This window comes from Ilyomonas limi (assembly GCF_005233845.1).
GTDB lineage: Bacteria > Bacteroidota > Bacteroidia > Chitinophagales > Chitinophagaceae > Ilyomonas > Ilyomonas limi.
Window position 1 is genome coordinate 115,343 of sequence record NZ_SZQL01000001.1, and the last position, 115,343, is coordinate 230,685.

95 protein-coding genes and 1 tRNA gene (2 of these 96 running past the window's edge) are annotated in these 115,343 nt (G+C 41.5%); 39 read left to right on the forward strand and 57 right to left on the reverse strand.

The features are described 5' to 3' along the window. Window positions 1–77: the 5' end (the start) of a T9SS type A sorting domain-containing protein gene (locus tag FC093_RS00495; RefSeq protein WP_137259779.1), read on the reverse strand. 1,618 nt of this gene lie to the left of the window's left edge; the window shows 77 of its 1,695 coding nt (coding positions 1–77); the start codon lies at window positions 75–77; the stop codon falls past the left edge of the window. 49 nt (window positions 78–126) lie between these two features. After that, the gene (locus FC093_RS00500) at window positions 127–1,083 is read right to left on the reverse strand and encodes an alpha/beta hydrolase (protein WP_137259780.1); all 957 of its coding nucleotides are present in this window, start codon (window positions 1,081–1,083) and stop codon (window positions 127–129) included. Window positions 1,084–2,075: 992 nt separating this feature from the next. Between FC093_RS00500 and FC093_RS00505 the strand changes: the two genes are divergently transcribed. Then, on the forward strand, window positions 2,076–3,023 hold the full coding sequence (locus FC093_RS00505; RefSeq protein WP_137259781.1) for a D-2-hydroxyacid dehydrogenase: 948 nt from the start codon (window positions 2,076–2,078) through the stop codon (window positions 3,021–3,023). A 63-nt stretch (window positions 3,024–3,086) separates the two neighbouring features. Here the strand turns inward: FC093_RS00505 and FC093_RS00510 are convergent, their stop codons facing one another. Next, window positions 3,087–3,887, reverse strand: a complete 801-nt coding sequence (locus FC093_RS00510) for a helix-turn-helix domain-containing protein (RefSeq protein WP_137259782.1) — start codon at window positions 3,885–3,887, stop codon at window positions 3,087–3,089. Window positions 3,888–4,193: 306 nt separating this feature from the next. Here FC093_RS00510 and FC093_RS00515 point away from each other — a divergent pair, with 306 nt between their 5' ends. Beyond that, complete coding sequence (locus FC093_RS00515) at window positions 4,194–5,057, forward strand: hypothetical protein (RefSeq protein WP_137259783.1); 864 nt, start codon at window positions 4,194–4,196, stop codon at window positions 5,055–5,057. A gap of 127 nt (window positions 5,058–5,184) precedes the next feature. On the opposite strand, the gene FC093_RS00520 is transcribed toward FC093_RS00515, so the two are convergent. Then, a complete protein-coding gene (locus FC093_RS00520) occupies window positions 5,185–6,309 on the reverse strand; it encodes an arginase family protein (RefSeq protein WP_137259784.1) in 1,125 nt (374 codons plus the stop codon). A gap of 94 nt (window positions 6,310–6,403) precedes the next feature. On the opposite strand from FC093_RS00520, the gene FC093_RS00525 reads away from it, so the two are divergent. From FC093_RS00525 to FC093_RS00535, 3 genes are all read left to right on the forward strand, one after another. Further along, on the forward strand, window positions 6,404–6,910 hold the full coding sequence (locus FC093_RS00525; protein ID WP_137259785.1) for a DUF2480 family protein: 507 nt from the start codon (window positions 6,404–6,406) through the stop codon (window positions 6,908–6,910). A gap of 358 nt (window positions 6,911–7,268) precedes the next feature. After that, on the forward strand, window positions 7,269–8,255 hold the full coding sequence (locus FC093_RS00530; protein WP_137259786.1) for an NAD-dependent epimerase/dehydratase family protein: 987 nt from the start codon (window positions 7,269–7,271) through the stop codon (window positions 8,253–8,255). Continuing rightward, entirely contained in the window at window positions 8,255–9,040 is a 786-nt protein-coding gene (locus FC093_RS00535; RefSeq protein WP_137259787.1) for an SDR family NAD(P)-dependent oxidoreductase, read from the forward strand. The genes FC093_RS00530 and FC093_RS00535 overlap by 1 nt, the downstream gene beginning before the upstream one ends. Before the next feature lie 445 nt (window positions 9,041–9,485). Here FC093_RS00535 and FC093_RS00540 read toward each other — a convergent pair whose 3' ends face one another. Then, window positions 9,486–11,681 (reverse strand): outer membrane protein assembly factor BamB family protein, encoded by a 2,196-nt coding sequence (locus tag FC093_RS00540; RefSeq protein WP_137259788.1) that lies wholly within the window; start codon window positions 11,679–11,681, stop codon window positions 9,486–9,488. 193 nt (window positions 11,682–11,874) lie between these two features. After that, entirely contained in the window at window positions 11,875–13,068 is a 1,194-nt protein-coding gene (locus tag FC093_RS00545) for a carbamoyl phosphate synthase preATP-grasp domain-containing protein (protein WP_137259789.1), read from the reverse strand. Between the two features lie 157 nt (window positions 13,069–13,225). On the opposite strand from FC093_RS00545, the gene FC093_RS00550 reads away from it, so the two are divergent. Genes FC093_RS00550 through FC093_RS00560 form a run of 3 tightly spaced genes read left to right on the forward strand, consistent with a single transcriptional unit; the run spans window position 13,226 to window position 16,626 of the window. Then, window positions 13,226–14,236 carry an FAD:protein FMN transferase gene (locus FC093_RS00550; protein WP_137259790.1) on the forward strand — a complete coding sequence of 337 codons (1,011 nt, stop codon included), beginning with the start codon at window positions 13,226–13,228 and terminating at the stop codon, window positions 14,234–14,236. Beyond that, window positions 14,237–15,250, forward strand: a complete 1,014-nt coding sequence (locus FC093_RS00555) for a formylglycine-generating enzyme family protein (protein WP_137259791.1) — start codon at window positions 14,237–14,239, stop codon at window positions 15,248–15,250. 26 nt (window positions 15,251–15,276) lie between these two features. Beyond that, on the forward strand, window positions 15,277–16,626 hold the full coding sequence (locus FC093_RS00560) for a Gfo/Idh/MocA family protein (protein ID WP_137259792.1): 1,350 nt from the start codon (window positions 15,277–15,279) through the stop codon (window positions 16,624–16,626). A 115-nt stretch (window positions 16,627–16,741) separates the two neighbouring features. On the opposite strand, the gene FC093_RS00565 is transcribed toward FC093_RS00560, so the two are convergent. Continuing rightward, on the reverse strand, window positions 16,742–17,206 hold the full coding sequence (locus tag FC093_RS00565; RefSeq protein WP_137259793.1) for a hypothetical protein: 465 nt from the start codon (window positions 17,204–17,206) through the stop codon (window positions 16,742–16,744). A 335-nt stretch (window positions 17,207–17,541) separates the two neighbouring features. Between FC093_RS00565 and FC093_RS00570 the strand changes: the two genes are divergently transcribed. From FC093_RS00570 to FC093_RS00580, 4 genes are all read left to right on the forward strand, one after another. After that, window positions 17,542–18,633: a DNA topoisomerase IB gene (locus FC093_RS00570; protein ID WP_137259794.1), complete on the forward strand. Its 1,092-nt coding sequence runs from the start codon at window positions 17,542–17,544 to the stop codon at window positions 18,631–18,633. A 403-nt stretch (window positions 18,634–19,036) separates the two neighbouring features. Beyond that, complete coding sequence (locus tag FC093_RS00575; RefSeq protein WP_137259795.1) at window positions 19,037–20,539, forward strand: alpha-amylase; 1,503 nt, start codon at window positions 19,037–19,039, stop codon at window positions 20,537–20,539. Window positions 20,540–20,550: 11 nt separating this feature from the next. Continuing rightward, complete coding sequence (locus FC093_RS23630) at window positions 20,551–20,718, forward strand: hypothetical protein (protein ID WP_170970944.1); 168 nt, start codon at window positions 20,551–20,553, stop codon at window positions 20,716–20,718. 303 nt (window positions 20,719–21,021) lie between these two features. Beyond that, entirely contained in the window at window positions 21,022–22,440 is a 1,419-nt protein-coding gene (locus FC093_RS00580; RefSeq protein WP_137259796.1) for an ATP-binding protein, read from the forward strand. Between the two features lie 6 nt (window positions 22,441–22,446). Here FC093_RS00580 and FC093_RS00585 read toward each other — a convergent pair whose 3' ends face one another. The 7 genes from FC093_RS00585 to FC093_RS00615 form a co-directional block, all read right to left on the reverse strand. Further along, a complete protein-coding gene (locus FC093_RS00585; protein WP_137259797.1) occupies window positions 22,447–22,995 on the reverse strand; it encodes a YceI family protein in 549 nt (182 codons plus the stop codon). Between the two features lie 16 nt (window positions 22,996–23,011). Further along, window positions 23,012–24,157: a lycopene cyclase family protein gene (locus tag FC093_RS00590; protein ID WP_137259798.1), complete on the reverse strand. Its 1,146-nt coding sequence runs from the start codon at window positions 24,155–24,157 to the stop codon at window positions 23,012–23,014. A 279-nt stretch (window positions 24,158–24,436) separates the two neighbouring features. Beyond that, window positions 24,437–25,786, reverse strand: a complete 1,350-nt coding sequence (locus FC093_RS00595; RefSeq protein WP_137259799.1) for a vanadium-dependent haloperoxidase — start codon at window positions 25,784–25,786, stop codon at window positions 24,437–24,439. A 15-nt stretch (window positions 25,787–25,801) separates the two neighbouring features. Further along, on the reverse strand, window positions 25,802–29,095 hold the full coding sequence (locus FC093_RS00600) for a VCBS repeat-containing protein (RefSeq protein ID WP_170970945.1): 3,294 nt from the start codon (window positions 29,093–29,095) through the stop codon (window positions 25,802–25,804). A 170-nt stretch (window positions 29,096–29,265) separates the two neighbouring features. Next, entirely contained in the window at window positions 29,266–30,858 is a 1,593-nt protein-coding gene (locus FC093_RS00605; protein ID WP_137259800.1) for a SusD/RagB family nutrient-binding outer membrane lipoprotein, read from the reverse strand. A 9-nt stretch (window positions 30,859–30,867) separates the two neighbouring features. Next, window positions 30,868–33,990: a SusC/RagA family TonB-linked outer membrane protein gene (locus tag FC093_RS00610; RefSeq protein ID WP_137259801.1), complete on the reverse strand. Its 3,123-nt coding sequence runs from the start codon at window positions 33,988–33,990 to the stop codon at window positions 30,868–30,870. A 310-nt stretch (window positions 33,991–34,300) separates the two neighbouring features. Then, the gene (locus FC093_RS00615; RefSeq protein WP_137259802.1) at window positions 34,301–35,512 is read right to left on the reverse strand and encodes an ROK family protein; all 1,212 of its coding nucleotides are present in this window, start codon (window positions 35,510–35,512) and stop codon (window positions 34,301–34,303) included. 281 nt (window positions 35,513–35,793) lie between these two features. Here FC093_RS00615 and FC093_RS00620 point away from each other — a divergent pair, with 281 nt between their 5' ends. The 4 genes from FC093_RS00620 to FC093_RS00635 all read left to right on the forward strand — a co-directional run bounded on the left by FC093_RS00620 (window position 35,794) and on the right by FC093_RS00635 (window position 40,727). Then, window positions 35,794–36,687, forward strand: coding sequence for a helix-turn-helix domain-containing protein (locus FC093_RS00620; RefSeq protein WP_137259803.1), 894 nt, complete (start codon window positions 35,794–35,796; stop codon window positions 36,685–36,687). A 165-nt stretch (window positions 36,688–36,852) separates the two neighbouring features. Next, the gene (rsmA, locus tag FC093_RS00625; RefSeq protein WP_137259804.1) at window positions 36,853–37,611 is read left to right on the forward strand and encodes a 16S rRNA (adenine(1518)-N(6)/adenine(1519)-N(6))-dimethyltransferase RsmA; all 759 of its coding nucleotides are present in this window, start codon (window positions 36,853–36,855) and stop codon (window positions 37,609–37,611) included. Between the two features lie 83 nt (window positions 37,612–37,694). After that, window positions 37,695–38,621 carry an NAD(P)-dependent oxidoreductase gene (locus tag FC093_RS00630; RefSeq protein ID WP_137259805.1) on the forward strand — a complete coding sequence of 309 codons (927 nt, stop codon included), beginning with the start codon at window positions 37,695–37,697 and terminating at the stop codon, window positions 38,619–38,621. Window positions 38,622–38,888: 267 nt separating this feature from the next. After that, window positions 38,889–40,727: a sugar-binding domain-containing protein gene (locus tag FC093_RS00635; protein ID WP_137259806.1), complete on the forward strand. Its 1,839-nt coding sequence runs from the start codon at window positions 38,889–38,891 to the stop codon at window positions 40,725–40,727. Between the two features lie 6 nt (window positions 40,728–40,733). Here the strand turns inward: FC093_RS00635 and FC093_RS00640 are convergent, their stop codons facing one another. Further along, window positions 40,734–41,531 (reverse strand): DUF2231 domain-containing protein, encoded by a 798-nt coding sequence (locus FC093_RS00640; RefSeq protein ID WP_137259807.1) that lies wholly within the window; start codon window positions 41,529–41,531, stop codon window positions 40,734–40,736. 610 nt (window positions 41,532–42,141) lie between these two features. On the opposite strand from FC093_RS00640, the gene FC093_RS23635 reads away from it, so the two are divergent. Next, window positions 42,142–42,306 (forward strand): hypothetical protein, encoded by a 165-nt coding sequence (locus tag FC093_RS23635; RefSeq protein ID WP_170970946.1) that lies wholly within the window; start codon window positions 42,142–42,144, stop codon window positions 42,304–42,306. Between the two features lie 191 nt (window positions 42,307–42,497). Next, window positions 42,498–44,615 (forward strand): ferrous iron transport protein B, encoded by a 2,118-nt coding sequence (feoB, locus tag FC093_RS00650; protein WP_137259808.1) that lies wholly within the window; start codon window positions 42,498–42,500, stop codon window positions 44,613–44,615. A gap of 82 nt (window positions 44,616–44,697) precedes the next feature. On the opposite strand, the gene FC093_RS00655 is transcribed toward feoB, so the two are convergent. The 4 genes from FC093_RS00655 to FC093_RS00670 all read right to left on the reverse strand — a co-directional run bounded on the left by FC093_RS00655 (window position 44,698) and on the right by FC093_RS00670 (window position 49,703). Continuing rightward, the gene (locus FC093_RS00655; RefSeq protein WP_137259809.1) at window positions 44,698–45,105 is read right to left on the reverse strand and encodes a hypothetical protein; all 408 of its coding nucleotides are present in this window, start codon (window positions 45,103–45,105) and stop codon (window positions 44,698–44,700) included. A gap of 275 nt (window positions 45,106–45,380) precedes the next feature. Then, a complete protein-coding gene (locus FC093_RS00660; RefSeq protein WP_137259810.1) occupies window positions 45,381–47,528 on the reverse strand; it encodes an ELWxxDGT repeat protein in 2,148 nt (715 codons plus the stop codon). A 538-nt stretch (window positions 47,529–48,066) separates the two neighbouring features. After that, entirely contained in the window at window positions 48,067–48,642 is a 576-nt protein-coding gene (gene gmhA, locus FC093_RS00665; protein ID WP_137259811.1) for a D-sedoheptulose 7-phosphate isomerase, read from the reverse strand. Between the two features lie 35 nt (window positions 48,643–48,677). Next, window positions 48,678–49,703, reverse strand: a complete 1,026-nt coding sequence (locus FC093_RS00670) for a GHMP family kinase ATP-binding protein (RefSeq protein WP_137259812.1) — start codon at window positions 49,701–49,703, stop codon at window positions 48,678–48,680. A gap of 389 nt (window positions 49,704–50,092) precedes the next feature. Here FC093_RS00670 and FC093_RS00675 point away from each other — a divergent pair, with 389 nt between their 5' ends. Next, window positions 50,093–51,352 (forward strand): pyridoxal phosphate-dependent aminotransferase, encoded by a 1,260-nt coding sequence (locus FC093_RS00675; RefSeq protein WP_206106477.1) that lies wholly within the window; start codon window positions 50,093–50,095, stop codon window positions 51,350–51,352. 89 nt (window positions 51,353–51,441) lie between these two features. On the opposite strand, the gene FC093_RS00680 is transcribed toward FC093_RS00675, so the two are convergent. Continuing rightward, entirely contained in the window at window positions 51,442–51,693 is a 252-nt protein-coding gene (locus FC093_RS00680; RefSeq protein WP_137259813.1) for a hypothetical protein, read from the reverse strand. A 237-nt stretch (window positions 51,694–51,930) separates the two neighbouring features. On the opposite strand from FC093_RS00680, the gene FC093_RS00685 reads away from it, so the two are divergent. From FC093_RS00685 to FC093_RS00695, 3 genes are all read left to right on the forward strand, one after another. Continuing rightward, window positions 51,931–53,016 (forward strand): glycosyltransferase, encoded by a 1,086-nt coding sequence (locus FC093_RS00685; RefSeq protein WP_137259814.1) that lies wholly within the window; start codon window positions 51,931–51,933, stop codon window positions 53,014–53,016. Between the two features lie 158 nt (window positions 53,017–53,174). Beyond that, window positions 53,175–54,500, forward strand: coding sequence for a citrate (Si)-synthase, eukaryotic (locus FC093_RS00690; protein ID WP_137259815.1), 1,326 nt, complete (start codon window positions 53,175–53,177; stop codon window positions 54,498–54,500). Window positions 54,501–54,582: 82 nt separating this feature from the next. After that, window positions 54,583–55,218: a DUF502 domain-containing protein gene (locus FC093_RS00695; RefSeq protein ID WP_137259816.1), complete on the forward strand. Its 636-nt coding sequence runs from the start codon at window positions 54,583–54,585 to the stop codon at window positions 55,216–55,218. 204 nt (window positions 55,219–55,422) lie between these two features. Here the strand turns inward: FC093_RS00695 and FC093_RS00700 are convergent, their stop codons facing one another. Both FC093_RS00700 and FC093_RS00705 read right to left on the reverse strand, forming a co-directional pair. After that, on the reverse strand, window positions 55,423–55,896 hold the full coding sequence (locus FC093_RS00700; protein WP_137259817.1) for a GAF domain-containing protein: 474 nt from the start codon (window positions 55,894–55,896) through the stop codon (window positions 55,423–55,425). Between the two features lie 10 nt (window positions 55,897–55,906). Beyond that, window positions 55,907–56,386 carry an FKBP-type peptidyl-prolyl cis-trans isomerase gene (locus tag FC093_RS00705; protein WP_170970947.1) on the reverse strand — a complete coding sequence of 160 codons (480 nt, stop codon included), beginning with the start codon at window positions 56,384–56,386 and terminating at the stop codon, window positions 55,907–55,909. Window positions 56,387–57,374: 988 nt separating this feature from the next. On the opposite strand from FC093_RS00705, the gene FC093_RS00710 reads away from it, so the two are divergent. Then, window positions 57,375–58,442, forward strand: coding sequence for an AI-2E family transporter (locus FC093_RS00710; protein WP_137259819.1), 1,068 nt, complete (start codon window positions 57,375–57,377; stop codon window positions 58,440–58,442). A 128-nt stretch (window positions 58,443–58,570) separates the two neighbouring features. Further along, a complete protein-coding gene (locus FC093_RS00715) occupies window positions 58,571–59,170 on the forward strand; it encodes an HD domain-containing protein (RefSeq protein ID WP_137259820.1) in 600 nt (199 codons plus the stop codon). Between the two features lie 46 nt (window positions 59,171–59,216). Here the strand turns inward: FC093_RS00715 and FC093_RS00720 are convergent, their stop codons facing one another. The 5 genes from FC093_RS00720 to FC093_RS00740 all read right to left on the reverse strand — a co-directional run bounded on the left by FC093_RS00720 (window position 59,217) and on the right by FC093_RS00740 (window position 64,342). Next, a complete protein-coding gene (locus tag FC093_RS00720; RefSeq protein WP_137259821.1) occupies window positions 59,217–59,978 on the reverse strand; it encodes a DUF5995 family protein in 762 nt (253 codons plus the stop codon). 174 nt (window positions 59,979–60,152) lie between these two features. Continuing rightward, complete coding sequence (locus FC093_RS00725) at window positions 60,153–60,356, reverse strand: hypothetical protein (RefSeq protein WP_137259822.1); 204 nt, start codon at window positions 60,354–60,356, stop codon at window positions 60,153–60,155. Window positions 60,357–60,667: 311 nt separating this feature from the next. Further along, window positions 60,668–61,405, reverse strand: coding sequence for a c-type cytochrome (locus FC093_RS00730; protein WP_137259823.1), 738 nt, complete (start codon window positions 61,403–61,405; stop codon window positions 60,668–60,670). Between the two features lie 19 nt (window positions 61,406–61,424). Beyond that, complete coding sequence (locus FC093_RS00735; protein WP_137259824.1) at window positions 61,425–62,918, reverse strand: flavin monoamine oxidase family protein; 1,494 nt, start codon at window positions 62,916–62,918, stop codon at window positions 61,425–61,427. Window positions 62,919–63,145: 227 nt separating this feature from the next. Beyond that, entirely contained in the window at window positions 63,146–64,342 is a 1,197-nt protein-coding gene (locus FC093_RS00740; RefSeq protein ID WP_137259825.1) for a DUF1624 domain-containing protein, read from the reverse strand. A gap of 225 nt (window positions 64,343–64,567) precedes the next feature. On the opposite strand from FC093_RS00740, the gene FC093_RS00745 reads away from it, so the two are divergent. The 4 genes from FC093_RS00745 (at window position 64,568) to FC093_RS00760 (ending at window position 68,141) form a co-directional block, all read left to right on the forward strand. Beyond that, complete coding sequence (locus tag FC093_RS00745) at window positions 64,568–64,948, forward strand: hypothetical protein (RefSeq protein WP_137259826.1); 381 nt, start codon at window positions 64,568–64,570, stop codon at window positions 64,946–64,948. Window positions 64,949–65,207: 259 nt separating this feature from the next. Then, window positions 65,208–65,846: a bifunctional 4-hydroxy-2-oxoglutarate aldolase/2-dehydro-3-deoxy-phosphogluconate aldolase gene (locus FC093_RS00750; protein WP_137259827.1), complete on the forward strand. Its 639-nt coding sequence runs from the start codon at window positions 65,208–65,210 to the stop codon at window positions 65,844–65,846. Then, window positions 65,843–66,994, forward strand: coding sequence for a galactonate dehydratase (gene dgoD, locus FC093_RS00755; protein WP_240743139.1), 1,152 nt, complete (start codon window positions 65,843–65,845; stop codon window positions 66,992–66,994). The genes FC093_RS00750 and dgoD overlap by 4 nt, the downstream gene beginning before the upstream one ends. Before the next feature lie 181 nt (window positions 66,995–67,175). Then, a complete protein-coding gene (locus tag FC093_RS00760; RefSeq protein ID WP_137259828.1) occupies window positions 67,176–68,141 on the forward strand; it encodes a 2-dehydro-3-deoxygalactonokinase in 966 nt (321 codons plus the stop codon). 284 nt (window positions 68,142–68,425) lie between these two features. Here the strand turns inward: FC093_RS00760 and FC093_RS00765 are convergent, their stop codons facing one another. The 7 genes from FC093_RS00765 to FC093_RS00795 form a co-directional block, all read right to left on the reverse strand. Continuing rightward, window positions 68,426–70,456 carry a PAS domain S-box protein gene (locus FC093_RS00765; protein ID WP_137259829.1) on the reverse strand — a complete coding sequence of 677 codons (2,031 nt, stop codon included), beginning with the start codon at window positions 70,454–70,456 and terminating at the stop codon, window positions 68,426–68,428. Window positions 70,457–70,695: 239 nt separating this feature from the next. Beyond that, window positions 70,696–74,007, reverse strand: a complete 3,312-nt coding sequence (gene treS, locus FC093_RS00770; RefSeq protein ID WP_137259830.1) for a maltose alpha-D-glucosyltransferase — start codon at window positions 74,005–74,007, stop codon at window positions 70,696–70,698. Between the two features lie 496 nt (window positions 74,008–74,503). Beyond that, window positions 74,504–74,938 (reverse strand): DoxX family protein, encoded by a 435-nt coding sequence (locus tag FC093_RS00775; protein WP_137259831.1) that lies wholly within the window; start codon window positions 74,936–74,938, stop codon window positions 74,504–74,506. 226 nt (window positions 74,939–75,164) lie between these two features. Next, window positions 75,165–76,277: an SGNH/GDSL hydrolase family protein gene (locus FC093_RS00780; protein ID WP_137259832.1), complete on the reverse strand. Its 1,113-nt coding sequence runs from the start codon at window positions 76,275–76,277 to the stop codon at window positions 75,165–75,167. A gap of 153 nt (window positions 76,278–76,430) precedes the next feature. After that, window positions 76,431–77,108 (reverse strand): sulfotransferase family protein, encoded by a 678-nt coding sequence (locus FC093_RS00785; protein WP_170970948.1) that lies wholly within the window; start codon window positions 77,106–77,108, stop codon window positions 76,431–76,433. An 82-nt stretch (window positions 77,109–77,190) separates the two neighbouring features. Next, window positions 77,191–77,862 (reverse strand): phosphatase PAP2 family protein, encoded by a 672-nt coding sequence (locus tag FC093_RS00790; protein WP_137259833.1) that lies wholly within the window; start codon window positions 77,860–77,862, stop codon window positions 77,191–77,193. Window positions 77,863–77,985: 123 nt separating this feature from the next. Further along, window positions 77,986–78,864 (reverse strand): diacylglycerol/lipid kinase family protein, encoded by an 879-nt coding sequence (locus tag FC093_RS00795; protein WP_137259834.1) that lies wholly within the window; start codon window positions 78,862–78,864, stop codon window positions 77,986–77,988. Window positions 78,865–78,908: 44 nt separating this feature from the next. On the opposite strand from FC093_RS00795, the gene FC093_RS00800 reads away from it, so the two are divergent. Beyond that, window positions 78,909–79,913, forward strand: coding sequence for an App1 family protein (locus FC093_RS00800; RefSeq protein WP_137259835.1), 1,005 nt, complete (start codon window positions 78,909–78,911; stop codon window positions 79,911–79,913). Window positions 79,914–80,075: 162 nt separating this feature from the next. Here FC093_RS00800 and FC093_RS00805 read toward each other — a convergent pair. Both FC093_RS00805 and FC093_RS00810 read right to left on the reverse strand, forming a co-directional pair. After that, window positions 80,076–80,160, reverse strand: a tRNA-Leu gene (locus FC093_RS00805). A gap of 240 nt (window positions 80,161–80,400) precedes the next feature. Beyond that, window positions 80,401–81,558 (reverse strand): sensor histidine kinase, encoded by a 1,158-nt coding sequence (locus FC093_RS00810; RefSeq protein WP_137259836.1) that lies wholly within the window; start codon window positions 81,556–81,558, stop codon window positions 80,401–80,403. Window positions 81,559–81,659: 101 nt separating this feature from the next. Here FC093_RS00810 and FC093_RS00815 point away from each other — a divergent pair, with 101 nt between their 5' ends. Together FC093_RS00815 and FC093_RS00820 are read left to right on the forward strand one after the other, a co-directional pair. Further along, a complete protein-coding gene (locus FC093_RS00815) occupies window positions 81,660–82,292 on the forward strand; it encodes an ABC transporter ATP-binding protein (protein ID WP_137259837.1) in 633 nt (210 codons plus the stop codon). Beyond that, window positions 82,289–83,392, forward strand: coding sequence for a hypothetical protein (locus FC093_RS00820; protein WP_137259838.1), 1,104 nt, complete (start codon window positions 82,289–82,291; stop codon window positions 83,390–83,392). Before FC093_RS00815 ends, FC093_RS00820 begins: the two co-directional genes overlap by 4 nt. A 151-nt stretch (window positions 83,393–83,543) precedes the next feature. Here the strand turns inward: FC093_RS00820 and FC093_RS00825 are convergent, their stop codons facing one another. The 3 genes from FC093_RS00825 to FC093_RS00835 all read right to left on the reverse strand — a co-directional run bounded on the left by FC093_RS00825 (window position 83,544) and on the right by FC093_RS00835 (window position 86,573). Next, window positions 83,544–84,857, reverse strand: coding sequence for an ABC1 kinase family protein (locus tag FC093_RS00825; RefSeq protein ID WP_137259839.1), 1,314 nt, complete (start codon window positions 84,855–84,857; stop codon window positions 83,544–83,546). Between the two features lie 5 nt (window positions 84,858–84,862). Further along, window positions 84,863–85,516, reverse strand: coding sequence for a TetR family transcriptional regulator C-terminal domain-containing protein (locus FC093_RS00830; protein WP_137259840.1), 654 nt, complete (start codon window positions 85,514–85,516; stop codon window positions 84,863–84,865). 292 nt (window positions 85,517–85,808) lie between these two features. Then, on the reverse strand, window positions 85,809–86,573 hold the full coding sequence (locus FC093_RS00835) for a phage antirepressor KilAC domain-containing protein (RefSeq protein WP_137259841.1): 765 nt from the start codon (window positions 86,571–86,573) through the stop codon (window positions 85,809–85,811). A 317-nt stretch (window positions 86,574–86,890) separates the two neighbouring features. On the opposite strand from FC093_RS00835, the gene FC093_RS00840 reads away from it, so the two are divergent. Continuing rightward, entirely contained in the window at window positions 86,891–87,625 is a 735-nt protein-coding gene (locus tag FC093_RS00840) for an SIMPL domain-containing protein (RefSeq protein WP_240743140.1), read from the forward strand. 295 nt (window positions 87,626–87,920) lie between these two features. Here the strand turns inward: FC093_RS00840 and FC093_RS00845 are convergent, their stop codons facing one another. Together FC093_RS00845 and FC093_RS00850 are read right to left on the reverse strand one after the other, a co-directional pair. Beyond that, window positions 87,921–88,409, reverse strand: a complete 489-nt coding sequence (locus FC093_RS00845; RefSeq protein ID WP_137259842.1) for an Hsp20/alpha crystallin family protein — start codon at window positions 88,407–88,409, stop codon at window positions 87,921–87,923. 165 nt (window positions 88,410–88,574) lie between these two features. Then, the gene (locus FC093_RS00850) at window positions 88,575–89,456 is read right to left on the reverse strand and encodes a sugar phosphate isomerase/epimerase family protein (RefSeq protein WP_137259843.1); all 882 of its coding nucleotides are present in this window, start codon (window positions 89,454–89,456) and stop codon (window positions 88,575–88,577) included. 361 nt (window positions 89,457–89,817) lie between these two features. On the opposite strand from FC093_RS00850, the gene FC093_RS00855 reads away from it, so the two are divergent. Further along, window positions 89,818–91,560, forward strand: a complete 1,743-nt coding sequence (locus FC093_RS00855; protein ID WP_137259844.1) for an ABC transporter ATP-binding protein — start codon at window positions 89,818–89,820, stop codon at window positions 91,558–91,560. A 534-nt stretch (window positions 91,561–92,094) separates the two neighbouring features. On the opposite strand, the gene FC093_RS00860 is transcribed toward FC093_RS00855, so the two are convergent. Further along, entirely contained in the window at window positions 92,095–92,640 is a 546-nt protein-coding gene (locus tag FC093_RS00860) for a hypothetical protein (protein ID WP_137259845.1), read from the reverse strand. A 121-nt stretch (window positions 92,641–92,761) separates the two neighbouring features. On the opposite strand from FC093_RS00860, the gene FC093_RS00865 reads away from it, so the two are divergent. Continuing rightward, the gene (locus tag FC093_RS00865; protein WP_137259846.1) at window positions 92,762–93,625 is read left to right on the forward strand and encodes a DNA adenine methylase; all 864 of its coding nucleotides are present in this window, start codon (window positions 92,762–92,764) and stop codon (window positions 93,623–93,625) included. Between the two features lie 595 nt (window positions 93,626–94,220). Next, on the forward strand, window positions 94,221–94,376 hold the full coding sequence (locus FC093_RS24490) for a hypothetical protein (protein WP_394347965.1): 156 nt from the start codon (window positions 94,221–94,223) through the stop codon (window positions 94,374–94,376). Here FC093_RS24490 and FC093_RS00870 read toward each other — a convergent pair. Next, entirely contained in the window at window positions 94,322–94,510 is a 189-nt protein-coding gene (locus FC093_RS00870) for a hypothetical protein (protein ID WP_137259847.1), read from the reverse strand. The genes FC093_RS24490 and FC093_RS00870 overlap by 55 nt on opposite strands. A gap of 107 nt (window positions 94,511–94,617) precedes the next feature. Here FC093_RS00870 and FC093_RS24330 point away from each other — a divergent pair, with 107 nt between their 5' ends. Next, window positions 94,618–94,743 carry a hypothetical protein gene (locus tag FC093_RS24330; RefSeq protein ID WP_262711007.1) on the forward strand — a complete coding sequence of 42 codons (126 nt, stop codon included), beginning with the start codon at window positions 94,618–94,620 and terminating at the stop codon, window positions 94,741–94,743. Window positions 94,744–95,010: 267 nt separating this feature from the next. On the opposite strand, the gene FC093_RS00875 is transcribed toward FC093_RS24330, so the two are convergent. Further along, a complete protein-coding gene (locus FC093_RS00875) occupies window positions 95,011–95,400 on the reverse strand; it encodes a YybH family protein (protein ID WP_137259848.1) in 390 nt (129 codons plus the stop codon). 542 nt (window positions 95,401–95,942) lie between these two features. On the opposite strand from FC093_RS00875, the gene FC093_RS00880 reads away from it, so the two are divergent. Next, window positions 95,943–96,329, forward strand: coding sequence for a DUF2784 domain-containing protein (locus tag FC093_RS00880; protein WP_137259849.1), 387 nt, complete (start codon window positions 95,943–95,945; stop codon window positions 96,327–96,329). Between the two features lie 239 nt (window positions 96,330–96,568). On the opposite strand, the gene FC093_RS00885 is transcribed toward FC093_RS00880, so the two are convergent. From FC093_RS00885 to FC093_RS00900, 5 genes are all read right to left on the reverse strand, one after another. Further along, window positions 96,569–96,940 carry a hypothetical protein gene (locus FC093_RS00885; protein ID WP_137259850.1) on the reverse strand — a complete coding sequence of 124 codons (372 nt, stop codon included), beginning with the start codon at window positions 96,938–96,940 and terminating at the stop codon, window positions 96,569–96,571. Between the two features lie 175 nt (window positions 96,941–97,115). Further along, window positions 97,116–97,259 carry a hypothetical protein gene (locus tag FC093_RS23640; RefSeq protein ID WP_170970949.1) on the reverse strand — a complete coding sequence of 48 codons (144 nt, stop codon included), beginning with the start codon at window positions 97,257–97,259 and terminating at the stop codon, window positions 97,116–97,118. Further along, window positions 97,256–97,561 carry a nucleotidyltransferase family protein gene (locus tag FC093_RS00890; protein ID WP_137259851.1) on the reverse strand — a complete coding sequence of 102 codons (306 nt, stop codon included), beginning with the start codon at window positions 97,559–97,561 and terminating at the stop codon, window positions 97,256–97,258. Before FC093_RS00890 ends, FC093_RS23640 begins: the two co-directional genes overlap by 4 nt. A gap of 314 nt (window positions 97,562–97,875) precedes the next feature. Next, a complete protein-coding gene (locus FC093_RS00895; protein WP_137259852.1) occupies window positions 97,876–99,111 on the reverse strand; it encodes an MFS transporter in 1,236 nt (411 codons plus the stop codon). Window positions 99,112–99,429: 318 nt separating this feature from the next. Beyond that, window positions 99,430–100,239, reverse strand: coding sequence for a DUF1206 domain-containing protein (locus tag FC093_RS00900; RefSeq protein ID WP_137259853.1), 810 nt, complete (start codon window positions 100,237–100,239; stop codon window positions 99,430–99,432). Window positions 100,240–100,990: 751 nt separating this feature from the next. On the opposite strand from FC093_RS00900, the gene FC093_RS00905 reads away from it, so the two are divergent. Then, window positions 100,991–101,371, forward strand: a complete 381-nt coding sequence (locus FC093_RS00905; RefSeq protein ID WP_137259854.1) for a hypothetical protein — start codon at window positions 100,991–100,993, stop codon at window positions 101,369–101,371. Window positions 101,372–101,617: 246 nt separating this feature from the next. Here the strand turns inward: FC093_RS00905 and FC093_RS00910 are convergent, their stop codons facing one another. The 4 genes from FC093_RS00910 to FC093_RS00925 form a co-directional block, all read right to left on the reverse strand. Further along, complete coding sequence (locus FC093_RS00910) at window positions 101,618–103,483, reverse strand: hypothetical protein (protein WP_137259855.1); 1,866 nt, start codon at window positions 103,481–103,483, stop codon at window positions 101,618–101,620. 2 nt (window positions 103,484–103,485) lie between these two features. After that, a complete protein-coding gene (locus FC093_RS00915) occupies window positions 103,486–105,984 on the reverse strand; it encodes a sensor histidine kinase (protein ID WP_137259856.1) in 2,499 nt (832 codons plus the stop codon). Further along, on the reverse strand, window positions 105,974–107,389 hold the full coding sequence (locus FC093_RS00920) for a DNA methyltransferase (protein WP_137259857.1): 1,416 nt from the start codon (window positions 107,387–107,389) through the stop codon (window positions 105,974–105,976). Before FC093_RS00920 ends, FC093_RS00915 begins: the two co-directional genes overlap by 11 nt. A 164-nt stretch (window positions 107,390–107,553) precedes the next feature. After that, complete coding sequence (locus FC093_RS00925) at window positions 107,554–107,817, reverse strand: very short patch repair endonuclease (protein WP_137259858.1); 264 nt, start codon at window positions 107,815–107,817, stop codon at window positions 107,554–107,556. Between the two features lie 428 nt (window positions 107,818–108,245). On the opposite strand from FC093_RS00925, the gene FC093_RS00930 reads away from it, so the two are divergent. Beyond that, window positions 108,246–108,443 (forward strand): hypothetical protein, encoded by a 198-nt coding sequence (locus FC093_RS00930; protein ID WP_170970950.1) that lies wholly within the window; start codon window positions 108,246–108,248, stop codon window positions 108,441–108,443. 160 nt (window positions 108,444–108,603) lie between these two features. Here the strand turns inward: FC093_RS00930 and FC093_RS00935 are convergent, their stop codons facing one another. The 4 genes from FC093_RS00935 to FC093_RS00950 form a co-directional block, all read right to left on the reverse strand. Beyond that, a complete protein-coding gene (locus FC093_RS00935; protein WP_137259860.1) occupies window positions 108,604–110,460 on the reverse strand; it encodes a chloride channel protein in 1,857 nt (618 codons plus the stop codon). Window positions 110,461–111,023: 563 nt separating this feature from the next. Next, window positions 111,024–111,734, reverse strand: a complete 711-nt coding sequence (locus FC093_RS00940; protein WP_137259861.1) for a membrane or secreted protein — start codon at window positions 111,732–111,734, stop codon at window positions 111,024–111,026. A gap of 1,051 nt (window positions 111,735–112,785) precedes the next feature. Next, window positions 112,786–114,054 carry an alpha/beta hydrolase family esterase gene (locus tag FC093_RS00945; RefSeq protein ID WP_137259862.1) on the reverse strand — a complete coding sequence of 423 codons (1,269 nt, stop codon included), beginning with the start codon at window positions 114,052–114,054 and terminating at the stop codon, window positions 112,786–112,788. A gap of 380 nt (window positions 114,055–114,434) precedes the next feature. Next, window positions 114,435–115,343, reverse strand: the 3' portion of a protein-coding gene (locus tag FC093_RS00950; RefSeq protein WP_137259863.1) for a chromate transporter. It continues 279 nt past the right edge of the window; only the last 909 of its 1,188 coding nucleotides appear in the window; its start codon lies beyond the right edge, outside the window; the stop codon is at window positions 114,435–114,437.

Below are 115,343 nucleotides of genomic sequence, written 5' to 3' on the forward strand. Positions count from 1 at the left end.
ATAGCTTTATTGACTGTAGCTGCCAGTACAAACGTTACACACGATAAACAAAATATTTTAACTGCAGTTCTATACATATAGTGTGTTTTATTCTTTTTCTTAAATAAACTGATTAGTTGATTTTAATTATTGACAGCTTGGTATGTAATACGTTAGATATTTGCTATATGGTTGGTTAGCCATTATGGCTCTGAAGAAACAGCCAATATTTTGAGAGCAAAACAAATCGTCGTAAGCAGGATGTACACCTAATGGATTGAAATGATATACACAAGGTGCACCGGCTGCAATTGTTTCATTGTAAACGCCGATACCCGCCAGATATTCAGGATAGTTGGAGCACTGCTGAAAATGCCCCGAGCCATCTGGTAGATTTTTATCCATTCCACCTTTAAATAAAATAGTTGGCTTAACCGACTTTTTTGTTATTAATCCCAGGTCGGGCATGCCGCCCCACATAGGAGCAATAGCTTTTACATTATACTTATAAGGCAACTTATTGCCGGATGTTTGCAGGCTTCCCAGTGCATTATAGCAATAAGAATAATAAATCTGAGCAATAGAATCATTGATATATGTATCGAAAAGCGTAAGTGTACCGCCGGCACTGGTACCCGATACAAAGATGTTGGAAGTATCCAGGTAATAGCTATCCGCATTGGCATATAAAAAACGCATCGAAGCATTCAGGTCTTGCATTGCCCGGTAAATAGCCATCATCAGGCTAGCGGTATCTGCATTACATTCTGTACGGGTACGATCAACCTGATAACCGGTACGATAGTCAATAGCCACACATGCAAAGCCCTGCTTTCGCAGCATATCGCAATCGCTGGCTACATCAGCACGTGTACCGCCCGTAAAACCGCCGCCATGGCAATATACAACTACCGGATATTTTTGCTTAGATGTGGCTTCAGGCGGATAATAAATATCCAGCAATAAGCTATCCACGCGTTTATTTTTCCAGTTGCGCAAGCCGGTAGCGTATTTTACACCGCTTGTTATATCCAGCTTTACCTGGGCCCTGGGTGAGAAATACATACAACAGATACAAAGAAGAACGAGTAACTTAGATTTCATAAGTGTATGATTAAATACTATTTGTGTGTTAATGACTAAATGAAAATAAATAAGTGAATACAATTGGTTTTATTAGTTCAGGGCTTTAGTACCGGGTTATACAACGTAAATTATAGAATGGTTTTAACCTGAGCGAAAATCAGCTAAAGTCTGTTATTCTTTAGTCTTATATGTTAGAATTAAAGTATTAGGTCATATTCTTTCTGAGCATCACCATAAATTAATTTTGTTTTATCGCTTATTAAAGGCAGCATATTGGGTTGCATTTATTTCAATAGTATAATAAAATTCACTATGAGGCCAAAATAATGCCATAACGAGCTTAAAAAAAAATTTAAATATGAACTTCTCGCGGCACAATTATACTACTAAGCTAAATGTGAACTCCTTAATTACACATTAAAATTTATAATGGTATTTATTTGCCTTTATCGGCGATACCTGCCTCCTTAGTTGAAAGTTAGGATAATAAGTCCATTTTGGGAAAATAATTTTGTAAAACAGCCTAACTGTGCCGGTTTTGTGCGCCTTTTATTTTGCACCACTAAAGATATTCCAGTACTTTTTAGATTGCTTATTCTATTTACCATCGTGCCACAATTTCCTTTTGCTTCAAACACCTCATCGAACAACTTTATAATACGTTTAAAAATATTTTAAGTTGCTTTTTATTCAATGATAAATTGTTACCTGCTGCTTATTTTGTCATTCTACCTGCTAATGTATAATATATATGCCCATATCCATGAACATTGCACAAGCATCATTTTAGTAATAGTGGCGTAATCTGTGATGAAGAGCAATCAAAATAGCTGTCAGTAATGATCAACTAAGTGGTATCAAACTCTGCTGGTTTTAAAATAAGCTCCTGGTAGTGATTTGCAGTTTAGTACAACAGATTCTTCGTTTTATCAGAAATAATAAAAACTCTTATTACTATAACACTCACAAATACTAAAGCATTAACCTGTACTTTTATCAAAACTCACTCAATGAATATTGTAGTAATAGATGGCTATACTTTAAATCCTGGCGATTTAAGCTGGAAAGGAATAGAGCAATATGGCAAATTAACCGTATATGAAAGAACACCTGTTGCTGATGTTGTTGCAAGATGTACTCATGCAGACATTGTTTTGACCAACAAAGTACCATTTGATAAAAATGCCATTGATCACCTGCCCCGATTAAAACTGATTAGTGTAACGGCTACGGGTTATAACATTATTGATGTAGCAGCAGCAAGTGAGAAAGGCATAATGGTTTGTAATGTTCCTGCTTACGGCACTGCATCTGTAGCGCAACACACTTTTGCTTTAATACTGGAGCTAACCAATCATACCGGTACGCATGCCCATTCTGTTGCACAAGGTGAATGGGAAACCTGCAAAGACTTTGCTTATACCAAAACACCATTGATGGAACTTGCTGGCAAAACATTAGGTATTGTAGGCTTTGGCAACATAGGCAGGCAGGTTGCACATATCGCATCTGCATTTGGGATGCAGGTAATCTATAACAGTGCTTCCAGAAAAGATACAGCGATTGCGCAATATGCGGATTTAAAAACGTTATTTGCAGAAAGCGATATAGTTTCGCTGCATTGCCCTTTAAGGCCGGATAATTACCACTTTGTTAATCAATCCTTATTGCAGCTCATGAAACCTTCCGCTTTTTTGATTAATACCGCCAGGGGGCAGTTAATCAACGAGCAAGACCTTGCCAATTCTTTGAATAATGGTATTATTGCAGGTGCAGGATTAGATGTATTATCAGCAGAACCACCTCCGTCCAGCAATCCATTATTAAAAGCAAAAAGTTGCACCATTACGCCACACATTGCATGGATAACTAAAGAAGCAAGAGAGCGGATAATGGATACTACGATAAAGAATATTGCAGCGTTTTTGAAAGGAAAAGTGGTGAATAGGGTGAACTAACGACTTTTATCCCAACATCCGGTGTACTGTAGAACGAGTGAATACAGGAATAAGGAATAGCTATTACAGCAAGCCTACCAGCCTCGCATAGGTAATCATTCCCGTGGTATCTGTGCAATTAGTTTTTTGCAATAAATGCCTGCGGTGTGTATCAATAGTGTTTGAGCTGATAAACAACTGCTTTGCAATTTCCTTACTACTCTTGCCCGCGGCTAAATAATTCAATATAACTTTTTCCTGTTTAGATAAAGGTGGTACAGGGTCTAAAGTGTTCTTGTCAAAATCAAAGTTCCACCATTGCACATCATTAGGCGCTGTAATAATAAGGTTGGCGGTTTTTTCTTTTTTTAAATAGGTGATGTCATGTATATAGCTTAACATTAATATCGGATATCCATTACTGTCAGCCTCAATGCATACTGTTTGCTGCAGGAAATGCATATATTCTCCATTACCGTTTTTGTATAGGGAATCCAGGTTTGAAACCATTTTATTTAAATCAGGCTTGTTTGCAAGTAAATATTCAAATGCTTTTTGTTGTATAATAAGCCCTGCTGTAAGATAATGTGGATGAATATTAGACATATAAAAATCTGCCCCGTTCTCTGCCAGGAGTAATGAGGAATCATGTCCTGATACATTTCTTTTATCTACTGCATATACAAAGCGGTTGCCAGGCACATTCAAAATTAACACCTGCACACAGCTTTGAGCAGATACCTGTTCAAGAAAAGGGATAAGTACTTTCCATTTCTCCTGATACAGCAGGGCATCCCTTTCTTCAGGTTTAAACTGGTTCCAATAGTGCTGTACCTTCTCAATATCATTATAGATGGAACTGTAGGGGAAGGACTGAATGGGCATAGAGGGGATTTGTAGGCTATGTAAATGTACTCAAATTGAGTAATTCTAAAAATACCCAAATTGAGTATTTCAAAGCTAACGAGCTATAATTACTTTTATTGTAAAGAAGCGAGAGCCCTTATTGATAATAGATGTCAATCCTATTCCCATAGAATAATATTGACTAGTACTTTTAAATCTTGCAAGCGCAGTTCATTTAAAAATAGCCCTGTACAAAAGTAATACCTGTAAACACCGCTGCATTCTACAAAATGCTGCATCTGTTCCTGCTCTGTCCTTCAATTAAAAACAACAAAACTACCCCATATGAAAAAGTTATGCCACTTGTTGTCTGCAGTAATTTATCTTGTTATTCTTGCAAATAAAGGAGAAGCCCAATTTTTTAAATTCGAGGCTCCAAATACTAAATCATCTGCTATTGCAGCACCACATACAACATCAGTAAACAGATTGTCAACTGCTGGTACGTTCTACCGGGAGAATGCTTTTGGCAACAGGGAGAAATCTAAAGAAGCCGCGCCTAAATATTACAGTTCGCAGTACAAAGAGGCAAGCGTGCTTCTGATAGATAAAGTACAACAACTCAGCAGTAAAAACGATTCTTTAATGAATAGGGTTCTTCAATTGCAGGATTCCCTTTATTCAATCGTTACTCAGTTAAAAGAGCCGCACAGCAATAATGATGTAAAGCCAGCTATGGACACTAATACTTCTAATAAAAATGTCATTAAATTTCTTAACAACATGCCGGTAGCGTACAGATCATCTGAAGGAGCAAAGAATGTTAGGCTGAACAATATTAATATTCAGGTAATACGAGACTTTATAAATAACTATAAAGAAGCAAACAACGAAGCCTGGTATAGTACGGGTGATGCTTTCGTAGCAAAATTCAGCATCGGCAGGGTAAGCACTACTGTTACTTACAAGAAAAATGGCGAGTGGCTGTACACCATAAAAAACTACTTTGAAAATGATATGACCAAGGAATTGAGAACACTGGTAAAAAGCAGTTACTACGATTATCAAATTGTCAAAATTGAAGAAATAGAAGTACCCCGTAAAGAAAGAAGCATCTTTCTCATATATGTACAAGACACAAAAAAAATAATAATACTAAGAGTATATGACGGTGAAATGGAAGTTTTACATAATTATACAAGAGGCTGATTTCCAGATGCGGCTCTTTTAATTCAGGCACTTCGCCAAGGTGTATTTCCATGAGCCTCTAAAGAGCAGAAAGGTAAATCAAAGCTAAATTGATTTGCCTAAAAATATACACTTATTATTATCCACTTTACACCCGCTCCATCATCCTCAACCATCTTTCAGGAATATCATTCCTGCAGGCGGTTAGGTAATCTTCATACGTACATGCCGCATACGAGCCATCGGGCATTTGCATCCACCAACGGCCGGTTTTTTTGCTTTGCAGAAAAGCAGTATCCATCTCGGCAAATGCCATGTGAAACTCATTAAAATGATGCGACTCTTCAAAGGGGGCTTCTTGCTTGCTCTTGTAAATGCCATCCATCAAGTACCAAAGCATGTGACTGATTTGCTTGGCAGTCAACTGGTGCACATCCAGCCGCGGTTGATAGCCATAAATACCAATACTGCTTACATTATGACTCATACCGGCGTACTGCATCAGTGTACAGGCCTCTTCACCATTAAAGCCGTTGGGCGTAAGTATGTTGGCAGGCGCCGCTGCGTGTTGCAAAGCAGCTATATCAAAGCTTACCATGTGGCTATTACGGATGGGAGGCTCCATTTCTTCCAGCCTTTCCTTTACCCTGCCTACGCGGTAGCAATCAAAACGCAATCGGTCTATGGTTTCCAGCATGTGCGGGTGTACAAAATAACTTTGAAAACCAATATGATTGTAATGCCGTATAAAGTTGGGCGAGGTAGTGAGCATGGGCAGCAAAAAATTATCTGCCGGCAGCACACTGTCACCATCAAGGTCTATGCGCGCGTCTATGCAGGTAGCTTCTATAATTTGTTGCTGACTAGCGTAAGCGTTGTATTGTGCCACTGTTACATCGTGCGAGCCGCCAATAATTACTACACGCTTATCCTGTTGCAGCAGTTCTTTGGTTACCGTTTCTACAGCAGCATACGTGTCTTTGAGCGTAGCACCGGCACGTACATTACCAATATCAACCACCTGCACCTCTTTGTGCCAATGGTACAGGCTGTAAAAAGCTTTGCGCACTGCGTCGGGCGCATTGAGGTTGTTAGATCCAAGCCCGGCGCCACGCATTTCGCCACAGCCTACCAGTACTATATCCGCCTGCGATATGTCTGGAAAATGTTCTTCATACAAATCAATATGTTGTCCTATCTGCGTTTGTTTATACGCTTCATCGTCCGAAATCTCGTATCGGTTTACCGGCTCTAAAAAGTCTATCAGCGACATAGTGCGTTTTTATTAACAACAAACATACGCAGCACGCCACCACATTTTATTAAATGTGGATTAGCTTTGTAGTCCAATAAAATTTATTCTATTCATGGAAACAATGATTAAAAATAAAGTAGCAGAGAGCGGCATTGTGACTATTGATCTCGAAGATTTTTATCCTAAAGGCGACATCGTGTTGTTTGATATTAAAGATTATCTTTTTATGGGTTTAATATTAAAAGAAAAGGATTTTCGCCTGGCACTGCAAAATGTGGAAATAGAAAACTATCGCGATAAATATGTAGCTGTTACCTGTACAGCAGATGCCATTATTCCAATGTGGGCGTACATGCTCATCGCCAGTACTTTACAGCCGGTGGCAAAAGATGTGGTGTATGGTAATGAACAAGCTTTAATCAACACCATCATTATAAAAAATCTTACCCGCATGAATGGTGAAGAATATGCTGATAAACGCGTGGTTGTAAAAGGTTGCGGTGATGTGGAGATACCCGAAACCGCATATCTGCAAATCACGAATGTTCTTCGTCCTTATGTCAAAAGTATTATGTACGGCGAGCCTTGCAGCACGGTGCCTATTTATAAGAAAAGATAGATTATTGGATTATATTTTTTGAAAGCAGAACGAAGGTTCTGCTTTTCGTTTATGGTAAAATAATTCCTTCTTTATAGATAGTTCAGGTGGCGTTTGGTAAAAGTTATTCTCGTACATTTTATACACAGAAAAAATTTCTACCGGAGCTTTATTATACACTCTATGCTGCAAATTATGTTTGGCTGTTTATTCCTTACTGCTGCATCATTTTTTACACACAACAGCTATCATTACTTCCAATTCTTGCACAACAATTGCAAAAGATTTGCATGCAGTTAGGCAGCACGGCAGTAACTATTTGCATACAAAAACCGTCTAACAGTTTTTATTACTTATTTTTAAGCCTTTTCAACACCCTATGAATATATTCATATCCGGCGCTACTGGTTTTATTGGCAGAGCATTGAGTCTTACACTGGCGGAGCAAGGTCACACCATTCATGCACTCAGCCGCCGCAACAATCATCCCTTACTGCCCGTGCACCCAAACATCCGTGTATTTCTGGGCGATATATCCAGCAAGAACAGTCTTGTTGCAGCTATGCAAGGCTGTGAGCAGGCATACCATACTGCGGCGCTTGCCAAAATGTGGACAAAAAATAAAAATGAATTTCACGAGGTAAATGTCGCCGGCACCCGCAATATCCTGGAAGCCGCTAATGAAGCAGGTGTTGGTAAAATAGTACATACTTCCTCATGCGGCGTAATTGGACCCACGCTTAAATACCCCATGACCGAAGAGGACCCGCGCATTACCGGCTTCCCCATCCACTACGAACGCACCAAATACCTGGCAGAGCTGGAAGTGCGGGAGTTTGTAAAGAAGGGAATGAATGTGGTAATTGCGAGTCCATCGAGGGTGTATGGCAAAGGTCCTATTACCGATAGCAACACAGTTGGTAAAATTGTAACAGCATATTTAAGAGGCAAGTGGCGCGTGAATCCTGCCAATGGCAGACAAGTATCTAACTATGCTTATTTAGATGATGTGGTGCAGGGACATATTGCTGCTATGCAGCATGGTATAGCAGGACATCGTTATATCCTGGGTGGCGAAGATGTTAGTTTCAATGCGTTTTTCGATACCGTGAGACAACTTTCCGGCGTGCACCACCGGTTGATCAATGTGCCGCAGCCGGCTATTAAATGGTATAGCTGGATAGAATGGTTAAAGACCAGCATTACCGGGCAACCGCCTTTCTTTTTACCCGAATTTGCCGACCGGCTGAAGTACGATCAAAAGTATAGCAGTCAAAAAGCTATTGACCAGTTGGGTTATCGCATTACACCTTTTCCGGAAGGCATGCAACAAATGATACAATACTATTTACAACAAAAAAATTGATGCATACATCCGCCGCAATTATTACCGGCGCCAGCGAAGGGCTTGGCAAATTTATGGCTATTGAAATGGCGAGCCGCGGCTACCATCTTGTATTAGTAGCTTTGCCTGGTACCGGCCTGCCGCAACTGGCGCAGTTTCTCATAAAGAACTTCAGCATTTGTGCTCATTATTTTGAAATGGATCTTACCGAGGTAGATAACTGCGTTGCTTTGTTTCAATCATTAAGAACACAACATATACAGGCAGATATTTTGATTAATAATGCGGGCATTGGCAACAACGATTGGTTTGATGATAAGTGCATTTGTTTTTATGCTAAACAAATAACATTAAATGTAATGGCACCTGTGGTACTTACACGGTTGTTTATAGATCATCCCTGCCATGCAAAGCAACGCTATATACTGAATGTAGGAAGCCTTGGCGGTATATTTGTAGTACCCAAAAAAGGCGTATATGGCGCTACTAAATCGTTCATCCGGCATTTTACTAAAAGCCTGCAAATAGAGCTGCGTAACACCAATATTTCTATCAGCCTGCTCAGTCCCGGTGGTATTAATACCAAGCCAGAACTGCTGGTGCTGCACGATTCTTTGAAAGGCATTTCCCGGGTAACGGTATTGGAGCCGGAAGTGGTAGCTAAGAAAGCAATTGATGGCATGTTTAAAGGTAAAAAGGAAATTATTCCAGGCATATTTAACCGGATATTCGTTTGGCTGAAAGGACTACTTCCCAACATCATTCAGGAAATGATTATTCATAGAAATATGAAAAATGTACTTTAAACGCATCGGACTTTTTCGCCGATTACCAATAAGATTGAAAGTTGAAGAAATGAATCAGGAAGGCCTTTGATGTTTTTCTTTATTTGAATTAAGAATGAAATGCGGGAGCTGGTTTCTGTGGCGTTTGCCTGCCTACAGACTGGTGCATCACTTCGCCTCTGCGCAGTAAAAGATGAACCATCACATTATTAGAAACACACCAAAAACGGCTAACAATATAACATACCTATAAAACAAGAAAGCCTGTAATTGCTTACAGGCTTAATTTTTTCACAGGATAATGGCCCAAAATTTTTGGAACACAAAGGTAACAGATTATTTTCCTGAACCGCAAAACAATTTGTCAGATTTTAAATGTAATGCCATTTTCAATTAAATAGCATGATATATGCTTCCTTCGAAGTCACCGGCTTTTTGCTTGTGGCTTGTAGCTTTCCCAATTCACTTATTTAGCATCAGGCAATGCAAATGCTACATACGAATCGCCGGAAGTAGTACCTAATTTTCCGCCACCGCAGGCGAGCACTATATATTGCTTGCCATTCAGTTCGTATGTAGCGGGCGTTGCAAAATTGGCGTTAGGCAATTTTATTTCCCACAGCAATTGTCCGGTGCGTTTGTTATACGCACGGAACATCCCATCGCGCGATGCACCAATAAATAATACGCCGCCTTTAGTTACTACTGCGCCGCCATAGTTTTCGGTACCGGTAGGCTGTGTAGTTTTGCCTGCAAAACGTTCATCATTGCCAAATGGAATACTCCATACATGCTCGCCGGTATTCATATTAATAGCGGTAAGTGTGCCCCACGGTGGCGCAATACCAGGCAAACCACTTTTGCTCAAGAACTTGTTATAGCCCGAGATATTATAAGGCAATGCGCGAAATTCATCTTCCGGTGAAGTTTTTTGTACATACGGTTTTTGTTGGTCGGGTTTATAATCCAGCACAAAAGAACGGATGGCTTCTTTATCTGCCTCGCCTAAGTGCTGAAATGAAGGCATCATGCGCCTGCCGGCATTGATAAAATCAATAAACTGTTCCGGATTGTATTTTGCCTTTACATTAATCAGAGATGGATTATTGCCGCTGCCTTTCCGGTCGGCACCGTGGCAGGCCATACAGTTGAGCTTAAAAAGACGCTGTCCTGCCTGCAGGTAGTTTTCTTTAGCTACCACTTTTTGCGGCACATCCCACATCTGCAGTATCCACGCCATTTCATTGGCATTTACATATAGTATATTGGTTTCGGGATCAACTGCCGGACCACCCCACTCTGCACCACCATCAAAACCCGGAAAAATAATCGTTCCTTCTTTGGACTGCGGCGTAAACATTTTACCTGTATGATAGGTAGCCAGCCGCTTTTTTACCTCTTCATATTCTTCTTTGGATAAATAAGGGTTGAGGTCTTTTTCGGTAAGGGATTGGCGCACAAAAGGTGCTGGTTTCTGCGGAATAGGCTGCGTGGGCGACAGCTTCTCGCCCACCAATTCTGTTGCAGTATCTACCGGCGTTTCCACTACCGGGAAGAGGGGCTGTCCTGTAGCACGATTGAAAAGGAATACAAAGCCGGTTTTAGTAGTTTGCGCCACGGCATCTATGTCTTTGCCATCGTGTTTTACCGTAAGCAATACCGGTGCAGAAGAAGGGTCCCAATCCCATGTATCGTGGTGGATATATTGAAAATGCCATTTGTATGCACCGGTGGCTGCATCGAGCGCGAGCATACAATCGCTAAACAAATCATTACCAGGGCGCTTGCCGCCATAAAAATCCATAGCTATCGAGCCAAGTGGTATATATGCAATACCGGTATTCTGGTCTATGGTCATGCCCATCCAGTTGTTGGCGCCGCCGCTTAGCTTCCACGCATCTTTGTTTTCCCAGGTTTCGTAGCCCCGTTCGCCCGGGTGTGGTATCGTACGAAACATCCACCTCAGCCTGCCGGTCCGCACATCATACGCACGAATGTGCCCGGGAGCTGCATCCATTGCTTCAGATACACGCGTGCCGGTAATAAGCAGGTCTTTGTAAATAGCAGGTGGCGATGTAGCTGTAATAAATAAATCCTTGAAAGCTTCGCCCAAGCTATCGTGCAGGTCTATTTTGCCGCCGGTTCCAAAAGAATCAATCAGCTTGCCGGTTTTCGCATTAACGGCGTGCATATAAGGGCCAGCGGCATAAAAAATGCGTTCATCGCCATTACCATCTGTCCAGTAGGCAACACCACGATTGTTGTTGAGGTTAAAATGCCCTGCTTTTGCAGCAGCACCGCCTTCTACTTGTTCAAAAGGTTTGAATGCCCAGATTTCTTTGCCGGAAGCAGCATCTACCGCACACAGCTTTAAAGATGGCGAAGTGCAATACATGACCCCATTTACAATAATAGGATTGCATTGTATCTGCGAATGTGCTGCCGTATCCGCATCGCCGGTGTGACACGTCCAGGCAATTTGCAGTTGCTGCACGTTGTTGGTATCAATTTGTGCAAGTGTAGAATACTTGTTAGCAGTAAAGTTTCCATTGAACATTTCCCAGCCTTTATATTCAGGCTCAACATGTTGATTGTTTTTACAAGAAAAGAAAACAGCAAATAAAATAATAAAAGCAGTGGCGCGAAGCAATACGTTTGTCATGGCTTGATACTTAGAAAAAAGAAGGCTGAAAATAGCTATTTTATTGTAAAAAAATAATGTTTTCAGTTTATTTACTTAAGTCAATAAAACAGAAGTAGACCTTTATCTCTCCCAGAAAGTGCTCTAAAATAACAAAAGGCTGCTGCCCCCGGTTAACCGGGGGCAGCAGCCTTTTGTTATAAAAAATGAAGGTCTATTTACTCAGGTGCATACTACGCTCCTTATACAGCGTACGGAAATAAGGATCGCGCAAGTCTTTAATAAAACGAATCGCTTCGCCGGTACTTTTCATTTCAGGCCCTAATTCTTTATTCACATTCGGGAATTTATTAAAGCTGAAAACAGGTTCTTTTATTGCAAAGCCGTTCAGCTTTTTCTCTATTGTAAAATCCTTCAGTTTGGCAGCGCCGAGCATTACCTTGGTAGCAATGTTCAAATAAGGAATCTGGTATGCTTTAGCAATAAACGGCGTAGTACGACTGGCACGCGGATTGGCCTCTATCACATACACTTTACCATCTTTTATAGCAAACTGAATGTTGATTAACCCACAGATATTCAACGCGCGGGCAATCTTTTCGGCGTAATACTCCATAGTAGTAATAACCAGTGGCGTAAGGTTGAATGCCGGTAGTACTGCATTGCTATCGCCACTGTGAATACCTGCCGGCTCTATGTGTTCCATTACGCCCATCACATGAAAATCTTCACCATCAAAAATAGCGTCTATTTCTGCTTCCTGGCAGCGGTCGAGGAAATGGTCAATGAGAATTTTATTGTTGGGAATGTGCTTCAATAAACTCACCACTGCTTTTTCAAGCTCATCATCATTAATCACAATGCGCATGCGCTGACCGCCCAATACGTAGCTGGGGCGCACCAATACCGGATAACCCACCTGGTTAGCCACTTCAATTGCTTCATCAGCAGTAAAGGCAGTTCCATATTCCGGATAAGGAATATTCAATTCCTTCAGCAAATCGCTAAAGCGGCCGCGGTCTTCGGCGATGTCCATACTGTCGAACGACGTACCGATAATTTTGATGCCGCGCTCGTGCAGGCGCTTTGCAAGCTTCAGTGCGGTTTGCCCGCCAAGCTGTACAATTACGCCTTCAGGCTTTTCCAGCTCAATAATTTCCCAAAGGTGTTCCCAATATACCGGCTCGAAATACAGCTTGTCTGCCATATCAAAGTCGGTAGAAACCGTTTCGGGATTGCAGTTGATCATAATGGCTTCGTAGCCACATTCTTTAATTGCCAGCAGGCCGTGCACGCAGCAATAATCAAACTCAATACCCTGGCCAATGCGGTTGGGACCGCTACCCAATACAATAATTTTTTTCTTTTGCGATGGAATAGATTCGTTGGAAGAAAGTGTGTTGCTCATTTAATGCGCAAAAATAATGTTTGAAGCAACATGCACCATTAAAACGATTGTTATAGCTTGTGGAGCCGGAAATTTTTAGGAGGCTGTTATCAATGTGTTTCAGAAATTAAACGCTTTATATATTAAAACATTTTATAACTAAAAAAATATTACCTGATTGCCTTATCATCATTTTACTTCTTTTTTATTACTATTATTGTCAAACTGCTGTTTTGCACAGTTACAGCGTTTCCATTTTTCGCAGCCTAAAATGGGCTCACCGTTCAATATTATTTTTTATGCAAATGACTCTGCACACGCCAATACACTTGCTGAACAATGCTTTCAATTAGTGGATTCATGCAATGCTATTTTTAGTGATTATTTACCCAGCAGCGAGTTAAATCAACTTTCTGCAACTGCCGGCAATTCAACACCTGTAGCCGTCTCGCCGGCTATGCTGGATATTTTATTGCGCAGCAAAGAAGCCTATCAAAAAAGCGGTGGTACTTTTGATATTACCATTGGACCATTAGTTAAACTTTGGCGGCAGGCAAGAAAGAACAACACTTTTCCGGAAGATTCAGCCATACAAAAAACATTGCTGCTGACCGGCTTCAACAAGGTTCGTATTGATACAACTATTAAAGCTGTGCTGCTTGCCCAGCGAGGAATGCAGTTGGATTTGGGTGGCATTGCCAAAGGCTATACCGCGCAGCAGGTGATTGATCTTCTTAAAGAAAATGGCATTACACAAGCACTCGTAGATGCCGGTGGAGACATTGCCACCAGCGGCGCACCGCCGTTTGCCAGAGGCTGGACGATTGGCATCAATGTGCCCGAAACAAAGGAGGATTTATTATCCAGGAATATCATACTGCACAATATGGCAGTTGTTACGTCCGGCGATGTGTACCAATATATGGAACACAATGGCAAAAAATACTCACACATTACCGATCCGCGTACCGGCTATGGTGTTATCTCGCAGCGCAATGTAACCGTAATTGCACCGGATGGCGCAACCGCCGACTGGCTAGCAACGGCGTGCAGCATTTTGCCGGTTAGCGAAGCAAAAAAATTAGCTACTACCATGCACGCCCAACTTCTGATTGCTACAATAGAAAAAGGCAAAATCTTATTGTATTTTACCAAAGGTTTCCTGAATTATCTCCATACCGCAAACTAAATGGCAGCATACCTATATTTAGTACGTTTGTTTTATAAAAAAGATCCGTTGGTGAGAAATTGTTTATTGATTGTTTTTGCAAGCCTGTGTTTTTGGAAGGTATCGGCACAAGCCACTTCCGATACTTTTAAAGTGTATAATCAAAGCATACCAGGGAGTACGCTGGAATGCAAGATGGTTCCAATACAAGGCGGTACCTTTGAGATGGGCAGCAGTGAAAAAGATAAAAGCAAAAAGCCTGATGAAACACCGCAGCGTACAATAACCATCTCGCCTTTTTGGATGAGCGCTTACGAAACTACCCGCGATGCATTTGATGTATTTTTCAAGGATGAAACCACCAGTCAAAATTCAACCGTAGATGCAGTTACGCGTCCCAGCCCGCAATACATTGATTTCAGTTTGGGTATGGGCAAGGAAGGTGGATTTCCGGTAAACAGTTTATCGCAATATGCAGCGTTGATGTACTGCCGCTGGCTATATGATAAAACCGGCATTTTCTATCGCCTGCCCACCGAAGCCGAGTGGGAATATGCCTGCCGCGCGGGCAGCACTTCCACTTATTTTTTTGGAAATGATTCTGCCGCTTTAGATAAGTACGCGTGGTACAGTAAGAACAGCGGTAATAAATATCAAAAAGTAGGGCAAAAAGAGCCAAATGCCTGGGGTTTATACGATATGTTGGGTAATGTAAGCGAATGGACACTGGACCATTACGATGAAAACTATCTGAAAAATATAGCGGATAATTCCACCAATCCGATGGCTCCTGCCAATAAGGCAAAATACCCAAAAACATTGCGAGGTGGCAGCTACAGCGATAATGCTACAGCTTTGCGCGTGGCAGCACGCCTGCCGTCGGACCCGATGTGGAACCGGCGCGACCCACAAATACCACGCAGCAGATGGTGGATTACCGATGCACCGTTTACCGGCTTCCGTATTATCCGCCCACTGCAGCAGCCAACAGCAGAAGAGGCAAATGACTTTTATAAACAGTATCTTGGCAAATAAAATTCTCCACTTATAAAATCTATATTATGAACAACGATGCTTTCCACAAAACAGGCCCCTCTCGCAGGGAGTTTGTAAAACAAGCAGGGCTGGTAGCCGGTGGGTTGATGGCTGCTCCGCTCCTTTCAAAAGCCAATTATTTTTCCGGCAGTGATGATGTTATTAAAATAGTGCTTATTGGTTGCGGCGGGCGCGGCACCGGCGCTGCTACGCAGGCTTTGCTTACCAAACAAAATATAAAACTGGTAGCCCTGGCAGATGCCTTTAGAGATAACCTTGATAAATGCCTTGATAATCTTACATCTGATGAGATTACCGATCCTTCGGGCAAGCCGGTTAGCCTCAAAAGCAAGATAGACGTACCTGAGGACAGAAAATTTGTAGGCTTTGATGCATATAAAAAAGCCATCGCACTGGCCGATGTGGTATTGCTCGCAACGCCGCCGGGCTTCCGTCCTATCCATTTTGAAGAAGCCATTAACCAAAATAAGCATGTGTTTATGGAAAAGCCGGTGGCTACCGATCCGGCAGGCATTCAAAAAGTACTGGCAACAGCCGCCATTGCTAAGCAAAAGAAACTAAATGTTGTTGTGGGTTTGCAACGCCGTTATCAAAACTCATATAAAGAGTTATACAAGCGCAAGGATATGATTGGCGATATTACTTCGATGCAGGCGTGGTGGAACAATGATGGCGTGTGGGTGCGCCCGCGCAAACCAGGCCAAACTGAAATGGAATACCAGATGCGCAACTGGTACTACTTTGTATGGCTGTGCGGCGACCACATTACCGAGCAGCATGTACACAATTTAGATGCAGTATGCTGGTTTAAAGATGCATATCCTGTACGTGCACAAGGTATGGGCGGCAGGCAGGTGCGCAAAGGCAAAGACAATGGTGAAATTTTTGACCATCACTTTGTTGAATTTGAATTTTCAGATGGCTCAAAACTGAATAGCCAGTGCCGCCATATTCCGGGCACCATGAGCAAAGTAGATGAACTGATTGTGGGCACCAAAGGAAGAATACAATGCGATGCGGCTACTATTGTAGATGGTAAAGGCAAAGTAATATATCAGTTTGATAAAAAAGGTGAAAATAATCCCTATCAGACAGAGCATGATGAGCTGTTTGAAGCAATAGCTAAGGGCGAATACAAATTTGCCAATGCCGAGTATGGTGCAAGAAGTACCATGACTTCTATCTTAGGCAGGCTGGCTACTTACAGCGGTCAGTTGATTGAATGGGATAAAGCTATTAATTCTGGTCTCGACCTGCATCCAAAAGTATATGCGTGGGATGCAACACCGCCGGTAGTGCCGGATGCGAATGGTTATTATGCAGTAGCAATTCCAGGTGTTTCAAAATACGTGTAGCTTTTTCTCAGCGATGAGAGAAATAAAAAACAAACCCCGCAATTGTATAACTGCGGGGTTTGTTTTTATGTATGCAAAAACAACAATTTTTATGTACAACAACGATCCTGCACTGTTAAGAAAATAAATACTTTTTTACAGGCGAAGAACCAGCCAGCAGCTCTGTAAAGGTGGTCTTAATTTTATCAACCCATGTTTGTTGCTTTTCTACATCATTTCCCGAATATTCTGCCTGCATAATTTTCATCTTCAGTAATATGAGGTTGGCGCTTTCTGTCTTGTCTGCATCCGAACCACAGCCCTCAATAATGCATGCTCTTCCACTAACCCGTAAACGCGAATCTCTTCCTTTCTGATAATAGTCGAGGTATGCAAAAAACTCCTTGTCAACCTGTGTTGCATAGTTGCCATTGCACGATGTATAAAACCAGATAAAACCATCAGCATCTACTTTTAAAGTGCTTATGATATTATTAGGCAGTTGCAATACCGAATTGATTTCTGCTTTAAATAATGCTACCCTGATGTCTTCAATTTTCTCCTTTAAAAAAGCAAGTGTAGTATCGTTGTTGTTATGCATAAAAAATGTTTTATATTATATAAAATCCAAATGGTGTACCACTTTTTCAGAACGCTCTAATCACATTTTTCTAAAAGCCCTTGTTTTGCTGAGTTTTGTGGAACTTTTTCCTCAAGAAAAAGAGACTATTATATTGAAATACGCTGCTTACAATGATAAATTTTAATAATAAGATAGTATTAGAATGAACTTCATGAGACTAATACTGTTTTATTTTTACCAAAATGGTACATTTTGTTCCCATTCATATACTATTAAATATAAATAATATGTGTTTTTGCCTGCCGGTCTTTATGGGATAAACAGATGGAATAAAAAGTGCATTACAACCGTATATGGAAGTAACTACAGAGGAAATTATCCGGTTGCCAGAGCGAAAAATAAAAACGATATTACACGATGCGGAGAAGGCAGCACAAGCTGTAAACCTGATATATGTAAGCGACACTGCTCCCGGTATTACCCGCATCAAAAAAGGCAAATCTTTCTCTTACTTATTAAATGGCCAGCCTGTAAAAGACAAAGAAGAATTACAGCGGATTAAAAGTCTGGTTATTCCGCCGGCATGGGAAAATGTATGGATATGCCCTTTGCCCAATGGGCATTTGCAGGCAACCGGACTGGACAAACTAAAACGCAAGCAATACCGTTATCATCCGCTTTGGAATGCGTTGCGCAACCATACTAAATTTTACCGGCTGCACGAGTTTGGAAAAGTGTTGCCAACCATCAGGCTGCAACTGGAAAAAGATGTAGCCTTGCCCGGCTTGCCCGTAGAAAAAGTACTTGCAACTGTAGTGAGCCTTATGGAGCGCACGCATATACGCATCGGCAATAATCTGTACGAAAAACTGTATGGCTCTTTTGGATTAACTACCCTTAAAGATAAGCATGTACATGTGGATGGAGCCCATCTGCGATTTACTTTTAAAGGTAAAAAGGGGGTAGAGCATAATATTGATTTAAAAAGTAAAAAACTGGCGTATATTGTAAAGCAATGCCGCGATATTCCGGGCAAAGAACTGTTTCAGTATTATGATGAAGAAGGGAATAGAAAAAGCATCGATTCGGGCATGGTAAACAACTATATCAAACAGATTAGCGGCGGCGATTTTACGGCAAAAGATTTTCGCACCTGGGCAGGCACCGTACAGGCGCTCCTTACTTTTAAAGAGCTTGGCTTTTTTGATACAGAAACGGAAACAAAGAAGAAAATAGTAGAAGCCTTGGATATTGTATCCAGGCACTTAGGCAATACCAGAACCGTTTGCAAAAAGTATTATGTGCATCCGTTAATCATTACTTTATACGAAAGCAAAGAATTGAAAAAATACATAGACAGTCTCGACAGCATTGAACAAAATGATAATAAAACCGACCTTACACCAGAAGAAAAATTGCTGATGAAAATATTGGAAGCTGCTTAATGTTTTTTAGAACCACGAAGACACAAAGTAACACAGAAATGCACACACCTTGCCTGCTGGTAGGGAAGAATATAAAATATACTTTGTGTATCCTGTTTTTATTGAGCTTTTATATGGCTTTATTTTAAACCCTGATCTTATACAACAACATTCTTACAAACTGTAATGCTTCTGATTTCAATAGCTTGTGTAAGTTATTCCTCATTGCTCATACAAAACCTGTTTGCTATTTACAATATATCATAGCTACAATGCAGCAGCAACAGGCATTTGCGCGCAGTACATAATGATGGCACACCTTTTACAAGTATGCTATATGTTTAATGGTATGTCTATGTATGTAAACAAATGTTCACGGCTTTATTTACCCTCAACACTTAATAAATAATAATAAAAACAATCCATGGTAAACGGAACTTTACTACAATTTTTTCACTGGTATATACCTGCCGACGGCAGCTTATGGAACAAACTAAAAGAGCAGGCAGACTATTTAACTTCCTTAGGCATTACTGCCGTATGGCTGCCGCCTGCACACAAAGGTGTTGACGGAGCTAATGCAAGTGGCTACGATTCGTATGATATATATGATCTTGGCGAGTTTATGCAGCAAGGCTCGATCCGAACTAAATATGGAACAAGAGCAGAGTTGGTAAATGCCGTAAAAGTAGCAAAAGAAAAAGGCTTACAGATATATGTAGATATTGTAGTAAACCACATGGGCGGTGCTACAAAAAAAGAAAGAATAAAAGTAAGAAGGGTGAATCCTGAAAACAGAAATGAATTTATAAGCGATGTATTTGAAATAGATGCTTATACCAAATTTGTTTTTCCGGGGCGTAAAGGAAAATACTCCCGGTTTATATGGGATCACCGTTGTTTTACCGGCGTTGACTATGCTGCCGACCTCGACGAGACTGGCATCTTCAGCATACAAAACGAATATGGCTCAGGCTGGGAACAGGTGATAGATGACGAAAAAGGCAACTTCGATTATCTGATGTTTTGCGACATAGAATTTCGCAATCCTGCTGTGCGCGAAGAACTGAAGCGGTGGATAAAATGGTTTCATGATGTTGTACCCTTTGATGGGATGCGCCTCGATGCAGTGAAGCATGTAGCGCCACAGTTTTACAACGAATGGCTCGATTTTGTGCGGGCAGAGATAGACCCCAACATGTTTGTCGTAGGCGAATACTGGGCACCCGGCAACCTGCCGCTGCTCGAAAAATACCTGGATGCAGTAAACAACAGAATGAGCTTGTTTGATGCCTCGCTGCACCACAATTTATACGAGGCTTCAAGAGCTGGCAATACTTACGATCTCACTACAATTTTTGATAATACCCTTGTACAGGTACGGCCACTGCAAACCGTTACGGTAGTGGATAACCATGATACACAACCATTACAGGCACTCGAAGCGCCGGTAAAGGCCTGGTTTAAAGGCATTGCGTATGCTTTGATATTATTGCGCGAAAACGGTTATCCCTGCGTGTTTTATCCCGATTTGTATGGCGCGCATTACAAAGACATAGGGGGCGATGGCAATGAGCATGAAGTATGGCTGGAGAAATGTGCCGAACTGGAAGGTTTGCTGCTTGCCCGCAAATTATTTGCCTATGGCAAGCAACGCGATTATTTTGATTTTCCCAACTGCATTGGATGGACGAGAGAAGGAGCAAAAGAACATAAAAATTCGGGTTGTGCGGTGCTCATCACCAACAGCAAAGAGGGATTTAAAAAGATGGAGATGGGGCAACAATTTGCCGGGAAAGTGTTTGTTGACTGGCTTAAAAAATATGATACAGAAGTAGTGATTGATGAAAATGGCTGGGGCGAATTTATGGTAAAGCCAGGTTCGGTATGCGTTTGGGTATTAAAAGAAAATATTACTAACCAATAAAAATACATCGTATGAAAAAGCATGCTTTATTATCCCTGTTTGTACTTATTGCTGTAGTGTTCAGCAGTTGCGAAGCTATTGGCGGCATTTTTAAAGCCGGCATGTGGTCGGGTATTATCATCGTAGTTATTATTATTGCATTAATTCTCTGGCTATTCAGTAGGGGGCGCAAATCGTAAATGACGAATAGGGTAAGGGCTATTTGCTTTTAGCATTAAATTATAGCAACAGCAGGTGTTTTGTAAGTTATAAAAACAATCTTCGTTTGTAAATGTATGATAACAACAGCAATATTGCAGGCCTGGAGTGAGCAGGCCTTGTAACGGATATATCATTAAGATGAGCCAGTAAAGGTTTGTATTGCACTTGCCCTGCCTGTAAAGGTTTAATGTTTAAATTGTAAAAGTTGCAAGGCAAGGAGCAGTGGGCAATCTCAAATCATCATTCATTTAATAACAAGAAAAACAACAAGCAGATAGCCCATGAAAGCCAATTCAGATAAAAGAATACTCAACGGTTATATGACCGCTTTTCTTCTCTTATTCTTTTCTTATATTCTCACTTTTTATACCGCCGAAAAGCTGCGCGAACAGTCACTGCTGGTTAGTTACACCAATAGTCTCATCAACAACTTTGATTATTTGCTGTCGGGCATAAAAGATGCACAGCGTGGCTCAAGGGGATACTTTATTGTGGGTGATAGTATTTTTCTTAGTCCGCACCGCAATAGCTATAAAACAGTTGATTCGGCTTATGACAACTTAAAAATTTTATTGAATGATGAGCAATATGCTACCGCCATCAACCAGCAGCAATACAAAAGATTGATACGGTTGCAGAATGAAATAAAAAATGAATACGCAATAATAGAAGGCGCCCTTAACAGCTTCAGGCAAAACAATTTTAAAGTATCCGATAGTATTGTTCAGTTTGAATATCGAAACAAAAGCCTGATGGATCATATTGATAACGAAATACGCGATATTCAAAGGATTGAAAATAATACCATGCGCGCCCGCATTGAGCAGTTGGAACATTACATCACTACTTTACAAATCATCAATATCACCTCGCTTATTATTGCAGTATTGCTTTCGGGATATTCTATTTTTGTTTTTAATAAAGAAAGTACAGCTAAGCATCAGGCCGATGAGCAAGCTGCTGCATACCGCAACGAGTTGGAAGACCGTGTAAAAGAGCTGCACTATAAGAATGAAGAAATAAACCGCCTGCGCAGTATAGAAAAGTTTGCAGCTACCGGCCGCATTGCCCGCACCATTGCACACGAAGTGCGCAACCCGCTTACCAACATCAATCTTGCTACCGAGCAGTTGCAGGAAGAAGTGCCACGCAACGATGAAACCGAGTTACTTATGCGTATGATCGACCGCAATACCGCACGCATCAACCAGTTAATAACCGATTTATTAAATTCTACCAAGTTCGCCCAGCTTATTTTTACTAAAGCTTCTTTACACTATGTTTTGGATGAGGCGCTTAATATGGCTAAAGATCGCATTGAACTCAAAAACGTCAATGTAAATAAGCAGTATGGAGATAGCCTGCCGGATGTAAATGTAGATGTGGAGAAAATGAAAATTGCTTTTCTTAACTTAATTATGAATGCAATAGAAGCTATGGAAGAAGGCAAAGGCATACTGACCATTGCTACCGAAAAAAATAAAGATAAATGTATTATCCGTATTCAGGACAATGGTGCGGGTATCGACGAAGAGCACATGTTGCGCATTTTTGAACCTTATTTCACTAGTAAGGCAAAAGGCTCGGGTTTAGGACTTACTAATACACAAAACATTATCCTTAATCACAAAGGAATTATTTATGCTAAAAGTGAGCCGGGCGAAGGCAGCACTTTTATTGTAGAGTTGGATTGTGCATAGTGTATTTTACTGCACCGCCTGCACCTTTAGCGTTACATCCACATCATCATTTAATACCATGCTGTTTTTGCCTATACCATAATCGAGGCGGTTAATGGTAAAGCTGCCGCTAAAGAGATAACCATTAGCCGTTTTGGTGGCAGTAAAAGGAAAAGTAATGGTTTTGGTAACGCCTTTCATAGTGAGATTGCCGGTAACTTTGTGCGTATTGCTGCCAGGTGTAATGGTAGTGCTTACAAAGGAGATAACCGGGTATTTATCGGTATTAAAATATTCTTCTTTTTTCAAATCCTTGTCTCTTGCATCTATGCCGGTATTGATCGTGCTGGCTTCAACAGAAACATTGATGGTGCTGGCAGCCATATTTTCCTCATTCCATTGGATATTACCTTTCAGTCCTTTCAGTTCGCCCTTGGTATTAATACCAAAGTTTTTAATAACAAAAGTTACCGCATTATCACTATCAACAGGGCGCAGGGCAAGCAGGGCAAAACTGCTGAATGCTACAAAACAACACAAGACAATAGCCGATAGTATACATTTATTTTTCATCATGCTTCAAAAATATTTCTTAACCGAATAACTGCCGCAATGCAGCAGGTAAAAAAAGTATCTTCGGCAGTGTAATCATTATTTTTAATTCTTCCGTAACAGTTGTTTCGTTGTCTAAAAACTTTAACACCTGCTGCGGTTTATTTTTCTTGAACAAATCGGAAAAGATGGTTGACGCATACGACTTTTGATAATATAAAATGTTTAAGAGCGTATCGTCGTACAGGCGAAACCGCTTATCAAATAAGCTTTCATTAACATGTGGCGTTTGCGCCTGCATCAATGCCTGCACAATAGCCGCCGCATGTTTTTGTATAAATTGAAAAGTAAAGCCGCTACTGCTTTTAGTTTGTCCGCCTGCAGTGCCTATGTTTACAATGCTGCCTTCGCCTTTGCTGAAAGAGTAAGTGCTCATTGGTATCACACCAAATTCTTCATCCAGAATTTTATAAGAAGATAAATTTAGAAATTGCTGAATGTATTGTTGTAAGCCCACATCATAATCTTCTTTATTCAATAAAGCCGGCGAGAAAACAGTGTATTCTACCAGTGCTTTATTATTACTCACCGGCAATACATACACGAAAGTGTTGGAAGGCTTTTCTTTTATTCTAAAGTCCATGAATGTTGCAACACGATCGTTAAAAGTTGGCATTGGTGTTTCAACGATCCAGCCTTTAAAATGTTGCAGCAAACTGCCGGGTGTCTGCAATAATGTAGGTTGAAAAATAATGCTGTTAAAAACATAATCAGCAGTATATGTATGATTGATGGTATTTACAGTTGCAATCTCACTTTCATTACGACTATTTATTACCTCTTCTTGTACAAAAGAAACGTTGGTAAAATGATTTGCACGCTGCAAAACATAGTTGTAAAAGTCTATGCCACGGATCATTTTGTATGTGTATGGATCAATATCAAAACGTGCAGAAAAAGTGTTGCTGTAAAAGTCCAGTTGCTGCCAGCGATGATGAACGATGTCTTCAAACAAGCCAGGCGAAGTTTCCCAAAAGCACCAGGTTCTGTCATTGCTTTGCTTTACATCTTTATCTATCAGCAATATTTGTTTGTCTGTAAAAAAATGGTGCTGCATCATGTGCATCAAAAGACTTAAGCCTGCACAGCCCGCACCGGTAATGATATAATCGTAATGTGCTTGCAAAAGTGTAAATAGTAAACAAAAATAGCTTGATAAGGTAAATGGACAGGTTTCTTTTTATAAGATCCAATAAGGTGCTTTAATTTCAATAATCAAACCTTACCGTTGTTATGCTGAGGTACGTAGCATATGAAGATAGCAGATGAATCAAAGTGTGCTTAAAAGTGATTATTTATATAATTCACAGATGCTTCCTTCGTCAGCATGACAAAACCAGGGGTTGATTAATGAGCAAAACTCACAGGCTGTTGAATCTCACAGGTTAAGTTGGTTATTGTAGTTCTAATGAGCTACTTTGGTTAATACTTCTTTCATCGGCTTCACGCCGGCTTCTGCCAGTCTTACCACCACAAACTCGCCTATTTTTTTACCTTCTTCCTGTCCTTTTTCTATCGAATCTCTAAAATGAATGCCGCCGTACATCCGCGAGATAGCAGCCTCGGCAGCCGCCTGATTGAAAGAAGTAAAACTACGATCGGGCAGCTCAAATATAGCTTCGCTATTGTCGGTAAAATGAAAATTATCGCCTAATAAATACGTTAGCACCTCTGCGGCAGCCGTGGAAATAACAGAGTGCCCGCTGGTATATTCGGGAAAAGGGGGTGTTTGCAAAAGGGGTTGCCATTTGGCATCGATATACCGGTTGATATACGTTTCAGGTCGAATGCGGTTGCTGCGATACTTTTCGTCCCAGCAACTGATAAATGCATCCATCATGGTAGCAGCCAAGTACGTTTCTACTGCAATGGTTTGGTCGAAGCTGAGCTTTGCATCCTGTGCGGCAATGCATCCTATAGTCATCCAATGGCCGCCCGGACTAATTTTCTTAAAACCAATAGCCATGTGCCCGGCTGTTTCTACGGCAAACGGATTGCAATCCCAAAAAGCTGCAACCGCCACTTCCTCACCTTTAGGATGGTTGCTAACATCATATACTTCGTAAGCCTGCTTGTAAAAAGCACTATTGCTGTCTTTGCTAAAATCAACCGGCTTTGATGGCATAAACTGATTGCACGAATCTATCAGCATTGGACGGATGGTTTTCCAGTTGGGCTCTACCGCTTCTATGTAAGCCGGCGGCGTGGGATACCAATAACCATCGCCTTTCATAGGTGTATATCTTACAAGTGCGCTCAGCCGGTTATAACGATCGTCTTTGGAGAAATTAATAATTTGTGCAGTTACACTTTTGGCAACAGCAATAGAACTATCCAACACCGTTTTTGGTACTTTTTGCGATTGCATCTTCTTTACAAAATCAGTCTCATCTTCATTAATCATGTAGCCTGAAGGCAGCATAAGGCGACCAGTTTCTAAAATACAATAGAGTGCTGCAATGCGGTAGTCGTAAGCATTGCTATTGGTACTAATGGTAACGCTTTTGAAGTCGCGGATAAATGTCTCCGGTTTTGCGATAGATGAATTGTGCTGTGCAACAATAGCATACGCGCCAAGCATGCCATACGCATAATAGCGGCAGGCAGCAGGAGGATTTACCACATCGTGCATCATTACTTTAGAATGTGCGAAAATGGCTGGCTGTACAAGTAAAGCATAATCATTTTTTCCTTTTTGTGCTAAGGAAAAAAAGGAAGTAATAAGGAGTATCAAAATAAAAACTGCACGATTCATATTACCACTCGTAGTTTATGGTTCGCTGTAAAATTGTAAGCCTTGATTGTTTACACCAATCACCAGATATTTTTTGCCGCTGATGGTCATTTCGCCGGTGCTCTTTACATCGCCCATCACACACAAGCCAGCAACTGGTTGCGGCATGTATGTAAAGTTGCCTTTGCCATCGCCGGTAAGTACGCAGCCATAATTCGCATCTATGCTTCCCAGTTTTAGCCGGTTATCTGAATGATTGCCAAAAAGTATCAAATCGGTATTGCCATCGCCATTTACATCTTTTGCAACGATTTGCGATATTACCGAAAACTGTGCTTCCGTTGGCAACGGCATAGCACTCATCTTTCCACCTTCATTAATAAAACATATCGAGCGTGTTTCGCTGGCTGTAAGCTTTTGTGCTTTGGCTAATTCTTCGGACGAAAAAATATCTTTCATCATGGCATCGGCATACGCTTTATAAGAAGTAAATTTCTTGCGCATCGGGTATATCTGGTCGTTCAATTCGTCGCGGCTTACAAAAGGGTAACTGGAGTCTTTAATGTAAAAATTGAAGAACGGATCAATAGAACCGTTGTTATCAAAGTCGGCATAATACAGCGTTGCAGGCTGTTGTTGGCTGGCTCTTATCTGCGAGTTTAAACCAAGATTGCCGGCAATAATATCCGGTTTGCCATCTTTATTTACATCCGCCACCTGCAAGCCAAACCAGAATCCACTTTGAGGTTGCGAAAAATAACTGCCTGTTTTATCAGTAAAGCCATTAGTAGTATTTTCAAAAATCATTACCGGCATCATTTCGCCGCACAACACCAGGTCTTTACGGCCATCGCCATTCATGTCTGCCCATTGTGCAGTGGTAATCATACCTGCATTTGCAAAAGGTGTTTGCGTAATAGTGAATTTGCCATGACCATCATTCGTTAATAAATAACTCGTAGGTGCCACCGGATATTTACCCGGGATCACTCTTCCGCCAACAAACACATCCATATCGCCATCGCCATCGTAATCGCAAGGCACTACACAGCTTTTACTGCTGGCACTTACATCGGGCAAGGCATCCATTTTGGCTGTAAAATTTCCTTTGCCATCGTTGATGTATAAAGAATCCTGTAACGCAGGTGTGTTGGGTTCAAACAGTGAGTAACCGCCTTTGGCAACATACAAATCGGGGAAACCATCACCATTCGCATCAAAGAAAGTAGCTGCGGAAACAGCGGAAGTATTTTCATCGCCTATATCACCAACACTGGTACTGAAACCACCGTTGGGCTGTTGTATAAAAACAGCGCCGGGCTTGTCTTTATCACCGCTTACAAATATATCATCTCTGCCATCTTTATTCACATCGGCTACTGCTGTTACCGGACCTGTTTTGGAATACATAAACAGCATTAATAATTGCCGCTTAAAATCATTCTCCGTAAAGTCCTGATGTGCGTAAGGGATGAAGAGGCGCGTAGCTTTATGAAAGAGCCCAGTTGAATTGTTTTGGGCAAATGAATTAGTATTTTGTTGTGCCTTGTAAGTAACCGTAAGCCGTTGATTAGCGGCAACATTTTGTACAGTTTGAATTGTGCTATCCGGAAAAAACACTTTCACTGAATCTACTTTTTGCGCATTGCCCAAACCAAAATTTAATACGGTGGACATACACGATAAATAACCTCGGTTGGGATTTACTTCTTCGTACTGCACATTGGTATTGGCATATACATACACTTTGCTGCCGATGGCTTTTGTATTGGCGCCAGCGCCTTTTACCTCCACACTTATATAAGCCGTATTATTTTGTTCACGGCTGTTATTTTTATACACCGAGGCTTCGGCATTTAAATTATTCACCACCAAATCAACATCGCCATCGTTATCCAAGTCGGCATACACGGCACCATTGCTCATGTTGGCCTGTGTAAGACCCCAGGCCTTTTGCTGATTGGAGAAAGTAAGATTTTGCTCGTTTTTAAATATGTAATTATGAAAAGCATTTACGGGCATCGCTTTTACTAAATCCATTAGTAAAGCCGGCTCGCGATCCATTGCTTTTTTTATTTTATAATCACCCCAATAGCGCAAAAAATCTTTGTTGGTGTAATCGCGGAGATAGCCGGTAGAAACAAATACATCTTTATAACCATCGTTGTCAAAGTCTGCAAAAAGGGGACACCAGCTCCAATCGGTGTTGGAGATGCCGGCCAACTGACCTATTTCGCTAAACGTGCCGTCGCCGTTGTTTAACTGCAGCATGTTCCGCATGTATTGCTTATGCAAGTCCTGCGTTTGCATCAGTGCAAAAGATTCATAATTTTCCTGCAATTGCAACGACTTCTGGCGGCGATTGTCTTCGGGCAGCATATCCAGCGTTAGTACATCGGGCAACGCATCGTTATTAAAGTCGGCAATATCCACACCCATCGAAAACTCGGAGATATGCCGGAAACACATTTTGCTGTCGTCTTCAAAAGTGCCGTTGCCTTTATTGAGGTAGATATAATCGGGTTCGTTGTAATCGTTGGTTACATAAATATCCTGCCAGCCATCTTTGTTGATGTCGGCTACTGCAACGCCCAAACCAAATGTGAGTGGGTATTGGTGAATGCCTGCTTCTTTGGATACTTCGGTAAAATGATCGCCATCATTCCTGTATAGCTTATTACCAGCGTACGGGTCCACATCTACGCGGTATTTCTGCAACTCCATGTTATCCATTTTCTTCACATTATGGTCGAGCAGGAACATGTCTAAATCGCCATCATTATCATAATCGAAAAAGGCAGCCTGTGTGCTATAGCTGGGGTCGTCTAAACCGTATTGTTTTGCTTCGTCTTCAAACTTCAAGTTGCCTTTATTGATGAAGAGCTGGTTGCGCCGCGCATTATCAGCCATTTTGCCGGAGTAGCAAAAGTAAATATCAGGCAAATTATCGCCATTTACATCGGCTATCGTTACGCCGGTTTTCCAGCTACCTTTTCTGCCTTCGAGGCCGGCTGCTTTGGTGATGTCTTTAAATTTCATTCCGCCCAAATTAAGATACACTTTGTTGGGCTTCATGTTGGCAGTAAATACCAAGTCCTGCAAGCCATCGCTATTTAAATCGCCCACTGCTACGCCACCGCCATTGTAGAAATATTCATAAGCCAACACATTGAGGTTTTCATCTTCACTAATATCATTACGAAAAGCAACACCTGTTTGTTTGGAAGATAATAACTGAAAAAGTGGTTGTTGAGCTGCAGCTTTATTTATTATACACAACAGTATTACTACACAGCCTACGGTATTTAGTTTGTTGATAAATAAAGGCATACTTATAAAATATGGGTAATGGAAAAGCAGTATAAGCAGCAAGTTAGAAAAAGCAGCAGGAAGAATAGTGAAATAGTAGTTAATCTTACCAATACTGGTTTGCTATAAAGCGAAACAGGTTGCCGAATAGCAACCTGTTTTCAGCATTTCTTGTGAGAAAATGTAAGCTTTTATTGAATATCCCACCAAACTCTGGTAGCCCAATCGTCTGGTCCCTGCCTGCTCACTGCTTCGTTGTAGTTTACAGGGTTATTAGCTGGTTCATTAGATTCGTACGGAATTCTTCTGGGGATAGTACTATTTGTAAACTGACCTGGATAATTCACAGGATCCAAAACCGGGTAGCCCGACCTTCTCCAGTTAATCCAGTTTTCAACAAACTCAAAAAAACTGCCTGTTGCCACCCAATACTGGGTGTTGATTTGTGCAATAGCAGCATCTGTTGAAGATTCATCCAGTGGGTGAGCGGTTACATATGCACTGATTGTGCTTGCGCTGATAGCCGCAGCACTGTTGAATTGCTGAAGCGATGCCATAGCACCGGCTAATCCATTAGCATAATGCTGTGCCGCTGAGGTAGCACCTACGTTCCAGCCTCTTTCTTTAGCTTCTGCCAGCAAATATTCAATTTCCGGATAAGTTAAAATCATATTAATACCACTTCTATCTAAGTACACTGCTGTACGCGGACGGGAATATTTGCCTACAGGCGCTACATCATCACCTGTGCCGGAAGGTCCAGGGTATTTAGAATAGCTGCGTATATCGGTAGCCCCGCCGTTCAAGTCGTATCCATTGGGCATACCAATCTGCACGGCAGGATCGTTATTGCCTGCCAGCGCCTGATTGGCATTGTTGGCTAAGCCAGACTGCGAGACTTCAGCAATAGCACTCAATCTCGGATCATCAGTTGCCTTTAGATAGTCAATAAAAGGCTCAGACCAACGTACTTCACGGTAATCATCCGCAACCGTTAAGGCATTGGTGTTAGCATTACTAAAGCCGGTTGCATTATCACCTTTTACCTTAGCATTATCTTCAATGCTGGTGAATGTACCGCCTGCTGCAGCTTTTTCTGCCCAGGTTTGTGCAGTAGCAGGATCCACCTTTGTTAAGCGCATAGCTAAACGAAGCATCAGAGAGTAGCCAAACCTTTTCCATTTAGCTATGTCACCTCCATAAATTACATCATTAGTGGGTGTAGTTTTAGAAGCATCCAAAGCATTTACTGCAGTTTCTACTTCGGTCAGCATTGAATTGTAAATATCCTGCTGACTATCATATTTCGGTTGTGTAATACCAGCCTTTGCTTGCAATGCTTCTGAATAAGGAATATCGCCGTACACATCAGTTATGCGTTGCATAATGATTACTTTCATCAGTGTACCAACGTTATACAGGTTAGACATGTCCGGATTGTCCTTTACCAGGTTCTGCATTTCATATATCAGGCTGGCAGCCCGGTAATCGGCATTCCATAAGGCATTCCTGTAAGCGGTAAAGCTGCCGGAGAATATATATTTATCGCCATTGCCATAATAGCCATAGGTAGAGGCTAATACCTGCGACCACATGCTTTCAAAAAGTAACTGATTGTAACCGGTATTAGAATACTCCCATTCCCCTTCTGCCAGCAAATAATTGGCATTAAACAGGTCTGCTGTAGTTTGACTTGGATTGGTATTAATCTCATCAAACTTTTTCGTACAGCTCGTTTGTATCAGTAATACAAGACAAGCACTATATATAATGACTTTTTTCATGAGGGTGCCTTATTTTTTAAGTTTAATGTTTACATTGATACCGTAGGTTCTGGTAAACGGCAGGCTGGTGCCTTCTATACCTGCATACCGGATATCTGTAGAAAATCCAGATTCCGGATCGATGTTATCAGTATGCTTCAATAAGGTAGCTAAGTTGCGGGCTACAAGCGATACCGTAATAGATTGGAAAGGCAACTTGCCAAACATGTTTTCGGTGAAGGTATAACCTAGCGTAACTTGTCTGAGTTTGATAAAGCTACCATCCAGTACTTCGTATTTAGAAACGGAGGCAAGCTTTTGATAGTAAGTCTGGGCATCAATGGTTTTCGTATTTTTTGTTCCGTCTTCCGTAACACCATCTACAGTTATGCCGTTTTCGCGGCCTTCCAAAGTCATCTTATCTAAACCACGATAAATAGCATAGTATTCGGTAGCCGACAACACTTTATTGCCAAACTTGTAGTCAACCAGGAATGCCAGGTTGATACCTTTAAAAGTAAACTCATTATTCCAGCCACCATAAAATTTAGGCAAGGTAGTTCCCATTGGTGTAAGATTATCAGCACGCTGAGGCACACCATTTTCATCTACTATTATTTGTCCGGCAGCGTTACGCTTCCAGTCATACGCCATTATCTGGGGGCCGGGTAAGCCGCTATTAAAGAGCCCTTTGATGCCGTTGGTGTCCTTTACCAGAGCAAGATTTGCATTTAATGGGCGATACGTACCAAAGTTGAGTGTTGTATTAGTACTTGATGGACCATAAATATCCAGAATCTTATTATTAATATACGTAAGATTGAACGAGGAATTCCAAATGAAACTTTTGGTTTGAGCAATTGTTCCGTTTACCATTACTTCTATTCCTTGGTTTTGGGTAGAGCCGGTTGCAATGTAGGAACTGGTATAGCCGGTTGAAGCAGAAAGACTACCATTCAAAATCTCATGCTTTGTTTGACGATGGAAGTAAGTTAGATCCAGGCCTAAGCGGTTATTTAAGAATTTCAATTCTGTACCTATTTCAAACTCATTCAGCGTATAAGGCTTCAAAAACAGATTGGGCAGGCTACTGGAGAAGCTGCCGGTACTAACGCCATTGATCGTATTGCCAACGCTGTAATACTGCTGTGTAATATATGGCTGGCCTGGCTCTGCACTGGTTTGAGAAACAGAAGCGCGGAGTTTACCATAGGTTAATGCAGTAGAATGCAATAGCTCTGAGAATACAAAGCTGCCCGAAACAGATGGTGTAAAGATATCGCGGTTAGTGCTTGGTAAAGTTGAGTACGTATCATACCTGCCTGTAGTAGTTAAAGTAAGTACGTTCTTATACGATAAATCTAAACTGTAATAAGCAGAATGTGATACATACTTAGAAAAGTCATAAGACCGGCCAAATGAAACTACATTATACGGAGAATACAGGAATGGAATAACAAATGGTCCACCATTCACCCCAAAATTTTCAAACTGGCGCTTTCTTAAAGCTGCACCTAATGTTAAGTTGAAGCTGATATCTTTAGTAATTGCATGGGTTATATTAGCCAGCACGTCCGGGTTCAACTCGATAGTTTGATTGCTTGACAGGTTGCCTAAGCTGCCTTTTAAATCCTGTGAGTAAGCAAGACCTGTTGGGTTTACCTGGAAATAATGGTCGTTCAATACGTCCCAACCTAAGCGACCCTGCAGGTAAATCCAATCTGTGAAATTATATCTTGCACTAATAGCAGCAATCAAGCGTTTTCTGGCTACATCATTAACACCCCTGTTGATGACAAAATAGGGATTGGTAACATAAATATCGTCAGTCCACAGTTTTTCAGCACCCACCGGGCTGGTTGGATCCCAACCTGGGGCCAGTATTGATTGGTTAATGTTGGTAGCCAAAAACTGAAGGTTGTTTGGATTAAGCGGTCCATCACTTAAATAAGAGCGGTTGTGCGATGCCTCATCAATATAATTTGCTGATAATGAAACATTCAATTTATTCCAGATAGTGTGATTAAGACTCAGATTTACTGTACGGCGAACCAGATTACTGTTCCTTACAACCGATAACGCATCGAGATTTGATAAGGAAAGGCGGAAGTTGCCGTTTTCATTGCCACTACCTACAGATACAGTATTTGTAGAATTGAAAGCCGTGCGATAAAAGTCTTCTATATTATTCGTTTGAGCACTATATGGATAAGAGTTGCCATCAAACTGTACAGTAGATTGACCATCCAGCTTTTCGCCCCAGCTTAGTCTTGTAGTGTTCAGCGCATCTATTGCATTAGCAGGTCGTACACCATGTTGGCCTTGTCCATATTCATATTGGAAATCTGTTGCATCAATTGGCTTATCAATTACGTTATTCGAATTCAGTTCCACCGTCATCGTGCCCTTTTTCGCACTCTTGGTAGTAATTAATATTACACCATTAGAAGCTCTCAGCCCATATAAAGCAGAGGCGGAAGAGCCTTTCAACACCGTCATGCTTTCAATATCATCGGGGTTAAGGTTAGAGATGCCATCACCCTGGTCTGAGCCACCCCACTCACCGGCATTACCCCTTTGAGAATTATCCATGGGTACGCCATTGATTACAAATAATGGACCTCCGGCAGTAAAGCTCGACATGCCTCTCAACAGTATTTTTGCAGAGGCGCCAGGGCCACCTGCGTTGGGAGTGATATTTAACCCTGCCACTCTGCCTTCCAGTGAGTATGCCACGTTGGTTTCTCTTGCCTGATTTAGCTGGCTGCCATCCACCTTAGTAACTGCATAACCTACTTTTCTGGCATCTTTTGAAATACCTAACGCGGTTACCACCACTTCGCTTAGTGCACCCGAGGAGCGGCCGAGCGATATAATCAGGTTGGTTTGATCTTGGTCAACCAAAACTTCTTGTGTGGCATATCCTACAAAAGAAACTTGCAGTACCGTGCTGGTTGATGGAACGTTAATGGAAAATGTTCCATCAGAGCCGGTAGTAGCTGCAATGTTCTGACCTTTGACTTTTATGGTCACATCTGGCAAAGGGGTATTGGTTGCTGAGTCTCTCACCGTTCCGGTAAGCACACGTGTTTGTGCCCATAGTGTACCGGAACTAAACAACAGCAGCAGAAGAAGCAGTTGAAGTTTTTTCATGTTTAGTTTAGTTTAATTGAAGGAAAGAGGTGTTAGTTTCTTGTTTTGCAGACAAAGCATATCAATGATTAGCTGCTTATAATTATTTTATTGATGGATGTTCGAGTTGGGTTAGTATATTGTTTTAACTACAGGCGGTTGGGGTGCCCGCCCGTAGCCATCTGTCAGGTAGTATCTCACCATCCGCAACGGCTGATTGTTCTTAACTCATTCAGGTAGCAGTGTAGTTCGGCATATAATTTTTAAATGTTGCAAAAACCGCTTCTGTTTTTGCAAAAATCTTTACTTCGGCTATTTATTATTAATTTTTTTATCCCGCTACAGCAATTACTTCTTTTTTGCTGCTTAGTTTATCATAGTTTTCCATTACCAAAGCCGCAGCGCCAATTAGCTCTGCCTCATAGCCCAGCTTTGATATTTCGATAGCCGTATCCGATGCCAGCCGTGGTATGCAGTATTCATGCAATGCCTGTTGTATAGGCGTTTGCCAGATTTTTCCGGCTGCAGAGCCACGCCCGCCAATCACTATCAACTCGGGGTTTAAAATGTGTATCAGGGTTGCCACGCCGCGTCCTACCGCATAACCCGACTCCAACAGCAACTCTACCGAAAACTTATCCCCCTGTTTAGCAGCTTTAATAATACTGTCCAGTATCTGCTCCAGTGGTGTCTTTTTATTTATACCTTTCAGCAGCGTTGGCCTCCCTGCCGCTACTCCCTGCCATGCTTTATTTATCATTGCCAGCAGCGATGCTTCAGTCTCTAAACAGCCCACCTTTCCACATACACATAAGTCAGTTTTGGTTATAGATAATGGGGTATGACTAAATTCGCCTGCAAAGCCGTTGTTGCCCCGGTACAACTCACCATTAAGCACCAGCCCCATACCAATACCCCAGCTAATATTAATAATCAGTGCATTCTTCTTGCTGCGTGCTGCTCCAAAGCGCAGTTCTGCCAAAGCTATCAGCGTTGAATCATTATCTATAAGCACCGGCAACCGCACTATTCCGCTGATATAATGTGCTATGTTTTTACCATCGTTATATAAATGAGAGTAATTAATGCCTTTTTTTACATCTATAAAACCCGGCATTCCTATACCCACGCCGGCAAACTTACCATGATCTATGCCGGAGCGCTCTATTAGCCGGTTAATAAGCTGCGCCAACAGGTTTAAGGCAGTATCATCTTTTGTCAGTGGCAATTCTATATGCTCCTCAGTTATTATCCTGTTGTGCAAATCCATAATGGCTATGCGTGTAATAAACTGGTCCATAGCCACTGCCACTACATACAGCACCTCGGGTCGTAACGAATACATTAACGGCCGGCGCCCCCCGGTGGACTGTGCAAAGCCGGTTTCAGTCACTACGCCTTTCCTTATCAGGTCAGTCAGCATTTTGGTTGTCAGCGGTATGCTCTTGCCTACGAGCAAACTAATTTCGAGGCAGGAAAGTACTGATCCGAAGTATAACTGTTTTAGTATCTTCTTTTGGTATTGCGCGTTCCTGTCAGCCATTCATAAATTTTAAACTAATTTTAAGTTAAGGTAATACATCTTTTTTATTTTTTTAAGAAGTGCCATACTATTTCTGAAAAATTTACCGCTTTTAAGCACTTTTTAATATTCCAGGGCTCAAACAGCCTTTTTATGGATAGTGATACCGGAAAGCCGGGCAAAAGATAGATTATTTACCCTAAATGCTTAGCCTCACATAGTGTCATTCAATTGTCAACTATCCTGCTGTCCGGTTGCAAGTGTGCCACTTTCGCTTTTCTTCCTATATTTTTGCAGCCGCTATGACGCAGGTAACAGACATATTGAAGGTGGCTTATAAAAGCGCAACACAGCCGCTGCTGGATGCCTTTTACGAAAAAGAACAGCACATCCCCGGTTCTATTCATTACACTATTACCCGCTTTTATACACAGCAACCCTGGATGGCAGATAATATGGGAATGCTGGTGTATCACATTAATAAACAGCAACCCGAAGAGAACCACCTGGAATTGTGCTATTGTATTGGCAATAACCGTTTTGCTACTGAGCAAAATAGCACATCGGGAGAACCCGATATTGTAGATGTGTTTTCTTTCCACTTTACCGCTGCTTTCTTAAAGCAGTTTGTACACAATATAAAGCTTACCAACCGCAAAGACGAAGTGCTGGCTTTCCAGCATCCGCAAGCATTTACAAAATTATTTCCACTATGCAGCCGCAAGCAAACGGTGCTGGAAGCCTTGCTTACACATGGTTATGCCGGTGCTTTGGAAAATGTGTTTGTCAATGCCAAAATACACGAGTTACTGCTCTACAGTATAGAGTGCCTGATAGATGAAAAAGAAGATGGTTTTACGTGCCGTTTTCTGGCAGATGAAAGTGGGCGCGAACGCATTTATCTTGCCCGCGAAATACTATTGCAGCGCATTGGCGAGCCGATTACCATCAAAGAATTAAGCCGTAAAGTAGCCATTAATGAGTGTTATTTAAAAAAAGGCTTTAAAGAAGTATTTGGCACTACGATATTCGACTTTTATCAGCAGCAACGCATGGAACACGCTAAATACCTGTTGTATGAAAAGGGATTGAGCGTTACCGATGTATCGGTGTTGCTGGGCTATTCCTCTATCTCCCATTTTTCTGCCGCTTTTAAAAAACATACCGGTTTAAAACCTTGCGATTTATTGCATTAGTGTTGATTGGCTACAAGCTTTAAGTCGCAAGCTACAAGTGCTAAAACCAAAATACGACGAGCTATACGTTTGTATCTTTCTTCTGCTTACTTATTTCCTAAACTGTTGAACTTACAGCCTGTACCTTGCCATTTGTAACTTCAAATACTATTTTTGTAGTCACACATGCAGCAATACACGCTTAAAAAATCGCTCGGTCAGCACTTCCTTAAGGATGAAGCTATTTGCAAAAAGATTATTGCTGCTTTGCAGCAAACTACTTTTTCGCAGTTGGCGGAAGTTGGCCCTGGTGCGGGCGCCATCACCAAATATTTACTGCAAATTCCTGATATTGATTTTAAAGCTATAGAAATTGATAGTGAAAAGGCTGCTTATTTGCGGGCTACTTATCCGGCTATCGAAGGCAAAATCATTCAGGAAGATTTCCTGAAAATTACTGCGCCATTTGAAGGTAGTTTTACGGTCATCGGCAATTTTCCATACAATATTTCGTCACAGATTTTATTTAAAATACTGGGGTGGAAAGAGCAGGTGCCGGTTATTATTGGTATGTTTCAAAAAGAAGTGGCACAGCGCGTTGCGGCTGCACCGGGCAGTAAAGTATATGGTGTAATCAGCGTGTTGATACAGGCTTATTACAGTGTAGAATATTTATTTGATGTACCGCCCGTTGCATTCAATCCGCCGCCAAAAGTAATGAGTGGTGTAATAAAGCTTACCAGAAAAAAAGAAGCATTACCCGTAAAAAGTGAAAAAACATTCACCACCTTAGTTAAAGCTGCTTTCAATCAACGCCGCAAAACGCTCCGCAATGCTACCCGCGCATTGTTTGATGAAACGGCTTTGCAGCAGGATATTTTTAATAAGCGCGCAGAACAATTAAGTATTCACGATTTTGCGCAGCTAACTTTAAATATGAAATAATGCCACTTATTCACAAAGACGAGAATGAATAATTACAACCATCTTTTGTGTCTTCGTGCTTTCGTGGCAAAAATTCTTTATAAATGAAAAAAGCATTAGTTACCGCCAAAGTGCACGACTATCTCATCGGCAGATTACAGGAAAATGGATATGAAGTAATATATGAGCCTGCTATCACTTACGATGAAGTGCTGCAAAATATTCGTGATATAGATGGATTAATCATTACTACCAGAATAAAAGTAGATAAAGCAATCTTGAATAATGCAACACAGTTAAAATGGATTGGCCGCCTGGGCAGCGGTATGGAGTTGATAGATGTACCGTATGCCGAGAGCAAAGGCATTACCTGCGTGAGCAGCCCCGAAGGCAACCGCAACGCCGTAGCCGAGCACAACCTGGGTTTGTTATTAAACCTGATGAATAAAATATGTAGCAGCTACGACGAAGTAAAGCGGGGCGAATGGATACGCGATGCCAACCGTGGCACCGAACTAAGCAGCAGAACAGTGGGTATTATTGGCTTTGGCAATACCGGCGCTGCCTTTGCCAAACTGCTGGAGCCTTTTGGCGTAACCGTTTTAGCACACGATAAATACAAGCACAGTTTTGCGCGGGGCTTTATACGTGAGTCCGGTGTTGAACAAATTGCCCGTTATGCCGATGTAGTGAGCCTGCACCTGCCGCTCACAGATGAAACTTTTCATTACGCCAATGACGCTTTTTTTGATGCCTTGCAGAAAAAACCATATTTTCTTACTGCCTGCCGTGGCAAAGTAACCGATACTGCAGCGCTCATTCGTGCCTTGCAAAACAGTAAAGTTGCCGGTGCGGGATTGGATGTATTGGAGAATGAGAAACTAAACACTTATACTACCGTGGAAACAGAGCAATTGCAATGGCTTACCTCGCAAACTAACGTTATCGTTACGCCGCATATTGCCGGCTATAGCCACGAGGCATTTTATAAGATGGGTAAGATAGTGTTGGACAAATTGGGTATGAAATAAGGACTCATAGCTTTTTATGTACAGTGTGTGACGTTTAATGTATAATATTATAAAACAGGCAGGACTTGAATAACGATATGATTTTGTATTGCTGCGCCGTTTAGCAACATAAAACCTTAAATGTTGACTCACTAAACTTTAAACATCTAAATATTAACACAATAGCTTTTCTTGCTCTGCATGATGTTTGATAAGTAAGCTATCTGTGTGCATGATACCCACTACTGCCGGTAAACCACTATTTATTATTCATTATTTATCATTGTTATGGAAGTATTACATACCAATCTTAGCCTCACCAAAAGCAGGGAAGAAACAGCAGAAGATACCGAACATTTTATTAATCCTTTACCACGTGCTGTGTTGCGGCACAACACACCTATCTTATTGGATGGCGAATGGAATTTTGCGCTGGATCCCGAAGATGTAGGTATAAGGGACGGCTGGTTTCTCGGGCACGATTATGAGCAAAAAGCAAGTTGGCCGGGCAGTGTGGAAGAACACATGTCGCAGGGCAAAGAACAGCAGCAGGCGGAGTTTTGGAAAGATAAAGTAGTAGCCTGGTACGAGCGTGATTTTCCGTTGCCCGACCAGAATGGCAATAAGCAAAAAACAATGATGCAGTTGACATTTGGTGCTTCGGGCTACGAAACGCGGGTATGGCTTAATGGTTATCCGTTAAAAACTATAGAAGGCGAAGAAGTGCACACCGGCGAATACACTTCGTTTTCTTATGAGTTAAATGAAAGGTTATTACGCCCTGTCAATCGCCTCACGGTACGCATCGCCAGCAGTATGGATGCCGATATTCCGCGCGGCAAGCAGGAGTCGCATGTGTATAAGCGTGGTGGCATTTGGTACCAAACCTATACGGGCGCGGTGCGTAGCATTTGGCTGGAAGTAGTAGAGCGCAACCGGCTGCGGTCGCGGGTTGGAGTGCTTAGCATTGTAGAAGATCAGTTTGTGCGCTTTAATGTAACTACCCGCATACAAGACCCCGGTTATTATACCCTAAAGCTAAAAATTTTTGAAAGAAGTGATAAAGAGAAAATGCAGCCGCTGGCGCAAAGTGATTTTCCCCTTCGTCTCGAGGTGGGGCAAAAGCAACAGCGTGTAGTAGTAGAACTGCCAGGCGCACAATTGTGGTCGCCGGTTAACCCGCACCTGTACCGGCTGATAGCGCAGTTGATTGATCCGGAAGGTTATATATCTGAAATTGAAGCACATTTTGGATTGCGAAAAGTAGAAGCACGCGGCTGCTGCGTGTATCTTAATAATAAGCAGGTTTATCTCGATGGAATCCTATACCAGCCTGGTACTTCGAGCTACGAAGAAATAAAAAAGCACATGCTGGCTATGAAAAAACTGGGTTGTAACCTGGTGCGCATACATATAGCTGGTGTGGACCCGCGTATTTACAATCTTGCCGATAAACTGGGTATGTTGCTGTGGGTAGAAGTGCCCAGCCCGCACCGCTCCAGCAAAACGAGCCGCGAAAATCATAAAGCCCAACTGCTGCGTATGTTAGCGTTGATTGAAACGCACCCATCGGTAATAATCTGGAGCTTATATAATGAAGACTGGGGCGCGCAGGATATTGCCACCAGCGAAGAAACGCGCAAATACATTATAGAAATGTATCATTTTATGCAGATTAATCACCCGCAATTTCTGGTGGTGGACAACGATGGCTGGCAGCATGTATCGTGTGAAGGCAGGCTGAAAAGTGATTTGCTGACGGCGCATTTATACACACCCGACATTAACCACTGGCGCGAACTACTGGATAAATTAGTTAATGGCGAGCTGGATAATGTAGCAGCTTTTCCGCTGGTAGTAGGCGACCCGTTTTTTTACCGCCACCAGATACCCATTGTAGTGAGCGAATGGGGGGGCTTTGGCTTTGCCGATTATGGCGGGCCAAAAGATGATGAAGCGCGTGCTACGCAAATAAAATTGTACAAGGAAGAATTGCGCAAGCGCAAAATAGCCGGCGATGTATATACCCAAGCCACCAATATTGAAGAGGAAAAGAATGGTTTAATTGATGCCCAAACCGGTGAGCTACGAGTGCCGGAGGGATTGTTGAATTCGGGAAAAAGGTAATCTTTTTTATAAAACAATATACACTTTACCGCCTCGCTCATTAACCGGGTAAGTGGCAATGTTCTCTTTTGCCGGACCGGCTTTTACTGCTCCGGTTGTTACATCAAAATGAGAACCATGCCACGGACATTGCACCGTGCCGCAAATCATGGCGCCACCGGCAAGGGAGCCACCCCGATGCGTGCAACGGTCATCGAAAGCCACATAGTTATTTTCTGTTTTGGCCAAAACAATGCGTTTTCCGTTGATGTGCAGCAACTTCATCTGGTTCAGCTTAAGTTCATCAGTATTAGCCACTTCAATTTCCTTATCTGAGGTATGTATCCGTTCTTCTTTCCATTTGCCGGCATTGGCATAGCGCGGGTCAACGCCTATCTGGTTACGATATACCAATGTTCCGCCCAGCCAGCCCGCAAAAAGCATGATTACAAAACCAACCAGTTCCAGACCAGTGATAAGATAGTAGGAATTGTGTTCCCCGCGCTTTAAGAGCCAGGCAATAAAAAACAGGATTAAAGTAGTGGTATTCAGCAATCCGTGTTTGGTAGCCCGCGTTTTGGCAGAGCTTTCGGGAGGTACGGTGTACAAATAATCTATAAAACCTGCAATCGCCGCTAAGACCGCTCCAATCATGCCGGCAATACTCATATAATAGGCAGTTACACTAAAACCGTCTCTAAAATTCGGTTTATCGCTCAACATTGCCAGCACATCAAACAATAAAGTACCTGTGAAAAATGCGATAGGAAAGGCAACAAGGATGGGATGGATAGGATGCGATTTTATTTGTGCAGTGCTTCTCATTGGTGTATGATTTTGTTTTATAAAAGATCTTAATATCTTTTTGGCTCAAAAGCTGTGCCTTTTGATAAAAAGAATATCAGGCAAATTAATTTGCATAGCATTTTCAATCTGGGGGCAACTACATTGCGCTTGATACCTTATCTCCTTATCTTTTGTACAACAGGTGAGCAATAAGATAAAAGCTATAAAACTTAGCAGCAATAGATTTAAAAAATAAAGATCTCTTGTAATTTTACTGTGACCAGCAATATAAGTATAACAATATGCTTAATGAACACTAACCAACGTGCAAAAAATGAAAAAGCATTTGAAACATGGATAGAAAAAAGAAGATGGGGGAAGAATTTATTCGTTTGAAGTAGCCGGTAAATTGGGGTGGAAGGCTAAATATTTGAAAGAGGTAAACAGCAAAGAAGAAACTATACGATTCTGGCAGGAGATTTATGATGAACATAATATTTTGAGAGATACATGAAAAATATCCTGTAGATAAAGGACATAAAAAGCTTTAAAAATGATTACAAAAGCTATAATAGCAGAAGAGTTGCTTGCTTATCTGCAGCATCGTTTATCAATAAACGGGTTAGTAGATTAGGCAGAGCAAAAATTGATGGAAGGAGCTTATGAAGATGACCAATTCCACACTGTTAGAAACATTTTAGCGCGGCTTGGTTTGGCTGATGTAAAAACCTTCGGGCTTGAATACCAAGATTGTGAGGCTATTATGCAACAACTTGGCTATACATTGGAAGTAAAGGCTTTATCGGTTGCATAAAATCTGGCGCAAGCATCTGCTTGTGCCGGGGGTAAATTTTCTTTTTTATTGATCTACACCAATCCTCAAATAGTACCCAAACTCAAAAACAATTCTTAAATAACATCTCCCTTCACCCAATCTTCCGGATTTCGCAATACGGTACACTTGTTTACGGTTATTTTTGCCGATTAATATAAAGAAGTACTGGCTTGGCAGCAAAACATTTGAATATAGCCCTCGTAGGCAACCCCAATTCCGGCAAATCATCTCTCTTTAACGCATTGACAGGCCTTAACCAAAAGGTGGGCAATTTTCCTGGCGTAACGGTAGATAAAAAAACCGGCTACAGCCAGTTGGATGATACAACAACTGCCAACATTATTGACCTGCCCGGCACGTACAGCCTCTATCCCCGCCGTGCCGACGAGTGGGTGGCTTATAAAGTACTAATGCACGCAGATGCTGAAATTAAACCCGATGTGATTTTGCTCATTGCCGATGCGAGTAATCTCAAGCGTAATCTCCTTTTTTGCAGTCAGATTATTGATTTGAAATATCCTGTAGTAATAGCCTTAACCATGATGGATATTGCCCGCAAAAAAGGTTACGAAATTGACATCAATGAACTGGAAAGAGAGTTGGGCGTGCCCGTTATTCCTATAAATCCACGAAAAAATAAAGGTATTTCTCAGGTAAAAAAAGCTTTGTTACAAACGGCGAAGCAAAAGTATCTGGCTCCCAAGTTCGACTTTATTGCCAATAAAGAACTGGCTTCTTTTGCAGTAGATGGTGTTAAGAAATTAGTACCTCACCTCAGCGATTATGCAGCCGTTCATTACCTCATCAACCACGAGAATTTTCCGCTGGACGATTTGACTCAAAAGGCAATTGAACACGTAGAAGTTACCAACGGCTTCAATCCTGTAAAAACGCAGGCAGACGAAATTGTGCAGCGTTATACACGCATCCGGCAAATCATGCAGCAGAGCGTGGTAGAGCCCGATCCGCTGCAGAAGAAATTATTTACCGAACAATTAGACAATATTTTACTCCATCGCGTTTGGGGCTACACTATTTTGTTAGCAGTTTTATTTTTATTGTTCCAAAGTATTTTTTGGCTGGCGCAATACCCAATGGAGTTTATTGACTGGAGTTTTACTAAACTCAACAGCGCACTCAGTGATGTATTGCCGCAAGCCTGGTGGAGCGATTTGCTCACTAATGGCGTACTCGCCGGCTTAAGCGGCATATTGGTATTTGTGCCGCAAATAATGATATTGTTTGGGCTGATAACCATTCTGGAAGATACCGGCTACATGGCGCGCATTTCTTTTCTTAGTGACAGGGTGATGCGGAAAGTAGGCTTAAACGGCAAAAGTGTGATGCCTATGATTAGCGGTTTTGCTTGTGCTGTACCGGCAATCATGAGCGCCCGTAATATTGAAAACAGAAAAGAGCGCCTGCTGACCATTATGGTTACGCCGCTCATGAGTTGCAGTGCACGATTACCGGTTTATACCATATTGATTGCCCTTGCTATCCCCAACCGTTACTACTTTGGTTTTTTAAGCCAGCAGGGTTTGGTAATGATGGGCTTGTATTTATTGGGTTTTGTAATGGCGCTTATCGTAAGCTATGTAATGAAATGGATGATAAAGCTACAGGAAAAGAGTTTTTTCATTCTGGAATTGCCGGTGTACCGCGCTCCGCGTTGGAAAAATGTAGGCATTACAATGGTTGAAAAAGCCAAAATATTTGTTACCGATGCCGGCCGCGTGATTATTGTTATCAGCCTGTTGCTGTGGTTTTTAAGCAGTTATGGGCCTACCCGCAGGATGAACGCAATAGATACTAAATATGCGCAACTGGAGCAGCAGGTTTCTACGCCTAATGCTAAAGCTGCAATAGAAAAAGAATATAAAACCGAAAAGCTGCAAAACTCTTTTGCAGGTATTGCCGGCAGAGCCATCGAGCCGGTGATTGCGCCTTTGGGCTTCGATTGGAAAATTGGTATTGCGCTCATTACTTCTTTTGCCGCACGCGAAGTGTTTGTCGGCACCATGGCTACGCTGTACAGTGTGGACGAAAGCGACGATGTCACGCTCAAACAAAAGATGCAAAATGCTACGCGTACCGATGGCAGCAAAGTATATACGCTGCCCACAGCGCTGTCGCTCATGGTGTTTTATGTACTTGCCATGCAGTGCATGAGCACGCTTGCCATTACCAAGCGCGAAACCCGCTCGTGGAAGTGGCCGGCAATACAGTTTACCTACATGACCGGGCTTGCATACCTAATGAGTTTTATTGTGTATCATATTTTTTAAAAATAAATGCCGGCAGGATTCAAAACCCTGTTGGCGTTTATATACTTACAACATATAACCTTATTCTTTTAGCAAAAAAACGCTAGTCTTTATTCCCATTCTTTTTGTTTAGCTCCTCCTGCTTTAAGTTGACATCTATCTTATCCTTTTTCAAATCCGTTCTTATCAGTCCAAACAAACTCATATAGATATTGGCTATCCATACCAAAGAAAAACCACTAATTATATAGCCACGCCAGTCCTCAAACAGTAACTGATAACCTGTAATAATTAAAATGAAAATAGTTACATAATGGCTGAAGCAATACTCACAGGTAAATAAATAAAAAAACTTTCTTTTCAATAACGTCTTGCCTTCTTTACTTCTTTTTACACAATACTCCCGCGGCTCTCTAAACACTTCTTCGTGCGTTACCGTCCATGCAATGCAGGCAATAGGTATGGCTAATAAAAACAGGTGAATGATTTGCTGCGGTAAGGAGGTGGACATTAAAAGTTAAGTATTTGTTTGTTATAAAGCTTTTCTTCTGGCATTTCTTCCCGGTTCAAAACTCCTGCCATTTTGTTGACTGATTGAATCAGAGGTTAAGCTGATGAAAATGCTAATGAAATTAATCTGGTTGTATAACTGATTGGACAGATATTAAACGTAAAACATTTATGCAAACGCTATAGGGGCAAAACCCTGCCAATGTTGAAATATAATAAAAAACTAAAAGGCGGATAAATGTTTATCCGCCTTTTCAGTAAAAAATAGAAATACTGTTATTGCTTAATAAAGCTGGCTGTTTTTGTATCCTTTTCAGTAATCAGTTGCACAAAATAAGCACCGGCAGCAAAGCGCGATACATTGATGTATTGCTGCATAGCTGTAACGCCGTTTGTCTGCAACTGTTGCTGGTACACCTGTTTACCATTAGCATCCGTTACCCGCAATGTAATGCTCTTTGCATTGTTGGTAGAGAAGGCAACGGTCAATTGATCGTGTACAGGGTTGGGTGATAGTGTAATTTTAAACATACCACCTTGCAACTCTACGGATAAGATGGCAGTATATGAATATTTGCCATCGTTATCAATAATACGCAGGCGATAATACAAGGTAGAAGCGCCGGCCTGCAGTGCACTCGCATCGTTGTATTGATACTGATGTGCCGTATTGCTGTTGCCTGCCGCAGCCAATGTACCTACCGCACTAAAATGAACCGCATCGGTGCTGCGCTCTACTACAAAGTTCTTAGTGTTTGCTTCACTTGCAGTGGCCCAGTTAACTGCTACACCACCATCGCGCAGTGCCACATTAAAGTTCAGCAATTTAACAGGCAGTACAACTGTCTGGTTGATTTTGTACAAATCGGTATTGCCATTTGCATTATCCCCATTATCAGCATTCAGATAGATCTGGCTGTTGAACAGGAACATATAGGTAGGATCTGAACCATTACCGTTATGTGTATTAATGTCAGCAACTAGCTCCGTACCATCGGCGGTACCGTCGGTTATAAAAGGCTCGGAACCGGAGTCACCGTTATCGCCAATAAAGTAAATACCGGTAGTAGTGTAAAAAGCAAGATTGTTGTATTCAACACCATCATTATTACCTGGATTAATATCTTTTACCATCTGTGTGCCGCCCGATGTGCCATCGGTTGCCCACAACTCTATCCCGTGTGCACCATCATCGGCTATGAAATACCATTTGCCATTGTATTGGGTAGAATAAATTTGCTGAAAATTGAAGTTGTTGATGTTATTTTCAGTTTGAAATGAATTGACATAAGCACCATAGTTGGCTAAGAACGTTGGACTGGCATCACCTTTTCCATTGCTAGTAGTATTAATATCTTTAAAAAGCGTAGTGCCGTTTGGAGTTCCATCGGTCACCCATAGTTCATTGCCGTTGGCACTTGTAGTGGCGCCAAAATACATTTTGCCGTTAATAAGTGCAGAACCAATTAAAGTAGGATAAGAAGAATTGCCAGGTGAAGGGTCTAAATCTTTAAATAATTTGGTACCGCCGGGCGTGCCATCCGTTGTCCACAATTCTATGCCGCTTCCCGTCAGGTCGTATCCATCAAAGAACAATACGCCGTTGTAAGCCGTAAGTTGCGGGAACATAGTACCTGAGCCAAAACCAAAGTCTTTAAGCATTTTTGTGCCGCTTTCAGTGCCATCGGTTACCCAAAGCTGGGCAGTACCAGTAAGAAAATCGCCCGTTCTCACTGTAAACACCGTTTTATTGCCTAAGGCAGCACTATATAGAATAGAAAGTTCAATTTCGCCTTCAATATTTTTTACCAGTGTGGGGGTACCCGAAAGGTCTATTTTATAAAGACCGCTATTTGCTCCTGATGTGGCGCCAAAATAAATGTTGTTGCCATTCTGGAAAAAAGAGGCATCATCAGCAACACCGTCAGCATTGCCGCTATTGATATCGGCAACCAGTGTGGCATTGCCAACCGCACCATTACTCTTCCACAATTCTCTTCCATGCGAACCATCATCGGCAGTAAAATATAAAGTGTTATTGAACACGAAAAAGTTTTCTGGTACCGACGACCCGCTGGAAGAAATGTTTTTAATAAGCTTTGTGCCGCCTGCAGTGCCATCGGTTACCCACAATTCTACGTCTTTTGTGGTAGCATCGGCACCAGCAAAATACAACAGGTTGTTGTATAATGCGGCAGAGGATGTGTCGGAGTACAATACAGCAGTAGTTATTTTGGTAGCAGTAGTACCATTGGTGGTCCACATACCGCCATCGTCATCCAATAGCACGGGCCGGTTACCCGGTAGTACCAAACCCGACGTGATGTTGGTGTTGTTGGAAATTAAAGTGACTTGCGCATTTGATTGCTGCTGGAACATTAAGACTGAAAAAGCTGCCAGCAAAATGTGTAAAGGTTTTTTCATAAACGAAATATTGAATGGTATAAGGAATGCAAATTATACTGTGGCAATTACCTCAAAACCGCATATTTATGCGGTTTAAGACTGGAAAGAAAAAAGTAACAATCAGGCTCAGCAGAGGTATTTAGGAAGGCTTTTCATGCGGTTGACTTTTGGAAAGTGAAATTACAAATAAGAAAATTACATAAAAAAGAATTTATTGGTGTTTTAAAAAATAGTTGGCCGGCCTTTTTAATCGCTGGCTTTATGTGTATTTTTTTAGTGTTTTAATGTATGATGGGGGAAGTTGTCCTTAAAATTGGTCAACTACTATAGGGTATATAACCAAGGCTTCAGCCAGGGCGAATGCTTGAGTTAAAGCCCTGTAGCCTTTCCTGTCAACTTCCCAAAGCTGAGGCCCGGGATTATATGAAATTATCATTCACATTTTTATCCTTATATATTTAAAAACACTACCTTCTTTAACTGTAACACACTACATAATAAAAAAGCAGCTACAAAAGTGTAACTGCCCTGCATATGAAGTTTTACAGATAAACTGTTATTGAAAATACGCCTGCTCTACCCACTCGCAAATGATATGGCCAACCATAATATGCGACTCTTGTATGCGGGGTGTATTAATGGATGGAATATTTATCAGATAATCAGCAACAGCTTTCATGGCACCGCCGCTGTTGCCGGTGAAAGCAATGGTAACCATACCGGCAGTCCTGGCGGTTTTAAATGCTTCCACAATATTCTTTGAATTGCCTGAGGTGGATAACCCTATCAATACATCCCCTTTATTGCCAATGCCTTCTATGATGCGTGAATAAATGACATCAAAACTATAGTCATTGGCAACTGCTGTAAGGTAAGACGTGTTGCAATGCAGCGCCTCTGCCGGCAATGCTTTGCGGTTCATATAAAACCTGCCGCTAAACTCAGCCGCTAAGTGTTGCGCATCGGCTGCACTGCCGCCATTGCCGCAAAAGAGTACTTTATTGCCATTTTTCAACGCCTGTAATATAGCTGCACTTGCCCGTTCAATTGTTTGCAGCAATTGCTCATCGGCAAGCAATTTATTTTTTGTTTCAACCGACTCTTCAATGCGCTGCTGTATAAATGATTTCATGCTGATATTCTTTTTATTAAGGTCTGCTTCTCCTTTTACTTAATGGTCCAGCTTATTTGTCCATGCTTGGTGAATGAGAATTTAAATACTTGCCCGCCGTATTGGGCCAATGCTTTTTCTACTGCATATCTGTTATTACCAGGGCAATAAAAAAACATAAATCCACCGCCACCGGCACCGGATATTTTTCCGCCCGAAGCACCGGCTGCCTTAGCAGCATCATATATCTCATCCAGCGCAGCATTGCTGATGTTGGCAGCCATTTTTCTTTTTTCCTGAAAGCCATAATCCAGTATTGCACCTATTTCATTCAATTTTCCTTTCAGCAAGGCTTCCTTCATCAGTATTGCCTGCTCTTTCAGCCGGTGCATCGCTTCTATCGATTTTTCGTTTTTCTCGTTTACATTCTTTTGCTGCTCGGCAATAATTTTTGCCGATTCGCGACTGGTAGAAGTATAATATAAAACAAGGTTGTTCTCCAACTCATTCAGATACTCCGTGCGGATGCGCAATGGATTTACAATTACATTATCATCGCACAAAAACTCCATAAAATTAACGCCGCCAAAAGTAGCCGCATACTGATCTTGCTTGCCACCAGCCAATCCCAAATCTTCACGCTCAATTTCGTAAGCATAACGCGCCATATCATATTCGCCCAATGGCAGTTTCAAATACTCTACAAAAGCACCAAGCATAGAAACCATCAGTGTAGAGGAGGTGCCTAAGCCCGAACCCGCCGCCGCATCTACATAAGTGGACAAGCGAAAGCCTTGCTGTAGCAACTGATAATCCTGGCTAATACGGTTGATAATGCCTTTCGCCAGATCCAGATGACCATCAATGGGCAGTGGCGTTTGCAGATCGTAGGTTGCCGTTTCGCCACGATCGAGCGCCTGAAGTACTATTTTTTTTTCTGCTATAATCTCAATGCTGCTGTGCGCATACAACGAAATAGTAGCATTGAGAATAGCGCCGCCATACGTATCGCTGTACGGACTTACATCGGTGCCGCCGCCAGCCAAGCCAATGCGCAAGGGTGCTTTGGAACGGTATAACATACTAAACCCGGTTTTATGATGTGGCGGCAAAATAACGAATATGTATCTGCACCTATACATAATTTGCTTAGAGCGTTCTCATCTTACCACGCATTTAACAGCAGCTATTATTGAAAGAAATTCAAAATTTACCTGCTTATTTCCTTTATTCTTCCAATGCTAAAAACACTTCTTTGATTAACAATAAATAATACATATTGGGTAATGTATCTGTTTCAGGCTTTGATTAAAAATACAAGCTTTCAAAATGGCAGTCCGACGCATTTTCTAATTCAGAAAGTATCTTATCGCTACATCGTACATAATCAAATTCGTTTCATCCATGCTCCTGATATTCCCTACATCTCCCTATCATCCACTACTTTTGCTGCTTACAATTAATGCAACTTATGACTAAGCTAAGCAACATGGCAGACAGCATGACGGGTTCGGAGATTGTTCGTCTTGGCAACGAAATCAGCGCACGTATCCGCAATGGCGAGACTATTTACAACTACACCATCGGCGATTTTAATTCGCATATTTTTCCTATTCCGGCATTGCTGGAGCAACTGATAATAGAGGCTTATAAAGAACATTACACCAATTATCCCGCCGCCGAAGGCATTCTGGAACTGCGGCAGGCTGTTGCCGCTTTTATAAAAGAAAGGCAGGGACTGGAGTATGGTGTAAATGAAATTCAGGTAGCCAGTGGCGGACGTCCCTTAATTTATACCTTATTCAGAACCGTAGCAGATGCAGGTGATAAAATCATTTATGCAGTGCCTTCGTGGAATAACAACCACTACACGCACCTCAATGATGCACGGCACATAGCCATAGAAACTACGCCTGAAAATAATTTTATGCCCACGGCGGCTGACATTGCGCCACACTTGAATGGCGTAACGCTTCTTTGCCTGTGCACACCGCAAAACCCAACCGGCACTACACTGGGCAAAGAGGAGCTGGAAAAGATTTGCCACCTGGTGATAGAAGAAAATAACCGCCGTAGTGAGGGAGCAAAGAAGCTGTATGTAATGTTTGATCAGATGTACGGTGCGCTTACATTTGGCGATACACAGCATTACAATCCCGTATCACTTGTGCCTGCTATGCGCAATTACACCATTTTTATAGATGGCATTTCTAAAGTATTTGCTGCTACCGGCGTACGAGTGGGCTGGGCTTTTGGTCCGGCGCCTGTAATTGCTAAAATGAAAGCTTTTCTCTCTCACATAGGTGCATGGGCGCCTACGGCAGAGCAACATGCCACTGCCCGATTTCTTCCCAATGCCAAAGCAGTAAATGAATTTTTAGTTCCGTTTAAAAAAGCTATTGAAACGAGATTGCGCAATATTTACAAGGGTTTTATGCAACTAAAAGGGCTGGGTTTTCCGGTGGATGCCATTGCGCCGCAGGCAGCCATTTACTTAACTATACAATTAAACCTGGCAGGTAAAAAAACAAAGGCAGGAAAATTACTGGCTACACAGGCAGACGTAACCGATTATATATTAAGTGAAGCCAAACTGGCCGTGGTGCCCTTTTATGCGTTCGGCGCCGGCATACAATCGCCATGGTACCGGCTGAGTGTAGGTACCTGTAAGGAAGCGGAATTGACAGACATGCTGGGCAAATTGCAACAAGCATTGGAGCAGTTACAGTAAAAAGCAAAACGCTCCATCATGTTTTTGCAGCAGGTGGAGCGTTGCACAGGTATTGTAAGCACTATATGAATACTGCTTAAACAACAGAGTTAATTTTTACAATTGATAAATACAAAAGGAGGCAATACATCACTATTGATGATTTGCTGTACGAGATGCGGCTTTTGAACAATTCTGCATTTGTTCACATCTAAAATTTCATTGGCAGTGCAGAAAGCGTTCGTTTTTTCTACTACATTGTAAAGCAAATCGTTGAGAAACCGGACCTGTATTTCCAGTTCTTGCTCATTCATCGTCTTCTCCCCTGTAAGTACCAATAAGTCGTGATGTGGCGTTCTCATTACCTACCAGAAGTTTACAGTGATATAAATAATTTTAAAATCATCCTACAATACCGCGGTGCGTGGGACAGCCACAGTTCTTACTTTTTTTTCCGTTAAAGGTGTATCTGCCCGAACTGCATGAACTTAGCATGGTACCAACTATCAGCAATAATACAACACTTCCGGTAATTTTTCTTTTCATAATCAAATATATACTTCTATTTTTAGAAAATCGCTAAAACCAAACCATCATTCTTGTTTCAAAAGCAACAATTGCCACTTAAAGTATTGGTAGCGCCGCTTGATTGGGGACTTGGCCATGCAACCCGCTGTGTGCCGCTGATACAGTCCTTAAAACAAGCACAATGCCACGTTTATGTAGCCGGTAACCCAACAGCCTTGAAACTGCTGCAGCAGGAAGTAAGCGGCGTGGAATACCTGCCATTGGATGGCTATAATATCCAGTATTCTTCTAAACGACAATTAGCATGGAAAATTTTGAAACAAACTCCTAAAATACTCCTTGCTATATATAAAGAACATCGCTGGCTAAAAAACGTTGTTACCACTCATCAAATAAAGATTGTTTTTGCTGATAACCGTTATGGTTTATATCATAAAGATGCAATGAGCATCTTTATTACACATCAATTACGTATAAAAGCACCGTTTAGTTGGCTGGAGGGTGCAATACAAAAAGTTAATTATCGTTTTATCAACCGGTTCGATGCCTGCTGGGTACCCGACTATGCAGGCAAACTCAATATTGCCGGAAGGTTGTCGCATCCTGCGCAATTGCCGGCCGTGCCTGTGCAATATGTCGGACCGTTATCAAGATTGAAAGCACCTGATACACTGGTAAGCATACAATATAAATGGCTGATATTATTATCCGGCCCGGAACCGCAACGCAGCATATTGGAAAATTTATTACTACAGGCAATCGAAGCTGTACAGCACCCGGTTTTGCTGGTGCGCGGGCTGCCATTAGCAACAATAGTGCTTACCGTTCCGCCGCATTGCACAGTGATAAATCATGTACCTGCAAAGGAATTACAGCTTCTTTTTGCACAAAGCGAATATATCATCAGCCGCTCGGGTTATACAACCGTAATGGAACTTTTGGCTTTGGGAAAGAAAAGCATTTTAATACCCACTCCCGGGCAAACGGAGCAGGAATATTTAGCTAAACACTTGATGCAGCAGCAATGGTGCTATAGTTGTGAACAGCACGAGGACATTGCACAACATTTACAGCGGGCAGAAAAATTTTCGTATCAACTGCCCGAATTGCCGGGCAATTCGCTGCACGCTGCGGTGGAGTTACTTTTACAGCCTTAATTACATGGCTTTCTATAGTTATTATTAATGCGTGCTTGCCAATATCCTATATTTATTCCTTTTTACTCATTCTTTTCCATTCACTATTCTTACTTATCTTTACCCGCATACCTGCTAAATACTCTTTGCTTCAATTATATAAGCTAAAAATACTTGTCATGGGAATACTTAAGGAGAGATTTAAAGCGAAAGCGGATGCTGATAATGCAACCATTAAAGAACTGCTGAAAAATCACGGAACTAAAAAAATTGGAGAAGTGACGCTGTCGCAAATATACCAGGGCATGCGTGGCATTACCGGGCTGGTAAGCGAAACAAGCCTGCTGGATGCACAGGATGGCATTCGCTTTCGCGGCTATTCTATACCGGAGCTGCAAGCTAAGCTGCCTAAAGCACCCAACGGCACCGAGCCATTGCCCGAAGGCATTTTTTACCTGATGCTGGTGGGCGAATTGCCTACTGAAGAAGATGTGCAGTATATAACATCGGTATTGCAGCGCCGCAGCCATGTGCCTAATCATGTTTTTTCGGTAATTGATGCGCTGCCCCTCAGCACGCACCCCATGACCATGTTTGTAACCGGCGTGATGGCACTGCAAACGGAAAGTAATTTTGCAAAGGCGTATGCCAAAGGCATCAGTAAAAAGGATTATTGGGAGCCCATAATGGATGATGCCATGGATTTGATAGCCCGGCTGCCGCGCATTGCCGCTTACATCTACCGCCGTAAGTATAAAAATAATGAACATATAGAACCTAACGGACTGCTCGACTGGGCAGGCAATCTGGCTTATATGATGGGTTATGAGCAGCCTGGTTTTATGGCACTCATGCGCCTGTATATGACCATCCATGCCGATCATGAAGGGGGTAATGTATCGGCACACGCTACTCATCTTGTAGGTTCGGCACTGAGCGATCCTTACCTTAGCTATGCTGCCGGTATGAATGGACTTGCCGGCCCACTGCACGGACTTGCCAACCAGGAGGTGATAAAATGGATATTTGAAATGCGTAAAGAGTTGGGTACAGATTTACCTACTAAAGAACAGATTGGCGAATATGTAAAGAAAACGCTGTCTGAAGGTAAAGTGGTGCCCGGCTACGGTCATGCAGTGCTGCGCAGGACCGACCCGCGCTTTGAGGCACAGATGGAATTTGGCAAGAAACACATGCCCGACGATCCGCTGGTGCAAACGGTATGGAATATTTATGAAGTGGTGCCACCTATTCTTAAATCGCTGGGTAAAATAAAAAATCCCTGGCCCAATGTAGATGCACACAGTGGCGCGCTGCTGGTGCATTATGGCCTGGTAGAATACGAGTTTTATACCGTATTGTTTGCTGTTAGCCGTGCCCTGGGTGTATTAGCCAATCTTTGCTGGGACAGGGCTTTGGGCTTTCCGCTGGAGCGCCCGAAATCGGTAACTACAAGAGCGGTAAAGCTTTGGCTGGAGGGTAAGGAAGAGATCTGGGGAGACTAAAATGCCGTGAACCCGGCTGCGGGCGGCAAGTAGCAGGTAATGGTTAATTGTCAGTTACCTTTGGCAATTAACAAGTGTTGTTATGAAGCTGAAACCAAGAAGAACATTTTCTTATATAGCTAACAAGGCCTTGCAGCTTTTTTTGCAAGGCCTTATTGTTATTGTGCCTATTGCCGTTACGGTATATGCAGCCGTATGGCTCTTTACGGCAATTGATAGTATTTTGCCCAATATAGTTCGAACGCTATTTCCGGACCATGCACGCTTTCAGGAGAAGATTATTACGATCCCCGGCCTCAATTTCATCATCCTCATTCTGCTGATTATTTTTATTGGCTGGATTTCTTCCCTTTTTTTTATAAGCCGCCTTGTTGCCTTTTTCGATAGGATACTGGAACATACGCCCGGCATAAAATTTATCTACACCTCGGTAAAGGATTTCCTGGAAGCTTTTGCAGGCAATAAAAAGAAATTTGACAAGCCGGTATTGGTGAATGTAGATGGCGCCGATGTGTGGCGCGTAGGCTTTATTACACACGAAGATGCAGCCAGCTTTGGTTTAAACGACCATGCAGTTGTATATGTGCCGCATGCCTATGCCGTTTCGGGTATTACGTATATCGTGCCTAAGGAAAGAATAAAACTACTTACTCATACCAGTTCTGCCGATGCGATGAAATTTACTATTTCGGGCGGGGTGACAGAAGTGGAAGGATGAGATTTACTGCGGAGATGCTAAGACGCCGGGGTAACTAAATAATACCACTTTCATTAGATTGCTATACATAAGCTACATGCCGTGAGTTACGTGCTTTAATCAAAATACATCATGTGCCATGCTATTGAAAATAGTGCAAAAAGGTTCGGAACTTTAAGAATTCCGAACCTTTTCTCTATGCCTTAGCGTCTCCGGGGTTATCAATTAAAAATTAATCCATTTTACAATTTCTTCCAGGTATTGTTTATCCACCTCATCATAGTGCGCCAGATGCTCGCTGTCGGCATCCAGTACTGCTACCACTTCTTCATTTTTAAATACCGGCACCACTATTTCGCTGCGCGATAAACTGCTGCAGGCAATATGCCCCAAAAACTGGTTTACATCGGGTACTATAACTGTGTGTGCCAGTTGCCAGGCGGTACCGCATACGCCGCGGCCTTTCTTTATTCTTGTACAAGCTACCGGTCCCTGGAAAGGGCCTAACACCAATTCATCTTTTTTTACCAGATAAAAACCAACCCACCACCAGTTGAACTGCTCTTTTAGCGCACCGCAAATATTGGCTAAATTGGCAATGAGGTCTTCTTCGCCTTCTATCAATGCTTTTATTTGCGGCAGCAAAGCCTGGTATTGCTCTTCTTTGGTGCCTTGTTGTATATAGAGATCTTCTGCCATCAGAAATAAATTAATAGGTAGAGGTAAGTGTAATATTAAACACTAATATGGAGTTGGGCGGTACCGCTCCTGCTCCTGCGGCGCCATAGCCCAGCGAAGGCGGCAAATATAGAATAATAGAGCCACTTTTAGCAATCAGCGGAATACCCTCCTGCCAGCCGATGATGAGCGCGTAAAGATCCCAGGCTGCGTCGGTGCCGCTATCTACTTCGGTACCGTTGGTAAGCTTTGCAGTGTAAGTAACTATTACTCCCGAACATACGTTGGGATGATTGCCTGTACCTGCAGCGGTTATTTTATAGTAAAAACCACGCGGATCTGCCACCGCATCAATATGGTTGCTGTCAATATAGGCTTTCAATGCTGCCGTTTCATTAGCTGGTGCTACTACATTTACTGCAGAACAGTTTCGGTCATTATCCTTTTTTGAGCAACTGCTCAATAGCAGCATTACACACAAAGTACTCACCAAAACCCGTATTTTGTTCATAGTCCTCATTGTCGTTGGGGCGGCAATATAACGCATCTGCAGGTAATTTTGTACTTAAGCAATGCAGTCTGTTACATTATCAGTTTGTACATAGTGCAGCCATTAACAATGCCGTGCCTACCAAATGCATGGCTGTTATTTCAGCTATCTTTTTCTGTATTATAGCATTTCTTTTCCGCTCCTTTTTACTAGTTGAAGCTATGCACGTTGCAAGCTTATAGGAATGACTAACAGCATTACCGTAAAAAGCATTAGTAAAGTGTTGGGCCTGGCATGCTGAAAAGCAAATACCGGTACCAGAAATATAGATATTAAATGCATAGCTTTTGAAAACAGCATCACAGTTATAGCATAGACCACAGAGATGGCTGCCGAAATATAGCCTGCGCCAATAACTAAGATAAGTGAGATAATCAATGAGCGACGCCGAAAGTTGTGCTATAAGCAAGGTTAGAACAGCATTGGCTGGATGTTTAGGAACGGTGTAAATGCGAAAGGCGTTGGATGCTAATGCTGAAAACAGTATCTCCTGCCTGCTAAAATTATTCAATAATATAAATAAAATTATTCAATAATATAAAACGGTTATGGTGATGGCAGCGGGCATTATGGCTAATAAAATATCGGTTTATAAATCGTATCGGCAAAACAGGATTGTATAACTAAATAACAGCTATGACTTTGCAATACGGGACTACATTTTCGGAGATAACAATAATTAATGTTCTAACCATAGAGAGGAGTGATATAAATAATTAGCTTATCATATTTATGCAGCTTTATTCCGTGTTATCATACAGCATTAAGCGGAGCACTACTTACACTTATTGATGCAACAAATTCCCTCAATAATACCAATTACTGATTTTTTCATTAGCCTGCGAGGCATAGCTTTTGTAAACACTTTCGTATTCTATAATAAGGCTCAACTTCATTTGCCGTATCCTTGTCTGCTATCAGCATGTGTTGAGTATAAAATTCGTTTACTATGGCTGAAGCAAATGATAATGAACAACAGGGATTAACGTATTCAAAGAAAGTGTGGATAGCAGCCGGCATACTCGCTCTGGTAGTAGTTGTTTTGCTCCTTTTTAAAACGCTGCTCAGTCTTTTCTTACTGGTTTTTGCAGGTATATTAATAGCTATTTTTTTTCATGCTTTTGCGGGGCTGCTCCGGCGCTACCTGCATTTGCCACATACCGCAAGTGTAGTAGTTTCCGTTTTGTTTAATATACTGCTGCTGGTAGCATTTTTCTGGTTTGTAGGTAACCGGCTTTCGCAACAGATAACGCAGTTGTCTGATACATTGCCCGCCACCATTGAAAATGCAAAAGACAAACTGAATCAAAGCACCATAGGCAGGAAAGTATTGGATTACCTGAATGCATCGGGCAGCAACGAAAAAACAAGGCAGGTTGTAAAAAGCTTTTTTTCTTCCTCCTTTGGTGTTGTCAGCGATTTGTATATTGTTTTGCTGCTCGCCATGTTTTTTACCGCTGGTCCATCAACATATAAAAGAGGCATTGTGCACCTGCTGCCACCCAAAGCAAAGGACAAAGGAGATGAACTGCTGAAAAAGTTAGGAACTATACTGAAGAAGTGGCTGAAAGGGCAGATTATAGGTATTGTTTTTATTGCTGTGCTTACGGCCATTGGTTTGCTAATTGTGGGTATGCCTTTGGTACTTACATTAGCTTTGCTGGCAGGCCTGCTCAACTTTATACCCAATTTCGGACCTATTATCGCATTGGTACCTGCTGTGCTTATTGCATTCCTGCAAGGGCCCAATACTGCTATTATCATTATTTGTATGTACACCGGCATTCAAATTATTCAGAGTGCAGTGGAGCAGCCGCTTATACAAAAAAAGATGGTCAATATACCACCTGCACTAACCATTATGGGACAGGTGGCTATGGGCGCTTTAGGCGGTTTTTGGGGCGTGCTGCTGGCAACCCCTATTGTTGCTGTTATCATGACTATCGTAAATGATTTGTATGTTAAGCCACAGCCATATCATAAATATGAGATGCAGGATAAAAAGGACAAAAAATAATGTGGAATGTGATGCTGTGTACGATGTGATTTATCAACCAATAAGAATGCTGTAGAAACAGCTTCACTAAACTTATGGCATTTACTGAAATGATGTAATTTTCGGTTTTCTATTTTTATCTTAATAATATGTCTTTACTACTCAATCGCAACCAGTTTGGGAATGCCGCTAACAATGGAAAAACATTACCCCGAAACGAAGCAGAACAATTATTTAATGATTGGGTATTAAATCTGCGATTACAACTGCACATGAAGCAGGTTGCCGCGCTGATGCGTAGTTGGGCAAAGGAAAAGGAAGGCTTGGACGAAGAAGGGCAATGGCGCTGGGAAATGGCAGGGTTGCTGCACGATGCCGACTGGGATCAATGGCCGGAACAGCATTGTAAAAAGATAATTGAAGAACTGGAAAACAGAAATGTAGATCCGGAAATTTTACATGCCATTGCTTCGCATGGACCATTGCATTTTGGTGTGGAGCCCGAAACACCAATGGATAAAATGCTGTATGCTTTTGATGAATTAAGCGGTTTAATACATGCTTATTCGCTTATGCGCCCCGGTGGTTATGAAGGTATGGATGTAAAGGGTGTAAAGAAGCGGTTGAAAGAAAAATCGTTTGCTGCCAATGTATCGAGAGAAGATATTAATGATGCCTGCAACCGCGCCGGCATTGCTTTGGATGAATTGATTGCTTTTATTATTCCAAGGCAGGCAATAGTTATTTGATAAAGCAATAAATAAAGTAAGGGTTAAGAAAGCGCTCTCTGAAAATTTAATCCACTACCGTTGTATCAATCAATTTAATAGTTCTCCTTACATCATCATACTCGGCAGCACGGATAGCTTTAAGCAACAGTGAGATGAGCCAGCCTGGCGATTGTATTTTATGTGCTAATAGCCTCACCATGGTATCCATTTGATGAATGTAATGTTGTTGCGCTGTTTCGCTTGATTGTGCCAGATAAACGGCATTGCTCCAGGCGGCTTTTCTGGCAACACTAATACTAAAATTAAGCACAGCCTGCTCGCCTCTGTTAGCCAAACGGTTTATTATACGCATAGGAAACCACACCTGCTCCAGGCAGCTTTGTATATCATCTACCAGCGTGGCAATGATGTTGTTGATATTGTTGAAATCCTTTTCCAATGCGTGTATTGCATTACCCGGACAAACAGCTGCGGCTGCTATGGCAAGATCGAGGTTAATGTGTGTATTAATGCCTAAAATGAGATGTTGTAAAACGATGAGATGATTATTGTTTGTTGCATCAAAAGCGCATTGCCACGATGCAGAACAAGGCTGTTGCTGCCGGTAACATTGCCACGCACTTAAATATCTTTCTGCGAAACAAATGTCTAGTTTTTCCATGCGTGCGCCGTCTTCAAAAGCTCCGTTGCTAATGCCTTCGCTTACAGCTATCGTCATGCGTTTATACAAGGCAGCAAAATATCCTTCTGTATTTTGAGTTGCAATGCAGTCCTGCACAACAGCATCAATGGTTGTAATCACATCGCCGATGGTGTTTAACTTCATAAAGCAATTTTTCTGCATCTAATATACTGCTGTCATTTTATATCTTTAGAATTAATTGCTATGATAACTTGCTCTCCATTATTCATTATAGAAAACAGCAAAGCCACAGATGATGTCTGTGGCTTTGCCGGTAATCGTTAATACCTATAACGAAAATTTACGGTTAAACTCCGTTTATTTTTTATTTTGTTGTTCAGCAGTGCCGCTCAGGGTTCTGTTGCGGTAGTTCGACCAATCATTGCCATCTTGCGGGTTGTTATTTCCGTTTTCAGTATTGTTATTTACTACATCACTTCTATGTTGCATTTTTTGTCCACTCATGTTTGAAGAGCTATTGCCTTTGTTGTTCTGACTACGGGCCTGATTATTCTGTTCCATAACTATACAATTTAAATGTTCAACAATATGCTCTTTGTAGTACAAACACTTTGCCTGTATGCCAATCTGCTGTTGTATATATGTTAATAGTTTTTTGTAGCAGCAACATACACTTAAGAAGGAAAGTAAGCACTTAAAGAGCAACCTGCTTTTACTATCTGTGTTCGTCATTGCAAGCAAAGCGACCTGTGCTATACTGTAAATCTATACCAATGGTTTATATAGATCATTGTTTAGCAAAATAATACTAATGGATTATGTTAATTGTACCACTACATACAGGTTGCTTTGCTTGCAATAACGGTGATTGTTTATTTACTATAAATAATAATTCTGTCCTGCCCTTTCAATTGTTGCGCAGCATTATTTTCCACGCCATGATCGGTATAACTTCCAGTCAATAAATAAGCACCTTTTTTATTGGAGCGAATTTGAAAAGTACCGGTTGTGCCGACATAATAATCGGTGTTGTTATCAGTAGTAATTTGTAAAATCCATTGCACAATATTTGCAGCTTGTTCCTTATTCAATTCCGGGTGCGAAGGCATACTTACATTACCCCAAACGCCGGTAGAACCTTCCAGAATGTGCTTTTGCAGTAAAGCCGTATTGGCGGCGTTTGAAGCATACTTTTTACCAATATCATTGAATGAAGGGCCAATTAGCTTACTATTAAAATTATGACAGTTAAAACAATTGGAAGTTCTGATAGCTGCAAGGCCAGCCATATCCTTTTGAACAGACTCGCTCATCATTTTTGTAAGTGCCGATGTATCGCTTACATATTGTACTTCCAATAAAACTTCCTTTACATTAATTTCATCATATTTCGAATCACCATCTTCTTTATCCGACACCGTAATGGAATAATTGACCGGCGAAGCAGCATTTACAACAGCTTTATTTTTCGGGTTAATAATTTTTACGACCGGCACTGTATTTTGTTGCTGAATAATAAAAGGTTTATTGAATTTTTTAGAATAAGCGGTTGCATATAAAAAAGAAATCAGCACCATTGACAAACAAACAAACACCTGCGTTTTCTTCATACGTTTCTTTCTATTTTTACTATGCTTTATCAATTTCTACAGCCACACGTTGTGCCGAACGGATACACGATTCCATGCCGCGACTCATGTTATCGGCGTATGTGCCGGCAAAATAAATTCTGCCTTCGGGCATCATAATCTGTGGCCAAAACTTATGCATTTCACCAATTGGAAAAGGCTCCATTTCGCATACCGGTGCATACTTGTCTTTCGACCAGTCTTTAGTTAAAGCCTGTTCAATAGTATCTTTTTTCCCCGGGTATACTTCTCTGAAAGCAGCCAGCACGCGCTGTGCCGAAAGTCCGCTGGGTCCATATGCTTTTAAAATAATGCGGGTGGAAGCTACCTCATTTGTTTCCTGCCAAATAGAAGAAATATCCGGATGTTCAAACTCCATATTGATACTTTTAAAACCATCATCAAGCCAGAATTTAGTAGCCGCTTCAAACACATAAAACGGGTGTGACGAATAGCGCAGGTTGTCCACCACATATTGTTTTCCGGAAGAAAGCGCAGGTGTAACAGGAATGTTTTTAAACACCGGCAGCGTAATACAATTCACCAGATAATCAGCCGTTAGTTGCGCTTCTGTATCGCGGTAGGGTTTGCAGGTAACCGTTACTCCATTTGCATCGTGCTGTATAGCAATTACCGGATTATTTAATTTCAACCGATCTCCTAAACTTTTTGCAAAAGCAATCGGTAATTGTTCGTTGCCATCTTTCAAATGATAGGTGTCACCTTCCGAAAGCGGAATGTCTCTGTCTTTCATCATATACAACCGCCACACAGCATAAAGCGCAGATTCCCCTTTGCCGCCTAAGAAGCGCAATGCCGTATCGGATGCTCCCTCTTTTCTATACAAATCATACACAGCAATATTATCCAGCTCATCATAGCCCACACCAAACGGTTGGTAAGCATCTTTAAAATTAGCAGTGTATTTATCTATGTACAACGAGCGTAACGCATACCAGGGATTGTGTGCAAGAAACTGTATTTCCTTTTCATTAAAACCGAAGCGCTTCAGCACGCTTGTATCTGCCAGCATTTCCGGTGTATAAAACTTACCATCAATCATCCGGAGTGTGTGGCTATTGGGCGCTGCTTCAGAACCTTCTGCATGTGGGTAAGGAATAGCCGTAAGATTAAATTCTTTTATATACTCAAAGAAGCGTTCATAACCGGGTTTGGTGATATGATCGGCGCCATAATCGGCATACAACCCATCCGATAAACCATCTCTGCCGGTAAACACATGTCCGCCGTAACGGCCACTTGCTTCCAATACGGTTACATCATGTCCTTTTTTCATTAATTCATAGCCGCAGCACAAGCCGGTAATACCGGCACCAGCTACAATTATTTTCTTTTTGGCAGATGAAAAATATGTATTATTTATAATTGACTTTTCAATACTACTATTAGCTTGTAATAGTTGTGGCGTAAGCGTTGCACTTACTCCGGCGAGCAATGTGTTTTTGATAAACGTTCTTCTTTTCAGTTCGTTCATTATGATTAATTAATCAGATGGCAATTTGAAAAATAGGCAATCGTTACAAATATAATTTTCTGTGGAAATAATTTATATCCTTTTTGAATCACCTTTAAACCACAAACCTGTCTGTTAGCAGACAGGAATACATATAACACAGAGATATACGAAGTATTTATTCTTTATTACTTCTTTGTAAACTTTTTTACTCTTAGGGCCTTAATGGTTCAAAAGCAAAGCCGCTATTACAAATAAGTAAGCCATGTATATTGAGGATGATTGCGCCTGTAATTGCCATACCATTTGCAGGGGAAATATAAAATAACTACCGCACTTATCCATACTACATACACTACCCACAGCGGATAACCCGCATTGGGATGCACCTGGAAACCGGGGAGCAAAGCTTCGCCCGAACCCCGGCCGGAAATAAGCATAAAAATACGGGCAAGCGAATGTAGAACCAATATATGCAACATGTAATATACAAAAGGCACTCTGCCAAACACTACCACTATCCTTGTAAAAGCATTGACAATATTCTCAGTTACAGCCAATACAATCAATGCCGGCCCAATCGTCATCAGCATGTACAGTAAAGAGGGCGGATATTTGGTAGTATTTACAAAATCAAGCACTGTAAACAGCGGTGTTTGCTGTATTGACCAGTGTTGCCTGTCGCCATACACATTGATTAATCTTATAATGATAAACAGTGCAATGATGATAATGCCGGTAGTTAATAAAAATAGCTTTCTGTAAGCGGGATTGATGTTTTTAGCATATAATTTACCCAAGCAATATCCGCAAATCATCAACCCCAGCCAGGGCAGAAAAGGATAAGCTATGAGTATGGAATAGTTAGGAAAAGGTTGGTACAAATTGGGTGCATGCACCAGCGACCATGCCACCGATGCGGCAACAGGTTGCGTAACCTGAATGTTGTCTAATGCGTTATGCCCAACTACAATCAGTAATCCTATACCCAACAACAAGCGATAAGGTAAAAACTGCAAAAAGGACAAGCAAACCATAGACATACCGATTGCCCAAAACACTTCCAGCATGAGGAAACGGGTATACCCAAATTGCCATAAACCATTAACGATAATTATTTCCGCAATAATGAGCCAGATACCTCTTGTAAATAAAAAGAAGGCTACTTGTTTTTTTGTTTTGTTTCGTTGTGCATACAAAAAAACAGAAGTGCCTGACAAGAAAACAAATATGGGCGCGCAATAGTGCGTTATCCATCGTGTAAAAAACAGGAATGCAGAAGTTGTTTTAAAATTGAGCGGGTCATTGCCAATGAGCGCGTCATGATGAAAAAACTCACGGGTATGGTCAAGAGCCATTATGATCATTACAATACCGCGAAGTATGTCAATAGAGGCGATGCGGTGGGTGGTCTTTGGTGTTGGTGTTAATGCAATCGTATTCATAAACAGTTACGGGAATAGTAATAGTTAAAAGTACAATTTTAGCGTTGGCAGTTTTATTTATTCTTTATGCGGCATTACGCTTACATAGAAGGCTTACCGGCTGCACTTACATTGGCTAATACAACCTGTATATTGCTGGCGTAAATATTTGGCTTATTGGGCGAAAGTGTTGGGCTTTAACAATTATCTGCATACCATTTGCGCCAAAAAGCAAAAATTACAATCATGAAAAAAATCATTTTGTGTTTACTGATTATGTTATCATTAAATGCAACTGCAAAATTGTTTGCCCAGCAAAACGGTGGTGGGCAGCAACGAATGCAGGCCATGCGTGCCTATCTGAAAGATTCAGTTAACCTGTCTGATGCAATGGCAGATTCGGTAATGGCTATCCGTATGCAATACCAGCCGCAGATGCGCGACATTTATAGGGATCAGTCCGCCACCGATGCCGACAAGCAAACCAAAATGCAAAGTTTGCGAACTGAAATGGAAGCAAGGTATAAAGCAGCCGGCTTAACCGATGCACAGATACAACAAATGCGCGAGCATGACAACCGGATGCGGGCACAAATGCGTAGCCGGATGAATGGCGGCGGGCGGTAAAGTTTGATAAACGCACTTATGCGTAAAAGACTGCTCTTCCAGCAGTCTTTTTTGTGTGGATGATTTAAGGTGGAAGAATAGAAATCTTTTTATAAAGACAATCTTATAACTGCATAAACAATGCAGTATTTGGCTTGATGTTCACTAGCTTTCCTTTATAAAAGTATTTTCTATTACCATCTTATCAACCTCCCCGCTCACAACACTTTCTTATACTTTACCTTTACGCTTCATTCACAAGCATAAACACCTTTTCTCCATGTCCACATTATCCTATATACTCCAGCATAAGATTGTAGCCATCATGCGTGGCATGCCGCCGAAAGACTCCATTAGCCTTGCTAACGCATTGTATAAAGGCGGCATCAACATGTTAGAAATCACACTTAATTCTCCTGATGCATTAAGTGTGATAGAAGAGTTGTCGCAACAGTTTAAAGATAAAATGCTCATCGGGGCAGGCACGGTACTCACTGCACAGGAAGCAACTGATGCCATCAATGCCGGTGCACAGTTTATTATTTCACCGGCGTTAGATATTGATGTAATAAAAACTACTAAAAATGCAGGTAAAGTAAGCATTCCCGGGGCTTATACGCCCACCGAAATTGTACAGGCACAGCGCAGCGGTGCCGATATTATCAAAGTCTTTCCCGCGCCGAATGCGGCTTACATTAAAAACGTTTTGGCACCGTTGAATCAATTCAAATTAATGCCCACAGGCGGCATTAAGGTTGATAATATTAAAGATTTTGCAGCCGCAGGTGCTGTGGCATTTGGTATTGGCAGCGCATTGGTTAATAGTAAAGAAGAAGTGAACGAATTGTACCTGCAAAACTTAGAAGACAAAGCACGCCGTTTTACCGGCGCTATTCATGCAACGGAAGTACAGCCATGATGAAAATAACAAACTATACTTTATATCAGGTGCCACCGCGCTGGTTGTTCTTAAAAATAGAAACAAGCGAAGGCATTACCGGCTGGGGTGAGCCGGTGATTGAAGGCAAAGCTGCTACCGTTAAAACAGCAGTGGAAGAACTGATGACCTATTTGGTAGGCAAAGACCCGATGAACATAGAAGACCATTGGAACGTGCTATACCGTAGTGGTTTTTATCGCGGCGGACCTATTTTGATGAGCGCCATTGCAGGCATAGACCAGGCATTGTGGGATATAAAAGGGAAGTATTTCAATGCACCCGTTCACCAACTCATGGGTGGCAAAGCAAGAGATACGATCAAGGTGTATTCGTGGATAGGCGGCGACCGCCCGGCAGACGTGGCGAATGCTGCCAGAACCGCCGTGGCCGCGGGCTTCAGGGCAATTAAGATGAACGCTTCGGAAGAGCTGCAATACATAGATTCGTACGAAAAAGTAGATGCGGTATTGCAGCGCGTGGCAATGGTGCGCGAAGCTGGTGGCAGCGCATTGGGTATTGGTGTTGACTTTCACGGACGCGTACACAAGCCAATGGCTAAAGTGCTGGCAAAAGAACTGGAACCTTTTCATCCTATGTTTATTGAAGAGCCGGTGTTGCCCGAAAACAATGAAGCTTTGCGGGATATTGCACAGCACACCAGCATACCGATCGCTACCGGCGAAAGAATGTTTAGCCGTTGGCAGTTTAAAAATCTGTTGAAAGATGGTTATGCCGATATTATTCAGCCCGATTTGTCTCATGCAGGTGGCATTACGGAGTGCAAAAAAATCATTTCGATGGCAGAAGCTTTTGATGTTGCTGCTGCACCACATTGCCCGCTCGGCCCCATTGCGCTGGCAGCCTGCCTGCAGGTAGATGCCACTTGCCACAACGTGTTTATACAAGAGCAAAGCCTGGGTATCCACTACAATACCGGCAGCGATTTGCTCGATTATCTTACCGATAAAACTGTATTTAAATACGACAATGGTTTTGTAAAAATTCCATCGGGCGCGGGCTTAGGTATTGAAATAAATGAAGAGCAGGTAAGGAAAATGGCAGCTATAGGACACGACTGGCGTAACCCGCAATGGCGGCACGAAGATGGTAGTGTGGCGGAATGGTAAGGAGTTGATTTCTCACAAATGGCACAGATGAACACGCAGATAAAAAGCAAAATAATCTTTCATCTTATAAGGCCTTTTATTTGACTATTAGGATACGCTTTACCCGCTACTTAAACTCGATGCTATTATATATGATAATAATAAACAGCATCGGCGCCATTTGTGAGGCAAAACACAACACATGAATACATTTATTAGTTGCGATTGGGGCACTTCGGCTTTTCGTTTACGATTGATAGATGCAAATACAAAGGAAGTATTGGCTACCATCAAAACAGATTGGGGTATTGCTGCTGTGTATAATGATTGGAACAATAACCATCCTGCAACAGACCGGCTCCAATTTTACAGCAACATATTAGCTGATGGTGTACGAGCATTAGCGCAGGAGTGTAAGCATGCTTTAGAAGATATAACTATTGTTATCTCCGGCATGGCATCTTCGAGCATTGGTATGATGGACCTGCCTTACAAAGCATTGCCTTTTCATTTAGATGGTGCTGATGTATTGACCGAAGTTGTTTCCTCTTTACCCAACTTTCATCATCAACTATTATTCATTTCCGGTGCTAAAACAAGGGAAGATGTAATGCGCGGTGAAGAAACAAAGCTGCTGGGCTGTGACGTAAGTAATCAACAGGAAAAACAATTACTCATTTTACCTGGTACGCACACCAAGCATGTAGTGGTTGAAGATAAGGTGGCCGTTGATTTTAAAACTTACATGACCGGCGAATTGTTTAGCCTCCTATCCACAAAGAGTGTGTTAGCAGCTTCTGTAGAAAAAGGAGAAAAAGGGCAGGAAAATGATAATAAAGCTTTCTTTTTAAAAGGTGTTACCGAAGCAGCCAATAATAATTTCCTCAATAGTATTTTTCATGTAAGAACATACCACTTGTTTAATTATCATTCACCGCATCAAAGCTATCAATACCTTAGTGGGCTATTAATCGGGAATGAATTGAAGGAACTTTTAAATAAAAAATACAGCAGCATCACGCTGGTGGCTACCGGTGTATTAGCACCGCTTTACCGGCAGGCTTTGCAAGCATTAGGCATTCAAATAAATAAAGAAACAGATGCTGATGAAGCATTGATAGCAGGACAATGCAAAATGTATTTGCAGATGAAAAAGCAACAGTTTTGATAAAAAGAAAGTAACGCGACTTTATTTGTAAGTGTGCTAATGCAATTAAATTAGAACACAATGCACTACCGGTAGCGGCTATCAACGTATGCTTTTATACCTTCTGCCTGGACATTGCTTTAATTTGTTGCATGTATCGTAAACAATTATTCTTTGCTTTTGTCATGCTGAGGCACGAAGCATCTGTGCTTTAGCATAGATTAAAGTTTATTTACAGAATGATTTATCTACCACTTACAGATGCTTCCTTCGCCGATATAATAAACCCGGCGTGTGATTCAATACTACCGGCTTACTGGAATCTCAAACGTAAATGTAGAGCCAGCACCTGGTTTGCTGGAGACGGATAATTTGCCGCCATGCCGGTTGATAATTTCGTTGCAGATATACAGCCCGATGCCCAGGCCGGAGACGTGCGAAGCCACGTTTTTTACCCTGTAAAACCGTTCGAAAATAAATCGTTGCTCTTCTTCGGGAATACCAGCGCCAAAATCCTGTACCGATACGGTAGCATTGCCACCAGCGGCTAAACAACGGATGATAATATAGTTTGCGTTAGGCGAATATTTAATAGCATTGGAAACAAGATTGATAATTACCTGCTCTATTCGTTGCCTGTCGGCATACACCATCAGTTCGCTGGTGCTACATTCCAAAACAATACTGTGCAAGTTGCTCGTTTGCTGCATCATTTCCTTTACTTCATTCAGCAAATGCACCAGATCGAACGAAGTAAAATTAAACGGCATTTTGCCGGTATTAATTTTAGAAACATCCAGCAGATCGGCAATCAGCGAAGACAGCTTGTTGATTTGCTGTACTGCCTTATTTACAAACAATTTATTTTGGTTATCGCCTTTGAGTGTTCTTTGTAATATTTGCAAATAGCCCAAAACGCTGGTAACAGGTGTTTTTAACTCATGGCTGGCCAAACCAATAAACTCATCCTTTTTTATATTCAGTGCTTCTACCGTTTCAAACAACTTTGCGTTTTCGAGTGCCAGGGCTGCCTGTGGAGCAATGCCTGATACCAAATCTTCGTGCGCTTTGGTAAACTTTGCGGGTTGAGAATGTCCATAGAATAATCCGCCAATCACCAATCCCATTTTTGACAGTACAGGAACTGCCAGATAACTTACTACCGGCAAATGTCCCTCGGGCATGCCATTGTACGGTGTATTCTTTCCATATCTCGGGTCTTTTGTTATATCATCCGATCTTAAAATGCCTTCTCCTTTAAATGTAACCTTAAACACCTGCGTATTGCGTGGCATACCAAATTTATCAAAAGCCTCTTTGGATGCACCCGATAAAGTATAAAGCATTAAGCTTTCACCTTTTTCGTTTACAGTGTTGTAAAAGAAAGCACCGAACTCGGCATCAATCAACTGCGTAGTGGCATCGGTTACTTTTTGCAAAATAGCCTGCGTATCTAAGTTTTCCGAAATTGATTTAGCCAATGAATTAATAATCTGCAGACTTTTTACATGCGAGTGCATTCTTTCTTTCAGCGCTTTCTGCTCCGTAATGTCGCGCGCTATTTTGGATGCACCAATAATGTTGCCTTTATCATCTTTAATAGGCGAAATGGTAAGTGAAATATCAACTTCTTTTCCATCTTTAGTGAGGCGCACCGTTTCAAAATGATCTACTCTTTCGCCGCTTCTTATTTTACTAATAATTAAATCTTCTTCGCTCAATCTTTCGCGTGGAATAATCAAACTGATATGCCTGCCAATTGCTTCGGCAGCAGTATAGCCAAACAGGTGTTCTGCTTCTTTATTCCAGGTTTTTATAATGCCATTGAGGTTTTTACTTACAATCGCATCGTGCGAAGACTCCACGATAGCGGCAAGCCTGGCTTTGCTTTCTTCGTCAGTTTTCTGGTCGGTTATATCTATCAGCGTGTTGACTGCACCGGTTAATGCTCCATTTGCATCAAATAGAGGGTGAGGATTAGCAAGCACAAATCTCCTGTTGCCATCCGGGCGCTCTACAATAATCTCTTCGCCCTGAAAAGGCCTTTTCTCCTTTAGGGTTAGTGCCATCGGACAACTATCTAAGGGTAGCAGATTACCATCTACCTTAAAAATTTTCCATGCCCCACACCAAAGATCTCTGCCTAATACAGGTTCTCTGCCCCACAACTTTGCCGCAGCCCTGTTATAAGATTTTATATAACCGTCAGCATCACAGGTATATACAGCAATCGGTAAGTTTTGAAGTAAACTCTCCGAGAACTGTATATCACCAATTTCATTGTGTTTACTATTACCAGATATATGAATATAATCAAGAGAAGCAGAATCCAACATAATTTTTAATAAAAATTAAACTAGTGCTTTGTGCATACAAAACCTGTTAATAAATGAAAAATAAAGTTATACAAAACTATACTTATATATTTGAGTATTATGCAGTATGCAATGCTTTTGATTGATTTTAGTAAAAAGGATTGCAAAAATTATAGAATAGCATCGGCAAACTATAACACGTTTGTTAATACTGTTGTTATTGTAACACCATACGAATATAGCGCATGCAATTATTTATACTATTTCAAAATTGCTTTTATTACCCGTAATGGAATACGCACCCAATCGGGGCGGTTTACCAGTTCCTTGTTTACTTCAGCTACCGCTTTTTCCAGTAAATAGGTATGAATCATCAGCACCACTTCTTCCTTTTCTTTTGGTATCAGCGGGCTGCCGGCAACTGTATCCAAATACGCTTTCATGAAAAAGCTGGTCATGTAATGCACCCACAACAACAGCAGCGGCCGCAGGCTTTCCATTTCATTTTGGTGCAATTGTTTATTTATCAAAAAGCCTTCGTACGCTACATTGTACAGCGAATGAATCATCGTAGCCACGTCACGCAACGGCGAGCGCTTCAACCTTTTCTCGCTATAGCTGCGGTACGGGTTGCCGCTAAAATCTTTAATGGCAATATCTTTACCCGAAATTAATACCTGGCGCGTATTGTAGTTGCCATGAATGCGTATTTTTTCAACATCCAGCTTTTTTGCGTAGATCTTTTTAAACTCATTCAAAATATCCTGCCGGCGCGTTAAAACGGTTTCGGCATCCTGCCGCACCTCTCCCTGCAGTTGGTCCATGTATTTCTGCAGGTTGCCTGTAGCCTCGCGCACCAGCGCCTGCATAGATGAGAAGAGTGACCGCTGGTAGTGCAGCGAGAAGTCTTCCGGCTGAAAAGCTTTGGACATTTTATCGGCAGCCAGCGCCAGGTGCATTTGCCCGGTGCGTACACCCAGCAAGCTTATTTGCTCGGCAGCCGTTGGACTTAAAAACTCCTGCAAATCTTCGGGCAAGTCGCTAAAGCTCACCGGCCTGGTAAGTGAGCCGATGAACGGGTATTGCAACAGCTTTTCACGGTCGCGCGCCAGTATGCGTTCAATAAAATTGTTCAGTCGTTCCAGCATAAAGCTGTGGTAATCGCCGTGATTTTCTATCATCACCTGCATCATGCCCAGCGTCATGGTATCTCTTCCCAACTGCCACTCAATAGCACCTACAAACGCAGGCACATACGGAAAGTGCGCCTCTTCGGTGAGGTGCCGGGTGAGTTCCACATCGGGGTTTTCTGTCCTATCTACCTTGCGGTACAGTTTAAGAAAGAAACTATTGTTGTAAGTGATAGCTGTATTAATCACTTCGGTAGGATGCACGCGCGGTCTTATTTCGGGCTGCGATGCAACAAATTGCTGCAGGCTGTCATTTGCATAAAAACGAATAATGCCGTCTTTTACCTTTAACAGACTGCCGGAGGCTAATTTTTTAATTAATTCCTGCTGCACTGGTTCGGTATAAAAAGCATCGCACAAAAAACCTTCCTGCCCGTCTACTTTTATGTTGGCTATCAGCGCTTCCGGGCAATTGGTGTTTAATTTACCAGCCATTTTGTCTTTAGCAAATGCAACGGCTAACTGGTAAGTTTCGGGCAAGCCGCTGTCGTAATTCACTTCTACCAGCAACACCACAGCATTGCTTTCCTGTAGTGGAATGGTAGCGTAATTGGTGATAGCTAAGTGATGTATCTCGGCAACATTGCTGGTAAACCAGGTTGTTTTGGTAAGATAAGGCAGTAAAATATATTCTTCCAGCATACTCAACGCATCCCTGCTGGTAATGGCATCCCAGCTAACTAAGTTTAGCTCAGGCAGTTGGCTGCCCCCATCCGTTTCCACCTGCGATTTTTCCATTTCAAACCAATAAAAAGCATACGGACTTAAGGTGAGAATATACGGATGGTTATCTCTTATGGCAGGAAAGCGGTTTTTACTAAATAACTCTACCGGCACATAATTATTAAAAGCCGATAAATCTATCTCTGCTGCCTGCGCATATTTAGATAAATTAACTACAATCAGCAAGGTTTGATCCTGGTAGGTGCGGGTAAAAGCCAGTATTTTAGGATTACCTACATTCAAAAATTGCATATCGCCACGGCCAAATGCTTTGTGCTGCCGGCGCATGCTTAATATGCGCTTCATATACCAGAAAAGCGAAGAAGTATTGCTGCGCTGTACTTCTACATTCACGGCTTCGTAGTTGTACTCCGGATCGAGAATAAGTGGCAGATACAGCTTTTGCGGGTTAGCGGCTGAAAAGCCTCCGTTGCGGTCAGGCGACCATTGCATGGGAGTTCGAACCCCATCTCTGTCGCCTAAGTAAAAGTTATCGCCCATGCCTATTTCATCGCCATAATAAATCACCGGCGTACCAGGCAGTGAGAAAAGCAGCGAATTCATCAACTCTATTTTGTTGCGACTGTTACCCATTAGCGGTGCTAAGCGGTGGCGAATACCCAAGTTAATTTTAGCACGCGGATCTTTAGCATACACTTTATACATGTAATCGCGCTCCTCGTCAGTTACCATCTCCAGCGTCAGTTCATCGTGGTTGCGCAAAAATATGGCCCACTGGCAGGTTGCTGGTATAGCCGGCGTTTGGTCGAAAATATCGGTAATTGGATAACGGTCTTCCCTTTGCAACGCCATAAACATGCGTGGCATTACGGGGAAGTGATAATTCATGTGGCACTCATCACCGTTGCCAAAATAAGAGGCTGAATCTTCGGGCCACATGTTAGCTTCTGCAAGGAATACCGTGCCGGGAAAATGCTCATCTACATGCCTGCGCAATTTCTTTAAAAAAACATGTGTTTCGGGCAGGTTTTCGCCATTGGTGTCTTCGCGCTCAAAGAGGTAAGGCACGGCATCCAGCCTGAAGCCATCCACACCCATTGCACACCAGTAATCTAATATTTTAAACACTTCTTCCTGTACCAGCGGACTATCGTAGTTAAGATCGGGCTGATGATGAAAAAAGCGATGCCAGTAGTATTGCTGCGCTACCGGGTCCCAACTCCAGTTGCTCGCTTCAAAGTCCTGGAAAATGATACGCACATCTTTATACTTTGTGGGGTCATCTGTCCACACATAATAATCTCTTTCGGGCGAGCCTTTGGGTGCACGCCGCGCCCGCTGAAACCAGGGGTGCTGGTCGGAAGTATGATTGATGACTAATTCGGTTATTACTTTCAGGTTACGTTTATGGGCTTCATTCAGGAACTGTTTAAATTGCTCTACATTGCCATAAGTTGGGTTGATGCTGTAATAATCGGCTATGTCGTATCCATCATCGCGCAATGGCGATGGGTAAAAAGGCAATACCCAAATAGCCGTTATACCCAGATCTTGCAAATAATCCAGCTTTTGCAGCAGACCGGTAAAATCGCCAATACCATCGGCATTGCTATCGTTAAATGCTTTAATGTGCAGTTCGTAAATAATCGCGTCTTTATACCAATGCAACTTGTCGTCCAGTACTGTATGTAAAGCCATAGTGTATGTAATTGAATATGTTTATTATTTTAATAACAGATGCGCCAGGCCACACTCTCCAAATATGCACATAGGCAATTAAACAATAATCATGCAGGCTCGTTTTTTGATACGGCAAAACTTTAACGGCAGAGCACGATCCGTTAGAGGTTGTTTGGGAAAAACAGTTCAAGCTACTAAGGCTGTAAGGATGCAAAGCCACACAAAGAAATACTCGCAGCGTTCTATGAATAAAGAGTACTCTATGTAACTTTATTACTTTGAGATTTCGTAGCTTCCTGTTTTTAAAATGTAAACGACGGCTTAATTAAAAGCAACGGATTAAGTAGCTGAAGCCACAGGATAAATTTATACACTTTGAGTAAGCAACATGCTGTTCCCCGGGATTGCAGGATACAGTTTATAGTAAATTACAACAAGCGCATACCAATGCTGTATTCAGGCAAGTAGCATTGTCTGAATAAAATTTTAGTCTTATTAGTGGGTAAATAATTGCTTACAAATGCGAGTTCTTTACCTGCCTGTCCACAGAGTATGAGCCACTGCCTTCTATTAAAAATACAATGAGCAATATAAGGATAAGAATCGAGAACAATAAATCGGATTGGCCGGAGTAAACGCCACCACGCGTATTTACAAATATGATTGCCCCAATGAGGATAGGTATTTGCAGCAGGGCTGCCAGCCGTGTGAATAAGCCAATCACTATCAAAAAGCCGCCAAACAGGTGTGCCCACGGAATAAAATAAGCTAACCAATACAAGCCCTGCGGAATAGAAGATCTGGTAAAGATTTCCTGCAATATGGTGCTGTTGCGTATAAAAGTAATGCCTTTGGCAAGCAGGCACAAGCCCAATGCTATACGCACAATTACCAGCCATTGTGGCTGATGCTTAAGGCTCCAGTTGTTTATTCGTTGAAGAGTAAGCATAACGTTAGATTTTATAGGTGGGAGATATTATAAAGTTACATTTTATTACAACGGCTATCATTTTTTTTCTTATCACTGAAGGGAGATATCCCTCATCTATGCTAATACGCAAAAGCAACAAAAAGGTTCCAAACTTCTAAAAGCCTGGAACCTTTCATCTTATAATTGTATGTCGTAATTACTCAAATACAGCAGGCAGTTACTATCTTCTCCATAAAACCTTCGTTTACAACAATTTTTTAAAGAATGGCAACAATTGCGCCGCCATCTTTGCATGGTCTTCTACGCTGGGGTGACCACTGCAGCCGCCTGCCTGCATCGGCTCAAAGAAAAATACGGCTACCGGCCTGGCAGCAGAATATAAAGCATCTACTGCTTTCTTTACGGCAGTGAGGCAGTTTTGCAATAGCTCACGGTCGGCACCGTGCATCATAGGGCTGCTCAGTAATGCAATCTGCGCGTTGGGATATTTACTTTTTATAAGTTGCACAAATTGGATATAATGACTGGTAAACCGGGCACTATCAAACGGTAATCTCTTTTTTATGCCATCGCCGCGGCTCATATCATTGGTGCCCAGCGCAATGCTTACAATGGCAGGCGAATAAGTGGTAAAATTCCACTGTTGTGCACTGTCTAAGGTAAGGTCGGTTTTTTCATACACCTGCGGCATGGCAGGACCATCACTGTTCCAATTGCGATAAATACCAATGCCGCTTACACTGCTCAATATATAATTAGCCTGTAAAGCCCTTGCCACCCTTGGACCATACGCATTATATGCATTGTGATGGTCGTGGTAATCACCTGTACCGCATGGTACTTCCGACGTGTCGGCAGCAGCGCCGCAGGTAATGCTGTTACCAATAAATTCTATCAACGGTGCATTGCCTGCCTGTAGTGCGTGGAGGTGTTGCCCGGTTATTTTTTGTATATAAACGGGACCTGTTTGTGCTTCGGTGGCTTTGTATATCCACACGGTATGCGTGCCGTTACTATCTGCTGATAGGGTAATGGGCTGTGCCGCATTGCCGGCTACTTTTATTCTTTTTTGATACACACCATCGAGTTCGTATTGCAGGTAGTTGTGACTGTTGGCATCATTGATAAATGCATACATAGTACATTCCTTGCCTGTAAAAGTAAAACCAACATGTACGGCAGAACTAATGAGCTTTAAGTTGTGGCCGTTCATACTATAGCGGCCATAAGGCTTTAATGCATTACCATAAATTACCTGCTGGTCATGAGCTGGTCTGCTTTGCGCTGCAACGGTTATATACAGCAGAAAAAAAGAAAGCAGGAATACATTGGTTTTTTTAAGCATGGTGTTACTCATTAATACAAATGCAAGGTTAAGGTATTTAACGAGCGTAAAAGGCAGGTTGGTCTCTTATGACAGACAGCAAGCCCGATAAGCCGGATGCACATGGAGAGGCTATGCCCATGTAAATGCTGTTACCACCTGTTGTGAGTAAAGGGGAAATAAAATCTAAATTTCTATTTTACCTTTTATGTGTTTAATACGGTTCACAAATTCATCGCGCGAGTTGGACTTTGGAAAAGGTGTATTTGGAACGGGGACATTTAAGAAATTGCACAACGGCTCCCAGCCTTCTTTAGAGTTGAATATTAATAGCTTTTCCTCCGGAACCGTTTTTAATACTTCCTCATTATGCTGGTTGTAGCGCCTGATGACTTCTTCTTTATTTTTATAATCTTTACCAAACTCCAGCTCTATAAGTTTCCCATTGTGCTTAAGTACCGGCATTTGCTTACGAAGCTCCGGAGAGAAAGGCAGTTTAAGCAGTAACTGCAAAATTCTGCCAAGTGACGGCTTGCTTGCCCAGATGATCGTTTGCGAAGCACTTTGATACCACGATTCGGCATCGCGGATGGTATGTATGATTTTAGCATTGGGATAATATGCCATCAACTGCTTGTAATAACGCGCCACCGGATAATCTACCGCCGACTGATACCCTTGGAACAAAGCCTCCCAGTTGACCGGCCCGCCCTTTTCTGCCTGTTCAAAATAAACTACCTGGTCTGGGTGCTCAAATAATTCGGCCATGTGATAACATTTGCCAAAACCTAACATTTCGAGGGCTAATTTTAAGGAGTGGGTACCGGTGCGACCAAGACCGGAACCAATAATCTGGAGTGGCATAGCATGTGTTTTGATTATTGAAAGGTAAGAAGTTTTGCAATACTAAAGCGTATGCAGTCATTTATTGTAAGTATAGTATCTTTTATTGCTGCAACGAGCGACGCCGGTTAATCTTTTGTATTATCCAAAACGACAGAATCACCCACATGATACCCAAACAAAAACCGGCAATCACATCGGTTGCAAAATGCACATTCAGTACAATCCTGCTGATGCCTATTGCAACGGCAAGCAGCAACAATAAAATGGTGTACAGCCATTTCCATACAATATGCCAGTTGCTCTTCCAAACAAGATAAGCGAGTATGCTGCAAAAGATAAATGCAGAAAGCGAATGACCACTGGGAAAGCTATAGGTATGAATAGCTTTGATAATAGGCAGCTCGGGGCGCTGGCGCTGAAATATTTGTTTTAATGCCTGCATCATCAGAAAACTGCTAAGTGCAACTGTGGAAATATCCAGCGCAGTGCGTTTTTTTTGAAAAATGATTAAAGTGCCAATAAGCAGTATATATGCTGGCAGCAAAAACAGATTGGAACCTAAAAAGGTCAGGTCTTGCGCAACTCCTGTAATTGCTGGCGTGGCGTGTTGCATAAAAAATTGGTGCACCTGCGCATCAAACACATCTTCCTGCTCCAAAACGGCTTCGTGGGCGATGTATGCAAACAGGAATAAAGCCAGCAAAAACAAGGCAGCTAACACCAGCAGTTTAAGCGATGCCTGTTGCAACAGCCATTGTATTCTTTTATTCATAATACCTGTTGAATGAAGTGACTATTTGTGAATATATCGCAGCCTTATTTTTACAAATAGAATGAGTATAGTGGATTATGATAACATACAATATCTGTGTTTATCTGTGCTATCCGTGAGCAACTACTCCGGCACAATCACTTCCAGTGCACCGGCAAGTATAGTAGCTTTGATGTTGTTGACCTTGCCCAGGTATTCGCCATCTACCTGGAAGTGCGCTCTCCTGCGCGACCGGATGTGTAAAGAGCTTGTCTGCAGCACTTCGGTCTTGCTTTTATCGTAAGGCGTGTGTGTAATCATCATTTTAAAAATTTCTTTTACCGACAGCTTTTTTACTACAATTACTTCAAACACTTCATCGTCCAGCCTGCCATGCGGGTTAATGAGTGCGCCGGTACCGTACTTGGTAGCATTGGCTATTACTACCATGGCGGCATTGCGCCTTACCCAGGTGTTATCGGTTTGAATTTTTACATGCATCCGCCGGTTATTCCACCATACTTTAAAGGCAGCCTTTATATAACTCCACATACCACGCTTAGGCTCTGCTTCAAACTTTTTTATTATAAAGGCATTAAAACCAATATCACTAAGATGGATACATATTTCATTATTTATCTTAACAAGATGTATCTTTTTTGTTCCGCCATTCACAGCCACATCAATTGCTTTGGTTACATTCAAGGGAATGTTTAGTTCTTTAGCCATGCCATTTGCCGAGCCGGCAGGCAATATGGCTAACGGAATAGCAGTGTGCAACAGGCATTGCGCAGCCAGCTTAACCGTGCCATCGCCACCAACAGCAATTACACGCTGTGGCTGATAGTCGTCTATTTGTTGCTTTATCTGTGCAGGATCGCAGGGATTGGGTAGTTCATAAATTTTGATGCAATCATTGGACGATTTAAAATAATCCTGTATTTGCTGATGCCAGTCTGTTCCGTTATTTCCCGACTTAGGATTAACTATAAACAGTAATTTCAAGCTGCTTCTTTCGTTCATAACATCAATATGGCATTATTATTCCGGGTAAAAGTAAATGTAATATGGCAGGATTATCAAAATATAAACACGCAGCGGTGAAAGTGTATAATGGCTATGGACATACACACGATTTGGTGGTGTATGGCCATGTATTTAAAAGCAAGCCGCACATACCGCACAAATACACCAATAATGTGCTGCTCAATATCTTGCACCTGATACGCTTATTTTTTGTGGAACCACTGCCCCACGCCAAAGTACAGTTGCAATGGAGAGACCAAACTTTTTATGCAGAGGCAGAAGATGATGGTTTTTTTAGGTTTGAATGGTCATCGAGCAATGTAAATGCAGGCTGGCATTCGCTGGTAGTTAATTGTATAGATGAAACAGGGAATGTTGTAGCCACCGGTGAAGGAAAAGTACTAGTGCCACACTCTACACAGTATGCCTTTATTTCGGATATTGACGATACCGTATTGGTGTCGCACTCGGCTACCATTGGTAAAAGACTGCGCGTGCTGTTTACCAAAAACCCGCGCACCCGCAAGGTGTTTAATAATGCGGTAAAATTTTACGGGTTGCTGGCAAGTGCCCATACTGCAACAGAAGTAACCAATCCGTTTTTCTATGTATCGAGCAGCGAGTGGAACTTGTACGGCTACCTGAATGAATTTTTTAAATACAACGGCTTGCCCAATGGTATCTTTTTGCTAAACCAGGTAAAGCGCTGGTACGAATTGTTGAAAACCGGCAAAACCAAACACGACGGAAAACTGGTAAGAGTTATCAGAATTTTGAAAGTATTTCAAAAGCAACAGTTTGTCTTATTAGGCGATAATTCGCAGCGCGATCCTGATATTTATGCGGCTATCGTTAACAAGTACCCGCAAAAAATTTTTGCCGTTTATATCCGCAACATCCGCAAAGAAAAAGAAGCAGCGACAAGAGAACTATTACAAACCCTGGAAACGGCAGGTGTACATACCTGTTTGTTTAATGACAATGCCGCAGCCATAGAACATGCTAAAAAAATAGGGCTTATCGGCGCTGCGGTGCAGGCAGAATAATGCCAGATACGAATAAGTTATGTATAAGCTGCTTAATTGAAAATAGTATAAAGTATGGTATAAAAGTATTTTCCGTTATACCACCTCGTTAGGAGCGGAGTTACTGTCTCAAAGCAATGTATACAATAAAAAAGACGAAGATTAAACCTTCGTCTTTCTGAGTGCGGAAGAGGAGATTCGAACTCCCACGCCCGTTACAGGCGCTACCACCTCAAAGTAGTGCGTCTACCAGTTTCGCCACCTCCGCAACTTTGGGAGTGCAAATGTAATTGTTTCGTTTTATATAGCACACGGGTAGCACGGACTGAAGCACACAAATTTTTTATATGAATTGTTCAAATGCGAATTGCACGAATTTGATAACACACGGATGAAATGGCTGCGATATGGATAAGAATGGTTGTATTAGGTGAATGAATCAGGTTCATCAGATTTCCTCATTGGTATAATCCTTATCCAATCCCACCTGTGTTCCAAAAAACGTGTATTATACATCGCCTTTATTTAGCTCAATCCTAAAAGTAGTGCCTTTACCCAATTCGCTGTTTTTAATAAAAATAGTGCCTTTGTGATATTGCTCTATAATGCGTTTGGTAAGCGTTAATCCCAGGCCCCAGCCGCGTTTTTTGGTAGTAAAGCCGGGCTTGAATACATTCTTAATATTGGCTTTGCTAATGCCTTTGCCGGTATCTGTTACTTCTATAATATTTTGCGTAGCAGTATGCAGCAAATTAACGGTGAGCGTGCCTTTTCCATCCATAGCATCCAGTCCGTTTTTCAGCAGGTTTTCAACAACCCAATCAAACAAAGGCGGCGAAATCATAGCTGGTATATTTTCTTCGCCATGCGTGTTAAATATAAACTGCACTTTACCACCGGCGCGCTTACGCATATAGTCCAGCATATATTGCACCTGTTCTACGAGGTTGCGCTCTTCCAGCCTGGGTGTGCTGCCTATTTTGCCAAAACGGTCGGTAATGAGCAGAAGCCTGTTTACATCTTTTTCAATCTCCGGTGCAATATAGCTGGCACCTTCTATTTCTTTCAGCATTTCTACCCAACCCTGCAGGCTCGTAACCGGCGTACCCAACTGGTGCGCCGTTTCTTTTGCCATGCCTGCCCACAACTGGTTTTGTGTACTGCGATAGCTACTGCGCTGCGCAATGATTACTACTGTAATAAACAAGCCAATAATTAATAACTGAACGATGGGATAATACCTTACTTCCTGCTGCAACCGGCTTTCGCCATAGTAGTAGCGGTTGGCAATATAGGGTGTATCAGAAAGTTTTAAGATAATGGGAGCGCGCTGTGCTTTAAACTGCCTTAGTTTATCTTTTAGATAATCAACATCGTTTGCTACCCTGGTGCTGTCGATGTTGCGATAATTGGTAATACTGTCTTTTTCATCAGTTTCAATAATGGGAATATCCACATTTTCCTGAATGAGTTTAATTGCCAGCGGCGGCACTGTTTGCGTTTCGGTATTCATAATGGTACGCTGCGCTTCCACCCAGTTTTCCACGCGTTGCTTTTCGTCTTTTGCAATTTTTTGCGACAGGTAGCGCGAATAGATAATACTGCCCGATACAATGATGATGGCTATAGCAGCCAGTATATTTCGTAAGTTGAGCCATCTAATCATGCGTTAAAAATAGAAAATTGTGAGTTGTGAATAGTGAATGGTGAATATTGTGCGCACAAGTACATTCACAGGCATTTGCCGGTAAGCTATATTTTTATTTTATGATACAGTTCATCAACTTCCAAAAACAATATGGTGATTACAAAGTAATGGATATTGCGCAGGCGCAAATAGAAGCTGGTATTTATTGGCTTAAAGGCATAAATGGAAGTGGAAAATCTACCTTGCTGCGATGCCTGGCTGGTTTAATACCGTTTGAAGGAGCGATTCACATTAATGCTATCAACATACGAAAAAGCAAAAGACTGCACCGGCAACTAGTAAATTATGGCGAAGCCGAACCGGTGTATCCACCCTTTTTAAACGGCAGTGAACTGATCCATTTTTATGCAGCTGCCAAAGGAGGTAATAAAAGTGAATGTATGCAATACGCAGAACAACTGCAACTGCACCACGCCTTGCAAAAACAAACCGGTTCGTACTCCAGCGGCATGCTTAAGAAACTGTCGTTAATACTTGCCTTTACCGGCAATCCTAAATGGATACTGCTTGATGAGCCATTGATTACGTTAGATGCAGAAGCAGTAGCAACAATGCTGCAAATAATAGAGCAGGCTTATAACCGGGGTATTTCTTTTTTACTTACTTCGCACCAGGATGTAGCATTTCCCGATCATACGTTGCCTTTACAAACGCTATATATAAAAGATAAAACTGTTACTGCTATACCATGAGGGCTGCCCTGCATATACTTTTAAAAATCTGGGTACAACAGTTTTACCAGCGTAATGCCGGTTTTTTCCTGTTTTTGTTTGTGGTGCTGTTTGGTGTAGTACAAAATCCCTTAGCATATCATTATAAGTTGATGCAGGGCATTGTAACTGCTTATACCACATTGGTAGTTGCACTGATTGTTTGGCTGTTGTATGCATGTAAATGCAGTGCAATAATTTTAAAGTCCATTGCCCGGGAAAAAACATGGTTGTACCAGTTGCAGGCGATGGATGCAAAGCGATTATTTTTATTATTAACTATTATACAGGTAATATTGTTTTTGCCGGCAGCCATTTATATACTGGTTACCATAAGCATTGGTATTCATGTGCAACAATATGTAGCGGTGATTATGCTATGCTTGTTTTTACTGTTGGTGCACGTGCTGAGTGCTGCATTGTATTACTACGCTTTATTTAACAATGGCATTCAATTTCAACTATTTAAAAAGCCGGTTTTTACTTATCCCTTTTCAAAAGGATTCTTTTCTTTTTTACTCTGGTATAACCTGTATAAAAGCAAACTAAAAACAGTAGCTGTTAAGTTCTTTTCCTTTGTATTACTCTTTATTCCCTTAGTATGGAACAGGGCACACATTGAACTGAGTGATTTTGTTATATTTTTTCAGATAAGTATTGCAACACATGCAGTGATCGTGTATGATAGTGTACAATTTTTAGAGAGAGACTTCCCAACGCTGCGTAATATGCCATTGCCTTTGTATAAGCTGTTTATGCTTTTTGCCAGCACTTATATTGTACTCTTACTTCCAGAAATATTTTTCCTTTGGTATTATGGCAATGCTGCACACTTGGGTGTAAGCATTTTTTTGCTGCTGCTGTATTATATAGGACAGTTATTATTATTTACTTCCCTCGCTTACGAAAAGCACCAAAAAATAGAACATTACCTGCTGTATATTGGTTTGATAACTGCTTGCTCACTCCTGCTTACACCACTTAAAAGTTTTGGGCTGATTGGGTGTGCTTTGATTATAATTGCTTTCGCTTTATTCTCCGGTAATTATTATCAATACGAGCCGGAGTATGAAGAGCATTAATCTACTTATAGATAACACAGAAAAGTGCAGATAAAATGATAGCAGCACAAGCATAAACAATTAACCCCGTACTTGTATAGTGCGGGGCAATATAATAGAGAATTATAGGTAAGATGGAATAATAGCTTATTGCCTGGCTGCTTATTCACCTTTAGGGGTTAGCGGCTTGCAAATGTGGCTTATATTTATCGGTTTTTACCTGTGCTCTTAAATCGTGTAAAATATTGTACAAACCAAAATTGGTACGGTTGATATAAATAAAATGCTTTACGCCGCGTGCCTGCTTAAATTCCGGCATTCTGGCTATCTGATCGCCATAGGCATACAGCCTGTCAAAATATTCCTCTTTACTAAAGTCAAAGGTCTCGCTGGCATACGGTTTCGCAAATAATTCAATCATTTCTTTGTAGGCTTTATAGTAAAATTCTACCTGCTGCGGCGTATCAGTAGGCCATATCATTTCCAGCTTGCGAAAAGCATCTATGGTCTTCGCTTTATCCGCCAACACATCGGCCGATACCAGGGAAAAGAAAGGATAATAAAAATCGTCAGGCAATTGTTTGATGCAGCCAAAGTCAATAATAGCCAGCCTTTCATCCGGTGTAATGAGGAAATTGCCGGGGTGCGGGTCTGCGTGTACTTTGCGTAACTCGTGCTGCTGAAAATTATAAAAATCCCAGAGTGCCTGACCTATTTTGTTGCGTAGTGCTTGTGATGGATCCGTCTGCAAAAATTCTTTCAGATGCAAGCCATTCATCCAATCCATCGTAATAACCCGGTGTCCCGACAAGGCAGGATAGTAGGTTGGAAAAACTACATTCTCCAAACTGCTGCAAGCCTGCGAAATCTCTATAGAGCGTTGTACTTCCAGCTCATAATCCGTTTCTTCCAGCAAGCGCTCCTCCACTTCTTTTACATACACCGTAAATTCCTTTTCGCTCATGCCCAACAGTCGGAAGGCAATAGGCTTTACCATTTTTATATCCGAAGAAATACTATCGCCTACACCGGGATATTGAATTTTTACAGCCAGTTCTTTTCCGTTCAGCACAGCCTTGTGCACCTGTCCTATAGAAGCTGCATTCTCCGACCTCAGATTAAACTTGTCAAAAATGAGGTCGGGCGCTTTGCCAAATAGTTTGGTAAAGGTGCGCACAATCAACGGACCTGATAGCGGCGGCGCATTGTATTGCGATAAAGAAAACTTATCTACATAAGCTCGTGGCAGCACATTTTTATCCATGCTCAGCATTTGCGCAATTTTGAGTGCGCTGCCTTTGAGTTCGCTTAACGAGTTGTATATATCAGCCGCATTATCTTCATTCAGTTCGTCGCGGCTTAGTTCCGGGTTGAATATTTTTTTAGAATAATGCTTTATATAATTTCCGCCTATCTGTATGCCTGTTTTTACAAATTTTGCACTGCGTGCTACTTTGGTTACAGGTATGCTTTCTTGTTCTTTCATAATGGTTAGAATCTCATCCTTTCTTTAAACCGGCTGTTGCGTGCTACAAATTTCCCATAGTCAATAATGTCATCCAAAGGTGAGCGCTGGAAAAGGTTAAACGTTACATTCACTCCACGCTCAATGGCTTCATCTGTTTTTTCGAAATTGGTACTGCTGTCATTTATCCAGAAGTTGAGGATAATGCCAAACTGTATCCACAATGCATCTTTGTATCTTTTGGAGAGAAAACGGCGGTCTGCCAGTTCGCCGCTATCCAGCCCGCTTTTAATGATGTTTTCGGCAAATGCTTCAAAGACTGTTCTTGTGCCATGTAATACTTCAGGTGTAGATACATGCGTGCGCGATTTTTTGAGGCTATATACCACAAAGCTGCGCTTGCTTTTAAGCAGTTCTATATAGGCATAAAAAAAGGCAAGTATTTTTTCGCGTGAGGTATAGGTTGCCCATACTTCCTGCTGTTGTATTTTGTCAATCGCTTCAATAGTAAGATCAACCCAGATGGCTTTTTCTACCGCTATAAAAGACGAATAAAAATTGTAAAACTCCTGCTCGGTAATGCCTATATTTTTTGCAAAAACATAAACCGATTTAGGCTCTTCGTTGTGTGTGAGCACATAATCTATATATGCATCCTGAATCTGCGCTGCTGTAGCCATAATGAGGTGTTTATTATTTGGTAATAAAAAGTATCTGCATGTTTAATGCCATTGTAAATAGCAGTATATAAAGGTAGTTTAGAATGATGGTTGTGTGGATGCTTGCATTGTTAAATTTTGAGCAGTTGTACAGCGTTAATAATCATGTAAGAAAATTAGATTGTAAACAACAGGTATGTGGGCAAACATAGACTCAGATTATTTAAAGCTACAGAATGACGGAAAGGCTTTGATTTCAAACCAAAACACTATACAAACAAAAAAGCGCAAGTATCAAACTTGCGCTGCCTATTTATGCCACCTGCTGTTCCTCTTTCAATAACTCATGAATAAATGCTCTGCCTTTTTCAGTCCAGTAGGTGTGAATATTGGATTGATAATTGCCCGCCGAATCTCTAAAAATAGCGGTCTTTGTTCCGGTGTAGCCTTTACCGGCATGTTCGGCATACAACACCCAGTGATTATCACTTTTATAAATCACTTTTTTAGCATTCAGCAATTTATTTAGCGCAATAGCACTCATGCCCAGTTCTTTTGCAATCACATTGGTGGTTATCAATGTTCTGCTTTGCAGTACCGAATCGTGATAATCCAGCTTGCGGGCTTGCTCCAGCACCGATTCTTCATACAGTGTTATTTGATGTATCAAGGGTGAAAAAGCATCGGGCAGCACTGCTTCAGTCTCCTGCTGTTCTACGGCTGTTTGCCCATTCAGCATGAGTTCTTTCATTCGCTGGTTGCTCCAGATAACAAAAGCCGGACTCAGCCAGCGTGCAAATTCCATAGCTGCGTCTTCCTGTAGTAAAAGGCTTCTTTCGCCACCTTCGGCAGCGCTTTTCTTTACCCGTTGCACCAGTTCCGAAACCGGTACTTTTTTCATTTCTCCCAATTCCAGGAGCAACCTTTTGGTAGACGACAAGCGCAGCCAATCAGCAGGCTTTTTACCAAAAGGCTTTGCCATTTGCGTAGCGTTTATCATTATCCCGGTGTTATTAAAAAGGGTTATATTATTATTGCCGTAATATACTGAAACCGGCGTATTCATTGCTTCCATCATTGTTTTCCTATATCTATAAAATTACTGAATTTTAAGCGTTTAATGAAGCGATAAGTGTTAAAGTATATTGTTGTAAATGAGTTTTTCTCCTTAAAAATCAATGGTTTATACGGGTAAAAAGGAGTGGTTTTAACTAAAAAGCCATCTTTAAGCAGCGCTGCAAGATCACAACCGATCTGCTTATTATACGGCCTGTATTTCTCAGATATTTGTAACGAATACTAAACCATTGAAATATAACATCGTCTGTATGCTTGTTAAACACATTTGTTGTCAACTATAATCTTAACTTACAACCTCAAAACTGTCGTACTTACATGATGCGTTCCCTTTTATCTCCCATTATTATTGCTGTAGCTGTTATCATCGCTGTAATCATCGCGGCTTCTGCTTTCCGCTACCATTTTACTGCTGCCGAAACAATTGCTGTTACCGGCTCTGCCGAAAAAGATTTTGCTTCGGACCAGATTGTGTGGAAAGCTACCTTTACCCGCCAGGGCTACGAATTGAAAGACGCGTATGCTATGCTGAAATCGGATGAAAATGCCATAAAACAATACCTCAATGCAGCCAATATTGCCGACTCCAACATTGTGTTTTCCAGTGTGGATGTACAGCGCAACTACAACAACCGGTATGATGAAAACGGACGCATGACAGGCAATGAATTCAGCGGCTACAGCCTCACCGGCACTGTTACGGTGGATAGCCGCAATATACCGGTAGTAGAAAAACTATCAAGGGAAATTACAGGACTATTACAAAAAGGCATTGAATTGAATTCTATTCCGCCCAGCTATTACTATTCAGGGCTGAATACATTGAAGATCGATTTGCTGGCCAATGCCTCTAAAGATGCCAAACAACGTGCAGAGAGCATTGCCGAAAACTCCGGCGCTTCGCTGGGCAATATTAAAAAAGCTACTATGGGCGTTTTTCAGATAACGGGCAAAAACATGAATGAAGACTACAGCTATGGTGGCGTATTCAATACAAGTGCAAAAGAAAAAACAGCCACCATCACATTACGGGTAGAATACCAGTTGAAGTAAATATATGGCCGGGCTTCTATCTTATCTTCCTGCTCACTTTTTGGAAGCCAAACAAACTGTTGCTTGTGATAAAATACATGCACGTACAGCTGAAAATAGTGCAACCGCTTTGATTAAAAAGAAAGCCGCTCCTGCGCAGTAGCGGCTTTCTCATGCATTCCGTACTTCAATTTTCTATTTTGTTCGGGGATAGCCTTTCATTTTGCTAAACCCAAAGCATACCATCCGGTACACTTAGCAGTAATGCTTCGGAAGAAGCATTTACCTCTTCCCTCATTTGTATTGACAGCCTTATTTATTTAATCTCGATGCTTTTGATGATGCGTTGAGCGCCTTCTTTTTTAGGAAGACTTACATGCAGCACACCGTTCCTGTATTGGGCAGAGATGTTATCAGCATTAACGGTGTCGTCAAGCGTAAAGCTGCGGGAGAAAGACTGCATGCGATACTCCTGACGCAGGTAGCCGTCTTTGCTGCTGCCCTGCTTATCTTCCTCTTTGTGCTCAAACGAAATGGTCAGCAGGTTATCGCTGATGTTCACGTTAAAGTCTTCTTTGCTGACACCCGGAGCTACAACTTCCATTTCATAACTCTTATAGGTTTCGCGGATGTTTACCGGAACCTGGTTATTGCTCAGCATACCGTTGAAGCCCCGGAAATCATCATCAAAGAAGCGGCTTAATGTGTTTTGAAGGGCGCCATCAACTAATCCTTCAAAAGGCATCATAGATTTGGTAGTAGCCACACTACCATTGCCATTTTTCCTTTTTACTATGTTAGCCATATTGACCTCCTTTTTTGGTTGCTTTTACAAATACACTAAGGTCTGTTCAAACCGTGTGCAAATGAAAAAAGAGGGGAAAAAATGACAATCAGAATGAAAAAATTGCTGTACTAATAAGTGTAAAAAGTGAAATTTTTTCAGTGTACAGCATTAAAAAAAATGCGCTTAGCCCAGCCAGTAATTTTTCTTTTTCACATAATCCCGGCTTATTTCCAGGCTCTCAAAAAGATCGCGTGTAGATTGGTCCTGCTCTACAAACCAGTGCTGCAAACCTGCCGTTTTGCGTTCAGCAAAAATGGGGTCAAAATCAATAATGCCGCGCCCCAGCTCTGCAAACTGTTCCGAGCCGCTTTCCATATCTTTTACATGCCACAATGGAAAGCGTCCGGGATACTTTTTGAAATAATCTACCGGGTTCACGCCCGCTTTGATGATCCAGAAAAGGTCGGCTTCCATTTTCACGAGGTCCTTATCGGTGCTTTGCAGCAGGAGGTCGTAAGGCACCACGCCATCAATGGGCGGAAACTCAAAATTATGACTGTGATAGCCAAATTGTATGTTGCTTTTACTACAGGTTTCGCCGGCTTTATTCAGCATCTCGGCAAGTTGCCGGTACAAGTCAAGGCTCGTACGCTCTTCTTTGTACAGCCACGCGCAAATCATATACGGCACACCCATCGCTGCCGAGTCGTCCACCGCTTTTTGCCAGCCATTCAGCAGTGTGCCCGGCAACTTGCCCCCATCGTGCCTGCCGGTCATGTAGTGCGAAGAGATAATTTTTAATCCCAGATCTTTACATATTTTGCTAAACTCCTTTGGCTGTTTGCCCCAATAGGTACCATCGTAGTCAAACAGTTCCACTTCGTTATAGCCCAGTTTTGCCAGCCTCGATAAAGAACCTATGAGGTCTTTTTGCAGGTAAGAACGGATGGTCCATAATTGCACGCCTAAGGGCTGACTGATTGGCGGCATTGCTTTTGCCAAAGGCGCTACACTTACAGCAGCGGCAGATAAAGCCACATTTTTTACAAAGTTTCTTCTAAGCATATCGTTAAGTGTTAAGTGCTAAAGATAAGAATTTGAAGGGCTTGTTTGCTTTGATAAAATCATTTGACGACGTGTTTTGTTTAAAAGCATTACGGTACCACTTGTGCCTGCTGCATGCAACAAAAAATAATACCTTATTGCTGAAGTGCCGGTAAGCAGTGAGGTGTAGCCGGGCAAATTAAAACGGCAGCATTTATGTAAATACATAGCCTGTTTTTAGCTTGTTTTTGCAACAGCGGGTAGCGCAGCAATCAAAAATAACCTGCTGGCTTTTAATAATTACTTACCCGGTTTTTGTAGCTGTTTTAAATGGCAGATGTTAATGTTATAATAGTGAAAACCGAAATTGAAATAATGATTTATGAAATTACTCTGGAAATACCTGAAGCCACATCGCACCTTGATTTTCTTTTCACTGTTGCTGGCGGCAGTAGCACAACTGCTCAGCCTGTTTGACCCGGTGATATTTGGAAAGATTATAGACCGCTATGCCACCCATAAAAGCAACCTGCCCGAAAACGAACTGGTACAAGGCGTACTCTCCTGGCTGGCATTGGCATTAGGCATTGCTATTTTATCAAAGCTTTGCAAAGCGGCACAGGAATACATTACCCGCAAAGCAGTGGCCCGCTTTGGCATGCACATCTTTAACGATGGGCTAAAGCAAACGCTGCGGCTCTCCTTCCAGGAATTTGAAGAAAGCCGCAGCGGCACTACGCTGTCTGTGTTGCAAAAAGTAAAAACAGATGCCGAACGGTTTATCAATTCTTTTATCAATGTGTTGTTTTCTTCACTGGTGGGCGTGGGTTTCCTGCTTTGGTACAGCATCAACCGCAACTGGCTGCTTGTGCCGGTGTTCTTTATAGGTGTGCTGCTGCTGGGTTCGCTTACGGGGCTGGTATCTAAAAAGATCAAAGGCATACAACGGTCTATCAACCGCCAAACCGATAAGCAGGCAGGCGTAATTACCGAAAGCCTGCGCAATATTGAGCTGGTTAAAAGCCTCGGCCTTACCTTCCCGGAAATCAGGCGACTTAATAAGCAAACATTGAACATCTTTAACCTGGAAATGCTGAAGGCAAAAAAAGTAAGCCTGCTTTCTTTTTTGCAGGGCAATATGCTCAACCTGCTTAAGCAATCTATCTTATTTATTTTACTGTGGCTCATCTTTCGTAAAGTGCTCAGCACCGGTGAATTAATTGCGATGCAGTTTATTTCCACTGCCATCTTCACGCCTCTGCAGGATTTGGGCAATATGATTATCCTATATCGCGAAGCAGACGCCTCCTTAAAGAGTTTTGACCGGCTGATGCAAAAGCCTGTCGAGCAACGCCCTGAAAATTCAATAGAAGTAGGCAGGCTGGAAAGTCTGCGTTTTAAGGACGTGGTTTTCAGGCATAAAACAGCAGGCTACAATGCCATTGACGGTATATCTTTTAGCATACAAACCGGGCAAACCATTGCTTTTGTAGGACCATCCGGCTCCGGCAAATCTACACTGGTTAAACTGCTGGTGGGGTTATATACGCCCGTGAGCGGCTGTATTTACTTTAATGATATTCTTTCTACCCAAATCCAGTATAATCCGCTGCGGCGGCAGATTGGTTTTGTAACACAGGATACCCAATTGTATGCGGGCTCCATTAAAGACAACCTCCTATTTGTAAAGCCCACTGCAACCGATGAAGAAATAGCCGAAGCACTGCGGAAAGCATCTGCATCTGCCTTGATTGCCAAAGCTTCGCATGGCGTAAATACACTATTAGGCGAAAGCGGTATGAAGTTGTCCGGTGGCGAAAAACAACGCTTGTCTATTGCACGGGCATTGTTGAGGCAGCCGCAACTGCTTATTTTTGATGAAGCCACTTCGGCGCTGGACTCGTTGACCGAAGAAGAAATTACCAATACCATTCGCAACATATCCAACAGCAGGGAGCAAATGACGATTTTGATTGCCCACCGGTTGTCTACGGTTATGCACGCCGATGTGATTTATGTGCTGGAGCGGGGCAAAATTATAGAGGTAGGCCCACACCACGATTTGCTGGCATTAACAGGCTTGTACTATGCCATGTGGCGCCAGCAGGTGGGCGAAAGAAAATAGTTATAGCATCAAGTGGCTATAAGGTGGATATAAGGAGCAGGGCTGAAGATTTTATTAGCCAAACCACTCACTCAACAACAAAAATCCCACTTAAGCAAAGTGGTGCGGAGGCACGGACGAACTATCTCACTGAGACCGATAAGAAACATTATTCATGAAGTAATGCGCGGAGCGATCATGCCGTCCTTGAACCCACGAAGTGGCTCATTGAGTCTATTGAAAATATTTACTATCCGAAATAATTAAGCGAAGCGTTCTCATGAATACCATTGAAAAACATCAATACATTCATAACTTCTTTGTTACTTTTTCTTTCAATGCCTGCCCCGACAAGTCGGGGAGAAAAAAGTAAAACGGGAAGCATAATTCTAAAATCATTCTCAAACACCTATTGTAGAGCTACTCGTTAATACAAGTTTATCGGATGATATTACACCATCCTAAAGTTTGTTGTTTAGGTTAAGCGCCTTTAGTTGGCAATGCACTTAGCAATTATTTTATTCTTTACCATACCAAACAGCTTAAGCCAAAAATTCACTTGCGCAATGGCAGCGTATTGGCATATACTACTTTTTTAAAGCCTTTCAACTTCTCTAATACCGGTTCGCCCAGCGTCAGTTCCTTCATTTGAAAAGGCGGATACACATAGCATATATTACCGTTTATATCATCGTACGCCACAAAGACTACCCAGGCATCCGGTTTTCTTAGAATAACATCACACCGGGAAGCTCCTGATTGAAATGTCCACGATAGCCCAAACCGTTGTGCCATCGAGCGCTTTTGTGTTTTTACTGCCAGCCCAATTCTATTTACATACAAATCATCACTCCACGATTTTTCTTTGCCGTGATAAATAGTATAATCCGGCCCACTTACCGGCACATATTTGCTAAACACCGTTTTTACTGCTTCTTCGCCAATTTTACTGATGAAATGATCGTTGGCAATCTTGGTGGTTGATAGCTGGTTGGAGTCGGCATAATTGGTAGTGGCAGTTACCTGCGCAGCAAAATTTTTTGCTTTTTGAATAAGGGCCTGCTCGATAGTCACCCGCTGAACGGCATGGAAATATCTCATGTTTTGGTTGCTTGGTATTGTACTGCATAAATGTAAGTTTTTATTTATAACCAACTCCTTTTATCAACTAAACTTGCGGCAGCGGTAAAAATGAATAATTTGGCTGCTTATTGCAAAGCGTATGATTAAAAGTCCGTTGCGTTATCCGGGAGGAAAATCAAGAGGAGTGAAGTTTTTAGCGGAGTTTATTCCGCCTTATAAATCGTTCAGGGAAGTTTTCTTTGGCGGTGGTTCGCTATCATTTTATTGTATTCAACAATATAAAGATGCACAGTATTCTGCTTCCGATTTAAACTATGAATTATATTGTTTTTGGTCGCAGTTGAAAGATAAGGGAGTGGAATTAATTAATGAAATCCAGAAAATATATAACCAATACAAAACAGATTCAAACGGTAAATTGTTGTTCAATATGCTGGTGGAAAGAAGGAATAACAATTTGACTGAGTTGCAGCGCGCAACCGATTTTTTTGTACTCAACCGCATTACTTTTTCGGGCGTGGTAGATAGCGGCGGCTATTCGCAAGGTTCTTTTGAAGGCCGGTTTACGCAATCCTCAATAGACCGGCTAAAACAAACCATTCCCATTATTCAACCTATTCAGTTTTATTGTGAAGACTTTTCTTACTTGGTAAAACGTCCGGGTGATGAGGTGTTTATTTTTTTAGACCCGCCTTATTACACTGCTACCAAATCAAAACTATATGGAAAGAAGGGCATCTTGCATACTTCTTTCGATCATCAACTATTGTTTGAAACATTGCAAAACAGTCCGCACCAATGGCTCATTACGTACGATAACAGTGAATACATCAAAAGCCTGTACAAAGACTTTTACCAGTGGGAATGGCAATTGCAATATGGTATGACCACGCGCACTAATGCGGCTTTCCCATTAGGCAACGAGCTGCTGATTGCTAATTATGATTTAGCAAAGGTGCGGGAGGCAAATACAAAAAATTTGAAAGTACAGTTAATAGGTTAATCTGCTTAACTGGAAGAATAATCCTGTTTTCAATTAAATGCACTTTGTAATTACTGTTTGCTGAAAACGTATTTACACATACAGGAAGTGTGTTGCCTGCTAAAAATAAATCGGGCATAAAGTAGAATATCTGTAAGCCACTTACCCTGTTACTGTTTGTACCAACTTCGCAGTGTAAGAACACCATCATCATTGCGGGCGGAGCAAAGCAATCTGTGCTATGCTTTAAATCATTATTGATGGCTTGTTTTGATTTTAATACAATTCACCAATTGCCTCGTGCCGCACAATGGCGAATCGTTAACGCTTATACTATAAAAGCTGTATCATCTATCATCACCAATAACACATACTATGCAAACGACACCCGAATGGCAGATTATGACTGTAATAGATACTTATTGACAATGCCGTAGACGCCAAAGACCGGACACAAGCCCGCTCCTGTTTTACCGACATTATTTATGCTGACTTTAGCCCACTGGGCGGCGGCAAGCCCGCCGAAATACGGGCGGATAACCTGATTGCTGCCTGGCAAACAAATTTGTATGCCGGCAAGTGATCTTTTCACCTGCGCGGCAGCCACGATGTCAGTATCAATGGTGAAACTGCTACCGATTATTCTAAAAGCTATGCCATTAATACGATTGATGGTGGACCAGTTGCGGGCATCTGGGAAATATGGGCAAACTATTCCTACACGCTGGTACGTGCCGGCAACGACTGGAAAGTAACCGGCATGAGCGTATAATAAAGTGCAAACCAGGGGTGATGACAGGATAAGAGCGTATGTGCCGGGTGGGGAGTAATACCTGCACAACACCAAAACATAAACGCTTCAGCTTGCCGGCCGGTACAGTTCATACCCACTATTTCTCCTTTCATCCATTTGCCTGTTGACACCCTTTTACAACAGCCATAACTTTGCGCCCGCAAAACCTAAACACTTAACAGCGAGGCCACCTGTGGCTTGCCCCGTAAAATAAATATGTATGAAAAAGGGTATCTTCTTTTTACTTGTACTTATTACCATCCTATTTGCAGCCTGCGCAAAAACCACCTATAAAGGTGTTGAGCGTGAGGTAATGATTCATCATGCGAATAATATTTTTAATTAAAGGGAGCGTATTGGAGCGGATGGAAGTACATTCCCTTTAAGCTTTTCTATGCTTCTCAGCAATGAGATGATAGATAGGCTTTGCTTTTAGCCAGGTACTTCGATGTAGCCGGTACAAGTGGAGGCTTGTGCCAATGGGTGCGAACAGGTCTTAAATCGGCTATTACAACAAGCAATACAGAGCCATTAGCAACAGGTATCCTGATGCAATTTGCCTGAAGGAACCAATTATTTACCTGCTGCTGTCTGCCAGTTAGCCTGTCGTAATTCAGGAAGGACGGCTGGTATTCCAGATATCGCGGTGCAGCTTCCATTCACCTGCCTCTCTTTTCCAGACAACAAGGAATTTACCCTCATCCATTATTTCGCTGCCTGCACCTTTAAGCCGGTACCTGCCCACTTCTATGGCAGTATCGCCTTGCTGCTCTACTTCCACAATGTCCAGCTTAGCTTCCTTAATTCCCATGTTCATGGCTCCCTGCCAGAAATCCCGGATGGCTGTGTTGCCTTTAACAACATCGCTGCCTGGTGGCAAAAGCATGGCTTCGCTGCTATAGAGTGCTGCAACGCCTGCAGCATCGCCCTGATTGAATTTTTGTTCAAAAGCGTCATCTGCGGTGCGGATGTCGCTGCGAATGTCAACGGTTTCAGTGGTCATAAGATTTGTTTATAGGTGGTAAGAATGAGGTATGGTGGGGTATTCAGATTAATTTTCAAGCACCCGGAAAGCAATATACTGTATAGGCTTAAGTATCAACCAAATATACTTATTTAGAACATCACTGAAAAATTTTTATAAGAAAGGGAGAATAATCCTGATACAGTTTATCCGTTTTGCAGCCTTCATTTCAGGAAGGTTATTGAAAGCAGATGCTTACGCCGGGTATGATACTTATTACTTTTGCAAAGCACCAGTAATATTGCCTTTTTTATGTTAACCGGGCATTCGGGCTATGCTTTATATTAAAACGTTGCTGCTTTGAATCATTTAAACCTAAGAAAGTTCAATTGCCCCATTCAGCCATGACAAGCTAATAATTGCCTGTACTGCAAACGAATGGATCAGCAATTGCGAAAATGAGCGGGCAGGTCCGAGACCTGGTTATTAACTTTTGCTTCCGGTGGGCTGGCATGTGGCAGAATGAGGTTCTGCAGTCCGCAAAAACAACAATTAAGAAATAACCGCTTCAAACTAAGCCCATGGTACTGAAGTCTTTGGATGTGCTATTCACTACTGTACACCTGGCTATTATCCTGTTTAATCTTTTTGGCTGGATACCAAAAGCTACCAGAAGAGCACATTTCATGGTTATTCTGCTTACGGCTGCTTCCTGGTTTTTGCTGGGTATCTGGTTTGGCATAGGTTATTGCCCCGTTACAGACTGGCAATGGCAGGTGAAAACAAGGTTAGGAGAGCGGAATTTACCCAACAGCTTCATTAAATATTATGCAGAAAAGTTATCCGGCCGGAATTTCGATTCCGGGTTTATAGATGCAGTAATAGCTACTGCTTTCGGCTTAACCACATTGCTATCCATGTATGTCAATTTCATGCTGCCCCGGATAAAAAGAAGAAAACGGGTTTAAGCATGGCCGGGCAATCTCTTCCTCATCATTCTTCAGGTACGTTAAGAAACGAACCTGGATGGAGGAATTATAATTTGATTGTCTGAATTTGATGGGTGAAAGCCCTTAAGAACAATAAGCGTTTCATGGCGCCTGATTGGCTGGCTTTGGGCGTTTACAACTTTTTGAAGTGTTTTGTACACTTCCTTTTTGAACTGATAGGTTATTTATAGTTTATCTACACTGGCGCAGGCGTCCAGCTATGATTTTGAACGGTAATAATCGTCCTTATCTGTCAACACTTTCTTCCATTGGCGCTGATGGCTCTCCTGCCATTTTTTATTGGGGTGAACTGCCCAGTTTACTTTCTGTAACTGCCCGCTTACAAAAGCTCTTTGCTCGGCATGTACATATAACGGGTGCTGGTAAAACCATTGCGGGTCTTTTATAAGCATTTGCCAGAAATCGGCAAAAGAAGCAAACGCCGTTTCAAATATTTTTATCTCATCGCGGTTATCATCATACGTGCTGTGCTGGTACAGAAAGCTGGTCTTGCCCCTGTCATCTTTTATTCGGTACAGGCTGCCACCGCTCTTTTCTGCGCTGATATCAAAATACAATTCTCTTTGCATGGTGTAAAGTAAAAGAATACAGTGATAGCAGGGGAATGTTTGCTTTATGTAAACAGAAGCAGCGCAGTAATACTTGTACCGTCATATGCCATTTGCTACAGCGCTGCAGAGAATCGATATGCTATAATGGATTGGGAAAAACACCTGAAATAACGGAGGATTACCCATCCGTTCATTAATACAGGCAGTTGGAAACCGGGCAATGCAGCATTTTGGAGGCCATATATGCTTCATAATCCCGTTTTCCTTCCAAATACTCCTCTATGGAGGGGGCAGCTACAAAAATATCGGTTAATAATTTCTTCTCCTCAAGGCTCATCGTAGCAGGGGGAGTTTGTGACTGTTAATACTCTGTAGCAGATAAGGATTTTTAAGGGTTTCTTCCGCTACCAGTTCTACCTTTTTTTGCAGCAATTGTTCCAGCGCGTCTGCCAGGGCAAAATAATTATTGGCATAGGTGGTATAATGCATGTTTTTAGGAAACCGGATAATAAAATCCACATCGCTGCTTTCGTGCATGGTGCCTTTGGCTGCGCTGCCAAAGAGGTAAGCCTGCTCTACCCCATATTGCCGCATCAGCTGCCTGATGGCTGGGAGTTGTTGTTCTATTATTGTTTCCATGGCAGTTAAAAATAACGCATTTTGGGTTTTGCTGCTGGCTTTTAAAAGTGTTATTGCAATGCACTTTAAATTAAGAGATAATGTAGTTCTCTAACCTGCTGCTTTATGCTGAATGATTCTGAAGAATCACTTTTGTCTTTCGCCCTTGTTGGTGTTCTTCACCAGCAACATATTCTTTAACCCCCTCCTTTTATGAGATTTAATCCACGCAGCCAGCAACTCATCTGCTGGTGAAGAACACCAACAACGGCATGAAACGTAAGATATTATGCTACACAAAAAAACAAAAACATCTCCCATAAAGTGCCCAACCATCAGGAAGTAGTGGCTTTGTGTTTTGCACCAATATTGGGTAAGAAGCCGGTGAGCAAACCAATGAGCGGCAGGTAAGCACAAATGGCATACACATAATAAATGCTGGTGCGATCAGCTAACTCGCCCAATACGGCAGAACCCAATCCGCCCATACCAAAAGCAAAACCAAAGAACAAACCCGACACCGTTCCCACTTTGCCGGGCAGCAACTCCTGTGCATATACCAGAATGGCAGAGAAGGCAGAAGCCAGGATAAGTCCGATGAACACACTTAAAATGGTTGTCCAAAAGAGGTTTACATGTGGAAGCAATAACGTAAAGGGTGCAACGCCCAGGATAGAAAACCAGATGACATATTTCCTTCCAAAGTGATCGCCAAGCGGACCACCGAGGAAGGTGCCAGCTGCGATGGAGAACAGGAAAATAAAGAGGTGCACCTGCGAGCTCTGCACCGATACGCCAAACTTATCAATGAGGTAAAAGGTATAATAAGACGTCATGCTGGCGAGATAAAAATATTTCGAAAAAATAAGCACCAGCAATATAGCAATAGAAGTTGCCACTTTCCTTTTTGATAAATGAACCTGCTCGCCATGCGCTACCACTTTTTTAGGACGGATCCGTTGCATATTTTGCCGGTACCATTTGCCGATGGCTATTAAAACAATAATAGCTATTAAAGCGAGTGCAGAAAACCATGCAATGCTCTTTTGCCCGGAAGGAACAATGATCAACGCTGCCAGCAAAGGGCCAATGGAACTGCCTGCATTGCCACCCACCTGAAAAATGGATTGCGCCAGCCCTCTTCTTCCGCCGGAAGCCATGTAAGCCACTTTGGATGCTTCGGGATGGAACACAGACGAACCCGTTCCGATCAAGCCCACCGATACCAATATCCACCCAAAAGAGGATGCAAACGCAAGACATACCAATCCAATTAATGTAAACGCCATTCCGGTTGCCAAAGAGAAGGGCTGTGGTTTTTTATCGGTATAAAAACCCACAAATGGCTGAAAAAGGGAAGCTGCCAGTTGAAAGGTGAGCGTGATTAACCCAACCTGCCCAAAGGTTAAATGAAACGAATCTTTTACAATGGGATAAATGGAAGGAATGAGCGATTGTATGGTATCGTTCAACAGGTGCGAAAAGGAGATGGTAAGCAGGATGGAGAAAACGGTTCCTTCGGCTGCTTTTTTGGTGATGCTGAGTTGCTGTGCTTCAATGGGCTGTTCCATAGTTAACGGTGTGCCTGTAAAAATAATGGCTATTCGTTTAAGATTAGGAATGTTTTACTTTTTTCCTTTCCTAGATTGTTGCTTTACTTTCTTTTCCACTGATGCCCGGTTAGTGTCTTCACAAACGGTTGGTTTCCTTATCCTGGAAGATGTTTTTTCAAAGGTGTATAACATATGTTGAATGCATATATTAAAACTTGGTGGCATGATTCACTTAGCCTAAAGAGCGGTTCGTGAAGACACGAACCGGGGCGGGGAAATTCTTCCGAACAGCTATAGTGCGACAACCCACAGCTATAGGCAAAGATGCTTATCCTGTTATTTGTTTTTGCCTGCATCCACATCGTAATGTAAGCCCAGTATAAACATATACAGCCCGTAAGAAATGGTACCCATAGCTATAATAAAAAAGGCAGCAACCCCTATGTGATCTCCTATGAAGTCAAAAGCTTTGTCGGTGTTTACTACGTAGCCACTGTTGCCCTTAAAGGCTGCTTTCAAAAAGAAAAAGCCAGTCACTCCCAGGATTACGCCACGCGAAAAGTACCCGAAATAAGCGATGCCATGTACAACACGTTTCCATCTTTTGGTGAAATCATTTGATTTGATCGTTTCTGTGAAGCGGCTCGACAAACCGTAAAATAGTAAAACCAATGCCGTTACCGCTACAATGAAGCCGGTGGCAAATACAACTACACGTCCCCAGTCTGTTTCCAACAAATGGGCTACCATGCTGCGCTGCCGGGTAGGTTCGCCGGTCAGTGACGCCACCTGCTTACTGAATAATGCCTGTAAAGCGGATACTGCAATAAATGCGTCGGCACCTGAGCTAAAAGCAGTACCTGTCCTCAGCAAAATAGCCTTCGCCCCATTTCCCAATTTATAAGGATCTGCAAATGCTTCATAAAAGCGCCACACAATAAAGCATACAGCACCTGCAATAATTACCCAGTTAAGAACTCGTCCAGGGGCAAAGCCTTCCAGCAAAACAAAGAAACTGCTTTCATCTGCACCTCCGTTCTTTAACTTTAACAAAGAAAGGATGGCGATAACACCAATGCTGCCGTAAATGATACCTGTTGAAAAGCAGCCAACCAAAGTAAGTGCCCTGAGCCATTTTCTTTTCACTGATGTATGCTTTGAATGGTACTGTGCAATTTCCTTTCCACACCTTTCTTTCAGCTAGTGTTACCATTTTCCTGCTGCCGGTTGGTGCTTCACCACAAGTGCTCGGAACAATTTTGTAAGCCAAACCATACACTTAAAAACAAAGAGACAATTTAAAGTAAGTGGTGCGGAGGCACGGACGGATGCGCGGAGCAATCATGCCGTCCTTGATTTTTTGGTTACTTTTTTTATCAAGAAAAAAAGTAAAAGGAGAATGATGAGACTGATAATGTATAAAGTCAAAATTCAAATAATTACTGCTCAAATAGCACATAAAAAATCTTCCGAACATTTGTGGTGTCTTACCAACAGATGTGAACTGATGTTTGTTGGAGCGATAAATAAGGAAACATGCATCTGATAGCATTATTTCAGTCACTGGGGCACCAGCCAATAGCGGAAGAACGGGTTTCCCTTCTGCTATTGCACCCTTGCTACCCTGCACACTCTGATACACAGCTTAAAAGTGCCCGTTCCGTTTGAATTGATTATAAATCGTATCAAAATCATACAGTTTTGTTCGCTTTTGTACATTTTAGTAAAGCCAAAAACTAATCGCTCCGATTTTTAGGATCAGGGTTATCAACCATTCATACCATTTCGCAAATCATTACCCGTCTTTTTCAACCACTCGTCACTATAAAACGGTTTGGCACCGGCAGTTGGTACGCCTTTGTAAGGTAGTAAGCATCAACACAAAAAAATAAAAATCATGAAAAAGTTTATCATCACAGCACTTTGCATATGCACCGCATTGTTCACATTTGCAAACCCTGCTGCAACCGACAAAAAGAAACACAATACTGCCACTGCTTCTATCCTCAATGCAGTAGTAACTACCACCGGCACTAATGTAATCATTACCGCTGTCAGCGAAACTCCTGGTGCGGTAGCTGTAACGCTGACAGACGATGCCGGAAATGAATTGTACCAGGGCAAACTGGTGAAAGGCAATCTTACCCAGCATGCCGTCTTCAACCTGGAACAGTTGGAGGAAGGTACTTACAGCATTGTACTGAGCAACGGTAAAAGTAAACTGGAAAAAAAGGTAACGGTTAATACCAATACCATCAGGCAATTGTCTGTAGAGTAAGCACGCACAAACAGGCGCTGCTGCAATGCACGGCAACTACCTGTTTGCCGTGCATCTTTTTGTGCGTTGTTATAGTAAACAGGTACCACATCCATAACACTATGATGAACGACAAGAGTCCATATTCGCTACCGGTTGGTGAGACACCAATTGGTGTGAAATGGGAATGAAATAGCAATCGGTGATTAGCAAGACAATATGGCTTAGTCTGGAGACTACCGCCAAGCAGGGGCGATTTATTGGCTATTAATGTACTGCAAAATCATGTAGCTCTGCAGAACGTGAAAGATATTTATAGTATTTATCTAAAAGTAATTTAGCACCAAACGCTTTGAAACGTAAACGTCTTTTTAAACCGAAAGAAAATACATTTTCTTTATAAGTTTCAGGCAAACCAACTTTCTTCATAGGTGATACTTGCAAATAAATTTTTTCTTTAAAACTCTTCAATGCATTACCATTAACTTTTGGCAATTCATTTAATAGAAGTTCTTGTTGCTTAGCTGCTGTTATATATTTATTTTTAAGCTTATTATATCTATGCTCCCAATTAGCACTTACTAAATCAACATCAAAAGAATTATTAAGATTAATGGTGGTTTTACCCTCCACATTGAAGACAGCTAAATCTAATACATCAAGATCAGCTAAAAAATTATTACCAAAGTTTACTATACCAATTTTATCAGTACCCTCTTCAATATAATATAAGTTAAACTTACCGGAAGAATCTTTCTGTTCTTGCATCTTTTTTTCTGCTTTTTCTTTTGAATTTATATCGAGCTTTAATAAAGTCCCATATTTGGCCCTTGGTCTAACACCTAGAGGATTGGTTCTCATCATCAAATCGCATTCTTGGGCAATTAAAATATAGTCAAACCCCTTGCCCTCACCCTCGCTTATACTAAAAATATCACCATTTTCTAACGGAAGATGTAAAGGATTGATGATACTACCCGGTTCATATATTTCATGATGTCTTAACTTAAAGGCTTTAGTATAAGGTAAAACGTTGGGATCTACACTGAAACGAATATCACTTAATGCTTTTGCCTCTTTAATTTGTTTGTTTACCTCTTTTGGATAGCTTTTATGAATCATTAAAGATTTTACTTCATTGTCATAAAGACTTTTTGAAATTCTAAAAAGTGTTTCCATCTCCCATACACCTTCATCATATGAACTGCGGAGAATCATATGATCAAAAGCATAAGTATCCATATTTTCTATTTGATCCTTAACATTCTTGTACGCTTGCTCAATAATATTTACAGAATTATTCTTTATACGTTCACAAAACGTGTTTAAAAGAGCTTTTTTAATACCATCACAGAATAATACATTATCATCGATTCGTTTTTTTGTAAGAGGGAAAAAATCGTCTTTCTGTAATTGCAATTCTTTCTTTTCTATGACTTCTTTGCGATATGATAGTTCTTCATTTGTGTCAGGTATTAGATGGGTCAAGAGAGTGCATATAATTCTTTCTCGGTTTGCATTCCGCTTTACTTCCGAAATTAGATTCTCACCTTTTGTAACAAAATATTTCCCACCAGCATGTTGAAGGTCTTGATCAAATAAAACAAGGATATTATCAACTTCATTATCAAATGAAATTTTATCTTTCAAAATGTCCCATTCTTGAGGACTTACTGGTATAAGAATATCTGGTGGAAACAAATCTTTAATTCTAAGAGATCTCTTAAAATCTATAATATTAGATGGGTTATCTGTGGTTGCAGCGATTATATTTTCAAATAAAGCTTTCTTTTTTTCATTCTCAATTTCTTCCCATTGAGGACGAAAAAAACCTGCGACTTCTTCTGGAGGAAGGTCTAACTCTAATCCTTCAATTTGTAGCTTTTGTAACTCAGAAATTTTACCGTTTTGTACAGCTGTATTAATTACAAAACTTAGTACCTCAAAATCAATGGTTTTTATATTTTCATCATCAACGTAATACACTGCTTTTATATTCAGGAGCTCTAATAATCTTTTAAGGCTTTTTAATAGGTTCTCAGTATTGTTTTGCTCGTTAGATTTATCTTCGTTATTATTGATATTTTCGTTTCGTAACGGTGCAGCTTCATTTGAAGGTTCTATAGGCCCCATAGTTAAATGATTGCAGTTGTAAAATTTATTTGAAAAATATATCTTCTATTATTTTCATTACGTTGGTTTAATAATAAAACCTCAGCACCAACAGTTTCTAATAATTGTTGAACAATAAATAATCCTAAACCCCTACCTTGATTTCTTGGCTTTGCAGTAATAAATGGCTGGAAGATTCTGTCTTCTAAGGTAGGATCAATACCTAATCCATTATCATAAATTCTTAGGAAGGGTTCATCAATTTCTATAGTGACGTTAGGTTTAAAATCATTAAATGATTTTTTCCTCTCTCTTAACCAAAAGTCCGAATTGATAATTATATTGTCAATTACTTGTGTCAATTTTCCCTTACTCATTCTTACTTTGAAATCCTGTTTAATAACTATACTTAATTTAATATCATCTTTAAATCTTTCAATATAGTATGAACCAACTTCATCAAAGTACTCCTTCAAACTAAATTCCTGTTTTGCTTCTCTAACATATCTTAGTGATGGTGCAAGATGACTTAATTGTTTTCTAAAGGATTGAATTGCAGTTTTAACGTATTCAATATATAAGTTTATGGATGAAACACTCACTGTCTCTTTACCTTTTATTCTTTTAATTAATGCATTCGTTTGATCAAGTAATCTGTCAACAATATTTGAAATTTCATGTGATAAAGCTTCGGCGGTAAGTCCTAAACCAGCCAATTCTGCAAATTCACTTAATTGATTTTCCAAATCATCTATCTTAGGTTTGATATAATTAGCATCGTGTTCTAACTTTTTTGCAACTTCTAAGATAGTGTTTACTTGCTCCATTACGCGCTTTGCATCATCAAGCAAAATATCAATATCTTGTAATAATTTTCTTTGTTCTGCATCTTCTACATTTTTGGGCTTTATATCTTTAACTTTAGCTATTACTTCCTTTACAGCAGATGAAATTCGTGAAAGAGAAATACTAACTCTGCTATTTTCATCCTGTAATTTCTTTGCTTTAGCAGCAGTATCTTGAAGTCTATTATAAGAGTCTTTAATGCTGTTAATGTTGCCACTTTGTTGTGCTATAAATGTCTTATAGTCATTGTAGCTCCGTCTTGTTTTTTCCAATAAACCGTTTATTTCAGCAACAACTCTATTCATAAGAAGAAAAAAGTTTTGAGAATATTGTGAATCAACAAAACCTTCCCTATCAGTCTTCTCTTGTAAGCATTTATTTTCTTTAGCAGATATTGCCACAAAGCCCATTGTATTTCTTGGACGTAAAGTATAAAAGGAGCCTCCTGAAGTTTGACCACTTCCTAATTTCAACCAGTCATCACCATCAATACCAAAAGGTTTGACTCCAAATCCATCTCTGTAAACTCTAACGCCAGTCTGATTTTTTACTATTTCTTTATATTGTGAAAAAGAATCAAACGTGCTGCTAAGAGTATCAGATTCGCGTAAGTTAAAATCATCTATCTCTCCACTAAAATCACCGGGATTTGCAAAAATCTCTTTTCCATGTTGATCGGAGATCAGTGCTTTACCTGAAATGTCTTGGATGTCAATACTTTTGCTAAATTCTAAAAGATATCCCTCTTTGCTATGATATTTTACGTTATCAATATAGTGTTTCTTATTCTTAATTTTGTCGGTTAAAAAGTTATAAAAATTTTTACCATCATCTACACTTATCAATTTTTCATAATCTTCTTTGTCTTCAACTTTAGTAGAACCTCCAAAAAGTTTATAATTCTTTATTTGCCCTTTCAATTGTAATTTTAAGTCGTTAAACACAAATTGGAAACGTGATACAGCCTGACTACGTAATGCTTCATTTATTTCGTCAAAATCAATTTTTTCTCCGTTAATTGTAAGAAATACATGAAATGTCCTCTTTTCTTTAAAAGGAAAAATTAACTGAGATAATTGCCCTATGAACCGACTACCGCTCTTGCCTTCCCAGCTATTAGCATCTCTTAGTTCTGTTAAAATGAGTTTTGTTCCTTTTTCTGTATCAATCTTTGGCAACACTTCAGAAAAAATTTCAACTTCAGTTAAGGGAGTTTCTTCTTTGAAATCATTCCAATCAAAAGCAATATGATTGATGTGTGTTTCTTCCTTTTTGCTAGTAAACATTTCTAATCTATGCGCTAACCTTTGTGTACTCAATCTACCTAATCCTTTATCACCTAAAGGCGTTCTTCCAAGTACAGTTGTTTCTCCTTTTGCTTTCATTTCTCTTTTTTTAGATAAAGAAATGATTAACCATCCTTCTGTTATATCTTTAGCAGTCATTCCATCACCTGCATCATCAATTATAATATAACCTATATCTCCCTTATAGCGTGCTTTTTCATCATCTAATGCGTTTTTTGTATCAACATTGATTCTTACCCATTTTGAATCAGCATCGTATGAATTCTTTACTAATTCCATTATAGCAGTTACTTCATCAGTAACAAGTTCTTCACCTAACTGTTTTACAACAGCGGCACTAATATTAAAGTGAGGGAGATTATTCGCCAACTTTTCTAAAAATTAAAATGTCTTCAGTATTCATTAAAGCAGTGTCTCTGTTTTTCTTTCCCATTCGTTTGTTGATAATTTCACGCTTGACTTGTGTCAACAATTTACCGCCTTTGGATTCAATTAATTCAATTATTATTTCATCATTAGGGACTTCAATCTTTGCCACATTTCGGTTCCCAACAGTCCAAATTTGATAACTATTTGGCTTCATTACTCTAAATACATTATCTAATGTTTGATTTAGGTCTATAAAAAAAGTGGCTACTTTCTTTACAGATTTTGAGGATTCCGCTTCAATTTTTTCATATGTTTTTTTAAATGTAGGGCTATATTCAAATAATTTATTTAAACCAGTATCAAAATCCTTCTTAAATACACCTCCTAAAGAACGAGTATCAATCTCAGAAGTTGATTTTAATAATTCAGAAGTTGCTTGGGAATCAATATCACTTAAATCAATCCATTGCAATGGCAAATATGAGTTTTGCCCATAGGTAACTGTTGTTTTGTTGTCACCATAAGGAGGTGATGTAACTAATAAATCATAAAATTCTTTACCTGTGGGGGAGAATATACTTTGTTTCGAGTCCCATAGGCGAATGTCTATATCTGATATATAGGCACGCTTACATACCTTATTTTTTTCTGCCAGAAGCGTAGCATGAGATTCAAAGTCATCTATTGACTTGTCCATATGTAATGCAAAAACCTTAATCGCAGAGAAATTCCTTTTGTCTATATCTTCTTGCTTACGGATATGAAGTTTATATGTGGATGTTCTGTCGTTTGAAGACACTCTAATTGTTTCAGCTAATACAACCCAAAAGAATCTTCTAGCAAATAATGAGCTTTCCTGTCTTATTCCGCGAACGATTTTAGAAAGTTGTATTTGAATATGTTCTTTAAACCATTTATTAATTCCTTTGAAGCTAACATCTATTGCATCACTTTCATCAGCATCTATTCTTAACTCAAGCTCATTCCATTTAGCTTTTAAAGCTGTTGTAAAATAAGGACCTGTCCGCGCTTTGCCAATTAAAACAGCTAAAGGATTAATATCTTGACCATAGCACTTCAAACCCGATTCCATACAGGTAACGAGCGTTGTGGCCGAACCCATGAATGGATCAATCATAGTTTGTATATCAGGTTTAGCCGTAGTTATTATTTCAATAAGTTTTCTTTGCACAGCTGGAATCATACGCGCAGGATATTGAAAAAAGCTGTGGATATACTCTCTTTTATTATAATCAGGACGAGTCCAAATATCCGAATCTTCTTCTGTAGCCTTATTAATGTTGTCTATAATGACTTTATCAATTTCTTCAATAGATAAAATTTTACTACTCTTTGAAGAAAGAACTTCATATGGGTTTTCACTTGCAGAGCCGTAAGCATTCATTTATTAAGTTAATTTTCCAAAAATAGTAACAATATTCTACAATTAAAAGCACACTATGTTAACAGTAAAGAAGCTTTCCTTTCCTTCAGCCCGGTACACGTCAATGTTCTACGAAGTATTATCAAAGCGCACCTCGAAGTAAACGACAAGTGTAGATTTGTAATCTAATTTTTCATCAACTCTTGTTTTAAGCGCAGCGGATATTTACAGCCTTCATGTCCATGCCAGAAACAACCATGCACAAAAATGACTGTCTTGTACTTCGGCAATACAATATCAGGTTTTCCCGGCAGGTCTTTTATATGCAGGCGATAGCGAAAGCCATGTGCATGCAAAAACTTACGCACCAGCATTTCGAGCTTTGTATTCTTGCCTTTAATGCGGCTCATATTATAGCTTCTTACTTCTTTACTATGCACATCTGCCATATACTATAAAATGCAAACAACGTGCAGATATATTAAAATATAATTTTCACCGTCTATACAAATACCCCAACTTCCCAACCCAACTCAGCGAAGTGGAACACTTCGCTGGCTTTTACCCCAAAGTTTATAACTTCCAATAAGGTTATGTGTATTAAAAGCATGCAGCAAACAGCAGTTATAAACTGCATGGTAAGATGCGGCGAAGCTACAAGCCACAAGTGTTCGAAACCTGGGATATTAAGGTTTTCAGCTCGTCATTGCGAACGGAGTGAAGCAATCTGTGAGTTGTAGAAAAATCAAGATGAGCCATCAGGCTTTGATTTACAGCTAAGCATAGACTGCTTCGTAAACCCGCAGTGACGATATTATTCTGCTTTCAAACATAAAATTCATGTTTCGAACACTTATGGTTTTGAAAACTTCGCCGAGTGGTGGGTGTACACTTTATCCTACCACCGCAATACCAGCTTAGCGAAGTGTTCAACTTCCCCAACCACTTTCTTCCAGGTATTAGCGCCAGCGCACCCGAAGTAAAAGATAAAGGCAGTTCTCCCGAACAGTCCATGTATGTACGGGCTATAGCTTATCTTTTCACAATGGAGCAGAAGGGAAAGCATGCTCTTTAAAATATGATTATAGTAGAAAACGAGCGGCCAATCACAACAGTCTTATTATAAGCTCCTGACTACTTTTTTGTTTAACATCAAACAGGTATTTCAAGCTCGGATACGAGGATATAACGGGGGTTGGCAATGGTGTATCCTGTAATTAATACAAAAAATCAGACTACACATCAGAATGCTCTTTTAATACCTGCCTGTAACGGTTCAATACCGCAGATTTGGAGATAAAGCCGATAAAATTATTGCTGTTGTCCACCACCGGCAATACCCAGGTGGAAGTCTCGTCAAATTTGTTTACCACCGAGATCATGTCCTCCTCTGCATGGATTACCTCAACGGGTATTTTCATCAGGTTCAAAACGTTTAACTGACCGCGAAATTCCGGGTTAAACAGGAGCGGTCGCACGTCATCCAGGTAAATGATGCCGGCAAGCTGGGTGTGATCCAATACCGGGATAACGTTCCGCTTGCCGGTCTTGATCACTTCCAAAAGATCGGAATAGGATGATGTTACATGGAGGGTGGCAGTAACCGGTTCGATGAGATCTTTGGTATTCATCACCAGGAAGATATTTTTATCATACGCACGTGTAAATATCTTGCCTTCATCGGCAAGCTTTTTCAGGTCGGGCGATATAGCAGAAAACCACTTGGCAATAAGGAAGGAGATAACGCAAACAATCATTAAAGGGATAAATAAATCGTACCCCGAGCTTGACTCTGCAATAAGGAATATTGCCGTAAGTGGTGCATACAATACCCCGCTCATAACGCCTGCCATGCCCACGATCGTAAGATTGATCACCGGCGCCTGAACGAATCCAGCCTGCGTGCAAATAATGCCGAACAGATAGCCAAGTGTTCCGCCGGCAAACAGGGAAGGTGCAAAATTACCACCATTACCACCTCCGTAAAGGGTTACCGGGGTTGCAAATGCCTTAAAAATGCAGACAAGGGTGAGAAAGAGAATAACGATCCACTCTTTATAGGCTACATACCCCAGGAAGCTGTGTTGTATAATCTGATGTATATCGCCATTAACGATCGATTTGATGCTGGAATAACCCTCGCCAAATAACGGAGGAAAAGCGACGCATAATAAGGAGAGGATGCTACCGCCAATCATCGCCTTTTTTATTTTGGATACCTTCAGCCTGTGAAAGAAGTGTTCCACCTTTTGTGCTACCACAATAAAGTATCTTCCATACAAGCCGCAAATGATGCCCAGCAGCAGGTAATAAGGGAGGTTGTAGTAGTTAAAATCGTGGCGGGCATTGAATTTAAACAACACCTCCTCGTTGAGTATAATACGGGAAAGCAGGCTTCCACAAACCGCAGCTACTACCAGCGGAATAAAGTCGGTAAAAACAACGCCTGTTAAAAGGATCTCAAATGCGAACATTACACCGGCAATAGGAGCATTGAATGCGGCCGCGATACCCGCTGAGGCACCGGAAGCCAGCAAAAGCGTACGATCCTTGTAACTCAGTTTATAGGTTTGTGCGAAATTCGATCCTATGGCAGCGCCGGTTACAGCCATCGGGCTTTCCAACCCTGCAGAGCCGCCCAGGCTAACAGTAACTGCACTTTGAACGATTTGAGAATACATTTTTACCGGCGAAACAAAGCTCGAATTCCGGGCAATCTCATAGAGGATCGCTGCAATACCTTTCCGGTCCTGTCCATGGAAGAAGTAGATAACAATAAGGGTGGTTAATACAATACCTAAGAAGGGAAAAAGAATATAAAAAAGGATCTGATCTTCAAAATGTACTTTGCTGGTGATTATATAATGGATATAATGGACAAGCGACTTTAAAATGATACCGGCGAGCCCTGCCGTACACCCCACCAACACACCAGATAAGATCAAAAACTGGCTATGCGACAGCTTTGTCTTGAGCCATAGAAGAATGAGTTCGTAACTTTTGACTTTTTTTAGTCCGTATTGCCGTGTTTTCCTGACAAGTCTGGTGAATTCGAGGTAGTTCCTGAATAATTTATATTTTTTAAACGGCATCGGGAAAAGATTAATCAATTTGTTTTATTCTCTAATCTGTACTTTTTGCAAAGGTAGCCCAACCCAACGAAGCGTTCCACTTCAAGTATTCTAAACCTGGATTTTAACTGGCAGTTTACAACTTCCAATAAGGTTATGTGTATTAAAAGCATGCAGCAAACAGCAGTTGTAAACTGCATGGTAAGATGCGGCGAAGCTTGTAGCCACAAGTGTTCGAAACCTGGGATATTAAGGTTTTCAGCTTGTCATTGCGAACGGAGTGAAGCAATCTGTGAGTTGTAGAAAAATCAAGATGACCCATCAGGCTTTGATTTACAGCTAAGCATAGACTGCTTCGTAAACCCGCAGTGACGATATTATTCTGCTTTCAAACATAAAATTCATGTTTCGAACACTTATGGTTGAAAGCTTCACCGGGTCGGGGGAATAAAGATGCTGCTTCAAAATGATGATACAACTAATATTTGATTTCTTATCATCAGTACAAGCGCCCGCTAACATACGCTTGCACCGGTGAACGGGACAAGGATTAGAACTATCCACCATTCTCAACCGCCATCACCCTACTGCTCCCTGCTCCAAATCTCGTAAATAGGGTTGCCGGTAGAACTATTGCCGCTGTGATGCCATTGGTTGTTTTTGATCTCGCCCTTAAAAGTGAGCGAGGCGCCTACTCTCGAACTATCACGTGAAAAGAATTCTATAAGCTCTGTGTATCGGCCATTTGTAAACGTGTACGTTCCGCCACCGGTGCCAAAAAATTCCTTTGTCTCCGGGTTGATGGCGGCCCACTGAAAACGGCTGCCTGATAATATTTTCAGTGTTTTTCTTGCTCCACGTTGCATTTGCCTGATGCTGTCTCCTTCTTTACGGCCGGTGATTCGCCAATTGCCGGCCAATGCTGTATTACCTTCATCAATGCTGCTCCAGCTTTGATAACCGGTTTTTTTCCCCGACAGGGTGATGCCGCTACTGTTTCGCTCCAGCCTGTAAGCACGTCGTTCTCCTGCTAACTCAGAAGCACGTGTTGAGAATTCAATGTGCTGAATCACAGAATCGCCGGAAACGGTGTACATACCGCCTTCACTATATTTAAATTCCTTGCTACCCACATTGTACACGGCATGCATGAAGTAGTTATCCTGCATAATCATGGCATGGTCGCCTTCATTGTTCTGCATGGCAAAGGCACCCTGGAGGGAGGTTGCCGGCTGGGATATACCAGCACTAAGCAATACCAGCAACAAAAAGGATAAGATGACAGGCTTTTTCATAATCTATGATTTAAAGTGAAGGAGACAGTGCTTCAGGTAGTAACTTCATTTTGCTATTCAGGAACTAAGTTAAAGAATTCTTTAACGTGGCAAAAGGAAGACATACAGATATGCACTTCAGCAGGTTTCGGATACTATGATCTACAACTTCAGATGTGCCTGATGCTGTCAAAGGCACGCAACAGGCAGCAGTTATAAACTGCTGATAAAGGGAGGAAGCTGCAACCTTTGCCCGGCGGTGTAAAATGATTATCTTGTAGCAGCCCTTTACCAACAAAATCTCCCTTTACTATTAAGTATATACCTGTACTAAGGTATTTTTACCTGCTTTCCTCTACCGGTTGGTGTCTCACCAACCGAAATGATGCTAGTTGATGTATGCTCCGTCCATCAGCCACTTCACCAAACCTATGCGCATCAGTTGATGGAGCACTAATGCTGTTCAGAAGAATTCTGAATGCCAAGCCACCTCATCAAGCATTAGAAATCCATCTCAGCGTAAGTGGGGCGCAGGCTTGGAAGGATGCGCGGAGCGATCATGCCGTCCTTGAACTAGCGAAGTGATTTCATGAATACCATTGAAAAAAACATTAATACGTTCATAACTTTTTTGTTTCTTTTTTCTTTCAATGCCTGTCCCGACAAGTCGGGGAGAAAAAAGAAAAATGGAGATAATATGTATGCAGTCATTTTAGCCCCTTTGCTCATCTAATTACCAGTTAGAAATTCTTCCGAACAGTATTAGTGAGACACCAGGCGACAGAGAATTATCCTCCGGTGTATGGCAGCGGGATTACCACCCTCCGCTGTATAGTTGCTTTGGGCGAAACATGCGTTACTCTTACTACATAGTAAAGCGTAGGTAAAGCCTACCCAAAGCCTGGGATAAGTGTAGTCAAAGCAAAGTCAGGATTTCAGAAATAAACAGACAGTTCGCCCTTATCCACCGCAACAGTAAAAGAGTGCCATACATCAAAAATAGGAGCAGGCGAAGTGTTCAGCACTTCGCCTGCAATAAGTATGTAGTTTACAAACTTCTGAAGAAACAGCCTTACATCCCCGCTACTTCCTTAAAGAATTGTACAATATAAGGTGGAACGGTAAAAGGATAGGAATGACCGCCCTTGTACTGCAGCGATACTACCTGGTTGTTGATAGAAGATGCATATTCTGTTCCTGCGAGCCCGCCCGTACCTTTAGCCCATGGGGTGCCGGTAGAAGAACAAATATTTACTGTCCGGTCTTTATCTACACTCTGCTGCTGGTTGTTAAAACGTACTTTGTTATCCTCTGTACCTGCCACGTGCATTACGGGCAGCGGTTTTTTTCCGTTGATAGTGCCCACCGTTGCTGCTGCCGGAGCCAGCGCCGTTAACTTATCTCCACGGGCTGTCCAAAGCACATCATAAACAAACTCACCGCCATTCGACCAGCCATGCACGAAAACGAGTTGCGCATCGCCGTGGTAAGTATTGTTAACAGTAGCTAACATGGCATCGAAGAACTTAAGGTCCTGATCTGCTATGCCGGTTCTGCCGTTTACTTCGCCCACCGAATGCTGCCAGCCGTTGCCCTTACCTGTCTTATCGCCGGGGCTTGTTGTAGGCAAGCCTTGCGGATACACCACAATAGCTTCGGGCCAGTTTACTTCAAATGCTCTTTCTGCAAAACCAAGGTCGGTTCCACCATGCCCGTGAAAGGCAAACATCACCGGAGCTGCACCGGAGCCGCCGGTAGGCAGATGTACCAATGCCTCCCTGGTAGTGCCTTCAACGGTCCAGGTCATCTTCTGGAGTACGCTTACATACGTAGAATCGCTGCGCGAAACACCTTTAGCATCTGTTGCCGTAAGCACAAATGTGTAAATACCCGAAGTGAGTCCGCTTACGTTGGTAGTGATGCTGGTTGGATCGGCAATGGTAGCAATAGAATTACCGCCGGTCTGCGTCCATTTTATTGTTACCGGACCTTCATTGTCCGATGCGCGTCCCGAAAGGATGGCTGAATTGGCAGGAGCCACTATTCTTTTTACGCCGCCCGCATCTACCTTAGGTGGCATATCCGAGCGTACAGCGGCAGACAAATCATCTGATGCGGTGCTATTAAGAACAGGGTTGGCTAATTGTTCTTTCTGGCAACTTGCCAAAAACAGGGTTGCAATCATTACAGCAAAAAAGAAATACCTGCTTACAGCATTCCCTTTTTTAAAGGGAGCCGTTGTTGATGCAGGTTCTACAACCTGGGGTTCATCGGTAATAGAACACATTAATCCCGGTGCGCTCACCGACAATTCTTTTATTACACGGATTTGTGTTGACATGATATTGGATTTTAAAAAAGTGATAAAAACTATCTTTATTGGATACTGCAAAGTAACAACCGGCTATTGGAACAGGTATTTAAAGGAGAATTAGGTCTTTATTAAATACTTTATTAAAAAATATTTATTTTCCATTATAATTTATTGCCCGCAGAAGGAAGTGTAATGGGGTTGTAGCATGTATTTTAAGGACAATTAGGTCTTTATTAAAGACTGATATAAAAATGGTTTGCCGGATATTGCTCCGGTACGTGCAGGCTGCACCGGGTGGCAGCTATGCAGTATGCTTCTTTTGAGATAGCGCTGTGTGCACCACTCATAAGTTTTAGTCATTATGGGTCTCAAGCTGTGCTGCAATAGCTGTGCGATGAACAACCAATCTATGCAAAAAGCCATTTTAGTGCTATTCCTATAAGTGCAGCCACCAGAATAATAGCCGGCTCTTTTACCTTTTTTGTTTTTAATAAAATAACGATAGTGGCCAATGCTATAATAGCTGTTGGCAGGTCTTTGATGGTACGTACCGCAATGACTATTACCGAGCCGGCTAATGCACCTATTACTGCTGCGGTGATGCCATCTACAAAGGCTTTGATGCTGGGGTGTTTACCATATTTATGAAAGTAGGGAGCAGGTAAAATAGTGAATAAATAACACGGCAAAAAAGTAGCTAAAGCAGCTACCGTTGCACCTGCAAAACCGGCTACCAGATAACCAATAAAACCTACCGTAATCACTACCGGCCCGGGGGTAATCATAGCCACTGCCACTGCATCTATAAACTCATGCTCATTCAGCCAGTGATAATCGGTAACCACGCCGCCATGCAAAAAAGGGACAATAGCCAATCCACTGCCAAATACAAATGCACCTGCTTTGGCAAAAAACAAGGCAATTTTTACAAGCGTATTATTTTCAACATCGCCAAGGCCAAGTCCGGCTATCAGAACAACATTTACAACGGCTGGTTTTTTAAACCACCCCGGCGGCGCCTTTACAAACATGTATAACAGGCCTGCTGCAATAAACAGCAGTATTTCTTCCTGTTGCGTTGCAATGGTAATGGCAGCAGCTAAAAGAAAGAACAGCCACAGCATCCACTTTTCTGCGAATGCCTTAGCTGTAAACTTGCTGATAGACTTCTCGGTAAGTTTATAACTGCTGATGGATATGATACCTACAACGGCGGCACCTACGCCGTAGAAGATAGCTTGCATCCACGGCAAGCCACCAAACAGTTTATACGCAATGCCTATTGCTACAACCATTAAAAAGGAGGGAAGTACAAA

Coding starts and splice junctions, on each gene's coding strand:
- FC093_RS00870 (WP_137259847.1), bottom strand. CDS start 94,510: ATGAAAGGAGAAATAGTGGGTATGAACTGTACCGGCCGGCAAGCTGAA.
- FC093_RS00815 (WP_137259837.1), top strand. CDS start 81,660: ATGATACAGTTCATCAACTTCCAAAAACAATATGGTGATTACAAAGTA.
- FC093_RS00875 (WP_137259848.1), bottom strand. CDS start 95,400: ATGACCACTGAAACCGTTGACATTCGCAGCGACATCCGCACCGCAGAT.
- FC093_RS00775 (WP_137259831.1), bottom strand. CDS start 74,938: ATGCTTACTCTTCAACGAATAAACAACTGGAGCCTTAAGCATCAGCCA.
- FC093_RS00660 (WP_137259810.1), bottom strand. CDS start 47,528: ATGAAAAAACCTTTACACATTTTGCTGGCAGCTTTTTCAGTCTTAATG.
- FC093_RS00905 (WP_137259854.1), top strand. CDS start 100,991: ATGAAAAAGTTTATCATCACAGCACTTTGCATATGCACCGCATTGTTC.
- FC093_RS00505 (WP_137259781.1), top strand. CDS start 2,076: ATGAATATTGTAGTAATAGATGGCTATACTTTAAATCCTGGCGATTTA.
- FC093_RS00630 (WP_137259805.1), top strand. CDS start 37,695: ATGAAAAAAGCATTAGTTACCGCCAAAGTGCACGACTATCTCATCGGC.
- gmhA (WP_137259811.1), bottom strand. CDS start 48,642: ATGAAATCATTTATACAGCAGCGCATTGAAGAGTCGGTTGAAACAAAA.
- FC093_RS00830 (WP_137259840.1), bottom strand. CDS start 85,516: ATGGCTACAGCAGCGCAGATTCAGGATGCATATATAGATTATGTGCTC.
- FC093_RS00750 (WP_137259827.1), top strand. CDS start 65,208: ATGTCCACATTATCCTATATACTCCAGCATAAGATTGTAGCCATCATG.
- FC093_RS00780 (WP_137259832.1), bottom strand. CDS start 76,277: ATGAGTAACACCATGCTTAAAAAAACCAATGTATTCCTGCTTTCTTTT.
- FC093_RS00610 (WP_137259801.1), bottom strand. CDS start 33,990: ATGAAAAAACTTCAACTGCTTCTTCTGCTGCTGTTGTTTAGTTCCGGT.
- FC093_RS00690 (WP_137259815.1), top strand. CDS start 53,175: ATGGGAATACTTAAGGAGAGATTTAAAGCGAAAGCGGATGCTGATAAT.
- FC093_RS00845 (WP_137259842.1), bottom strand. CDS start 88,409: ATGGCTAACATAGTAAAAAGGAAAAATGGCAATGGTAGTGTGGCTACT.
- FC093_RS00760 (WP_137259828.1), top strand. CDS start 67,176: ATGAATACATTTATTAGTTGCGATTGGGGCACTTCGGCTTTTCGTTTA.
- FC093_RS00600 (WP_170970945.1), bottom strand. CDS start 29,095: ATGCCTTTATTTATCAACAAACTAAATACCGTAGGCTGTGTAGTAATA.
- FC093_RS00635 (WP_137259806.1), top strand. CDS start 38,889: ATGGAAGTATTACATACCAATCTTAGCCTCACCAAAAGCAGGGAAGAA.
- FC093_RS00695 (WP_137259816.1), top strand. CDS start 54,583: ATGAAGCTGAAACCAAGAAGAACATTTTCTTATATAGCTAACAAGGCC.
- FC093_RS00740 (WP_137259825.1), bottom strand. CDS start 64,342: ATGAATACGATTGCATTAACACCAACACCAAAGACCACCCACCGCATC.
- FC093_RS00925 (WP_137259858.1), bottom strand. CDS start 107,817: ATGGCAGATGTGCATAGTAAAGAAGTAAGAAGCTATAATATGAGCCGC.
- FC093_RS00575 (WP_137259795.1), top strand. CDS start 19,037: ATGGTAAACGGAACTTTACTACAATTTTTTCACTGGTATATACCTGCC.
- FC093_RS00560 (WP_137259792.1), top strand. CDS start 15,277: ATGAACAACGATGCTTTCCACAAAACAGGCCCCTCTCGCAGGGAGTTT.
- FC093_RS00595 (WP_137259799.1), bottom strand. CDS start 25,786: ATGAATCGTGCAGTTTTTATTTTGATACTCCTTATTACTTCCTTTTTT.
- FC093_RS00540 (WP_137259788.1), bottom strand. CDS start 11,681: ATGACAAACGTATTGCTTCGCGCCACTGCTTTTATTATTTTATTTGCT.
- FC093_RS00545 (WP_137259789.1), bottom strand. CDS start 13,068: ATGAGCAACACACTTTCTTCCAACGAATCTATTCCATCGCAAAAGAAA.
- FC093_RS00835 (WP_137259841.1), bottom strand. CDS start 86,573: ATGATGGAAGCAATGAATACGCCGGTTTCAGTATATTACGGCAATAAT.
- FC093_RS00735 (WP_137259824.1), bottom strand. CDS start 62,918: ATGAACGAACTGAAAAGAAGAACGTTTATCAAAAACACATTGCTCGCC.
- FC093_RS23640 (WP_170970949.1), bottom strand. CDS start 97,259: ATGAGCCTTGAGGAGAAGAAATTATTAACCGATATTTTTGTAGCTGCC.
- FC093_RS00715 (WP_137259820.1), top strand. CDS start 58,571: ATGTCTTTACTACTCAATCGCAACCAGTTTGGGAATGCCGCTAACAAT.
- FC093_RS00580 (WP_137259796.1), top strand. CDS start 21,022: ATGAAAGCCAATTCAGATAAAAGAATACTCAACGGTTATATGACCGCT.
- FC093_RS00945 (WP_137259862.1), bottom strand. CDS start 114,054: ATGTCAACACAAATCCGTGTAATAAAAGAATTGTCGGTGAGCGCACCG.
- FC093_RS00615 (WP_137259802.1), bottom strand. CDS start 35,512: ATGGCTGACAGGAACGCGCAATACCAAAAGAAGATACTAAAACAGTTA.
- FC093_RS00720 (WP_137259821.1), bottom strand. CDS start 59,978: ATGAAGTTAAACACCATCGGCGATGTGATTACAACCATTGATGCTGTT.
- FC093_RS00620 (WP_137259803.1), top strand. CDS start 35,794: ATGACGCAGGTAACAGACATATTGAAGGTGGCTTATAAAAGCGCAACA.
- FC093_RS00765 (WP_137259829.1), bottom strand. CDS start 70,456: ATGTTGGATTCTGCTTCTCTTGATTATATTCATATATCTGGTAATAGT.
- FC093_RS00530 (WP_137259786.1), top strand. CDS start 7,269: ATGAATATATTCATATCCGGCGCTACTGGTTTTATTGGCAGAGCATTG.
- FC093_RS00940 (WP_137259861.1), bottom strand. CDS start 111,734: ATGAAAAAGCCTGTCATCTTATCCTTTTTGTTGCTGGTATTGCTTAGT.
- FC093_RS00670 (WP_137259812.1), bottom strand. CDS start 49,703: ATGTTATACCGTTCCAAAGCACCCTTGCGCATTGGCTTGGCTGGCGGC.
- FC093_RS00885 (WP_137259850.1), bottom strand. CDS start 96,940: ATGCAAAGAGAATTGTATTTTGATATCAGCGCAGAAAAGAGCGGTGGC.
- FC093_RS00810 (WP_137259836.1), bottom strand. CDS start 81,558: ATGATTAGATGGCTCAACTTACGAAATATACTGGCTGCTATAGCCATC.
- FC093_RS00725 (WP_137259822.1), bottom strand. CDS start 60,356: ATGGAACAGAATAATCAGGCCCGTAGTCAGAACAACAAAGGCAATAGC.
- FC093_RS00565 (WP_137259793.1), bottom strand. CDS start 17,206: ATGCATAACAACAACGATACTACACTTGCTTTTTTAAAGGAGAAAATT.
- FC093_RS00745 (WP_137259826.1), top strand. CDS start 64,568: ATGAAAAAAATCATTTTGTGTTTACTGATTATGTTATCATTAAATGCA.
- FC093_RS00520 (WP_137259784.1), bottom strand. CDS start 6,309: ATGTCGCTGATAGACTTTTTAGAGCCGGTAAACCGATACGAGATTTCG.
- FC093_RS00865 (WP_137259846.1), top strand. CDS start 92,762: ATGATTAAAAGTCCGTTGCGTTATCCGGGAGGAAAATCAAGAGGAGTG.
- FC093_RS00525 (WP_137259785.1), top strand. CDS start 6,404: ATGGAAACAATGATTAAAAATAAAGTAGCAGAGAGCGGCATTGTGACT.
- FC093_RS00790 (WP_137259833.1), bottom strand. CDS start 77,862: ATGAATAAAAGAATACAATGGCTGTTGCAACAGGCATCGCTTAAACTG.
- FC093_RS00895 (WP_137259852.1), bottom strand. CDS start 99,111: ATGGAACAGCCCATTGAAGCACAGCAACTCAGCATCACCAAAAAAGCA.
- FC093_RS00570 (WP_137259794.1), top strand. CDS start 17,542: ATGGAAGTAACTACAGAGGAAATTATCCGGTTGCCAGAGCGAAAAATA.
- FC093_RS00795 (WP_137259834.1), bottom strand. CDS start 78,864: ATGAACGAAAGAAGCAGCTTGAAATTACTGTTTATAGTTAATCCTAAG.
- dgoD (WP_240743139.1), top strand. CDS start 65,843: ATGATGAAAATAACAAACTATACTTTATATCAGGTGCCACCGCGCTGG.
- FC093_RS00785 (WP_170970948.1), bottom strand. CDS start 77,108: ATGCCACTCCAGATTATTGGTTCCGGTCTTGGTCGCACCGGTACCCAC.
- FC093_RS00655 (WP_137259809.1), bottom strand. CDS start 45,105: ATGTCCACCTCCTTACCGCAGCAAATCATTCACCTGTTTTTATTAGCC.
- FC093_RS00700 (WP_137259817.1), bottom strand. CDS start 55,896: ATGGCAGAAGATCTCTATATACAACAAGGCACCAAAGAAGAGCAATAC.
- FC093_RS00730 (WP_137259823.1), bottom strand. CDS start 61,405: ATGAAGAAAACGCAGGTGTTTGTTTGTTTGTCAATGGTGCTGATTTCT.
- FC093_RS00850 (WP_137259843.1), bottom strand. CDS start 89,456: ATGCTTAGAAGAAACTTTGTAAAAAATGTGGCTTTATCTGCCGCTGCT.
- treS (WP_137259830.1), bottom strand. CDS start 74,007: ATGGCTTTACATACAGTACTGGACGACAAGTTGCATTGGTATAAAGAC.
- FC093_RS00510 (WP_137259782.1), bottom strand. CDS start 3,887: ATGCCCATTCAGTCCTTCCCCTACAGTTCCATCTATAATGATATTGAG.
- FC093_RS00935 (WP_137259860.1), bottom strand. CDS start 110,460: ATGCCGTTTAAAAAATATAAATTATTCAGGAACTACCTCGAATTCACC.
- FC093_RS00535 (WP_137259787.1), top strand. CDS start 8,255: ATGCATACATCCGCCGCAATTATTACCGGCGCCAGCGAAGGGCTTGGC.
- FC093_RS00640 (WP_137259807.1), bottom strand. CDS start 41,531: ATGAGAAGCACTGCACAAATAAAATCGCATCCTATCCATCCCATCCTT.
- FC093_RS00840 (WP_240743140.1), top strand. CDS start 86,891: ATGATGCGTTCCCTTTTATCTCCCATTATTATTGCTGTAGCTGTTATC.
- FC093_RS00585 (WP_137259797.1), bottom strand. CDS start 22,995: ATGATGAAAAATAAATGTATACTATCGGCTATTGTCTTGTGTTGTTTT.
- FC093_RS00515 (WP_137259783.1), top strand. CDS start 4,194: ATGAAAAAGTTATGCCACTTGTTGTCTGCAGTAATTTATCTTGTTATT.
- FC093_RS00890 (WP_137259851.1), bottom strand. CDS start 97,561: ATGGAAACAATAATAGAACAACAACTCCCAGCCATCAGGCAGCTGATG.
- FC093_RS00500 (WP_137259780.1), bottom strand. CDS start 1,083: ATGAAATCTAAGTTACTCGTTCTTCTTTGTATCTGTTGTATGTATTTC.
- FC093_RS00860 (WP_137259845.1), bottom strand. CDS start 92,640: ATGAGATATTTCCATGCCGTTCAGCGGGTGACTATCGAGCAGGCCCTT.
- FC093_RS23630 (WP_170970944.1), top strand. CDS start 20,551: ATGAAAAAGCATGCTTTATTATCCCTGTTTGTACTTATTGCTGTAGTG.
- FC093_RS00825 (WP_137259839.1), bottom strand. CDS start 84,857: ATGAAAGAACAAGAAAGCATACCTGTAACCAAAGTAGCACGCAGTGCA.
- FC093_RS00710 (WP_137259819.1), top strand. CDS start 57,375: ATGGCTGAAGCAAATGATAATGAACAACAGGGATTAACGTATTCAAAG.
- FC093_RS00880 (WP_137259849.1), top strand. CDS start 95,943: ATGGTACTGAAGTCTTTGGATGTGCTATTCACTACTGTACACCTGGCT.
- FC093_RS00800 (WP_137259835.1), top strand. CDS start 78,909: ATGGCAGGATTATCAAAATATAAACACGCAGCGGTGAAAGTGTATAAT.
- FC093_RS24330 (WP_262711007.1), top strand. CDS start 94,618: ATGAAAAAGGGTATCTTCTTTTTACTTGTACTTATTACCATCCTATTT.
- FC093_RS00705 (WP_170970947.1), bottom strand. CDS start 56,386: ATGAACAAAATACGGGTTTTGGTGAGTACTTTGTGTGTAATGCTGCTA.
- FC093_RS00920 (WP_137259857.1), bottom strand. CDS start 107,389: ATGAATGCTTACGGCTCTGCAAGTGAAAACCCATATGAAGTTCTTTCT.
- FC093_RS00820 (WP_137259838.1), top strand. CDS start 82,289: ATGAGGGCTGCCCTGCATATACTTTTAAAAATCTGGGTACAACAGTTT.
- rsmA (WP_137259804.1), top strand. CDS start 36,853: ATGCAGCAATACACGCTTAAAAAATCGCTCGGTCAGCACTTCCTTAAG.
- FC093_RS00910 (WP_137259855.1), bottom strand. CDS start 103,483: ATGGGGCCTATAGAACCTTCAAATGAAGCTGCACCGTTACGAAACGAA.
- FC093_RS00605 (WP_137259800.1), bottom strand. CDS start 30,858: ATGAAAAAAGTCATTATATATAGTGCTTGTCTTGTATTACTGATACAA.
- FC093_RS00555 (WP_137259791.1), top strand. CDS start 14,237: ATGGCAGCATACCTATATTTAGTACGTTTGTTTTATAAAAAAGATCCG.
- FC093_RS00675 (WP_206106477.1), top strand. CDS start 50,093: ATGACTAAGCTAAGCAACATGGCAGACAGCATGACGGGTTCGGAGATT.
- FC093_RS00855 (WP_137259844.1), top strand. CDS start 89,818: ATGAAATTACTCTGGAAATACCTGAAGCCACATCGCACCTTGATTTTC.
- FC093_RS23635 (WP_170970946.1), top strand. CDS start 42,142: ATGGAAGGAGCTTATGAAGATGACCAATTCCACACTGTTAGAAACATT.
- FC093_RS00680 (WP_137259813.1), bottom strand. CDS start 51,693: ATGAGAACGCCACATCACGACTTATTGGTACTTACAGGGGAGAAGACG.